The organism is Nanhaiella sioensis (assembly GCF_046557775.1).
GTDB lineage: Bacteria > Bacillota > Bacilli > Bacillales > SM2101 > Nanhaiella > Nanhaiella sioensis.
In genome coordinates this window covers 1,038,087-1,153,429 of sequence record NZ_JBKAEG010000001.1, presented here as the reverse complement: position 1 = coordinate 1,153,429, position 115,343 = coordinate 1,038,087, and the positions used below count along the sequence as shown (strand labels likewise).

Genomic DNA, 115,343 nt, shown 5'->3' with positions numbered 1-115,343 from the left:
TGGAAATAATAATATGTGTTTCGAAAAGTCTGTATAATTCAAATCCGTTGACAAAAGGTGAAATCTAGCTATACTTAATTAACATATTGTTAAAATCCGATAAAATTACTGGGGGATTAAAAATGAAAAAGCTTATATTAGGTTTAACATTCATATTCGGACTAACTCTCGTTCTAGCTGCATGTGGAACAGCTGAACAAAAAGAAGGAACGAGTGGTAGTGGAAATACAGAAAACAATGAAGCTACTAACGAAGAAACAACCGATCTTCTACAAAAAATCAAAGAAGATGGCGTATTAAAGATTGGAACAGAGGGAACATACCCTCCATTTACTTTTCATGATGATAGTGGTGAATTAACAGGTTTTGATGTAGAGATCGCAAAGGAAGTTGCTAAGCGCTTAGAGGTAGAAGCAGAATTTTTAGAAACACAATGGGATGCTATGTTTGAAGGCTTAAATTCTAAACGATTTGATATGATTGCAAATCAAGTTGGAATTAGAGAGGATCGCTTAGAAAAATATGATTTCTCTGATCCTTATATCACATCTGCAGCTGTTTTAGTAACGAGTGAAGATAACGATGCAGTAGCTAGCTTTGCTGACATTTCTGGGCTGAAAGCAGCTCAATCCTTAACTAGTAACTATGCTGATATTGCAAAGGAAAATGGGGCAGAACTTGTAGGAGTTGAAGGATTTAACCAAGCAATTGAACTGATTACATCTAAACGTGTAGATGTAACGATTAACGACAAGCTATCAGTTCTAGATTTTCAAGTGCAACGTCCTGATGCACCAATCAAAATTGTAGCTACATCTGAAGACGCTGGCGAAAGTGGACTAACATTTAGAAAAGGTAATGAAACACTTGTTGAAGCGGTAAATGAGGCTTTAGCCGAAATGATTGATGATGGATCATACGAAAGAATCTCAGTGAAATGGTTTGGTGAAAATGTACTTAAGTAATATCTTAACTAATCCAGAAAGATTAGAAAAAATAGTAGACATCGCTCAAAGTTCCCTTCTCCCATTGGTGAAGGGAGCTTTGGATTCTACGATTCCATTAACACTTTGGTCGTTTTTTTTCGGAATTATATTAGCAATCCTTACTGCTCTAGCGAGGATATCTAATATTAGAGTATTGGAAATTGTAGCTCGAATTTACATTTCAATAATAAGAGGTACACCACTTTTAGTGCAATTATTTATTATCTTTTATGGTTTGCCTAATATTGGAATTATTGTTGACCCATTTCCGTCTGCCGTTATTGGTTTTTCATTGAATGTAGGTGCATATTCATCAGAAATCATTCGAGCAGCTATATTATCTATTCCTAAAGGTCAGTGGGAAGCTGGGTATTCGATTGGTATGTCATACTCTAGAGTATTAACAAGAATTGTTTTACCTCAAGCTACAAGAGTTTCGATTCCACCATTATCAAACACATTTATTAGTCTTGTAAAAGATACATCACTAGCATCGTTAATCTTGGTAACCGAAATGTTTCGAAAGGCTCAAGAAATTGCTGCAACAAACTATGAGTTTTTACTACTATACACTGAAGCTGCACTATTATATTGGATCATTTGTTTTATTCTTTCGTTAATTCAAGACAGAGTAGAACGCAGGCTAGATAGGTATGTAGTGAGATAAAACATTAAGAAGGGGCAAAATAGATGATTTCAATCAGTGGATTATATAAGTCATTCGACCAGTTAGAAGTGTTAAAAGGAATCGATTTAGATATTCCTAAAGGAAAGGTTGTCGTCGTCGTCGGTCCATCAGGATCAGGAAAAACAACACTTTTACGTTGTTTAAATGTACTAGAAACTCCGACTAAGGGTCGTATTACAATAGCTGAGGATACTTTAGATTTTTCTAACAAGTTGAAGCAAAAGCAAATAGCTTCCTTTAGAAAAAATACAGGCATGGTATTTCAAAACTATAATTTGTTTCCGCACAAAACAGCACTTGAAAATGTAATGGAAGGTCCTGTCATTGTAAAAGGGCTTCGGAAGGATAAAGTGAGGAAAATAGCCGAATCTCTCCTAACTAAAGTTGGATTAGCTGATAAGATAGATTATTATCCATTTCAACTCTCAGGCGGGCAGCAACAAAGAGTAGGTATTGCGAGAGCACTTGCGATGGAACCCAATGTTATGCTTTTTGATGAACCTACTTCTGCATTGGACCCAGAAATTGTTCAAGAAGTCCTTAAGGTGATGAAAGATTTAGCTAGCGAAGGTATGACAATGGTTGTAGTTACTCATGAAATGAGATTTGCAAAAGAGATTGCCGATAAAGTCATCTTTATGGATGACGGCAAGATTATCGAGTCTGGCAAACCTGAAGATATATTCAGTAAACCAAAAGAAGAGCGTACTAAACAATTTTTACACCTTATACAATAGAGTGGGAACTAAAAACCTACTCTATTTTCTTTTATTCTATTAGCTGTTCTTATATACTTAACATATCCAATTTGTGAAGGGTTGTGTATATATTGTTTGAAAAAATACTACTAGCTTCTGACGGTTCTGATCACGCAATACGTGCGGCAGAAAAAGCAGCATTTTTAGCAAAAGAAATTGCTGGAGCAACAATTGAGATTTTATATATTGTTGACAATGAGACAGCTAAATCAGACGCATTAAGAAACATTGAATCTCACGATATTGAATTAACAAGAAATGAAAGATTGCAAGCAACAAAGGATATATGTTATCGAATAATTAATAAGGAAATAAAGACAACAATGATTCACGGTGAACCTGGACCAAGTATTGTAAAATATGCGAATAATGGTGGGTTTGACCTTGTTGTTATTGGAAGTAGGGGGCTCAATACATTTCAAGAAATGGTATTAGGAAGTGTGAGCCATAAAGTTGCCAAGCGAGCTAACTGTCCAGTCATGATTGTAAAGTAATAGTTTTTGTTGTAAGCTGTGTTGCTATTGTTACCAAATTAGTAGAACAGTTTTCATAAGTTAGTCACCGTTATGGTATGTACTCTAGTTGTGTACGTGTATTTTATTAGGAAGAAACAATGCAAAAAAAGACAAAGTAATCCATGCAAGTGATGTGTAAACGAATACTAGCTAACATATCTACCTTGAATACCTTCATACATATAATTTTCAATTAAGCGAGTTCGAGAGTTTATTCCATCTTTTTGAAAGGCTCTTTTCGTTAACTCTGTAGCTATTGAGACTAATTTAGAACAACTATTTATAATTTTATATAATTGACTTCAATGTAAATGAGAAAAGATGCCAACAACGTTAGATGTAAGTACTTATACCTTAGAAGGAAAAGCAGCAAGTTTGCACACCTGATAGGCTAAAACGACTGAAACAAAAATATATTAAGAAATATGATGGTCATTCCCCTGTTACTTGTTGCATATATATAGGACAAGCGATAAGTAGAAAGGGGAATGATGTATGGCATATCCTGGTTCAAAAGGTTGGTACGTAAAGCAATTGAAAGACATGGGGATTAATATCCATCCGACTGAAAGAAGAAGATTAGAGCTGTATAAGACATCAACCTTACGTAACTTGTATTTGGATCAATTGAATAAAACAAAAAATAAATAATATTTCACATCTGTAAAGATGTAATCAGTACGTTGTCAACATTAACATGTTATGTGAAAAATGTTAAACCACATCACCTGGTGATGTGGTTGAGTTTTTTTTACTCTTTTCTTATTGCGTCTTGTTTTGCATTTTCCCAATAACAGATTTGTGGAATTCGAATGTAAGTGACGTATTCATGGAATAATGTATATGAGACAAAGGAGATAAGTTTCCAATCGATCGTATCGAGCATACGGAATACTCCTTTCAATGTAATAAGAAGCTTATTCATATATATGGTATGAAACTTTGTCTCATACGTGTGTAAAAGATATACTTGCTATATGATTTAAAACGCTATAGCTGTTGAATAAACCATTGACTTCTATAAGTGAAGATTATATATTTAATATATGAATAATTGATCATATATTAAATAAACACATAATGAAGTAATAATTGAAAGGCTCTTTTCGTAAACTTTGTTGCTATTGTTATCCAATTAGTACCAAAAAAGTGGTTTTACATGGTTAGTAATTGTTGTACAGAAGGAAAGATGCCACGAACTCTAGTTGTGTACGTGTTTGACTCTTAGTACGAAAAGCAACAATTAATGAAAAAACTGCTAATAGAAAAGAATAATACTCACACAAATTTTTTGGGAGGCAACGCCATGGGACATTCACATGCTCATCATGATCACGGTCATAGTCACACTCATAATGTAAACAAAAAGACGTTAAAAATATCTTTTTTTATCATTAGTACGTATATGATTATTGAAGTGATCGGAGGGGTACTAACAAATAGCTTGGCGCTATTATCAGATGCAGGACATATGTTAAGTGACGCAGCAGCACTAGGGTTAAGCTTTTTGGCAATGAAGTTCGGAGAAAAGCAACCAACTTTAGAGAAAACGTTTGGATATAGGCGATTTGAAATATTAGCTGCACTATTAAACGGAGTTACTTTAGTTATTATATCTATTTATATTTTTTGGGAGGCATATAACAGACTTTTGGCACCACCTCATGTAATTAGTAAAGGTATGCTAATTATTTCATCAATTGGATTACTCGTAAATATTGTCGTAGCCTTTATTCTTTTAAAAGGGGATACGAGTGACAATCTAAATATTCGAAGTGCATTTTTACATGTGTTAGGGGATTTGTTAGGATCAGTTGGTGCGATCATAGCTGCCTTACTTATCATGTTCTTTGGTTGGAATTTGGCAGATCCGATCGCTAGTGTTATTGTTGCAATTCTCATTATTATAAGTGCATGGAGGGTAACGAGAGATTCTTCACACATATTAATGGAGGGAAGTCCTCCAGGGATTGATGTAGGGGATATTAAAGAACAGTTGTTGTCTATCTCTCATGTTATTGATGTTCATGACTTGCATGTGTGGGCAATAAGCTCCGACTTTTTGTCTTTAAGCTGTCACATTAAAATAGGAGATTGTGATAATTATGAGAGGGTATTGAATGAAGCAACAAAATTATTAAAAGATAAGTACCATATTAACCATACGACGATACAAATTGATCATTTAAATTCAGATTGTTCTACATCAGAAGAACATTGTAACTAATAATGGCTTAAGGAAGATGATTACTTTTTTACAGCAGTCATCTTCCTGTTAAAATAAGCTAAGTATATGGCTCAATAACAATTTTTGTACATAAAACGCTTATAAATTCCAGAAGCTTTGTCAACTATCATGCTTGTTAGGCTTCCTATAAATGCACTCCCAATCACATCAGAAAGATAATGATGACCAACCCATACGCGAGAAATACCTGTTAACACTGAAAGACCTAACAAGAGACATCCAAGGGTTCGTTCATAGAGGAGGATAGAAGTTGATACGGTAAATACTAATAAAGAATGTTTACTTGGGAACGAAGAATCCCTTTTAGAAGGTATGAGTATTCCTACACGGTTATAAATAAAAGGTCGAGGCTTATACACAAAAAACTTTATTAATGTGTTCGTAATTAAAGTAATAACAACTGATACAACTGAATTTATAACGATTTTTTTGCCGAAATGATCACGAAACCAGAGCACACCAAGTATGAAAATAAATACAAAACGCACGTTATTTGAAATGAAAATCATTGGTATATCCAGCAAAGAAGAATGTCTATTAAAAGATTTGTAGGTCAAAAAAAATCACCTCATTAAGCATATATATTTACTTTTCCCTTTAATGAAATATACATGTAATAAAGAGATTTATCTTCCATACATTACACAGCCAAAACAATTATATGGCACCTCATATTCTGCTACTTTAACAAAACCATTTTCAGCTACATGACATTTTACAAATAGGGGAACACAAATCCCATATGTAGGTCCATTAGGATTGTTTCTGTCTTGATATACACAGCATTTATTATTTTTAAATGGATAGTTTTGAGATGTTTGATAACGTGGATTTTGCCACCGACTGTTGAACAAACTATTCACCTATTTTCTCAATGATTTATTTTTGCGTACAAAAATTTACAACTAACAAATGGTATACTTCATTTCATCAAAACGAAACTCAACTAATTGTTTTAATTGTAATCAAGCCCAACTATACACAAAACGCCTTCCCTATAGAATACGATCATTAGGTTAACATAGTGCATAAAAAGGGTTTGTGAAAGTTTGTTTTTTAATTCATCGGAAAAATAGAATGTTTAACATTGAAATAAATAGGAAGTTTAAAATATACCCCATGTACCTATTAAGGTAAAAAAATCCGGCAATGCTATAGAAGCAGGTAAGTTAATTGTAGAATATGTAATAAACGATCTGAAATTTCATCATATCCAAGCTAGAATTTACATATTTTGTAAGGTTTGCTGTGGAAAAATAAATATATTAATTCTACTTTAAGGAAATCAAAGGAAAATCATGTATAACTTCGTTTAATGACATAAAATGGTCTCTCAGCGAATAATATGACGTTTTCAATGGATTATATGGTGTACTAGAATTATTATATATATCAAAATTATTATTTTCTTAAGAATAATATGTTAATGAATATCTAAAATAAATGTAAGTACTGAATTATAAACACATTTAGCTTTATATTTCTTATATAAGTGACGGCTAAGCTAATCTTTTCAGTAAAGGATAAGGTTAGCTTGTTAAATTTTTGACTTGAGAGGGTGCAATGTTTTGAGTAATACGTTGATTAATGGTGAACTAACGTCTGGTCAAATATTAAAAGAATTGATGTTGAAGCATCAGATAACACAAGTAAAAATGAGAGAAATAGTCGGAAAAGATAAACAAGAGAACGATTTAATAGAAGAAAAGTGGCTAAATAAGTATTTAAATGGTAAAAAAGTAGCAAAGTTTTATTGGGTTTTAGCTTGTGTTCGAGCCTTTGATACTCTTGCAGGAACTTTTCATGAAAAACAGATTATGCTACAATTTATTAAGGAAATAGATGAAAAACCAGAATTGATTATGTCAGCGATGATGTACTGTGACCAATACAACTACCTTGAGGAACTTCAGAAACTAACAAATATTGCATTAAACTATCAAAATAATCCGAATTTAAAGCGATATGGCACCTTAACTCATATAAATTACAAGCGAAAAATAGAGTTAGAAAAAAGCATGAAAAGTTGGAATGATCCTAGAAACGCTGAAAATAATCATGAAGAACAAAAAAATAAGCTACTAGAATTATGTAATGAAGCTGCAAACTATAAGATACCTGATAGTGATTTAGTTAGTACAGTTTATAAGCGAATACTTGTTGCATACATATATCATGATTTACATTACTTTACCGAATCGCTAAAAGAGCTAGTAGGAGTCGAAGCATTAATTAATAGTATTGAAGACTCCCATTACAAGTCTTTCTCAGAAACTAAGTATTATGTGTTACAACAAACTATAAATTTAAGAAATTGCAACTTAGAGGAAGCTAGAAAATTTTCTTATAAACCTTTAGATGTCTCTATAAATTTAAAAACAAGGGCTTATAGCTATGTTACACTGGGGTTGACTTGGGCATTTATTGATGCTCAAAAAGCATTAGAGTATTTTGAAAAAGCATTAGATTTATATACTCAAATTGGGATGGATAGCGCTGGATTATTAGTTATTAAAAAAATTCAATTCCTTAAAATTCATGTAAGTATGGGCATAACGATAGAAGAAATAGAACACGAACAAAACAAGGCTTATTGGCTTATAAAAAATTCTAGGAAAGAAGAAGCTTTACATATTCTAGATCAGCTTGACAATAAAGAAGGAACTAGAGCCCAACGACTTTGGTTGAGAGGTCTTGCTACTGACGATGCAAAATATCACTGGATGTCGTTAGAGTTATATATAAAGCAAGGAGGAGACAGATTTTTTGGAATGTTACCAAAAGAAGCTCTTCTAGAACTTGGGCAAGACAAGTACCCTATAAATGCATTATACTACGCGGAGGTGAAAAGTCTTTATGTTTAAGAAAGTGTTATTTTTTACGATGACTTTTTGTATAATGGCTTCCTTAGCATTAACTATAAATACTCATAACGTAAGTGCAACAAATGGTGAACCTAAAGAAGATTCTCTAATTATCAATATTGATAAACCAAAGGTAAAAGTTATGCCATTAAAAGCTGATGAGATAATGCCAGAAGGTTGATAAGCTATGAATTTAATATTTTAGGATTGAAAGACGTTACTCTTTATAGAGTAACGTCTTTCGTACTTTAACGACAGTAGGACATTTTTCTATAAGTGAGTAGAAAAAAATTACATCTTAATAATTACTTTATATAAGCGTAGCTAACATGATGTTGAGAAAACCCTATACAGGAGTTGATAAATAATATGGAGAAACCTAAAACTGAAGTACAAAGAAACACTCATATTAATAATGTTCAAGAAGAAAAAAATTCAAAAATTTTATGTGAAATAGACGAAATTTCAAAAAAAGTGATTGAAATAATGGATAAAGATATATGGAAAATTTAAAATTGATTCTTTGACTAAAATTAGGTAGCTAGACTTGAAGAGAGCATGTAATAAAACTGACTTTATAGAACAAGCAATGAAGTTACTCAGGGCTCACTGTAATGAAATAGTTAGAATGAAGATACAAGGTTTCATTATAATATCAACCTAGCTACCCGTAACAGATCAGTTAGAGTTCATTCAATTCACATACTCTTAGAAATTATTAGAGTTATATACCTTTAAGTAAAGAATCGATGATTTAATGAGAAGGAAAAAATGAGACTCAATGATTAGAGAAGTAACTGAAAAGTATCTCAAGGAACATTTAGGAGACTTTGTTAATTTAATGATCCTGATCACGAGTGTAGAGCAAATAAGACTTCAATAAAATTAGTGCAAAGAAATTACTGAGAATTTTAAGCTAATGAAGTACAGTGGGTAATTCTATAAAGAATTTTGCTAGTTGGTATCAAATACTCCGACTGGACTATGTTATCTAATAAGGAATTAACTGTGATATTCCAAATCCTATAACCTGTAACAAATTTAGTGTAATCGATCATTTTTGAAGTTCTTAGCATTACTATATAAGGTTGCTTATTGCGGCTCTAGTTCGGTATCAGTAGTAACAAAGCTTAAATCATTCCCTATAGTTGTAGATACATTTTTTCTTAACTTTACGACATAGGAAAGGTGTTAACTAAACCTAATATTGTCTAATAGAATGGAGGTATCTCCTGTATTTATAACAATTTAAATAAAGAGTCTTTTCTAGTAACAAAGTTATCATTAACGATATACGTCCAAGTTGCCGAAGGGTGCTTTAAAATTTTCATCTCCAAATTAATTTCTTTTTTAGGGTCAATAGCATGAAAGTGGTTCATCATGCCCTGTTCAATCTTATCGGACAACTTATCAAAAGCTGATATGAGCAATGTGTGAAATTCATCTAAAGGATTTTTTCTAGCTACACTTTCGAGATGTATTCCCTCCTTAATATATTCAATAAAATCCAAATGTTCAGCCCAACACAGATCTATTTGGAGCAACGTAATACGTTTTTCAATCTGATGCATTTTCGTTTTTCCTAATTGATTACATAGACTTTCATATCTATCAGGTTCTTTTGAGGAGAATAAATTCCCCACTGCACGATCCAATAAAATATCGTGACGTTTTTTAAGAATTATACAACGTTGTTGTTCAAGAATATCTGAGTATTTATTTAATGTTTTTCTTATTTCAAAATTTTCCCCATCCACCACTCGTTGGATATGATCTATTTTTTGAATCACCTTTGAACTTGTTAAAGGTGCATCTTGTTTTAATATGCGATACTTTGGAGGTATTACTTTAGAAATGCCAAAACGGATAAGTAGATCATCTTCTAGACTAATGAAAAATTTTGTAGCACCAGGATCACCTTGTCTACCCGCTCTCCCCCGAAGCTGATTGTCGATTCGACTGCTTTCGTGTAGGTTTGTTCCAATAACATATAGCCCACCTAATCCTACTACCTTTTCATACTCATCAGCACAGCCTCCACCTAACAAAATATCAACGCCACGACCTGCCATATTAGTTGAAACTGTAACTGCCCCTAACCTTCCTGCTTGTGAAATAATTTCCGCTTCCAACTCATCATTTTTTGCATTGAGCACATTACACTGTATACCCGTTGCATTTAAATTAATTGCCAAGTTGTTAGATTCCTCTACGCTACTAGTCCCGATTAAAATAGGGCGGCCTGTCAAATGAACTGTTTTAATTTTCTTCACCAACGCTTTTTGTTTCGCTTCCTTGTGAGTAAACACACTATGTGGGTAGTCCATTCTTAAACATGTTTTATGAGATGGAATCGTAATCACTTCTAAATTATAGATTTCTGTAAATTCATTAATGGATGAATTTGCGGTTGCAGTCATCCCACTTATAGTTGGATATAAATTTAAAAAATTGTGCAACGTAATTGATCCTAATATTTTTCCACTTGATTGAATATTCAAACCTTCCTTAGCTTCTACAGCAGCTTGTAATCCATCCGGCCAATGTCTCTTATCTGCAATCCTGCCTGTAAGTTCATCGATTAACTCGATCCTACCTTCTCGAATAATGTAATGGATATCTCTTTTTAGTAAAACTTCAGCATGCAGGGCACAATGGAGTGAGGTCATCGTATCGACATTTTCATTCTTATATAAGTTATCACAGGATAACAATTGCTCTGCTTTTTTTATTCCTAAGTCTGTTAAATACACATTTCGTTCATTTTCGTCAGTTGCATAATCTATCTTTTGTTGTAAATTTCTTATGATTTCAGTGAACTGTTTCGGATCTTCCTGCGAACTAGATTCCTTGTCTGCAATGACAAGAGGAACCCTTGCTTCATCAATAAGAATAGAGTCTGCTTCATCTACTAATGCAAAGTGAAAAGGGCGATGAACTATTGATTTGTTATCATAACAAATGGAATCTTTCAAGTAATCAAAGCCTGCTTCTTTAGCAGTCAAGTATGTAACATCAGCATCATACGCTTCCTTTCTAGCTTTGTTATTCATCCCTTCTTTAATAAAACCAACTGATAAACCTAAGTAGTTATAAATAACACCCATCCATTTAGCATCCCTTGTTGCTAAATAGTCATTAAAGGTTAGAATATGCACGCCTTTTCCCAGCAATGCATTTAAATAAGCAGGTAGTACAGCTGCAACAGTTTTACCCTCTCCAGTTTGCATTTCAATAACTTTTCCTTCATGAAGAGCTATCCCTGCTATAAGCTGTTCATCAAAAAGGTGGAACCCCAATTCTCGTTTTACTGTTTCGTAAACTAATGCATAGGCTTCAAATAATAATTCTTCAAGAGATGTACCGCTTTTCGCTTGCTGCATTAATGTTAAAGAGCGTTGTTTTATTTGATTTTTATCCAAGGTTTCTAAACGGAATGTTTTAATCTTTTTTACACTTTCTTTATATTTTCTAAGTTTATGTTTATTGTAAGAACTAGTTATTTTTCCTAAAATATAATTAGTATTTTGACTCATACATAGAAACCTCCTAAATATGTAGCTTCTTATAGTATAGTTAACTGACTTTTATAAAGTTTAGGTTTTTCAGTCACTGATATTTCCTTTAAATAAAGATGTTTTTGCATGGATCGTTGAACTTGAGTCAACATCTTGGACACAAAAAGATTAAGTTTTATGCAGAGTCTTTGAATAGTTCTTCTATTGCTTGAGGTGTTTTATAAGCAATGCTACTATGCTTTCTTTTTCTGTTATACCAAGCTTCGATAAATTCAAAGATGGCGATATTGGCAGTATTATAGTCTAGATATTGAACATGATTTACTTCTTCTTTCTTCAATATAGCATGGAATGATTCAATACAGGCATTATCATAAGGGCATCCTTTTTGACTAAAGGAGTGTGTTATACCATAAGATTTAATACGATCAGTAAATGCTTGGCTTGTATATTGTGAACCTAGGTCAGTATGTAGAATTAACCCTTCGGGTGGTAATTGAGTTACGTAAGCGTTTTCTAGAGCTTTTATTACGACATCTGTTGTCATTTCATCTGAAAAGGAATAGCCGACAATTTTTCGCGAATGTAAATCCATCACCGATGCTAAATAGCACCATCCGTCTTTCACCGTATGCACATAAGTTATATCAGCTACCCACTTTTCATTAATTGATGAAGTTGAAAAATCCCTTTTCAAGATGTTTTCTCGATTTACAACTTTCTCATTTGAACTATATGGAAGGAATTTCTTTTTAACAATAGAGTGGATATCAGCTTTTTTCATTAAACGTTGGACACGTTTCAAACTGATATGTATTCCTTCTTCTGTTAGTTGATGGTGAATTTTTGGAGCCCCATAACGTCCTTTACTCTCTTTATGGATGGCTGTCATTCGCTCAGTGATTTGTCTATTTTCTTTTTCACGTTTTGTTTCAACCTTATTTAATGATTGATAATATGTACTGCGAGGTATATTCAATACCTCACACATAAGTGACACTGGATGTTCTGTCGTTTTCTCTTGGATGAAGCCCGTTAGCTCGTCTGGATTTACTTTTTCGCGAATATGGCCATAGCCTTTTTTAAGATTTCATTCTCCTCTTGAAGACGAAGCATCTGCTTTTGCATCTTAGAAATATCATCAGCCGTAAGGCTTGAACCATCTTCTGTTTTAATAGGAGAGTACTTCTTATTCCAATTATAAATAGTTACTTCCGATACGCCATATTCATTACTAAGTTCTTTGACTGAGCTACCAGAACGGTAAAGTTCAACAATCATTTTCTTGAAATCTTGGGTATATTTTTTGCCTGTATTTTTGTTTCTCATCCGGACACAACCTTTCTAAGTACATTTTAAGTACTTAACGTTTTTGTGTCCATAAAACTATACTAACTCCACGTTGCTATACGTTCTAGAATATATGCACGTATACATCTATCTTTCGAGGCATCTTTTCTTCAATAAAGCGATGATTGATGAGTGAAATTACATCTTAATTTTCTATTTTAGGAACTGTAATAACAAAGTTAACGAAAAGAGCCTTTTCTAGGGATGTTATCGAATAGAATGTTGTTTTTCGTACAAAAAATTATGCACATATACATCTATCTTTCGAGGCATTTTTCTTCTATAAAACGATGATTGATGAGTAAAATGACATCTTGATTGTAGGAACTACAAGTAACAAAGTTAACGAAAAGAGCCTTTTCTAGGGGTGTTTTAGAATAGAATGTTATTTTTTGTACTAAAAATTATGCACGTATACATCTATCTTTCGTGTCATCTTTTCTTCAATAAAAACGATGAATGATGAGTGAAACGACATCTTAATTTCTATTTTAGGAACTGTAGTGACAAAGTTAATGAAAAGAGCCTTTGCTATAGTAATTTGAAATAAACAGGGTATTTATTTCGCAAAGTATAAAAAATGTACAAAAGAGTATGATGATATCATAATAAAACTGATTATTAGTATGATTAACGTAATTCGGAGTTTCACTATATTTGTTTAAAAAAGATTAATTCTAAGAGGACATTATTCTGTTACTGTTTTTGTTCCAAGAGGGACGAGGTTGTGATCTTTAAATTTTATAAAAATACATAATATAGAATAATAATTAATTATTTTATCATAATTAGTTTATTTTTACCATTTTAGACTCCGAGAAATTCAAATTGTAATTTGAATTTATTTCTTAGTATGAAAAACAATAATAATTTGGAAGTAGAGATTAATTGAAAAATATTTGAAATAATTGATGTAAGTAAAGCATAGATTAAGAAGAATTTTAGAATATACGGAAACGAGACACACGAGGAATGTTTAAGAAGAGAATCCAAAGAAGAGATGGGAATGGACATTAAAACTGGTGATTTTATAGGATGTGCTAATAGGTATTCTTATCTAACAAATGAAAGTAAGTACTATCTCAGTGAAAGATATTTTTAAATATGTAATATTGGTAAGGAAGCAAGTAAACCAATAGAAAAAACCACTTTCTAAATGGATTAAACCATCAAAAGCAATTGAGCACTTATTTCACGAACATCAAAGTTGGGCAATTAGTCAATCTTTGATGCGATTACAGGTATTCTACTAATGGCGCGTTTAAGACCTAAAAAGAGTCTTTTCAATAAAAAATAGGTGTTTTCTCAAATTGAAGTAGTTTTATAGCAAAAATGGCCATTTTCATTACAAATGACACCACTTCCAAAAAATAAGTTAAGTGTTGTAAATCAAGATCATTTATGAAGCATCTAATATAACAAGCTGGAATTAGTCTGGAAAAAAGGAAGATTCATTTTTTCATATATTTACAAATTGTTGAATAACCCTTGGTACAGTATTAAAATAGTAAGTACTATTAGACGAAAGGAATGATGGGTGGACAATGGTTAACTAACCTAACTTTTAACTTTTGAAATTTGATATTTCAAATAATAAAAACTTAGGATTAGTCTGCCCATTTTTCTATATATTTGAAGAGCTATAATGGTAAGTAGCTTTTTTAAGTACGGCAAAATGCTTTTTGACTAATCCTTCCAAAATTATTTGGGAGGATTTTTTATTCTCCCTGAAAAAGAAGGGTGATCCTTTATATTAGAACTACTGCAATTACAAAAAATAAAAGTTGAAATTGAAGATCATATTATTTTTGAAAATATAAATACGAATGTACAACAAGGGGATGTTATCGGAATCATAGGTAAAAATGGTGCAGGTAAATCAACTTTATTACAACTACTGAACGGTGGCCTTCAATCAACAAGAGGACATATAAAACACGTACAAAATGATCTTACAATTACTATGGTTGAACAAGAAAAAGAGTCTTATTTTCTTGGTGAGGTTACACCTCAAGAGGAAGTATTATTAAAGAGTTGGAATGTTCCAAACTGTGACTACTTGAATTTAAGTGGGGGAGAAAAATTAAAAGCACGCCTTGCCAAAGGTTTAGCCAAAAATGCTGACATATTATTGCTCGATGAACCAACAAACCACTTGGATGAACAGAGTTTGGACTTCCTTATAAGAAAGTTTAAAAGTTATAAGGGTACTATTATTCTCGTATCACATAATCGTTATTTTTTGGATAAAGTAGTAACAAAAATATGGTCAATTGAAAATCAAACACTTATTAGTCATTGTGGTAACTACACCAGTTTTTTGGAATTTCGTGAAAGTGAGCGACTAACTCAACAACGTGAATATGAGAAACAACAAAAACTGATAAAACGAATAGAAGGTCAAATGAGCCAACTAACATCATGGGCAAAGTCTGCTCATGCCCCATCAACAAAACAGGAAGGCTTTAAAGAATATTATCGAGTGAAAGCTAAGCGAATGGATTCACAAGTAAAATCAAAAGAAAAACGCCTTGCAAAAGAACTTGAAAAGATAAAAGTTGAGGCACCTAAGGCAGAATACCAAATAAATTTTTCATTAAAAGCAAACCATAAAGTCGGAAAGCGGTTCTTAGAAGTTAAAGATTTAGCAAAATCTTTTGAAGGACACAATCTTTTTAAGAATGCTAACTTTACCATTCAGCATGGTGAAAAGGTTTCAGTTATTGGTCCAAATGGTAGTGGAAAAACTACGTTTTTGAATATGATAGCCGGAAAAGAAATAGTTACTAAAGGTGATATATGGGTTTCTCCAGCAGCAAATATCGGCTATTTGACTCAAGAAGTATTTGACTTGCCCCTTTTTCAAACTCCCAAACAGTTATTCGACAAAGAGTCATTTGAAGAGAGAGGGCACGTACGTAATTTAATGAAAAATTTAGGATTTTTTAATCGTCAGTGGACAGAACCAATTGAGAACATGAGCATGGGTGAGCGTGTGAAGTGTAAATTAATGAAATATATTTTAGAAGAAAAAGATGTACTTATCCTAGATGAACCAACAAACCATTTAGATTTGCCTTCTCGTGAACAACTTGAAGAAACATTAGAGATATATAATGGCACTCTATTGGTTGTGTCACATGATCGTTATTTTCTTGATAGAACAACAGATGCTAAACTCATATTTTCAAATCATACCATTTATAAGCAAATTAATGAGAAAGATTCGTTATCCAAAAGAGATGATAATGAAGAATTACGTTTAAAACTTGAAACCGAACGACAAGAAGTTTTAGGCAAGCTTAGCTGTTTGACTCCAAATAACAAAGAGTATGAGGAACTTGATGTTAGATTTAAAGAGCTTACAAAATTAATAAAGGGGCTTCAATAATTCGTTGTAAAATCATCCGGCATTAAGTTTTTGTTTATCTATTATGTGGCGTGTTTCTGTTATAGAAAAACGCCTTTTTTTAAAAGAAACTTTTGGCTTATATAAATACAGTGGGTATGGTTATAGATTACAAACAATCATATTTGTTATAAAATACATGTTGTAATAAGAGAATTTTATTGTAGGTGAAGTCATGAGCTCATATTGTTGGACTGACTTTTTACGCAAAGGCTCTTTTCGTAAATTTTGTTACCATTGTTCATAAAATAAAAGATTTATCAGTCATCGTTTTATAGAAGAAAAGATGCCATTAATTCTAGATGTATACGTGTAGCATTTTTATACATAAAACAATATTAGATATGAAAATCGCCATTGTTATTTTAATTATGTCATAAAGATATCTTGCTCTTATAGTTAGTTTTATATATTAGAGTTATAGTGTTGATAGAAAATATTTTGTAAATAATGAGGGGGAATTTTACAATGAAGATTGCACTAAAACAAATAATACAGTTACAAGATGATAGCAAATATGAGAAGATATATAAGCATTTTAGTTCCAATGTAATCCCCCACAAAGGTGATTTTATTTGTGACCGTCTTTATGAAGATGCCTCTGAGAGTGAGGTTATAAGGGTTGCAATTAATTATGCCTCTAACGTATGCTATGTTACGCTTGCCCCCATCCAGCTAGATTCAAATGATGTAAAATACTTGAGAGAATATGTAGATGCTGCAATTAGATCTGAATGGGATTGTCCATTAAGGAAGTATTAAGCAATAATATCTTCTAAAATTGTTGTAGTATGTTATGTGATTAGGCCGTAGCGGTCGATCAATATCATAGAAGTATATAAAATTTGAAGGGATTTATGATCACATTCATAGTCATGGGTGTTTCATCGTATTTCTTTTTGAGGAAGTTTGCTGAATTCGTTATTAGTATATGGAAATGATATTTTGTTTAGTAAAATTCAACTGAATTGAAGCCTAATTTCTTTATGTGGTATTAAGAAATTAGGCCTTTTTATATTATCATCTCAATTAAAAAATACATTGTTTATTTTAATTACGACATAAATTGTCATTATTAGGTGGTACATTATTTTTGTAAGTAAAATATACCATTTTGGGGGAGAATTTATGTTTAAGAAATTAGAATGTGTTGCAATTTATACAGATGATATTCAAAAATCTATTAATTTTTACCTTTCTTTGGGATTAAAACAACACTGGAAAATAGAAAGAAAGTTAGAAAGCGGAGGAACGTGGACAATCATAGGGTTGAAATTCCCAGAAGAAAATAGTTCAGAGCTTGTTTTACAAAATGACCCAAATATCAATGTCACAGATGTTGAAATCCTAGTAGATGACGTCAATTTAGCTTATCAAGAACTTAGCAAAAATACAGAGGTAACATGGATTAAAAAACCTTTTTCAACGGAGTCTGGTCATGTTGCTGTAATGGAATCACCTGATAAAAATGTATTTGTGCTAGTTGGAAAATAACAGGTTGAGGTTATTGTGATGAAGCTAGATAGAATTGTATATAGAGATAACATATTACTAGTTTTTCAGTTCTTTTAGCTAGGCTCTTTTCTTAGACTTTGTTGCGATCATTCCTAAGCTAGGGGATAAAGATGTCGTTTTACCAAACAGTCATCGTTTTATAGAAGAACAGATGCTAAAAATCTAGGTTTTCGTGCTTGTATGAAAAAACAATCTAATTGGAAGTAGCCTTTCGAGAAGATTAGAGACGCTACATAATTAAGGAGGAAAAACGGTGAAGGTAGCCTTAGCAGATATCACAGATGCACCAAAAATCGTGTCATTCTTCAAAAGAAATTTATGTCACAATAATAGTGGTATTTATTCTGAAGAATTTTTTTGCCCTCTAGGAACTCAAGCAGCCATATGGAGAAAACAGATGATTGTGGCAATAGTAGATGATCAAATAGTAGGTGCATTTCGATTTTACAGAAAAAAAACATCCAATAGCATTTCGTTATATCAATTTGCTATAAATGAAGGTTTTCGGGGGCAAGGGGTGTTGAAGAAAATGTTACGTTCTATCAATGATTTACCAATTTATGTATTATGTCCTATCGAATCAAAATTTAATGAATATTATTTTAAGTCAGGTTGGTATCTACAAGAACAAAATGCTAGTTTTAAAGTCTGGGAATTTAAAGGCTAAAAACTTTGAGTTTTAGTTAATGACTATGTTCTGTTTAAGTATTACTGAAAGCTCAAAATGCACGTTTTAGATAAGCGCAACTGCCCAAACATTAATAGACATGTACATAAAGGTATTATGTGAAACTAGTATAACTTAACTCAAAGTCTAATAACTAAAAATTTACTTAAATTTTTTGTGTCCAAAATAATATTTAATAAAGACCAACACAGCACGTTACCGTAACTTCTTCAAAGTTCTGACCACTTAATGGATCGGCTACACTTAGTTAGACAGAAATTTTAAGGTCAAGTAGAATAAACTTACTACATGAATGTTGAGGAGAATCTACATGCCTAAACGAGCACGCCGCACATTTACCCAAGAATTTAAGCAACAAATTGTCCAACTTTATGAAAATGGAAAACCTCGTAAGGAAATCATTCGAGAATACGACTTAACACCTTCTTCACTTGATAAGTGGATCAATCAATTTAAGAATTCAGGTTCATTCAAAGAGAAGGACAACCTAACCCCTGAGCAAAAGGAACTGCAAGAACTTCGTAAGCGTAACAAGCAATTAGAAATGGAGAATGATATTTTAAAGCAAGCCGCGCTGATACTAGGACAAAAGTAAATGTGATCAAGCAAAACACACACAAATACTCGATATCAGCAATGTGCCAAGTCCTACAACTTCCAAGAAGTACGTATTATTATGAGACAAAACAGCGACCGAATGAGGATGATGTTACATCAGATATAATACGTATCTTCCATGATAGTCGCCAAAATTATGGTTCACTTAAAATTAAACAAGAGCTTAAGAAACTAGGGAAAATTGTTTCTAGACGACGTATTCGTAGAATTATGAAAGAGCAAGGATTGGTTTCTACTTATACTGTCGCTCAGTTTAAGCACCATTCAGAAAAGCCGAATGAGTCTCAACATTCCAATGAACTGAACCGTGAATTTACACAAGATGAGGCATTATCTGTAGTCGTAAGCGACTTAACGTATGTGAGGGTTGATAAAAAATGGCATTACATATGTGTCTTTGTCGATCTCTTTAACCGAGAAATTATTGGATATAGCACCGGACCGTATAAGGATGCGCTACTCGTTTATCGTGCGTTAGCTACGATTAAACAAGACCTTCATCATATTCAGATGTTCCATACTGATCGAGGAAATGAGTTTAAAAATAAACTAATTGATGACGCATTAGAGACGTTCTCTATTAAACGTTCCCTAAGCATGAAAGGATGCCCCTATGATAATGCAGTCGCAGAAGCAACGTTTAAAATTATTAAGACAGAGTTTATCAAAGGCAGACAATATGAAAGCTTAGGCGAGTTAACCAGAGAACTCCATGATTACGTACATTGGTTTAATAATATTCGTATTCATAGCACACTAGGATATGTAAGCCCGATTGATTACAAAAATAACCACCTTAAGAAAATTGTCTAGTTAGGTGTTGACAGTCCATAATTTGCGGTTTAGATATAGAATTTGTCCAGCATTTAAGTAGCTATGTACAAACATTTAAATTACAAGTGTTCCTCCAAATTATTCTTTAACTATTAAGGAATCAATAAAAACTCTATCGCTACTCAATTAAATGGGCAATCGATTTAATTAAGATGCAAAGCCTAATCTTTCAAAAAACATATTTTGAAAGATCAGTCTTTTTCATTTTGTGTTCTGTATATGTAAATATGTCCTTAAAATTATCTTGCATGTTTGTAATACGCTAGATTATAAAACAAGCAATAAATAATCTAGTGGTATAATTAGGGGCATATTAAATGAAGGAGTTTGTTATGACGATAAAGTGGGTTGAAGTAATAGAGAAGAATTTTATAGAATTAGAGATGATTTTTGAGCTTTATAATCGAGTATTTCCTATTGAAGTGAGAGAACCACAGGAAATTTTTCTAAGAAGCTTACAATATGCTAAAGAAAGAAGACCGAATAATTATCACTTCATAGTTGGGAAGAAAGAAAATCAACTTGTTTCATTTGCTACGGGACACTATTTTGCCGATGTAAACTCAGGGTTCATTGTATATATCGTAACTAACCCTCTTATACAAAGTAAGGGAATAGGCTCAAAGACACTAGAGAAATTAGAAGATTTACTAAATAAAGATGCTATCTCAGCAGGGAATTCATCTCTAAGCGCCATTTTCTTAGAAACAGAAACACAAGAAATGCTACATACAGAAGAAGAAAAGGAAGATTGTATCAAAAGAAACAGATTTTTTGCTAACAATGACTATGAAAAGTATGAAAAAATTGTTTATCAACAACCATCTTTACATGATGAGGTGGGAGATCTACCACTTAACCTTTTTATTAAGAATTTAGATATTACTAAGCAAAGTAGAGAAGATATAAAAAAAGCCATTAGAACCATTTATAAAGAAAAGTATTCTCTTGTTAATGGCATTGATAAAAGGGTCCTTAACAACTGTCTTAAAAAGATGGGACTAGAAGACGGAGAATTACTTTAACAAAATTTTACAGTAATATGAAGCATACTGAAAAAGATATGCACCTTTTTCGTTAAGATGGATTGTGGAGCATTGGTAAATGATTTACGGCTTACATAATATTTGGGTCTATACTGTAAAATTTTAGATGAAGGAAAAAGGGCAGTTAAGTTACTAAGGGAAGAAAGGCTAATCAAATTCTGTAAAGGAATTCATAAATTTAACGGTTATAGACGGGGTTTTTATAACTGCAAAATTTATAGACAGTGGTTTAAGAAAATTATTAGACATCAATTCGTTAGAAAGTTCATGAAAAATATAAAAGGGAGTACTTTATTGTAAGCAAATTAATTTACAAAGATGATGTTTGCGATTATAATTCAACTATTCAATTAATCTATTGAATAGTTGAAAGGGGATTATTCATGCTTAATGAACGTAATTTAAAAGACATGTTATATCAAGAGTATGCGAGGATTGGGAAAAGTTTATCAAGCCCTAAACGATTGGAAATTCTTGACCTGCTATCTCAAGGCCCTAAATCTGTGGATGCTTTAGCAAAGTGTACAACAATGTCTGTTGCTAATGTATCTCAGCACTTGAAAACTCTTTATAATTCAAAGCTAGTTAAATTTAAGAAGGAAGGAAACTTCGTTATTTATGAACTAGCTGATGAAGTAATTTCGAATTTTTTAATTTCATTACATGCATTATCAGAAAAGCAATATATGCAAGTACAGCAAATTAAAGAAGAGTTTTTAAATAATCAACTTGATATAGAAGGAATAACTTTTATAGAGCTTAAAGGCCGAATGGAGAAAGGTGAGGTTTTACTGTTGGATGTAAGACCGAAGGAAGAGTATGAAAAGGCTCATATCCCAGGAGCAGTTTCTTGTCCTATCGAAGAATTGGAAGCTAAACTTGCATCTTTGCCAGCTAAAAGTAATGTAGTTGCTTATTGCAGGGGACCTTATTGTTTAATGTCGGCAAAAGCAGTAGAAATTCTTAAGGAAAAAGGTATAAATGCATTTCGATTGGAAGATGGTGTTAGAGAATGGGAGCAATTTGCTGATAAATGAAATTAACGCTCATTTTGAAGGCAAAAGATACTAAGGAAGCATGGATAGGTTCTATATGTGCAAATGCTGCAATAATTCTGGACATAGAGAAATACTTTTCTCATGGGTGGAGCTGCTGAAATAAAAAATATCTTTATGTACAATTACTTAAATAGTACATTTGTAAGATGGTTTAAGGATGGTAAGGCACTATCAATATAAATGACTAAATACAAGAAGGTGATAATGAGTGTTAAGTAAAGAACAAGATCCGATTGAGAGTTATATAAATTCACCAGAAAAACTTAAAAAGTTATATAAACGAGTGTTGTTTGTTGTGAGTCTATCACAAATATTTGGAGGAGCAGGGCTTGCGGCGGGGATTACAGTAGGTGCTCTTTTGGCCCAACAAATGCTCGGAACGGATGCTTATGCAGGAGTTCCGTCAGCCCTCATTACTATAGGATCAGCAGGAGCAGCACTAATCGTAGGAAGACTCTCTCAGCGATATGGACGTCGTACAGGACTATCGACAGGTTTTATTGTAGGTGGACTCGGATCAATTGGAGTTGTGATTGCTGCCCTAATGAATAATGTTATTCTTTTATTTGCTTCGCTCCTAATTTATGGAGCAGGTACTGCAACAAATTTACAAGCCCGTTATGCAGGGACGGATTTAGCAAACAATAAACAACGAGCTACTGCAATCAGTACTACAATGGTCATGACAACGTTCGGAGCTGTTGCTGGTCCCAATTTAGTTGAAATTATGGGTGATTTTGCTCTTTTCATTGGTGTTCCAGCTCTTTCAGGCCCCTTTATATTATCTGCTGCTGCATTTATCTTAGCAGGTCTTGTACTATTTATTATGTTACGGCCTGATCCATTAGATATTGCAAAAAAGATAGCAGCTTATAAACAAGAGAATGCGCAAGCAAATAAATCATATTCTCCTAATAACACTAATAATAAAAGAGGTCTTGCTGTCGGTGCAACGGTTATGGTTCTAACACAAATTGTAATGATAGCAATTATGACGATGACACCAGTGCATATGAAACATAATGGTCATGGTTTAGCTGCAATCGGCATTGTTATTGGATTTCATATAGGATCAATGTACTTACCATCACTTATTACAGGGGTACTTGTTGATAAAGTTGGTCGAACAGCGATGAGCATAGCTTCGGGTATTACATTGTTATTCGCTGGCTTATTAGCCGCATTCGCGCCAAGTGATTCAATGATTCTCTTAGTAATAGCCCTTTCTTTACTTGGTTTGGGATGGAACTTTGGTTTAATCAGTGGTACTGCCCAAATAGTTGATTCTACTGAGCCATCAACTCGAGCAAAAACACAAGGGACACTTGATGTTTTTATTGCATTAGCAGGAGCTTCTGGCGGTGCTCTTTCGGGTGTAGTAGTGGCAAATACAAGCTTTCTTACATTATCATTGGGTGGAGGATTACTTTCCTTGCTTCTAATACCTGCTGTCATTTGGTCTCGTAGAGGTAAAGTTTTGACAAATTCAATAAATCAAAAATCTGTATAAATAGATATGGTAATACGTAGCGACCTTTAAAGGTACAATTTTCTTTGATGAAGCTGTTTGCCTGGTGAAGGTGCTTTTGGTTTAACAGGTAATGAAGTTAATCCATAAAGTTTTAAAAAGTGTTTACCAAGAACTGTCCAAATTCTTTGTTTATCTTAACTGTTATTAATGCTTTAAGTATGGTTAGAAGTATTACTGATGACAGTACGTTCGTTATTTATACTTGGACTAAAATGTATAAAGAAACCATTATAAGTTGTGAAGTTGAAACGATAGATGTCAAAATATATACTTCAGTTTTTACTTTCCGTGACTTGAAAGTGGCGGTTTGTGGTGGAAGCTGCATACAGTTGTTCGGCTGGTTATTTTCAAGATAAACAAACTTTAATTAATATGGAAATGATGATGATTGCACGAGGGGGATATGAGAGAAGTGTTGGTTTTTATTCTAACACTTCTCTTATTTTTTTGTTTGACTAAAAATGGAATAAACCTAGTTAGAGTTGTAAAGTAGAAAGGCAAATAGAAGCTATAGCAAACATCAATAACATGGAGGATGAAAAGAGGGAAGCTCCCTAATTTAATATAGAATTAAGGAATTGTGAGTCGTAATATGGAAATTTCCTTAACCTGTATATAAGCTATCCAAAATAGTTTAACGAGATGATTAATTGACAAAGTGAAATTAGGTGCATTTTTGATGAAGAGAAATATTCTTTTCTTTTACAATAATTAATAGTGTAAGTTTTGGATGAACCGATTTTGACGACTTTATATAGAAAGTACTGGTGAATTGGAGAAAGCAAAGGAAATATTAGTACAGGAGAATATGGTATAATTGTAAAAGTTTAAAAATTCATTCAATAAACTAAGGGATGAATGCTACGAGAGATTCTCAATCAAAATCATCTCTCAACATTAACGGGTAAACGCTAAAATTAACAAAGATTGATTTACATTTCTCCAAATTTGAAAGGGGAACTTCTTTTGAAAAATGTCAATGTAAGGCTTGAAAAATTAAATTCAGAAAACTGGTATGAGTGCTGTCACTTAGAAGTATCAAAGGAACAAGAAAAATATATGGAACCAAATGCAATTTCTATAGCTCAATCAAAGTTTGAAGCTACATTAAAACCTTACGCGATCTATTTCGAAGATAAATTAGTAGGTTTCTTAATGTATAATTCTGTAAAAGAAGAACTTGATGGTTATTGGATTTATAGAATAATGATTGATAAGAATTTTCAAGGTAAGGGCATAGGTAAGGAAGCGACTAAGTTAATGATATTAGAGATGATTAAATTATTGGATGCAAAAAGAATTATTGTAGGTTATAGTCCTGAAAATTCGGGAGCTCACCATTTGTATGCAAGTTTGGGATTTGTTGATAATGGCGATAGATTTGGAAAAGAGATGGCTGTTATTAAAAATATAACAGATTAAAAGATATTAAATGGAAGACAAAATGGGTTGGAGGCAAAAAAAGGCTTTTTTATTGACCTAACCTATAACTAGAATTTATGCAAATATAAAACTGATGAACCTCATAATGAGTTACATAGATTTAAGCTATATTTAAATTTTTTCCACAATATAAATGTATACATGACAATATAGAATATACGTTCGTTTTGGAGGAGTGAAGAAAAACATGCCAGAGTTAAAAGTGAAGGATGTAAAACTTCATTATCAAGCATACGGAACTGGAAAACCTATTATTATGATTCATGGCTTTTCTCCAGATATGAGGCTAATGATAGGATGCATGGAGCCAGTATTTTTACAAAAAGATGGTTTCAAAAGAATATATATAGACCTTCCAGGGATGGGCAAAACAAAAGATTATAATGAAGTCAAAAACTCGGATGACATGTTAGATATAGTCATTGAATTTATTGATAAATTAATTCCAAACGAGTCCTTTTTAGTTGTGGGGGAATCATATGGCGGCTATATAGCTAGAGGAATTATTCATAAAAAAAAGAAAGAAGTAGACGGAGCTGCATTTATTTGTCCAGTCATTATTCCTGAAATGAGTGAAAGGACTCTCCCTGACCATTCCATTATTTATAAAGATAATGAATTTTTAGAGCAACTAGATGAAGATGAAAGAGAAGGTTTTGATTCAATTTCAGTCGTGCAGGATGAATATAATTTTTATAGATTTAAAAATGAAATACTACTTGGGTGTAATATAGCTGATGAACAATTTTTAGCAAAGATAAAGCAACAATATAGTTTTACTTTTGATGTAGATCAAGATTTGTATGAACTGCCAAGCGTATTTCTTCTTGGAAGACAAGATTCGATGGTTGGGTTTAAAGATGCACTCGATTTAATTGATAAATTTCCAAGAGCTACTTTTGCAATTTTAGATAAAGCAGGACATAACTTACAAATAGAACAAAAGGCGCTTTTTGATACACATATAATTGACTGGTTAACTAGAGTAACAGAGAAAAAGTAACAGGGTAAATCTAGTAGCTCTTTTAATGATATGCTCAACTGTCTCTGCAATTGAAAAGCACCTATTTCACCGAATGTTGAATAAGCAAGTCAATTAAAGGTGTGGTTAGTATAAGAAGAGATATAATTTAAGCATAACAAATTGAATGGTGGATAATACACGTGGATATATTATTGACCGATGCACACAATTTGTATAAGTTTGAACTTCAAAACAGAAAATTTTTCGAAGAAATGGTACCGAGCAGAGGTGACGACTACTATGGGCTTGAGGTTTTTAAAAAAAAGTTTTACTTGAAGAACAAGCTCAAGAAAGTTCATATTTTTACTTAATTAAATCTACAGATGATTCTATTGTTGGAAGGATAAATCTAGTTGACATTGATAAGTCACAAAAAATTGGTCATCTAGGCTATAGAGTAGGTCAACTATATACTAGAAAAGGTGTGGCTAAAAAAGCAGTAAAATTACTATTAGAATAACAGACCAAGGTATAATACAAGTTAAGGCGAAAACAACAACCAATAACATAGCATCTCAAAAAGTTTTAGAGAAAAACGGATTTAAGCATTCAAAATCCTATGATGAAGAATTTGAAATGAATGGTCAGAAGTTAAATTTTGTTTATTATACATGGACGAATAAAGCTTAATTTTGTTGAGCTAGCTGACGCCTTTGAAATCACAATACAAGCATAAAATATAGAGTTTTTAGTATGTATTGCCCCAAGGAGATCAAATAGAATTGCAAGTTGATAGCTAATAACTTTAATATTTTTAGAAATATATGGACCGACTCGTTTCAAAGAGGTACGATAGTTTAGAGGTATTTTCTTCTTTGTAATTGGTCAGCTACATTTTGTATGTAGTGAGTTTTAAGATTATAAACACTTTCTTTCTGAAAATGTTTAATATATTGTTAAATCTAAGAAAAAGGTTTATAGAAACCTTTTTCTTCTTATATGCTCAAGTTTAGTAATATCTTATTGTTGGGTGTTTTTTCCTACCTGTTTGTTAAGTAAAGGCTACAAATACTAAAGTCTGAGGTTATATTTTTTTATCTATAAATTGATTTACTATCAGTTCCAAATAATGTGTTTAAGACACTTTGGCAATGATTTGTGTATAATTATGATATAAATAAGTTAGAAGAGAAAAGTTCGAATACTAATACTCTAGTTTAAAGAAAAGGTTGGTTTAATTATGTTATGGGAGAATCATTAAAACATTTCATTGATAACCGTGTAGGAATCTCTAAATCGAAGAGATTATGGATGGCTATAATTCTAGGAACATTAGCAGGGTTTGGACCGTTATCCATTGATATGTACTTGCCAGCACTTCCTGATATAGCCAAAGATTTTAACGTAAGTCCATCACTAGTCCAACTTAGCCTGACTTTTTTCTTACTTGGTTTAGCATTTGGTCAGCTTTTAGCCGGACCAATCAGTGATGTCCGGGGGCGACGTTTACCATTATTAATTGGATTAATCACCTATTTTGTTGTTTCCCTTTTATGTGTCTTCAGTCCTTCTATCTGGACATTAATTGTATTACGCTTTATTCAAGGGTTGGCAGGTTCAGCGGGTATTGTTATATCAAGAGCGGTTGTTCGGGATTTGTATTCCGGCACAGAACTTACCAAGTTCTATGCATTGCTTGCATTAATCAATGGTATTGCACCTATTTTGGCTCCAGTATTAGGAGCACAGTTATTAAAAATAGTCCCATGGCAAGGTGTATTTATTTTATTAAGTATTATAGGTTTAGTGATGTTTTTTGTCGTCCTATTAGGCTTACCGGAAACCCTTCATGACGATAGGCGGTCAGTTGGGGGAATAAAAAATACCTTTATTACTTTCCGAAATCTTATTTTGGACCGAACCTTCATAGGTTTTGCATTAGCTCAAGGGTTTGTCTTCGCTGCTATGTTTGCTTATATATCTGGTTCTCCCTTTGTGGTGCAGAATATTTATGGGGAATCACCACAAATGTTCAGTCTCATCTTTGCAATAAATGGATTAGGCATCATGATTGCTAGTCAGACCACAGGGAAGTTAGCAGGACGAATACATGAGTCAAGGCTTTTTCTTTTTGGGTTAGCTACTTCACTATTTGGGGGGATATTTTTATTTGTGTTGATTCTCCTTGATGCTAGGTTGATTTTCCTTCTAATCCCACTATTTTTTGTTGTATCAAGTGTCGGGATTGTAAGTACATCTGGATTTTCACTAGCTATGCAAAAACAAGGAAAGAATGCAGGAAGTGCAGCAGCCCTATTAGGAGTGATGTCACTAGCATTAGGTGCATTCGCAGCACCACTTGTTGGAATAGGAGGGGAACACACTGCCATACCAATGGGAATGGTTATCGTAGGTGCAGGTGCAAGCGCGGCACTTTCCTATTTATTTCTTATCCCTCGAGAGGAAAGGTAATTATACGCTGATCATGCTGGGGAGTCTCCACCAACATGCGGCTACGACCTAAGTAATCTCCTTTATATAATATTAATTATGAGAAGCGAAACACCTTAAAGTACATGCATAGTTTATTAATAGATACAAAGCGATGATCAAGGTATATTTTGCTATATATCCTTGATCTCGAATCAAATCCTTCAAGTAAAATAAATGCTACATCTAGCAATTGAAAGCATTCAATACAATTCACTAGTATAATTTTAAATACTCAAATGCATTTAAATAACTACCAAGAAAAACAGTCCTACACCAATTCTTGTTTGTGGGGCTGTTAACTTATTTGTACAATGATGCTACTTCCGAAATCAACTCTACAAGTTCAGTGTATTTCCTAAAAATGACTTGCATTGAGCAATGCCAATGTAAGTCAGGACTACTTCGATGGTTGGCTCTAACACTTCAACATTTGTGTTTTTCATCACCTCTAATTTCTCTCTGATATTTTAAATAGAAATAAAATACTTTTCAACCAATTTATCAATAAGCCATTAACTTCTTTTTGTCTAAGAATAATAAAAGTTGTTTAAAAATGTTAGTAATCTTATTCCGCACTAGGGCCAGTTTGTTGAATAACAAGTATTTTTGATTAATCATTTTTTAAGTTATAAATTGAAGGAAGATCCCTATATTTAGCAGACTTAATTAGATTGCTCAGACTATATAAAAAATAATCAAATCCCATCTCTGTTATAGGGGGATTTTTAAATTCTATAAGAACCTTTGTACCTTGTAATTATTAAATATTTTTATAAAAGGAAATTTAACAATCGGAAAAGAAATATATTATATAAATTGACATTTAGAAGATAGTGATTACATCAGAAAACAGTAATGGAACACAACCGATCAAAAACTCCCAGTTGAAGTTCTGCATTCAAGTAAAATGGTTAGCTTTGCTAAGGAGGGAATTGTATGAATAAACGTGGTACTGGTTCTTTATTTATTGCTATTGCTGCTTTTCTAATTAGTACAAAGTATTTAAGTTTAGCCATTGTCCTTAATGTTATGGTTACTGTTACACTTACAGACGTAGTAAGACTTATTGAAGAGTATTCTGAAGGATTTACAGTGCTATCTACTGCAAGTTTAATTGCCTTAGTCATAGGAATTATTTATATTGTTTGGGGAGAAGTTGAAGAAATCATCGGTAAAAGAAAAGATCAGATTTAAAAAGATTAAAATGCTTATGGTAGAAGCTTTTGTCTGCTATGCAATTTTAGCGTGGAATTATTTGTTGTCGTTTTATACCTAATTTTATATTTGAATCTGATACCTCCACATCAATTTCGACCTCAAGTCCTGATAAGTGGGAGTACTTAGGATGGCACTATCATATAAAACAGTATCGTGATACCTTCAAAAATCTGGAGTGGCTAATCAGGTACACCCTTTATTAAACACAAGTTTAAACATTTGAAATAATTACTTTTTAGTTAAAGGATAGGTTAGTTTATGAATGATATGCCAATTTATTGGGAATGACGATAGATTCCTACATTCTTTTTATTCCTCGAATTGGTAATTTTGAGATAAAAATATATAATTAAGAATAAAAACATGGGGGATGCATTTATGTTATTAAATGAACATGAGTTCTAACTTTATATATTAATAACCTTGTTAGCCCGCCCACCACCTATATTAAATCAATATTAGGCATTATACATTTTAAAGGAGGGCTAAAAATGAAGGGGAAACTAATAGAAGTTAGGGGTAAGAAGTTATACGTAGAAATACATGGTGAAGAAAATACTAATGCGGTGCTTTATTTGCATGGTGGTCCTGGAGAAAGTTGCTATGATTTTTCATATCATCAGGCTAGGAAGTTATCAGAATCTATGAAGTTGATCTTAATAGACCAAAGAGGAGTTTGTCGTTCAGACCGTATTATAGATACAGAAGTATTTGGACTTGATGACATTATCCAAGATTGTGAAGTTTTAAGAAAACAGTTAGGAATTAAGCATTGGTCATTAATTGGACATTCATTTGGAGGTTTTATAGCTTTAAAGTATGTGCACTTATTTCCTTCCTCGATTGAGAAAATCATATTTGAGGGCCCAACTTTTGACTTTAAACTAACTTCAATTGGTTTATTAAATAAAACTGCTAAAATAGCTGAAAAATATGCGAACTATGGTTTAAAAAATAAATGCATTTCAGTGGTAGAGAATGTTAAATCAACTCAGGAATTGGAATTAGCATTCCATGATTTAAGTTCTCAATTGGGAGAACATAGAATGGAAATCTACACCTATAATTTTAACAACCCTACTGATTACTCTCTATATTCGCAAGAAGAGTGGGATCAGTTCGATTATAATGCTGAAATACATTACAATCGTTTAAAAGATGAAGGTGATATATATAAGTCGTTAATACCCATACTAAGTGAAATTGAGACACCAATGTTACTTCTATTAGGACAACATGATCCTGTTACTTGCGAGAAACAAATTGAAGCATTCAATAATAATGGAAAAAACAGAATGGTTTATGTATTTGAGAATAGTGGGCATACGCCACATTATGAGGAAGCAAATGTATTTACGAATGTTGTTGTTGATTATATAAATACTAAAGTGAATGAATAAGTAAAGGAAGTAGGGACCTTTGGACCCTGTTTCTTTATTAATGAGACTTGGGTTATAAAATTCTAGGTTGTGAAGAATTATTATTCAACAATATTTTGGCGCATATCTGAAATATAGATATGTGCCATTATTCATTTTAGGACCAGATTGTTGAAGATCAATCTTCATTAAAACAGATGAATTAAAGAGTCTTAATCTCTAAGTTATTATTTACTTACAACAATCCCTTTCATATAATTAGATTGGTAAATTAATGAATGTAAGTTTGATATTGTAAATAATTTATATTACATGGGAAAAGCGAGGGTAAATTATGTTGAAGAAAACCTTAGTAGTTATTTTATCATTAATGTTGTTACTTCCATCTACATCTGTATTTGCAGCTGGAGACCAGCCAAGTGCTTGGTCGAAAGATACGATTCAACGAGGCATTGATCTAGGAATTGTTCCAGAAAGATTGCAATCTAATTACGCTGACCCAATTACGCGAGAGGAGTTTGCTGAACTATTAGTTAATGTCGCCTTTAAAAAGTTAGAAATGGTTGAAAGGTCATATGAATGGACAAAACAGATGGTACTTGAAAGGGTAACAATTGATCAACCTTTTGAAGATACGGATTTAGATCATGTCAAGCTTGCCTATATTATTGGTAGTGTGAATGGTACATCTGATACAACCTTTTCTCCAAACGCTTATATCACTCGTGAGCAAGCAGCACAAATGTTGATAAATACAGTACACTATGCTAGTAATATCAGTTATGCTTCAGAGAAAGAAATGGGCTATTCGGATTATAAACAAATAGGAGATTGGGCTATACCAGCTGTAAGTGCAGCCTACAATTTAGAGCTTATGCTAGGGTCTAACGGTCAATTTATGCCAAGAAAAAATATTACGAGAGAGCAAGCAATCGTAACAATAATAAGAGTATTCGATTATACAAAGTATATTACACTGCAACTAAGGGGGGATATCGCTGCTTATGCTGATTATAATGATTTAACATACAATGTTGGAAAAGACTATGTATATGTATCCTATGAGGATGAGGGAGAGTTTAGTCAGTCTGATAATGCATTAAGAAACATTTGGTTTCGAAAACCACTTACTTTGAATCAGAAATATGATCATAAGCAAGCGATTGTCTTATATGCTTTCCATAGTAATCTACTAAATACATATTATCCATGGATTTCACAAGCTGCATTAAAAGGAGAAGGGGCAGTTATAGATTATGGCTATATGACAGTTGCAACATTCACAGAAAATCACATACTTGAATTCACCCTATACGATATTCCAGGGTATTTTAATGCTCTAGCAGGACATGTGTATGGATATCCGAAAGTAGAAGTTGATCCCGAGCCAATTCCACATTATGGCGCAAGAGGCTAGTAAAGACTATCTGGAATTTCCCTATTAAGAAAACAAAAGTGATAATGTGGTTACTTAGACTATTTTTTAGAAAATCTCACACATCGGTAGTTACCTAATAAGTAAACACAAGTGATATTCTGTTTCGTAATATATCTATTGAATGAACAAAAAGAAGGAGTGTATGATTTGGGATAATTCATATTAACATTTTTATACTTATCATCGGTGTAATAATGTTAAATTTAGGGTTTGACATCAAAAAAAGATGGATCATTAATCTATCCATCTTTTTTCTTACTATATCAATTGGATTCTTAGGAATAGGATATTTATGGGTATTGTCCATAATGACCAGTAATTAATTAGTTAATCGGGAAAAAATAAAGTCCTTAACAAGGTTATATGGAACATAGTAGAAATTGTGGTTATTGCTATTTATTTTTGTAAATTCAATGATTAATGAGTCGATTAGTCTAAGGCTACATGACAATATTATTCAACAATATGGCGCAAATTTCTTAGAAATACTTCCTTTCTTGTAAAAAGGGCTACTTTATGAAATAAAGTTGTTATCGAATAATGGTAATGATTATAATACAATAATTTATGGAAATATATCTATTTTCTTACTGGCTATTATGGATTATTTCAAAGTTTAGGAAAGATGTGATTTCTTTATGTCAAAAAAATTGCTATTTATATTGCTGTTCCTATTAATAATCAATCTCTTATTATGGCCAACGGTATATTATTTACTATCTGAAACGAAGAATAGCCGAGAAACAATAGAAAACACACAGTTATCTACTGGAACTACTGAAAAAGAAGAAGACATTCATCAAATTGAAGAAACTAAAAATCTAACAAAAAAAGTTGAAAAGTCAACATCAAAAGAAACTCTTAATAATAAGATAAAATGGGTGAAGGAGGAACGTGGAGTCTTCGTAGTTTATACTTATAATGATGGTGGTGAAGTTGTAAATGTTGCATATAATGATCATTTGGACTATATCATTAAAAGCCTAGGTGAACCTGATTATACAGTACCATCACAAGGAGAATTTGATTCATTAGAGTATGTTTACGACAACTTATTCATTGGTATAAATGAAGAAACAAGTTTAGTAGTTAGTATCCATTTTGCCTCGGACGACTCTCTTTTACAAACAACATGGTATGAAGATTTAGGAGGTCCTGATTATGGGACAAAAGATGGTATACACTATTTCTATAACAGATATAAAGATCATATTTTAAAGTTTGATGTCTTTGAAGGCAATGTCAATGTATTATTATTCCCAAACTATTCTTTAGAAGAAAAAGAAGTTAGTGAGGAAATAGCAACAGAATTACCTTCAAGTAATGAAATAAAACAAAAAGAATTTAAAACACTAGGAGATCGAATATACGGCGGAGATGTAGTAAAAATAGGACCATTTGGACCCTATAGCGTTCAAGGATACACGAGTTGGGCAATAGCTAAAGTTGTACCACTATATGGAGAAGCAGGCTATGTTCCTTATGGAGAGAACGGACAATTACCACAGCAAGTATTTAGTCCATTTGATAAAATAGTTCAAACTAGTGATTTATCTTTTTGGATAGAGCCTATAGAAGGATCTTCATTAATGATAATGAGTGGTGAAAAAACCAAATTTTATGTGTGTGTTAGAGTAGCGCAGAACCCAAAATATAACGACTACTACTTTTCGATGACCCCAATGCTCTTACCACAAGGACATAGTAGTCCAATAGATATTTCAAAACTTATGAATATACATCTTAAAATATCTAAATAATTCAACTAAAACTCCCGTGAAGTGGTAGTAATTATTAAGATAGTAATTTTCCACAACTATCAATGTGTTGTTCAACAATATGGCGCAAGAATATAATTATCAAATTAACTGCTAGTGTGAAATATAATTGTCTAAATATCGGGAGGGAAATGTATTGAAATATACTTGTCCATGCTGCGGCTACATAACCTTAGATGAAGAACCGCCTGGAACATATGAGATTTGCAATATTTGTTTTTGGGAAGATGACCTTGTTCAATTTAATGATCCTGATTATGAAGGTGGAGCAAATATACCTTCACTAAGACAAGCACAGAGAAATTATTTAAAATTTGGGGCTTGTGATGAACTATCTATAAATTCTGTAAGGGAACCTTTGATTGATGAAATCAAGGATTTCAATTGGAAAATATTATCTCAAATTAAGTAATGAAATTCATTAAATAAAGAATTATTATATCTTCCGCAATATGGCGCCTTTCTTGATTAAAGAGAGACTATCTTCTAGGTATTATTAGTTTAGTCTTATGTTAAATAAAGATGTTATCTTTCATAAATTTGGAAGTAATCGAAAAAGAATATAGATGATATACTTTTCTAAAATAAGTTATTTATAGGGAAGTGTTTAAGTGGAACCGAGCTCAGCCAATTTAGCGTTTCGATTTTTTGCATATTTTATAGATAGCGTCTTTATATTCTTGTTTATTTCACTACCAATTTACTTGATAACTAAATCAGAAGAGGGTTTACTTCTAATACAGATTATAACCAGTTTATATGTGATGGTATTACCTGTATTTTGGAATGGTTATCTAATAGGAAAGCGTTTAATGGGTATCAGAGTAGTAAAAACAAATGGCCAGAAGGTTACAATTGGAACAATGGTTATTAGATATATAGGTGGAAGTTTTCTCTATTTAATTTCATTTGGAATACTTCTAATCATAAGCATTTTTATGGTGATTTTGCGACAAGATAATCGTGCTTTTCATGATTTATTAGCTGGAACTATTGTTATAAATAGAACTTAGTATTTGGTGTAGATTGGAGTTTTATAATCTGTGAATTTTCCACAATCTGGCGCAAGAATATAGTAAAGACCATCTTGGCTATTTTAAGGATAATACTTATTAAAAATAGGTCAACCAAAAATATTACTGGCTGACCTCATAATACGATATGGCGCATGTGCGGCCGAGCTTAGGTCGTATCATATAACGGGTGGGATTCCCGTCGAGTAAGAACTAGCCATTCACTCGTAGCGAGTCTTGGAGGACTAAAGGTAACTTTAGTCTTTAAGCGTAGACAGTTAGGTGGCGGGCCGAAAGCCAACTGGTTGAAGGGATTGAGCTCCATAATAATTGTGAATCGAGAGGGCTGATGCTATATGCGCTGCAGAAAGCTACATTTTATCTTTCGTTAAAGGCAAGAAAGGAAAACCTCTCTGGAGTCATAGACCTTGGCACGTTATACATTGATATGATACGGCAACTCGGGAGACCCTACCGGTCTTTTCTTTTGTTTAGAAGAGTATGGTGTACAAGCGATAAAAAGCAAGAAAATCAAATGCCGTTGTAGGGAGTCGGATAGCAGCGTAGTACCAATGAAGTTGGGTAATGCCGATGGAGGAAAGGCTGCTACCTAGTTATTAACCTTACTAGAGACACATTTACTACACACAGAGGTAGGTACTTAAATGGAAACAAAACTACTAAGGATAGCAGAAATAGCAAAATCTAATCCTAAAATGAAATTCACATCACTTGCATATTTATTAAATAAGCAAGCACTAGCTCAATGTCATCATGAACTACCCAATAGGAAAGCAACTGGGATTAACGGTACAACTAAAGAGACATACGGTGAAAGTTTAGAAGAAAACCTAGATGATTTAGTAAGCAGACTGAAAAGCAAAAGCTACCGTCCTGTTCCAGTAAGGAGAATGTATATTCCGAAGGTTAATTCAAGCAAGAAAAGACCATTAGGTATACCGGAACATGAGGATAAGGTTGTTCAAAAAGGCATTACTAAGATACTAAATACCATCTATGAAAATGATTTTCTAGACTGTTCCTTTGGATTCCGTCCAAATCGTAGTTGCCATGATGCTTTGAAGATACTGAACTTCTATATTGAAAAGAGGTCAGTAAATTATGTAGTGGATGTCGATATTAAAGGATTCTTTGATAACGTTGACCACACATGGATGATGGAGTTCTTAAAGCTGCGAATTCCTGACCCTAGTCTACTAAGAATAATTAGTAGATTTCTCAAAGGTGGGTATATGGAGGAAGGGAAGAAATACAAAACAGATAATGGCACACCGCAAGGTGGGGTAATATCTCCTGTATTAGCCAATGTATATCTCCATTATGTACTCGATTTATGGTTTGAGATAAAGGTCAAGAAACAATGCAAGGGGCGGGCATATATAGTAAGGTATGCAGATGATTTTGTGTGCTGTTTTCAATATAAGAGCGAAGCTCTGGAATTCTTTCAATCATTAAAATATAGATTAAAGAAATTTAACTTGGAAGTTGCCGAAGATAAGACCAAAATAATACCCTTCGGGCGGTTTGCAGAAAAAGATGCAAAACAAAAGGGGAATAGTAAACCTACAACTTTTGATTTTCTAGGATTTACTCACTATTGCAGTAAAAGTAAACAAGGGAAATTTCGGGTGAAGCGGAAATCGAGTCGGACGAAAGTCCAAAGTAAATTAAAAGAGTCTAAAGAATGGTTGAAGAAGAATAGAAATAAAGATATTCATATAATCATGGATAGATTTAGACGCTCACTTATAGGGTACTACAACTACTATTGCATTACAGATAACACAATAAATGTTAGTATCTTCAAAGATGGAATTGAGAAATTATTGTTTAAATGGCTCAATAGAAGAAGTCAAAGGAAATCTTTTACGTGGGATAAATTCAGACTATTTCTTGATAAATATCCACTACCTTCACCAAGAATTAAAGTGAATATATATGATTTAAGAAAAGAGATTAGTTATTTTCTGTGAATGATGATTAGGAGGAGCCGTGTGCATTAATAGTGCAAGCACTGTTCTGTGAGGGGATGGAAGTACAATTTACCGTAAGGTAAAAAGACTCCATTCTACTCGACTTCTGAAATATAGATATGTGCCTTTATTGATTTTAGGGCCATATTGTGGAATAACAAGTGTCCTTGATTAATTAATTTATAGGTTATAAATGTTAGGAAGATACTTGTTTCTAGACAGAGTATATAAGCGTACTTCCACTATAGTGAAAAATAATAAAATCCCATCTTCGTTATAAGAGATGGGGTTTAGTTATTCTATACGAAACAATGGACATTGCGGTTGCTAAATGATTAATCTATTAATGTTTGATAAGGTTACAGTTTATTTGTAATAAGTGATGTGCAGAAAAATAAACTAAATTCGCTAACTACATTCTCTATGTTGTTAAAACTGCGACAGCACTTTCTTATGTATCTCAAATAATATCGTATTGACTATTAGATTTATATGGTATTATATTACATTATAAGAAATAAATATAAGTTTTTATAGTGAGAGAAAGTTCAATTTGTTTTTTAAAATCCGAAATATTTTAGAGGTGATATTATGAACAAATTTAAAAAAATTATCGTTATGTCAATTGCAATTATGTTATTTGTGGGAGGGTATTTTATCTACCACTCAATAAATGAAGAATCTACTATTAGTAGTAAAGTTATTAACAGTAATGAGACTGTTGCCCCTGAACCAATTTCGAATGAAAGAATGATAGAAAATATTACTGCTTTTACGAAGTTATTCGGATACATACAATATTTTCACCCGAGTGATGAGGTTACTCAAATTGATTGGAATAATTTTGCTATTTACGGTGTGAAAGAAGTGAAAGATGCAAGAAATGATAAAGAATTAAAAGAGGCATTGTTAGAATTATTTACACCAATTGCTCCTACTTTAATTATATTTGAGAATTCCGAGAAAGCTAATGTCATATTACCAGAAGTTCCTGATAATAAGGAACAATTAGAAACAGTAGCATGGGGACATACAGGATTAGGAACAGGAGACTGGGAAGGATATTCATCTGAACGTTTCTACGCAAATTATTCAGAGCAATTATTAGTATTCAATAAAGAACTTACTTATGGATCAACAATTACAAAATCCTTATCTTCAAACTTACAATGTACTTTTCCTCTAGTGTTATTAGCAGATAACAAAAAAACAGTGGGAACTACAAGGAGTAGTTTGATAGAATTTTCAGAATTGGAAGGGAAACTAATAGATTTTAATTACTCATTTAGAGATACCAAGTTAGCAGCAGTAGTTGCTGCTTGGAATGCTATCCAGCATTTTTACCCTTACTTTGATGTCATAGAGGTAGATTGGAATCAACAACTTGAAGAAACACTTATGAAGACCCTCAGTATAAATAATACTGAAAATTTAGTGAGGGAATTGAAGTTAATGTTAGAAAAGCTTCAAGATGGACATGCCTATGTGTCTAAGATTGGTGTACATAATTCCTATCTACCATTTGCTGTAGATTTCTTAGAAGATCAGCTTATTGTAAGTAATGTCTCCACCGAAAGTGAACTACAAGTAGGAGATATTGTTATTTCTATAAATAATCGAGATGTAATCGATGTACTATTAGAACAAGAATCATTAATTTCAGGATCAAGTCGTTATAAAAGAGAGCGTGCCCTGCAGGAAATTTTATGGAGAGAAGAAGGCAGTACATCTACTGCTACTATAGAGGTTAATAGAAATGGTGATATTATACAACTACAGGAAGTGTATTCTAATATTATGGTAGATAAATATATTAGGCCTATAGGCGTAACAGAGTTTGAGGAAGATATTTTTTACGTAAATATGAATAATCTTAAACTAGAAGAAATCAACCCAAAAGTTGATGAATTAGCTATGGCAAAGGGGATTGTTTTTGATCTGAGAGGATATCCAGATAATTCTTCTTCTGTACCTATTCTTCAACATATTACAGATCAACCAATTGAATCTCAGAAATGGATGAGACCACAATACATATATCCTGATAGAGAAATGGTTGCTGGCTACAGTGAAGAGTACCGATGGTACTTTGAGCCGTTAGAACCTAGATTTAAAGGAGAAATTGTCTTTCTTACTGACGGTAGCGCAATTAGCTTCGCAGAGTCAATTATGAGTATCGTTAAGTATTACGATTTAGGTGAAATCATTGGTCAATCTACAGCTGGTTCAAATGGAAATATAAACATATTAGAAATACCAGGTAATATAGTAATTGGTTGGACTGGGATGAAGGTACTAAAACATGATAACTCTCAGCATCATTTAATTGGTATTCAGCCGACTATACCATTAGAACGCACAACTAATGGTATAAAAGAAGGTAAAGATGAATATATAGAAAAAGCTTTAGAGGTTATTAAACAACAATGATAAGCACTAAAGCAAATCGAGTAAAAGATGGAAGCGAGCTAGCTTCGGCTATAATTTCACACTAATGATAAAAATTTATTAAAACGATAAACAAGTTATTAGATTAAATTTTATTAGGGGCTCACTAATTGGAGGAGGAAACATAACGATTAATGAGTCTATAGTTTATTAGACTAATGTCCAACCTAGATTATTATTCAACAAAATGGCGCAAATCTGTAATAAAGATTAGCGTCTTGTTCACTTAAGGGATATTTAATTGAATAAGACTACTTAAAAAAAGTCGATTTTCCTATGTTGAGGAAATCGACTTTTTTTTTAGATTGAGGTTTGCCCAGTATGTTCCTTCGATTAAATTTTGTTGACTATTCAGTTGGACTGTAATATATTATTATAAAGTCAAACTATATAGTTGAACTTAATGGAGGGAAGATATGAAACATCAATTATTACCATTGTCTGAAACGATGCACTATATTTTATTAGCTCTGCGCGAGCCACTTCATGGCTATGCTGTTATGCAAAAAATCGAGGAAATGAGCAATGGAACCGTTATTTTAGCAGCTGGTACATTATACGGAGCGATTGAAAATTTGAATAAGCATGGGTGGATTGAACCTATTAAAGAGTCAGGTCGAAAAAAAGTTTATATGATAACTGCGGAAGGAAGCACCATTTTAGAAATGGAGCAAACCAGGTTATTGCATATTTTATCCCTATATGAAGGAAGTGAATCGAATGAAAAAGTGTAAAGTGTTTTTTGATATTGAAAAAGAGGAGGAATGGCTAAACGAGCAATTACAAAAAGGTTATCGATGTACAAAGGTTAGTAGGTTAGGAATATATACTTTCGAAAAAACCGATAAGAGATATGTAATGCGACTGGATTATCAAAAAAATTTATCAAAGAAAAAGTTCAAAGATTACAAAGGGATATATGAAGACTTCGGTTGGTTTTATATAAATGGCTCCTGGATTGGTGGAATTCGATATTGGCAAAAAGAAGATGATGATCATAATGAAATCTTCTCGGATCGCCAATCAAAGAGTAATTATTATAAAAGATTGATGGGTTATTCATTTGTGTTGGGTATACTGTTATTGGCATTTACTTATATGAACAATGATTCGGGAGTATATTTGACTGAAGGTCTTTGGAGTATGAAAGGTGAATTATTTTGGAAAGCATTTTTATTTGAGACTCCATTTGTCCTTTTTAGATTTCTTCCAGCACTTATGGTTGTATTTATAGGAAGAAGTTTCTATAAAGCTTATAGAAAGTATTCAAAGTTAAAAGAAATCTAATAAACGAGGGTTTTGTTTCGTAAACTTTGTTGCTATTGTTATAGTCTTCAACAATATGGCGCAAGAAGTGTGTAAAGCTATCTGGAATACCTTAAGGATAGTTACCTATTAAGGAAACACAAGTGATACTGAGGTGATGATAGGTGGAATTTAAAAAGAAGTGGGATGAACTATCCTTCGGAGAAAAACGGGGATACATTAGAGTAATAAGGGCTATCTCATACCTTATAATAGCAATTATACTATGGGTTATTGTGGCTCTTATTAACTAAATATATTAGAAATTCAGTCGAATAAGTCCTGTATTAAGGATAATTTCTCTAAATATCAGAAAATCGGCAAGCTATATGGATGCCAGTCCAAGAAATAAATAAAGTTATAAATAGTATATACTAAAAAAACTTTTAGAAAGTAGTGATCATATGAATACTTATTTATTTGTAATGACAATGGTATGCTTCATGTGTATGATGGTAGCACTTGCAGCAGATGAGTTTGATCTTTCGTCTAATATACCATTCTTTGGAAATGTATCTGAAGTTGATGAGTTTTCAATTCCACTCTTTTAATGACTCTATAATTTTGAGCATATTTTTAACAGCCATAAGTGATAGGTTAAATAAATCATTTTTACGCAACTTAATGATTAATGAGTCGAATAGTTCTAAGGCTACATGACAATATTATTCAACAATATGGCGCGATGATATTAATATCATCGCCTATTTTGATTAGTAAAAACTAAGTAGATTAAAAAACATTGGTGTTATAAGGTGAAGATTCAGGGAAGAAAGGACAACATATCCCTAAATATACTGTTTTTACTACTTTCAGCTATAATAGATTTAAAGAAAAGTTAAATAGAGGGCGTGCTTAAATTTGATAAAGATTAATAATTATAAAAGATTGCTAATTGGAATTAGTTGTTTTATTTTTCTTACAGGTTGTGGATTTCAGAGCGAAAATACTAACCAATTGAAACCTATGTACTCAATTGCCGAAGAAAACAAAGATTCAAAATCTAATCCAATACAAACTATTATTAAAAAATTGGAAGGTGAAAATAAAGGGGAAGAGAATTTCCTGTTTTACAATGAAGCTGATGAATCGAAGATGGTTACATTAACTTTTTATGAAAATTATAATGAAGAGCCTATTATCAATGCTACTTTATATCAAGATGGCAATCTTGTTTCTAATAATGTTCGTATCATAGATACTTCCATTCATGATGGTGGACTGTTCACGATAGAATTAGAAGAGTATATACCAACATTTAACCAAATTAAACTAGAGACGAGTCAAGGAAACATACTTTTAATAAAAACAGGTCAATATAGTTTTGAAAAAGTGAATATAAAAAACACAATAACGGACAGTGAACGTTGGTACATAGAAAGTTATAATACAGGTGAAAAAGGCACGTATTTCACATTTAATGGTACTTATGTTCGTGCTAAAGAGGGTTCTAGCAAGTATGAAATCCTTTTACCTAAATCAAGTGAGAAGTTCGAGATAGTAGAAGACCATACTCAGAAAGAAAAAGAAAAAAAACTTGAATTAACCTTAAAATCTGATAGTCAAAGAAAATTTGATCATCAAGCTTCTTATGAAATAATGATAATTCAAAAAAACGAACAGAATCAGCAATATGTTATGAATACAATTTCTGTAGATATAGAGCCTAATTAATATTTCTTGGCCCAAGCATAAAATCTATTGTAGTACTAGTTATTCCCTTTCATCATGTGTTAATCTTCCACAATATGGCGCAAGAGTGTAGTTAAGGCTATCCTGACTACCTTAAGAATAATATTAATTAAAAATGGGTCAATCAGGTAGCTGGTTGACCTCTTAATATGAACTGGTGCTAAATTGAAAAATTATAAGCGCTTTTTTCCATTTTGGGCAAGATTTCTGAAGATCATAATATTTGTTTGTCTAGGGATAATTTAGTGTACTCATTTGACTTTAGGGTTACTAGATTTATTTAGTGAAAAATTTAATGTCCAATCTAAGAAAGGGTCATGATCATATTATCAGAGAGTACGCCCATGTTGTGGAAGTACAGAAAAAATCCTCCCTGATTATACGCTAAAGGAGGAAAAGGCAGGGAGGAGAGAGTGATTATAAAGTGTATTTTATTTAATGTAAGTTATTGAATTATGCTTGTACTAGTTCAAAAGATTAGGAAGTTTACTGGAAATTACTAAAAAGTATTTATGTATGTTAAGATTAATATAGATATATAACATACCTATATTAAAGGTGATTATTATCCTACCGTTGTTTTTTATCCTTTTCTTTCATATCTTCACTTTCTACTTCTAAACTTATTCCTTTTATAAATAAAGTGTAGCAATACTCAAAATTCTGTCTGCGAATTTCTTCTTGGCTGATAAATGCATCTTATGTTATATAAAGGAATTGTGGGGTTCAATGACAATAAATCTAAATGTCATATTGAGCTTTCCCACATGATAAATGTCTTTTTTTAATTAAATCCCCGTACATTCACTTGATATAAAACCTACTTACTAATAACGATCTAAATCTGTGTTTTTTATGACTTTGAGTAATAACGAAGTAGTAATTATAAATTACGATCAAGTATGAACAGGGAGATGTAAATAATGCGAAAGTATCGACTGTTTAGAGTTTACGTATGGTACAAAGATAAAGATGGCTGGATGGCTGAAGGAAAATGGGATGACAATAAAATGGGGTCATTACGTATGACAGGGACTATCAAATATTCTGGGAGTGGTACTAGTCTACCGAAAGCAATTGACGAAGTTCTAGCCGTTGCTAGACAAATGGGTATTGAGGAACGGAAAGACATGTGGTTAAGCTATCACGAAATATACGAAGGGAATTACCGATCTATATTTTTTCCTTCTGCAGGATATAAAAATGTCATCAGGAAAGAAGCTTATAAACGTGGGTGGACATCATATAACGATTGAACAAGAAAAAAGTATATGTGTTAGGAATGTTAAACGCAAATTGTTTTTAATGATGATCAATATGAAAATATTATTCAACAATATGGCGCAAGAGGTTAGTAAAGGCTATGTAGACTCTCTTTAGGATAGTGTTACCTATTAAGAAAACACAAGTGATAATATGATACCAATTAACAAAACTAGGTAATTTCAATTATTGAATGAACAATAATATTAATTTTTTCAACTGGATGGTGAAGCTAATGGATATGGATTTGTTCCCTGACAATCATGATTTAATTGACATCTTCGAATGTGAACCAGTTTTACTAGATGAAAATGATGATATTCCTTGGTTTTACAATAAACTTCGATTTGTTTTAAAGAGGCATGATAATATACTTGAATTTGAGATTAGCCCTTCTATAAGTCAAATAAATCTAAGGTGGAAAAACAATAACCAATTACTTATCTCATTAACTTTAGAAGATGTAAAAGGTTTGTTAATTGAGAAAAAAGGTGGATATGAGTTATTTCGTGTAATTTTTGAAGAAAGAGTAGTTAACGATCTAATCATTACTACTAAACCTCATATTACATTGGAATGGGGGACTAATAGAAATATTTGAATGGATAGGTCAAATAATTTACTTTTATAGAGCTTAAAAATTCAGTAGAGAAAGCTGGCGGAAACTCTTCGCCACCTGTATAGTAACCAAATAGTTATTGAGTCTATTAGTTTTTACTAGTGTTAAACATAAAATCGTTACTCCACAATAATGGCGCATATCTGAAATATAGATATGTGCCATTATTCATTTTAAGGCCATATTGTTGAAGATCAACCTTCATTAAAACAAGTGAATTAAAGAGTCTTAATCTCTAAGTTATTATTTACTTACAATAATCCCTTTCATATGGTAAATTAATGAATATAAGTTTGATATTGTAAAAGTATTTATAATTTATATTATATGGGAAAAGCGAGGGTAAATTATTTTGAAGAAAACGTTAGTAGTTATTTTATCATTAATGTTGTTACTTCCATCTACATCTGTATTTGCAGCTGGAGACCAGCCAAGTGCTTGGTCGAAAGATACGATTCAACGAGGCATTGATCTAGGAATTGTTCCAGAAAGATTGCAATCTAATTACGCTGACCCAATTACTCGAGAGGAGTTTGCGGAGCTACTAGTTAACGTGGCTTTTAAAAAGTTAGAAATGGTCGAAAGGTCATATGAATGGACAAAGGAAATGGTACTTGAAAAAGTTACGATTGATCAACCTTTTGAAGATACAGATTTAGACCATGTCAAGCTTGCCTATATTATAGGGAGTGTGAATGGTACATCTGATACGACCTTTTCACCAGATACTTATATCACACGTGAGCAAGCTGCACAAATGTTGATGAATACAATACATAAATCAAGTATTTTATTATACGCTACAAAAGAAGAAATGGGTTACTCGGATTATAATCAAATAGGTGAGTGGGCGAAGCCAGCTGTTAGTGCTGCCTACACTTTGGGGCTTATGCAAGGGTATAACGGTCAATTTATGCCACGAAAGCATATTACGAGAGAGCAAGCGATTGTAACGATAATAAGAGTGCTCGATTATGCTAAGTATATAACGTTGCAGCTAAGGGGAGATATCACCGCTTATGCTTGGTTTGATGATTTGACATATAATGTCGGAAAAGACTATGTGTATGTATCATATGAGGATAAGGGAGAGTTAAGCCATTCGAATAAAGAATTAAGGAACATTTGGTTTCGAACACCACTTACTTCAAGTGCAAGCTATGATCATGAGCAAGCGATTTTCTTATATGCATTCCATAGTAATCTACTAAACACGTACTATACATGGATTTCACAAGCTGCACTAAAAGGAGAAGGAGCAAAAGTAGATTATGGCTATATGATAGTCGAAACATTCACAGAAGATTATATACTGAAATTTACATTGAAAGACAATCCAGGATATTTTAATGCATTAGCAGGACATGTATATGGATACCCAAAAGTAGAAATAGATCCAAAACCAATAAACTAATCTTTATATGGTATATGTCACCCCTTTATAATGTACTGATCTTCCACAATATGGCGCTAATCTGTAACAAGGATTAGTGCTTTTCTTCATCTTATGGCCATATTGTTGAGGAATAGCTACCGATTTTACAGAAGCTATATTAGTTTAAGTTTAGTGGTAATGAACCACACATAAATAACAGCGATTTTTTTAAAATTGCTTATCTATAAACAAAAAGAAGACGAGTTTCCATTAAGGAAATCTCGTCTTTTATTTGAATTCTAGAAATTAACAACCAATCGCCAATATTTTTGAAAAGTTAATTGTAAAAACTCCATACAATTCTTCTCTGGGTATTGATTAAGATATTTTATGACTCCGTCGGTATTCGCAATGAAGCTGTACAAGAAGTAATCACGATCTGGAACATTGATTATCTCAAGTCGAATGGCTTCATCAATTTTATCAATTATAAATTTTGTTTTCTCAAGTATATGATCTTGGGTACAGTTTCTGATGGTAGGTGTATTAGAGAACATCTCAAGAAAAAGCTTCTTTTTTGGATTGAGAATTGACCATTGAATTGATGTATACCAGTGTTTCCAGAGAAATTCTCTGAATTGCTCAGTCCCTTTAGTGTTTTCTATTATGCTCTGAGTTAACTCATCCTTAATAGTATAATATAGTTCCTGTACAATCTCTTCTTTGTTAGAAAAATGATGATATAGTGCACCGTTTGATATATTTGCAGCTTCAAGGATTAATTTTGTTGAAGTTGCCTGGAAACCTTTATTAATAAAAAGATCTAAGGAAACCTTTAGAATCAGATCTTTGGTTTTCATATCTGTCCCTCCTTTATCCTACAGAGTTCCTCATGATATTAATTATATTATAATAGCACATTACATAATAATATTATCGTAAGTAAGAAAATGTCAATATAAAAACAGAGAATCACTCTAATTTCTTTTTAAAAATTATTGACACTAGAGAAAAGAACTGATATATTTTTCATTAACAGAGAGATACTCTTTTATTAATTTATAAAACAGGTATAAATACAAAATGAAGTAATAAACACAGAGTATGTATCTGTTTGTAACATAAATATGACCAGATAATCATTCTGGTTGTGAACTGATGTTATCAATCAACAAAAAAAGGAGAATGAAAATGAAATCAGGAATAAATAAAGTAACTTTTATAAGCCAAGGTGTGAATTTATCAGGATTACTATTTACACCAGAAAACTTTGATGAGAGCAAGATGTATCCAACTATTGTATTTTCAGGTCCTTTTAATCAAATTAAAGAGCAAATGGGCAGCGAGTATGGTAAGGCTTTTGCTGAAACAGGTTACGTATTTCTTGCATTTGACCATGTGGGTTATGGTGATAGTGAAGGTGAAATCAGAAATTTCGAAAATGGGGAGTGGAAAAAAGAAGGTATCCGTGATGCCATTAGTTATTTAAGAACGCTCGCGTTTGTAGATAAAGATAGATTATTTGGTATCGGTGGTTGTGCAAGTGGTGGTTATATGCCATTGGTTGCAGTAACTGATAAGAGACTAAAAGCCATTGCAACAGTTAGTGGTATGAACAACAATACTTTATCGTATTTTGAGTCTATGTCAAAAGAACAAATGATTCAAATGCTAACTATTGCTAATGAAGCTCGTCAACGTATGTATGAAACTGGTCAAATAGAATATATTGATGCATTAGGATATGAAGGTATTGATCCAATAACTTTACCAGAAGGAGCAAGTAGAGAAGGTTATGACTATTATATGACAGAGCGAGCTGGCACAGCAAAATATCCAAATTACTCTCATAGATCACTAGCCAATATATTAGAATATGCACCATTACTAGATGCTACTTTATTTGCTAAATATATCTATATGCCATTTATTGGTGTGGTTGGTGAACATGCTGATACAGCGATTATGACAAAGAATTTTTATGAAGCAGCTTTAGAACCAAAAGCTTATGTAGAAGTAGAAGGTGCAACTCATGTAAGTTTATATGATAATCAAGAGCACATCAAAGTTGCAGTAGAAAAAATAGATGAGTTCTTTAAAGAACAAGTAAAATAAATTATTTGGGACATAGCATGCTACTATGTTCCTATTTTCTGAACATATTTTATCTGGAGCTGAAATACCGGAAGAAAGTTATCCAGCTGATTAAAGCTCATGCATTATTTTAGATGTAGAAACAGGAAAAAATATCACTTACTACTAAAATATGTTTCATGCAAACTTGCTCGATATGCAAACTTTATGGCTTGTCCAACAAATAAACAATTAAAAATAGAACTGTAGACATCACTCTCCATGTAAACAGTCAAAGCCATAAGAAAATATAAATAGTTCACGATTCTATTCGTTAAACTATAATCTAATATAATGTTATTTCAAAAAACAGGGAAGGAGAGTATGTATACGCTTTTGGTCTTGCGTATATTATACAAGAAAAAGATGAATAATTACGAAAATATTCCAAATTTGGATGGCAAGGTTGCCATTGTCTCTGGAGCAAACAGTGGGACCGGTTATGGCATTACTTACCATTTGGCAAAACACAACTGTAAAGTAATAATGGCTTCCCGAAATGAGAGCAAGTTACAGGATGCTAGAAATCAACTTCTAAAAGAACTCCCTAATGCTGAACTTGAAATTGAGATTGTGGATTTAACTAACTTAGACAGCATCAAGCAGTTCTGTGATCGAATAAAAAGCAACTACAAAAAAATCCACTTCTTAGTCAACAATGCTGGTGGCGGTAATTCCAAGTATTCAAAAACTGCCGATGGTCTTGAATCCACTTTTACGATCAATTACTTAGGCCATTTTGCTGTAACAACGCAACTCCTACCTGTTCTTAAGGATGGAAGCAGAATTGTAACTTTTAGCAGCATCGGCTATAAGAGGTTTTTAAAGAACCATCTTGATGTCGATAATTTGATGTGTGAGAATTCTGCTGACTTCAACCAGATGCAGGAATACTGCAAGGGAAAACTCTGTTCAATCCTTTTTGCAGTGAAACTTCAAAAAGAGTTCGAAAGAATCGGCTTAAAGTCGATGTCCTTATCCTGCCATCCGGGATGGGCCAGAACAAATCTGGCCGCACAAGCAAATACTTTCTTTATGCGTATATTTAATAAATTGTTTAATAGGGTATCAGCTCTGTTAAGAATGAGCCATAGTTTATACAAAGGGGCATTACCTGCTATCGAAGCGCTTATTGCTGATAGCGCTCAGCCTTATAAGGTTTACTCTCCAAGCGCAAAGAACGAAATGACCGGCATTCCCATACCAAGAGAAATTGACCACACACATTATAAAAATGAGGATATTGATAGACTGTGGTTCAAATCTCAGGAACTGGTGGGGATAAAGGTTAGTGACTATTTATAATAGCAACCGTATATTTATCGTATGAAAACATTGGTCAAAGCCAAGCAGTAAATTCAAAAGAGAACAACTTTAGTTTTGAAAAAATCAAAGATAAAATCAAGAGTAAACTAGGTAACCCAGGGGAGAAAAGACAACATAGTACTGAGAACAATATGTAACCTCCCTGTTCCGTTCATGAAAGGAGGGTGACCAGGGAGGTTGGCGGAAGGATCTTATAAAATATGGTATGCCGATAATGAATAATGAGTATGTATTGATGTGCTAGGTAATTTACATCAATTTTACTCTTTTTTGAATTTTAATTGCATCTGGAAAAATAACTTATTCAGCAATATGGCGCGAATAAGGGGGAAGCGTAATTTAACTACAAAATAATAATTATTTTTCTCTCGTCTCGGTAGGTGGTGTACTCTTTTGTGCCTCTTTAATATAGAAGCATTATTTGTCTTTGATATTGCTATCAAACCAAACTGATACTTTTGATAAAATGGAATTATGTTAACTAAGGCTGTATAGACTATACACGAATATCGAAGGTGGCGTGTTTTACTAGAGGGATTAAAAAAGAAGAGAGGTCTACATGATATGATGACCATGTAGATCCATTGGCAAGTATTAAAAGGAGCTTAGTTGGGCATGAAGGCAACAGCATTTGGGCCGGCACCAACAGGAATGGTGGCTATGATTGAGTGCGTCTTCGTGTCAATGGCTGATACAGTATTGCTAGGACTAGGGATTGTGACATAAGCAAGCTTTCCATCTGGTGTGATCGCAATAGCATTTGGATTGGCACCAACAGGTATATTAGCAATGATCGAATGCGTCTTCGTGTCAATGACAGACACGCTATTGTTGAGATTATTTGTGGCATAGGCGATTTTTCCATCTGACGTGATTGCAATAGCAGCACCTGAAGAGGTGCCAGCAGGTACGGTAGCAATGACCGAGTGCGTCTTCGTGTCTATCACAAATATACTATTACTAGGACTAACGGTTGAGACATAAGCAATTTTCCCACCTGGCGTGATCGCGATAGCATTTGGATTGGCACCAACTGGCACAGTAGCAATGACCGAATGCGTCTTCGTGTCTATGGCTGTTACGCTATTGGCGGTGTTATTTGTGACATAGGCGGTTTTTCCATCTGGCGTAAATACGACAGCAACTTCTTGACCAATAGGCATACTCAAAGTAGCAATTACAGAATGAGTTTTCGTATCAATAGCAGATACGCTATTAGTATTCAAGGAATAAGCGAGTTTCCCGTCTGGTGTAAAGGCGACAACCCTTGGCTGTTGCATAACAGGCACAGTAGCAATTGTTATGATCCCCTTATAGTAGACACATACATTAAAGCGCAGTATGCTTGTCTACCATAAGGGGGATTTTTTTGTGGAGAAAGATAGAAAAACTTATGATATTAACTTTAAGAAAAAAGTTGTAGAACAGTACCAAATCAAAAAGAGCTATTCTGCAGTTGCTAGGGAATTTAACATACATCGTAAAAATGTACAACGCTGGGTCAATCATTACAATAATGAAGGAACAAAAGGACTACGGGAAAGGCGAGGAAGAAAAAAAGAGTTTAGTAAAGTCACTCATATTCGCAACGAACATCCAGAACAGAAAATAAAACGATTAGAAGCAGAGAATGAATTTCTAAAAAAGCTCTTATCGATGAAAAAGGGGGAATGAACACACCACCGAATAATAAATATCAGATCATTTATGATTTAGCTCAAATGAATTATTCAATTCAGCTTTTATGCTTTGTGGCGGAAGTATCTAGAAGTGGTTATTACAAGTGGTTAGAACGTGAGACATTTCCTTCGGAAAAGCAAAGAGAGGATAAAGAAATTAAGAAAAAAATAATGGAGTGTCACCGTAAGTATAAAGGTATATATGGTTACAGAAGGATTCAAGTTTGGTTAAAAGTTACATATGAAATTCATATAAACCATAAACGAGTCCAACGATTAATGAAGGATCTGGGTATTAAATCTGTCATTAGGAAGAAACGACCTTATTATGGAAGGAAAGAAGCTTATCTGATTTTAAACAATTATCTAAATAGAGAATTTCATGCTTCTAAACCAAATGAAAAGTGGGTAACTGACATTACCTACTTAATTTTCAATGGCCAGAAATTATATTTGTCTGCCATTATGGATCTCTACAACAACGAAGTTGTGTCATACCAGATAAGTAAAAAGAATGATTATAAACTGGTTATGGATACTCTTCATAAAGCAGTAAAAAAACGGAATGTACAAGGTACTCTTCTTCATAGTGATCAAGGGTACCAATATACATCCCATAATTATAACCAACTACTTAAGAAATACAATATGAAAGTAAGTATGTCTAGAAAAGGTAACTGCTGGGATAATGCAAGTATGGAGAGTTTTTTTAGTCACTTAAAAACTGAATGTTTTAATCTCTTTACTTATAAAAAACCTAAAGAAGTGAAAGAGGCAATAAAACACTATATTTATTTTTATAATCATGAAAGATTTCAAAAGAAACTCAATAACCTGAGTCCAGTTGAATATAAAACACTGATTGCATAAGTGCGCTTATTTTAAATTGTCTACTTGACAGGGAGCAGATCAAATCACATTGTGCGTCTTTGTGTCAATGACAACCACACCATCAAAATCGCTAATTAAAACAAAGGCAAACTTCCCATCTGGTGTAAACTTGATAAAACCAAAAAATGCTCCCCCAGGAGGAGCTACAGGAATTGTAGCAATAACAGCGTGTGTTTTTGTGTCGATGACAGACACGTTTCTACTAAAATCATTTACTACATAAGCAAGTTCCCCATCCGGAGTGAAAGCAAGATCTAAGGTGGTATTCCCTACGAGCACAGTAGCAATGACCGAATGAGTTTTCGTATCAATGACGGATACGGTGTTGGAAGTTCGGTTTAAAACATAAGCAAGCGTCATTAAAACACCCTCTTTTGAGTCAGAGTTTTTTGTGAATTTCTTATTTTTATCTTATGCAAGATAGTGACTTGATAAGAATAAAAAAAATTTCAATAATTGTTATTTTATAAACTAGTTATTAGATTACCAAAAACCATATTTTTTGTAATAGCTTTTTATCATGTTAATAGTCTCTGATTTTATTAAGTTTTGCTATTACCAAAAGTAATTACAAAAAGCATTACCAAATACCTTTACAATTAAACATGAGGTAAAATACAATAAACACAAATAATGGAGAGTGACGTATGATTATTGGATACGCTCGTGTATCTACTGTCGAACAAAATTTAGACCGACAGATTAGTATGCTTTCGGAATATGGCTGTGAAAAAATTGTGAAAGAAAAGTTTACCGGTACTAAAAGATCGTAGGGGATTAAATTAATTGTTTGAGGTGATTAGAAAAGAAGATACGGTTATTGTTGAAAGTATCTCTCGTCTTGGACGTAAAACATTAGATATTCTAACTATTATTCAACATTTTGAAGAGATGGGAGTTCAGTTTGTATTCTTAAAAGAAAATATGGATACAAGAACTTCTACAGGTAAAGCTATGTTCCAAATGATGTGTTTGATTGCAGAATTAGAAAGGAACTTGATTGCTGAAAGAGTAAAAGAAGGCCTTGAGGCAAGTAAAAAGCGTGGAAAACAATTAAGAAGACCGAAGTTAGATAAAGATAAGCTTGATATTGCACTACGAATGTACGATAGTAATGAATATTCCATAAAAGAAATTGTGGATGGGACAGGCATTTCACAAGGGTCGCTCTATCGTGCAATCAATAAAAGAAAGCTTAAAGAAATGAAAGAAATAAAGGGTGGAACTTAATTTTTCACTTTTATTGGTAAGTATCTGACTGATTAGATGAGAAACCACCTAAATAAAACCAAATGTTAGAGGCTCGCTAAAATAGGAGCCTTTTATTTATTATTGGAAAAATTTATAGATGTGGCGGTGGAAAGTCGTTTTGGTTGCCGTACCCCTGTTAAGGATAGTTACCTATTAAGTAAACACAAGTGATATTATGTATCGTATCTTCATAAACCAGATAACTAATTTTAATAAAGCGAAATGTCGATTTTCTTAAATATAATTGTTGCAACGATGAGAGATACTGGTCCTTCACATATATTTTGTTCGCCCATAAGCTGAAAGTATGAGGTGATGAATATGTTATTACGGAATCAAATCGACTCAGTTGCGTATCATCAAAAATATTTTCGTCCATCAAGTTTACCAACTTTAAATTTAAGATTTCAAACTTCGGAGTTCTTCAAGCCCTTTTATAAAAAAACTCATGATCAAATTCAGGTACCCCCAGAATTGATTAAAACTCCTGAAGAAACCCTTCTTAATTATTTTAGTATTTTGCGTGAAGCCGAAAATATGGGCGGGCGAAGCTGTGGAACTATTGGTAATGCACGAGTTCCATTTCCACTTGCTTACAATTTTTTATCGAATAACTATAAAAAAAAGTGAGTTATAAAAACTATCTTGATTTGTTTGCTGGTATTGGGCATACGAGTTTGATCAAGCTTTGTAGGGTCCCCGATCTAAAACGGGGTATAAGATTTTTTTATGAAATTGAAACAATTGAAGGATTTAAAGGCAAGAGAGCCGAATATTTTGGTTATTCTTACGGATTTATTCAACTTGTTCATGAAGAAGAAGGTTACCGAATTTCACATTTGAAGCAGTATCCTGAGGATTTTCTATGCGCCCCGTACCACTTATGGCAACATGACGCGGAATCAGTTGTTAATGTGAAATATGGGCAATGGTGCAAGTTTATTCAGAAAAGATTCCCAACCATAAAAAATGGATATATTAAACATATCTATTTTCACGGCAACGATGGTGCTGATTATTATTTTATATTTTTTATATTAACAAATGGTACTGACATAGAAATTGCACAATTTCGCAAAGTAGGCCTTAAAGAGTGGAATCTGGTGGAAATGAAGCCTGAAGAAGAATGTTTACCAGAAAACAGGGTGCCGTAAAGTATATACTTTTCTTATTTCTGTCCCTGAGTTCTTTTCTTGCACTTAAACGCTGTTACATGGTCTAAGTACCAAGACTCTTGTTATGGGAGCTAAAGTAGTTATATGAAACATAATAGAAATTGTGTTGAACAATTATTTTTCTCATTGAATGCACGAACAAATCAAGAAAACATAATATGTAATGCACCTGCATGATGACATGAAAACAGCCCCACTCTTTGAATAGAGTAGGGCATTTCTAATGTTTACATACCTTTTGAAAAGTAGTTACATTGATGCACCTGCAAGTAAAATTGAGTGTTCCTTGTAGGGGTTGACCTGAGACAAATAAACGATACCTATGGCATCCTATTCCTGGTTCATCACATACAGTATTGTTAGGAGTAAGTGTAAACTGCCCGTCACGACTTTCAGGAAAATTGTAAGTACACAATATTTTTTTAGTATTCTCTGTAATACGAGCAATTTCATAAAATAAATTCAAGGGACTTGGCGTATCAGCTTGTATGACAACCATTGAATCAATCTTTGCAACCCAATCCTTTTCAGTCACCAATAGTTTATCGGTCGTTAACGTTATAAAAGGTATTATTTCTGCTCCAATATTAACACTTGTGAAAGTGATAGGTGTATTTTCACATTTACAAAATAACTCATTTTTTCCTTTTCCCTTACACCTACAATCAGACATTCAATTTCATTCCTTTCAATTTTAAGATGTAAAAACAGATACTTTTATTCAGTGAATGTCTGACTACTTAAAAATGCAACTGTCAATTGTCTAAATGATCAAAGAAACACAATGATTATTTAGTCCATTAGTTAAGAAATAAGCTCATCTTACTATTGGAGAACAAGAAAATGTTATTCAACAATATGGCGCTTTTCAGAAATAGTTCCGAAAAGCGTCTTTCTTTATGTATGGCTCTTCTCGTAAAGATTGTTTCTTTAGAAAACACAAAGAATAATTTACTTGGTATTATGAATGTAAGGATTTATTTTAATGAGACTGAGTATAGCTTAGACATAGATACCATCAACCGAGGAAATATTAACCTAGATGATTTGGAGTGAGAAATGTTTGAAAATAATTAAGCTATTTTTGATAGTTATCATCGGATGGGTAGGTTATCTAACTTATCTCAACCTCTTTGTACTTGAATATCAAGCAGGGTATCAATCGACGCGGAATGTTGAAGTAACAATAACTGAAAAAGGATACGATAACAGTAATAATGAATATTGGTTAAAAGGAGTAGAGGAACATAAAAATGGTTTTGATTATAAATCTCGTTATTTTATAATTGATTCCCCAGAAGAGTGGAAGAGAATTTATCCTGATAAAGTGTATATCGTTTCATATTACATTGTAGATAAGGTGAAAAGAAACAATGTACACATACCTGTTATTTTAGATTTTGTTGAAAAACTTGATTAATTTTGCACAATTCATGAGAAATAAAGACAAAGTACATCAAAAAAAGAAATATGTTATTCAACAATCTTGCGCAAATCTGAAATACAGATAAGCGTCCCTTATTATTTTTATACAATTAATGAATCGGTTAGTTCTAGTTCTTCAAAAATGAAAATTTGGAACTTTTTCATTTTTTACATAATCAGCAATTTACTTTTCAGTGTAACGTAGCTTAGCTCCCCAAGAGCTTTTAACATAGATATTCGCACATTTAAGTCAAGTTATATATGTTAGTCCAGCCTTCTATAGCAAATAACCATACATATAAAGTAAAAACAATTATAGAAGGTGAAAATAATAATGAAGGAAAAAGATTGTAAATGTAGAATTGTTCCAGCACTACCACAAGGACCACAGGGACCTCCAGGGAAACCTGGACCACAAGGGCCAATGGGATTTCAGGGGCCAACGGGACCATCAGGACCAACTGGTTCTGTGCTAGGAGCGTGTCAAATTCTTGGACCACCTAGTCAATTACCAGAAGAGCAAATGAATGTTATGTTTGGGATTACAGGACCATGTATAGGAGGTTTAACTTTTGCTAATAACAATAATGCAATACAGCTTTCTGAAGTTGGTTTGTATGAAATAACATTTGGTGTATCTACTGTCCAGTTAAATAATGGAGAAGAACTTTCTTTTCAAGTAGAATCAGATAATACCGGGAATATTCCTGGTCTTGCCTTCATTTTTTCAAGTAATGTAAATACTGGTGGAGATACAGCTTCGACTCCATCAAAATCTGTACTTTATGAGAGTTCTGCGATGAATGAACTGATTGATGTCACTACGCCTACTGTAGTTGGAAGCCCTGAAATTAGTTCACCAGTTCTACATGTAATTAGACTAAGTTGATGAAATATGCAGAAAAAAACTTATGTACAAGAAATTCACAATGATGTAAATAAACTCCTTTGAATTTATCAAAAAGTTAAATAGTCACTGTATAGCAATAATGACTTTGATATTATACACAAGTTGAGTTGTGTTTACTAATTATCAATCGTTAATGTTATTCAACAAAATGGCGCACTTATTTAACAGTGCGTCTTTTTCTTGTATTGGGCCAGATAATGGAATAAGACTTTCAAATAAAACCATAATGTTAATATTCGTATGGAGATTGTGAAGAAATTTACTTAAATTAACGGCGCAGGATAGTTGAATAAAAAATGTCAGGCTGCAAGGATAAATAAATTAATGTTCTTCCAAATAACGGATACGTTGATCAAGAAAAGATCAACGCACATTTTAAGTCTTCTAATTCAAGTATTTTAAATCAGTTACAGCTTCATAGGGTTTAATGGGCCTTTCTTCTAATATTTTTTGAACGAAATCAGGATTAGCAAGTAAAGGGCGTCCAAATGCAGCTAAATCAATTGTACCTTCTCTAATAGCATTAGAAGCAATTTCTGGATTTAAATTTCCTACACCTATAATGATTCCATCCCAATATTTTCTCACCAGCTGATGAAAGGTCATATCATTAGCAACTTTCTCAGTAAAATCATTTGTTGATGGGTGGAGAATTTTGATTCCAACTTCATTAAATAATTGTATAAAAGCCTTTACACTCTCTTCAGGATTGGTCCATCTATAACTTGGGATATCATCTTTAATTTCAGAAAATCTAATGATTGTTTTATCTTTACCCACTTCGTTAATAACTGCATTTAATACTTCCTTCATAAATAACAATCGATTGAATATATCACCCCCATACTTATCAGTCCGTTTATTGGTAACTTCAGAATTGAATTGGTCTATTAAGTAACCATGCGCTCCGTGTATTTCAACTCCATCAAATCCTGCTTTAACTGCATTTCTTGCAGCCGAAGCATAATCTTGAATCACTTTTTTTATATCATTCAAAGACATTTCTTCAGGAGTTTCGTAAGGCTTACGTAATCGATGGACAAGACCATCTGCTTTTACAACTGAGGGTGCTTGAGGAGCGAATCCCCCAGTCAGGTCGTGGTGTGTTAATCTTCCCACATGCCAGAGCTGCGCAACAATTTTTCCTCCTTCCTCATGAACAGCACCAGTTACCTTTCTCCAAGCATTTACTTGGTCTTCTGTATACAACCCTGGCACACCCAATGTTCCTTTGCCCCTAAGAGTTGGATTAATACCCTCTGTTATTATAAGACCTACACCATCTTTGGCGCGTCTTCGGTAGTAAGCAACGATATCCTCACCAACAATGCCAGAAGTATTGTTAGCAAAACTACGTGTCATTGGAGCCATAACAATTTTTGTTCTAAGGTTCCAATTAATGATTTTAATTTGATTTAATAGATCATTTTTTTCCATGTTCATAACTCCTTTATAATGGTATTAACTTCTTGTATAATTTTATATAATGAAAGTAAGTAAATATATAGAAAACTAAAGTTAATATTGGTCCGGTGCTTTTAAATTCATTTATTTTTATAAATTTCACTTATAAAATAAAGGTGGTCTTATATATGGATAACTTAGATAAACAAATTCTTCTAGTTCTACAGGAGAAAGGTCGAATTTCGATGACGGAACTGGGAAAAGAGGTAGCATTATCTCAACCAGCAGTTACTGAAAGGGTTCGAAGAATGGAAGAAAAGGGGATCATTGATCATTATAGGGCTATAGTTAGACCTGGAAAAATAAACAAGCCTATAACAGCCTTTGTTTTATTCCAGACCAAAGGGTGTGAAAGTTTTGTGCAATTTTGTAATGAATCAAACGACGTAATCGAATTACATAGGATAAGTGGGCAATATAATTTTTTGGTAAAAGTTGTTACAGAAACTCTTCAAGCGCTAGAAGTTGCAATTAATGAGATGGGCACATTCGGAGATTCAACTACATTAATAGTGCTTTCATCACCTATAGAAAATGATAAATTGATTCCCTTAATAAAAAACTAAATCATATTAAACATCGATTAAGGGATAATTTATTGAAATGCTTATTGAAGCAGCAAAGTGTGATCGCTCTTTTAATTGAGGAAGAGGGTTTGTTGATAATGTGGAGGCGGCTATGAGAGATAGAAGTTCACTAATAATAATTGAAAATAAACAGGTTGTCTTAGAAGAATTAGGAGTAGAAGTCAAAGTTAACGAGTGCATTTCAGAAGTTGAATTTAACGGAACACAATACTTTTTGCTTTCTCAAATCATTGCTGGAACATTTGGAACTGGGAAAGGTGAAGAATACACTGATGAAAATAGAGATAGAGGAACTTACTTGCCAATGTGGATAGATATAGAAAGTTTATCATCTATTGAGGTTAGACCGAAAGAAGTTGCTTTAAAGGTGAAATCCTTACTCAATTAAATGGGGCGTTAATCCAATAAAGGGATAGCGTCCTTTTTATTGAATTCTTTTATTCAACTAAGAATGTGAGTGAGGTAATTAAATTTGAAAATAAGAAAGGCAATATCTAATGATGAAGCCGGAATAGCTCAAGTTCACGTAGATAGTTGGATTTCTACATATTCAGGAATAATTCCTACAGAATACTTAGATAAACTAACTTATGAAAATAGGCAAAAATTATGGGAAAAGAACATACTCGAACTTGATGTTTTTGTTGCTGAGAACAATGAGGGTAGAATAATTGGATTTTCAACAGGCAGAACGGAAAGAACCGGAAGGCATAAAGGATTTGATGGTGAACTATCTTCTATTTACTTATTAAAGGAGTACCAAGGTAAAGGTATAGGTAAAAGACTTTTGAATTCTGTAGTAAATACACTGAGAAGCAAGGGAATTAATTCTATGCTTGTACTTGTGTTAGAAGATAATCCTTCTAGATATTTTTATGAGGCAATGGGTGCTCAGATACTAGATAAGATCGAGTTGGAGATAGGTGGAAAAAAGCTTAATGAAATCGTTTATGGTTGGGACGGAATTAGCAAATTAGCTTGAAAGTTACACTGACCCCCTCTAAGGATACTTATTCAACAATCGGGCACCTTTCTTTAGTAATAAGGCGTCCTTTTGGATTGGGCCATATTCTGGAGTGAAAAAGAAAATTAGACGGTATATCTTGAATTTAAAGTCATGCCATTAAAGGGGTTAGTTGAAAAACAGGATTTGTATTACGGTTTATCGAAAGTCATATTCGGGAGGAATATTTAGATGTTAAACCATGAAAACGAAGAAATGCTAACAGGAGGGAATGTCTCTAACGTTTATCGTTCGGGAGATACTGTACGACGAGAATTAAAGCCAGATAGTCCCAAAATTCATAAGCTATTAAAGCATTTGGAGAACAAAGGTTTCAGTTATGCACCAAAATTTTTAGGTATTGATGAAAAAGGTAGAGAGATATTATCATATATTGAAGGAAAAGCTGGTAATTATCCTTTAAAAGAATACATGTGGTCTAATGATGTTTTAAAAGAAATAGCGAAGATGCTCCGTCTTTATCATGATTCTGCGAGTGATTTTTCAATTGAAGAAAGTTGGCAATCAATAGATAACACCCCCCAACCATTTGAGGTACTATGCCATAATGATTTTGCAATATACAACCTTATTTTTAATCATAAAAGACCAGTAGGTATAATTGATTTTGATGTTGCTGGTCCTGGTCCAAGACTTTGGGACATAGCCTATACTCTTTATACTTGCGTCCCCTTAAGTAGAGTTTATCATTCTGAAACAGGTGAGGCAGTTTATTATAATTCATTACAGCATGCCGACATTATAAAACAAAGAGTTAAATTGTTTTTTGAATCCTACGGTGAGGGAATAGAAGAAGATTATTTGAAGATGGTATTGCTACGATTAGAAGGGTTATGTAAAACAATTACAAGAAAAGCCAGTGAAGGTGACATTGCTTTTCAAAAGATGATAGATGAAGGGCATCTTGAACATTATCAAAACGATATTAAATTCATTCGTGAACAAGGAAAAGAGTGGACTTAAGGGTAGGTTATTGTTGAACGGGGCCTTTTCAGGAATAAAAGTGTAGCTAAAATACAATAAAACGATCTTCAGCAATATGGCGCAAGAAGGTAGTAAAGTATATCTGGACTACCTTATGGATAGTTACCTTACCTATTAAGCAAAGAATAGTGATAGTAAGGTTATTAGGTTGTTAATGTAACTCAGGAGGCACTAATGTTATTGAAAGAGACTATTATACAATTAATTATGATAATTTCGTTTGGGGTTGGAGCAATTTCTATTGTATTATTTCCTATATTGAGGAAGGGGAGAAATGGGAGAGAGAATAATAGGTGAGTACCTTATTTGGTGTATGTTATTTGGAGAAATGCTTGTATTCATGTAGGGTTAGATAAATCTATTTTTGACCACCAAAGTGATAATATCATTGAATTTTGTGTGAAATAATTATAGCTTTCTACCCTTTCCATGAATATAAATATAATGTACAAACTTTCATGAAAATATGAGCCTTATTAAGGATTTCGGTAAATAATGAAAGAAAGTGGTTGTAACTGTTAATGATTAAAATGATAGTTTTTTGAAAATTCAGTTTTATATAGAAGGAGGTGTGAAATTTTGACAAAACAGCTTTCAGAAAAATGTTGTAATCCAACTATTACCTTAATAGTTCCGTGTGAAATAAAGTGTCAGGCTGTTATTTCTGGAAAGGTCACATCTAATGGAGTGTGTCCAGTAGAAGGAGCGAAAGTATGTTTATCGAGTTCGTTACCTGGTATCGTCAATTTTGACCCAAACCCAACAATTACTGATGAAAATGGTGAATATATATGGTAACTGTAACCCCTCCTCTTTTAGGTACAGTTGTTACAATCATAGCTTCAGCAGAGGTGAACAATGTTCCAATATCTATTACAGAATTTACAGTTGTAAGCTGTCAACAGACATTTGAAACAGTATATGTAACTAATGAATTCTCAAATAATATAACAGTAATTGACGGACAAGAAAACATGCCGATCACAACTTTACCAGTTCAAAACACGCCATTCAGGGTAGCGATTACACAAGATAGAAGTTTTGCTTATGTAGCAAATTTGAATAGTGGATCTGTTTCTGTAATACGTATATCAGACAATACCCTTGTTGGGGATCCTATTAGTACAGGAGGGGGTTCCCAAAACTTAGTTATAACACCTGATAGTGCGTTTGTTTATGTATATAATATTGATGCATCGACAGTATCTGTTATAGAAGTAAGTGAGAATAGGGTTGTACAGTGTATTAGTGTAGGTAAAGGATCGAGAGCAAACACATATAACAATATTGCTATTACACCTGATGGTCAGTTTGTTTATATCGCTAATACACAGGATAGTACCATTTCTGTCATTCAAACTTCTAATAATGTTGTTATTAAAACAATTTCTGTGCCAAACTCTCCTTTATCTATTACAAGTACACCCAATAGCCAATTTGTCTACGTTGTTAGTCCATTTGGGACGATAACTGTTATAGAAACTTCCAATCAAACAATATTTGATACTATAAATACTCCTGTTCCTAACCCTCAGAATTTAGCAATTACTCCTAGTGGTGAATTCCTTTATGTCATTGGTGGTTCACAATTTGTAGAAGCTTTTCGAATAGCGGATAACATGCGTATTGCATCTATAGAATTGTCAAGAGCTAACTTTAGTCTTGATATTGTGATATCTCCATCATCTGATTTTGTTTACGTTATCGCTAATCAAGTTTTTTCTCCATTCGGCAGTATAAATGTTATTGATATTACTAGTAATACTGTAATAAAACAAGTACAACTTGGAAATGCACCACAACAATTGGCTATTAATACTGATGGAAGTCGAGTATATGTGTCCAATGCAAACCCCGATAGTGTTGAGGTGTTCCAAACCTCAAATAATGAGTTGATAGCGAAAATACCTGGTGGAGGAAATGGAGCCCAAGGAATTGCTGTAACGTCTTAATCGCTTTATAACAAATAATAGCTATTCAACAATATGGTTCATATGAAATATAGATATGTGCCATTATTCATTTTAGGGCCATATTGTGGAATAAGACTTCTAATCAAACTTGATATTTAGGTTCATATAGATGTTAGATTGTGAAGTAATATACTTCAGTTACGGTGCAGGTTTAAGAAGACTATATGACCAAATAGAGTGAATTTCTTTAAAATAAAGCTATAATAGAATGGGAAAATGGTATAATTTTCTTTAACGGAAATGGAAGGAGGCGTTGTTTTATGAAAATGATATTGGTATTTAATGGGGTTGTAAGCAATTAAAAGGGTAATCGTATCATTGCCCCTATAAACTACGAGATCCCTATTAATAGGGGGAACATAATTTGGAAAATAAAAAGCAACAGAATCTAATTACTATAGCAATTGATAAAGTAAGTTTTCAATTGCAAGAAAATCATAATTTTTTTTGGTTAAAAGATATGGGGGATGTTTTTTGCGTATTCGATGAACAAGATTCTGGAAATATTGGTTTCGGATTAGAAAAAAACAACAAAAGGTTCTTTGTGAAATATGCTGGTGCAAAACCAATGGACTTTTCTGGCAACCCAAAAGATGCAGTTGACCGTCTGAAAAAGGCGATACCAGTTTATAAAAAATTAGAGCACCCAAATTTAATAAAATTGTTAGACCATTTCTCTATTGAAAATGGGTATGCAGCTGTATTTGAATGGTTCGAGGGGGAATGCCTGCATTCTCATTGGTCTTTTTCTGAAATACCTAAATATACTCACCCACAGTCACCATTCTATCGTTTTAGGAATCTTGAAATTAATAAACGAATTGACGTCCTTATTACAATTTTTGCTTTTCATACTTATGTAGAATCGAAAAATTATGTTGCGGTAGATTTCTATGATGGAAGTATCCTATATGATTTCAAAAATGATGAAACAAAAATATGTGATATAGATTTTTATCGTAAATCACCTTCTGTAAATGATTTAGGGGAACATTTTTGGGGGGCTGCAAGATCTAAATCTCCAGAGGAGTTTACTCTAGGTAGTCAAATTGATTCAAAGACCAATGTGTTCACAATGGGAGCGATAGCATTTGGTTTACTAGGTGGCGAAACGGATCACTCTTTTTCAAAGTGGGAAGCTGACAAGAAATTATATGAAGTAGCAATTAAAGCTGTCCAAAAAGAGCGAGATAAACGTTACTCAACAGTTAAAGAGTTTTATGAGGCGTGGAATATAGCTTTAAAATAATAATTTTTATTTACTTGGGGTGATACTTCGAAAAAGTGATCACCCTTTTTCTTTATCAAGAAACTAGACATTTTTTCCTTACCACGTTTTTTTTATTGAGATCTTTTTTGAGTTATTCCATTAAATGGCGCAAGAATGTAGTTAGCACATCCCTACTACCTGAAAAATATTACCTATTAATAATAGATCAATCAGAAATATACTGGTTGACCTCATTATACGATAGGGCACTAATCTAAAAGAAAAATAATATCTTTTTTCCCAAGCAACTTCAATAAATTGTTTATTAATAAGATGAGAGACAATTTAATGAGGCATACCCATTTGCTACCTTTACCCAAAACAAACTAAATTTGAATCATGTTACTTTTATTTCATACAATACAGTGAAGTATAAAGATTGGAAAGGTAGGTTGATATGGGTATGGGATTAGTTTATGTTGCAAATGAAGGTACCAATACAGTTTCTGTGATTGATAGCAAGACACATTCTGTCATTGCTACTGTTTCTGTTGGGAATCAACCGAATGATGTCGCAATTACGCCAGATGGAAAATTAGTTTATGTAGCAAATGAAGGTGATGGTTTCAATCCCTCAACGGTCTCCGTGATTGATGCAAAGTCACACTTTGTCATTGCTACTGTTTCAATTGGGGTTAATCCGTTTGCACTAGCAATCACGCCAAATGGGAAATGGGTCTATATATCAAATTTGTTACTTTCCGACTCAGTCTCCGTAATCGATAGCAAGACACATTCTGTTATTGCTACTGTAGGCGTTGGGACTAATCCAGAAGCTCTGGCAATCACGCCAGATGGAAAATTAGTTTATGTAGCAAATAGAGGTGACTTTCCTGGTACAGTCTCCGTAATCGATACAAAGACGCATTCTGTCATAGCTACTGTTCCTGTTGGGAATCAACCGAATGCTGTTGTAATCACGCCAGATGGAAAGTTAGTTTATATAATAAATTCATTTGGTAGCGATACAGTCTCTGTGATTGATACCAAAACGCATTCTGTCATAGCTACTGTATCTCTTGATAGTCCTGTTGCCCTTGCAATCACGTCAGATGGAAAATTGGTTTATGTAGTAGAAAATAACTCTACAGTCTCCGTAATCGATACAAAGACAAATTCTGTCATAGCTACTGTTCCTGTTGGGGATCAACCAAGTGCTGTTGCAATCACGCCTGACGGGCAATTGGTTTATGTAGCAAATAGAGGTGACTTTCCTGGTACAGTCTCCGTAATCGATACAAAGACGCATTCTGTTATAGCTACTGTCACTGTTGGGCTTGGTCCAATTGCTCTAGCTATCACATCAGATGGGCAATTAGTTTATGTTGCAAATATTGTTTTTCTTGGCAATAATATAGTCTCTGTGATCGATACCAAAAAACAGTCTGTTATAGCTACTGTACCTGTTGATAATCCTGTTGCCCTTGCAATCACGCCCAATTGAATATGGATCTTAGAAGTAACTCACTGTGTTCAATTTGAATAAAGGCATCTTGTGTAAAAGTAAATAATCCAAAGCAAAAATAATTGATTTTGCTCTAAATTTTTGCGAATGTCTATTATAATTGAAAATAATGTAACAGTCGGAATGTTACTGCTAAATAAAATGATTTGTATACAAGATACTTCTCAACAATATGGCGCAAGAGGCTAGTAAGGGCTATCTGGAATTTCCCTATAGTGATATGGAGGTTACAGCTGTATCTACCTTTGGAGGCATAGTCGTGATTATCAAAAAGAAAACAGTTGGATTAATTTTCTTATTCTTTTCAATCCTAATAACAATTGTTAGACTATTTATTTCAGAAATGCTAGGTTATAATGCCTCTTTTAGAATTTCAAATATCTATCGGATAACCATGCCAACATACGTTACTGCTTCAAACGTTGCAAGTTTAATGTTATTTGTTACTGGGTTTGTTTTAATCCTTTCAAGATCAAAAACAAGTAATAATATAGAATAGGAATTTATTTAAAAACATATTAGAAATTGAGTGGAACAACTATTTTTCTCTAAATGCACCAACAACAGAAAATATAATGTATTCCACTGGCATAATGAAATTAAGAAACGCCCGAATCTTTAGAGAAGGGCCTTTCTTATGTTTAATACATATTTTTTAAAGTAGTAACGTTAATACAACGGCAATTATTCGTTAGTCTCAAGCTGGTTGGTATACATTTATTGTCTAAAATTGATAATTGATACACATGAATCCCTGTTGGAGGTGTATCACAAACTGTATTGACAGGGTTTAATGTGAATTCACCACTCCTATCATCACTTACATTGAAACTGCATAATGTCGTAACAGAATTACCTGTAATTCGTTCCACTTTATAATCCACACCAAATACTCCTGTGGTAGCGGCTGATATTTGCAAGTCTACCATAGTAGTAACTTTTACTAAGCAATTTCTTTCTAAAACCTTTATTGTTTCCGTTGTCAAAACAATTGGATTAAATACTGCTTGGGATGTTCCATCACTTAATATGAATTCTTCAAATTGACAATTACAAAATATTTCATTTTTCCCTTTCCCTTTGCACAGATAGTCAGACATAGATTTTCATTCCCCTCAAGTTATAAAGTGTTATTAACTAATGAATGCCTGACTACATATATATGCAACTGATAACTGCCCTTCATTCAAAAAAAGTGATAAGGAAATAAAATGATTAATGAGTCGATTAGTTTTTCCTACTGCCCAAACTGAGAATTGTTATTTCACAATATGGGGCATTTCTGTAGTAAAACAGAAATTTTTTTGAAAAATGAAATATTTTAAATAAATTTTCGTATTACTTATCAATGAAGATAATCAAAAATATAACGGATAAAGAAGTTTATTGGTGTAATAGGGGTGGAGAAATGTGAAAAAAATAACAATTGTAATGATTAGTTTTATTTTTATAATTCTATTATCAAGTACTGCCTGTTCCAAAGAAAACACAGAATTAATTCTAATTCAAGAAACAGAGCATGGTCTTTTTTATAGTCCAAGTTCAGGTGAAGATGAAAAAGAGATGGTAAAGATACTGGCAGAATCGTTTGAATTGAATTACCCCCGTATTACCAATATGTTTCAATACGAGGATAACAATAAAGTTGTTATTCACGTTTATGCTGATAAAGAAGAATTTGTTGAAATGATTGGACGCGAAACGGAAGGTACTTATGTATCGAAGGAAAATATTATTAAGGTGTATACACCTATACATTTAATAGGGGGAATTCAAGAAGAATATACGTTTCAATTAATCCATGAATTTGTTCATGCAGTTATTCAACAAATTAACCCGTCTGTTGCAGGTTTGAAATGGCTAGACGAAGGTATCGCAGAATATGCTTCTAAACAGCTTGAAGAAGATATTAAGTCTAGGTCTACCTTCAACGATTATCCAACTCTAAGACAATTGGAATCAGGATCTGTATACTTTGATGAAGCAGGATCGACAGCTTACTTATATTCTGGCATTTTGATTAAATATATTGTCGATGAATATGGGATAGATGCATTAAACAAAATTATTAGAACACCCACCAACATTGAAGTTATTATGAAAGCTTCTACTGAGAATATATATGAACAATGGGTAAAATATTTGGAAGATAAAAAATGGTTAAGATAGAAAAGATGTACCAGCGAAATTGGACTGTTCCGATTGTAAAAAGAATTTAATTTTATCTATTCCATTGGTGAAGGCGGAGCTGGGATTGCTAATTTCTTATAATTCAACAATATGGCGCAAGAATATAGTAAAGACCATCTGGCTGTTTTAAGGATAATACCTATTAAAAATAGGTCAACCAGAAATGTTACTGGCTGACCTTATAATACGATATGGCGCATTTCTTTAAGAGATGGGCCTTTATTTATGATTTAGGCCATGTTGTTGAATAATAAGTATTTTTGAGTAATTGTTTTGTAGGTAATAAATTGTAGGAAGCCCCAATAACTAGATAGACTTGATTGGTAAGACTATAAAAAAATCAAATCCCCTTCAATATAGGAGGGGGATAATTAAAATTCTAAACGACTCAAAGGAATATGTTTAGTACACATCTTCTTTATAGCTAAAAGTAAATAGTCTAAAATTGAAATATCATATAGAATAAATTTAGTAGTAAATATTGAGAGGATATATATGGACCATTTATGTTTTCGAACTACAAATATGACAGTTTGCGAATGTCGCTGTTTCAATTTATAGTATTATTTATTGCTAATAAAGTAATGTTAGATTATAGGAGTTTATTGTATGAAAATAATAAAAAATAATGAGTTACGATTAAGACCTGTACAACTACCAGAGGACTTAATAATTGCTCTTCCTTGGTATCAGGATAAAGAAGTCCTGTACTTCTCTGAAGGGGCTGGCACTTTACCATACGATATTAAAACTATTGATAAAATGTACAGTTATTTATCCCAAATCGGTGAACTTTACATTATCGAAATTTACCATAATAAAAAGTGGTTGCCTATTGGCGATGTAACTTTATCCAAAGAAATGATACCCATTGTTATCGGACCAAAAGCCTTTAGAGCAAAGGGGATAGGAATGCGAATAATAAGTTTATTAATAGAAAGGGCTAAAACTCTTGAATGGGATAAAATGAAGGTTAATAAAATTTATTCTTATAATACAGCATCAAGAAGAATGTTTGAAAGTTTAGGTTTTTCAAAAACAGATACAAAATTTGATGATAAGGGAAGAGAATACAGTAGTTTTGCACTTGTTTTAGCAAAAAATTTATCTTGATATACAGAGGAAAACTAAAAAAGTTAGTTTCCCTAATTTCTTATTATGTGGAAATGGGGATCTTAAATTTTGGGCTGTTTATACGATCATGGCAATGTTGCATTTTTAAATCAAGACGATAAGCACTAATTGCTCATAACTCTAATATGACAATGAATTTAGAAGGCGACTGTGACGTTGATACTTATGGTGTAGCTCAAGTTAACAACAATATTAGATAAGGATAGGATTAATTTGAGAAAATCAATTATATGGATATCATCTGTATCTCTTGCTCTTGGTTTAGGGGTATCTACAGGATTTATTTATAATTCTTATAACGACGTTGCTGTTGAAGAAAATACATCTATTACCCCAATGACCAACAACCTTTCGGAAGAATTCTGGAATGTTGATCTTATTATAAAGGGAAAAGTAATACAGGAAGAGGCAACTTTCCAGAAAGATACTGGTGTAAACACTAAATTTTCTTCGAAAATAGATATAACACCAGCTACGATAGAAGTTGAAGAAGTGATTTATGGCAACGAGACAAACAAAACAATCACATATTTACAACATGGTATTTCTAGTGAAATCACAAATTCAAAACATGTCAGAAAAAATGATAAAGTAATACTAATTTTATCAAGAACGACAGATGGACAGTACTGGTCTTATAATTTTGATGATGGTTTATGGTATGTTAAAAATGGAAAAGTCAATTCTAATACCAATGGAAAATATCTTACAGAATTTAAAGATAAAGATGAGAAGAATTTTATAAAAGAAATAAGAAAAGCGGCTAATAATAAAAAGAAAAACGAAAACTTTAAATAGAAAAAAATATAGGTTTAAAATTTATATGTCCTAGATTGTTGACAAAACTCCGTTGTATTTTTAGTCATAAGGATTTAACTCTTCTTTCAACAAACTTCTACTACTATGTTCTTAATAATTACTGGTAAGAAGAGTCAATCTCTATATGTGTAGTGGGGATCAAACTAATCTCCAGATTATAGTACCATCGGGTAGTATTCTTCCAATAAAATGTACCACCATATTGTTTTCATTTAAACAAGTTAGAATAATTATATTAGGTGGTATAAATGTTACATCAGGAAATCCCCACGAACGGCTTTAAACACAAATTGAGTTCTGTTACTAATTAATGTTATTCAACAATATGGCACTGTTCAGTAATAACACTGAGAGCGTCTTTCGTTATGTTTTGAGGGATATTGCTCAATTTGGTAACCTCAATGGCGCAAGTTGAACAAAAAAACTCACAAACTAAAGATACGCTTAAACAAGAACAAATCATTGAATTTAAAGCTGATTTAGAACAGTACAAATATAAGTTAAGTGAACTTTCATTAATTCATCAAATGTTAGAGCTCCCTCCATTCAAATATGAAATCATCTCAACCCACTCAAAAAATCGAAAAAATGAATTTGTCGTATATGTCCCTAATATCGATGACAATCTTACCTCTACCGAAGTGCTTGTAATGAGAGCTGCAGTTGAATTTTCTGATGGAGAATATTATCCATACGTTTCATTGTGGAAGGACAAGGAAAAGGCACAATTATATGTTAGTGGTAATTATGATTCTGAGGAAGATCAATATCATGGTTGGCTCGGTATGGATTTTAGATTCGGAACAATTGATAATTCTCTAGAGACTCCAAATTTAATGGTTTGGTTTAGTGGTCATGACAGAGCTACGATTGAATTTGGTAAATACAGTTATTAATCCGTGGTAAAATACTTGTAGGTTATTAGTTTTACAGTTGTCTTGTTGATAGCTCTTAAATTAAATTTCAATTCTCATAATAATCAAACAGATTTTCAGCAATATGGAGCAAGAATTTAGTAAAGGCTATCTGTAATACCTTAAGGATAATTACCTTTTAAGGAAACACAAGTGATATTAAGGTTAGTTATGTTTAAAAACCTCCTCCATTATAAAGAAACGTTTAAAATAAATAATCATAAGCATGAAAATTTTGGAGGCGGATTTATGTCACAAAAATTTGTAGTTGGAATAATCTCATCTATTTGCTTAAGCTTTTTACTAGCTATTTTAACTTATACTCCAACATCAGCAAATCTATTGATCGTATACATTCCTATGTACATTATAGCAGGAATACCTTCTTCACTCTTAATTGAGAAAATTTATCGAAACAAAAATTTTTCTTCTACTATTAAGAAATATCTTATGGTCTTAGGGTTGTATATTTTGGCAGGAGGTTTAATTGGTAATATTTTTTTTATTTTAACTAGCATGGGTAACATAACTAAGTATCTTTTTCTCGTTATTTTATGTATCATATCATCACTTGTTTTTTATCACATTTCACTATTAATTGGAAAGATATTGTCATACAACAAATAAACATATTGATTAATGAGTCGAATAGTTCTAAGACTACATGACAATATTGTTCAACAATATGGCGCAAATCAGAATTAAATATTAAGAAATTTTTCTTTTGTATGTCCAGGTTGTTTATTGAATAAGGCAGTTTGTTACTTATGCTAAAATGAGAGTGATAAAGAATTGAACTTTAGCTAACGAAGTAGGTTGTAATGAAGTAAGATATGTTTTACAAAATTAATTACTTTTCAGATAAATACTGTGGGATGGTGGAAGTTTTTTGAGTATTAATCAAGAAGCAATTAGGTTGTTAGAAGAAAATGAGTATGAAAATTCTCTTAAATTATTTAAAAAAGCAGTAGACGAAGCTAGAGATGTTCAATCACTGACAAACCTAGCTTGGATTTATTGTTATGAAGAATATAAAGACAATAAAGCACTTACATTATTAGATGAAGCTATAAGCTTAAACCCGTCTTCTCACTTTCCCTATAATTTGTATGGTGAAATTTTAGTAAGACAAGAAAAATGGATTGAGGCAAAAGATATTTTGCTTCAATCCATTAATATAAAGCCAACAATTAATGCCAATAATAACCTCGCAGTAGCTTGCTATCACCTTGGAGAATTTGAAAAAGCTTCTAAGTATTTTTTATTAGGTTCAGAGAGTTCCGATTATGCCATGTATAGCCATGTTTATTGCTTAATTAGACTAGGTGAAACAAAGATTGCAATTGAAACACTAGGAAACTTTAAGGAAGATGACGATGAATTTGTTGGTGAAATTGAAGTAGCTGAATTATACCTAGAACTAGAAATGTTTAATGAGGCTGCTAAATGGTTTGAAAAAGGTTGGAAACGATACAGTAAAGAAGTTAGATGGGTTAGTCGATTTATTTATACACTTTTAAAGTTGAGTAGGACAGACTTTACTGAGAAATTTCAGGAGGTAATAAAAGAAAAAGAAGAAACAATTAAAGAGGAATATAATGAAGAGTGTGATGAAGATTGGACAGAAGAAGAGAAACAGGATTATATAACGGAGCTTGTTACTGAAAAAAAAGCATTTGAACAAATGTATAAAAAGATTATAAATGGATTTGTCCCAGTAATGAAATTTGACACATCTGTGAAAACAGGTTGTTATCTATTTGGGTGTAAGCGTCATAATCATCCCGAATACCAAGAATTATAGCCCCTCTAAATCAGCTACTCTTCTTCAACAGTAGCTGTTGGCCAATCAAAAAACTTAAATCTCCCACAATATGGCGCAAGAATGTATTTAAGGCTATCCCTACTACCTTATGAGTAATATCAATTAAAATAGATCAACCAGGGAATTAGCTGAATACGATATGGCGCGATTACAGAGCAATAAGCATTCACTTTTTACTAGGAGGTTCGAATAGTTCTTTAAAAGGTAGAATGTAAATAATTTAGAAACCCAGCTAATCTTCTCTTGTGAAGGTAAGCTGGGTTTTTAAAATTTGAATGGGAAAATAACACATAATACAATCAAATTATTGAACAAAGTGAAAGGTTTTTTGTTAATTATATATCAAATACCATTAAACTTATTTTGTGGTGTTATCTTTAATGAGCTAAAAGTAGATTTTTTTATGAAGGTATATATTTCCTGATAGATTTATCGTATTCATTTCGTATTACATAGTAGGTACCAATAATCATCGGGAGGGTTGGACAATTGAGCATCACAGAGAACAATGTTGTACAACAAATAAAGAGGAAAAATGAAAAAGCAATTACTTTTATTATTAATCAGCATGGCGGTTTACTTACAGCTATTATTAAACGTCATTTAAATTATCATCAGCAAGATTATGAAGAATGCCTTGATGATGTTTTATTATCGATATGGAACAATATAGATTCCTTCGATACTACGAAAAATTCATTTAAACAATGGATTGCAGCGATTGCAAAGTATAAAGCAATTGACTATCAAAGGAGACAACTCACTATACAAAATCAGCAATTTTCAGTTTCAGATATTGATGAATCCATGGTAATGACAAAACAGTCACCAGAAATAAGCTTTGTTGAGGATTTACTTGAACAGTTGTCGGGTAGTGAAAGGAAAATATTTGAAAAATATTATTTAGAAGGCACTCCTTCAAGTGAAATAGCAAAAGAATTTGATGCTAAAGAGTCTTGGATTTATAACAAGCTTTCCAGAGGCCGTAAAAAGCTTAAACGTTTTTCAAAAAATAAAGTTTGAGGAGTGAGAATATGTCAATTTATAAAGATTTAAATAAAATAAACATGGATTTAGAGCAGTATGAAGAACAAAACCTAACGAATTTCGAAAAGAAGAAATGGGAAAAGCGTATATTAAAAAAAATAAGAAAACAAAATCCAAGTCACCTGAAAAAATATCTAGGTGTTACAGCCGCAATTACTTTAGGAGCGGGTATTTTATTGAGTACTAGTATGGTGTCTGTTGCAGATATGCCATTTATTGGTGGTTTGATTGAAGACTATAGAGGAAGTAAGGAAAAGGTAGATTACGACCTATATAAAACGGCCGTTGGTACTACTGCTGAAAATGGGTACGGCAAAATGACATTGAATGAAGTGTTAGTTGATGGTGGTCGATTATTAATCAGTTCCACTTTCGAGCCGGCAAAAGGGATTTACTTTGACTATCAAATGCATCCAATGCCAAAAGTGCTAATAAATGGTCAGAACCTAACTTCGTCGACAGGTGGGCAATCTATAGAATTAAATAATAGTATGTTTACGATTTATAATGATGTTGAACTTACAGAGGTCCCGATCGGTGAAACGATACGATTCCATATTGAGTATGATCACTTAGATTATGAGTTGCCAATGAAATATCCTTGGATTTTTGATATTGAAGTTCCAACTGAACAGTTAGCAGTAGAAAGTAAAACGATCACATTCAATCAAGAAATACAGATTGGAAATGGACAATCCATTCGTTTAGATAAAATGATCGCAACGCCAATATCCACTGTGCTCTATTACGACTCGCAAGAGCAGGAAAATGATGTACAATTTAAAATCATAAGTGAATCAGGAGATGAAATACTACCATACTCTAGTCATGTTAATCCTGAAGAGTCTAATAATCGATATACGGCAATTGATTTACAATCAGAGAAATACTATATAGTACCATTTGAAGAATCAGAAAAGTCAAGTAAAGTATGGGATCAATCTATACCAATTAATCCATGATAATGATTAAACAATATGGGCTTTAGTTGAATATGACCAATAATAAAGTCGATTCTTTAAAAGAAGGAAATAGGCTTCTTATTTCCTCGATTTTCTATGTGTACAAATTTAAAAATACTAGATGTACCCCTTACAGGGGCTGATCTGCAGCTTAAATCTTCAAAACTTATCTTCAACAATATGGTGCAAGAAGGTAGTTAGCATATTCGGACTAGGTTTAGAATAATACCTATTAAAAATGGTTCTATAATAAATGTTGGGGTTTATACACAATTTGAGTGTATAAAAAAGAGTACGATATCACCCATTCTTTTCATGTATAGCCAATTCAATTCTAGTTAACATGATACCAGATATAGGAAGTCTTTAACTCATAAACATTATCAATCGAAATAATGTAGCCTCTATTCCAAGGGTCTGGAAAAGAGGCGGAGATGAAAGATGTACTTAAAGGACTTGTTTTATTATATGTGTATTTTATAGAGTTGTTACTAACTTAGATAACTAGTCCAAGCAAATATTAAAAAATATCATATAGATAAATAGAATAATAAATTGGAGGTGAAAAAGATGTATCACAAGGACAAGGATTGTAAATGTAGAGTTGTTCCACCACCACCTCAAGGTCCACAGGGACCACCTGGGAAACCTGGACCACCTGGGAAACCTGGACCACAGGGGCCAATGGGGATGCAGGGGCCAATGGGTAATCCGGGGACTGTACTAGGGTATTGTGAAATTTTTGGTACTCAAAATATTTTCCCAGGTGCGGGGACTAATACTGTAATTTTTGGGAGTCCAGGTCCATGTTCAGGTTTTACTGTTCCTATGATAGGAGCCAACTCTATTATATTGCCTGCTCTAGGGGACTATCAAATAACGTACGGAATGGTTACAGGGATGCAAGCAAATGATGAATTTGTGTTTACTGTAGATAGTAGCGCAACAGGACCAATTCCTAATAAATCTCTTACTGTAGTAAGACCAGTTAACCCAGGTATAGAAAATGTATCAAAAACTTTTTTATACACTAGTACTGTACTAGGTGAACAAATATCAGTCACCGTGAATCTCAGTATGGGTCCAGGGACTTCTGCCTATAATGAACCTGTATTGAACATTGTTAGATTATCATAATAAAATGTTTTAGGTACTCTCACCATTAGAGTACCTTTTATGTGTATGTGTTTGTGTTTTTGTATAACCATGAATACCATATTCAAATCTAGTTTACATAAAAGGGATTACAGGAAGTTTCCTGACGATTATTTATTCTCAAATGGGTACACCCTATTTCAACAAGTGGTAAATAACATTGAAATGGTAGTTAGAATAGTCTCATAAAACTTGTCTCAAAGTGAAGGAGGAATAGGTAAATTCTTACTTTTTTTAATTACCTACCTTATCCGAAGGGGAAACCTAACGGGGAGTGTAGCATGGTGTGGAAAGTCATGAGTTGACGAGTCGTAACGTTACGACTGAATGGCAAAATGAAATGTCATAAACGAGGATGAAAGCTGTATTGCTTGAATGATAGTCTGAGAGTGGCCACTCAAACATATAACGAAAGGCGAATGGAACGTTATAAGGTTTAGATTATTGCACATAAGCACAGTGTAATAATAGCGGTACCTAAACCTATCGATCGTAATATACATTAAAAGACGAATGTCACATCCGACATTATGACAAGCTTGTTTCTAGTCACCTAAATGGGGATTGCCTCTAAGGCTATAATACACAAGGTATTTGAAAATCTGATAAGGTAACGGAGTCCTCGTAGTAGTCTGAGATAGGGAAAGCCTATTACATGGCAAAGGAGGATAGCTTATCAGTTTGATACAAAATGAGGTTAATGCGTGAGGCATTACCAAACCTTGGAGTAGTATTTAACAAGTCTAAACATTTAGATGATATGCGGAGAGACGTATACATTGAGAGGTGTACGTACGGTTCGGAGGAGAGCGTTTGGAAACCTATCATAGAAATATGACAAGGCGCTGGGCGCTTATCCTACTACTACTTATATGCTATTCAACAAAACCAGCTAATAGTTTGTCAACATTTTTCAATAAAAAAATTTAATTATCCATGTTATACTAAAATTGTCCATGACAAATAACCTTCCGAATATGCAGTTTGGAAGGTTTTTCAATTGGTAGTTAGATATAGTAACTAGGTTATATCTTGGAAGGTTGTTTTGCTTTTTAATAAGGCATAAATCCAATGTAATAGCTTATTCACACATGCGATAATCGCAACCCTAAATGGTTTACCTTCATCGCGTTTTTTATCATAGAACTCTCGTAGTTTCTTGTTTCGTGCAATGATCTCATCAGTTGTCTTTTGCTTTCTGGAATCACGAATTCCACACCTTACAGCCATATATAGAGATCGTCTTAATCGGCTAGATCCTCGTTTAGTAATTTTGTTTTGAGTAGCTGTAAATCGACCAGAAGAGTAAACACTAGGGTCTATTCCTGCAAATGCAACTAACTTTTTAGGGTGATTAAACCTTTCTATCTCTCCAATTTCTGAGATGATTGTTGCTGCAATTTTTTCTCCGATACCAGGGATAGATTGGATTATCTCATACTCTTCCATCTCTTCAGCGAGGGCATCTATTTCAGCTGCTAACTTTGATAGGTGCTCTTCGTATTGAAGAACGATATTGATTAATATCTTAAGATTAAAAATGTGACTGTCATACATATTATGTTGAAATGGATTTCTTTCAGCTGCCTCAATAAGTTTCACTGCTTTCTCTTCAGCCCACTTACTTGATCTACTCTTGCACAGAGACGAAATGATGCCGACTAGCTCTGAATTAGATACTGTTAATACAGACTCTGATGTAGGGAATGTATTAAGGACATTTAAAGAGATTTTGGAATATAGATCTCCAAAAACACCTCGATACTCAGGAAATAGTTGATCTAATAGAGTTTGTAATTGTAATTTTGTTTGAGATGAGACACTTACAATTGCCTCCTGTTGTCGGGTTAGGTTTCTCAGATTTAATAACTGAAGTCCTCTTTTTCTATGAGGTTCTAACTCTTCCTTGTAGAAAAGCTCGCAAAGTTGATACGCATCTACAGGGTCTGTCTTTACCTTTCTTAGATTTGTACTACGTGAGCGATGAGATACAAGTGGATTCACCATAATATACACATAGTCTTGTTCATCTAAAAACTGGACAATAGGTGAATGATAAGAACCAGTTGACTCAAAGATAACCGAAGGTTTCAGCCCACCTGATACTTTTGTAACCTCCTGTAAGAAATTTAATAAGCTATTTAAACCATCCAAAGTATGCTTAACACTAAAGCTTTTCCGATAAGCTTTACCTTTATTTAAAAAGGCTTGAATATGACTCTCCCCTTTTGAAACATCCAGACCAACCACTGGATTCATCTATCAATCTCCTCCTAAAAAAATGAATTAGTCGGTAACCCCTAAGCTCCTTGTAATGCCATAGGTTCGCTTGTTAAACGGGATCTATGTCCCAACCAGCCAAAAACATGTTTATACAAGTAGGGGGCGAACAGTTTTGTTGACGAGATCAAGTCCCACTGGCGCTGCGTTCTACCCCGACTACCGCTATCATAAGCCCTCATGAAAAAAGGTCAACCAGAAAACTGATATGCTCCCCTTAAGGTAGACAGATTAAAAAATAAAATCTGATTACCTTAAGGGGGCTTTTTTATGTCCAATAAATTTTTCTCTATTGAATTTAAACATGAAGTGGTGAGGGCATATAACAACGAAAACTTCACTCTAAAAGAGCTAACAACAATGTACCAAATTCCTAAAAATACTATTTATAAATGGGTAGAGCGATTTGAGAAAAGTGGAATTGATGGGTTAATTGACTCTAAAACATGGAAAAACTACTCCAAAGAATTAAAGGAAGCTGCAGTTAAAGATTATTTGTCAGGGGAATACTCTCAACGTGAGGTTGTTCGTAAATATGAAATTTCGAGTTGTTCCGTCCTTGAGAAATGGGTTTACAAGTATAATAGTCATAGTGAATTAAAAGATACGAAACAAGGAAGGACAAGGACTATGACTAACGGAAGAAATACGACTTGGGAAGAACGGATACAAATTGTAATGGACTGTTTAGAGAATGGCAAAGATTATCAAACAACAGCTGAGACCTACAAGGTCTCTTATCAACAGGTGTACCAATGGGTTAAGAAGTATGAAAATGGTGGAGATGAAGGACTTAAAGATAAACGTGGAAAAAAGAAAGAAGAAGTAAAGCTAACTCCAGAAGAGAAGATTGAACTCCAGATGAAAAAGCTAGAAAGAGAAAATGAGCGCTTACGTGCGGAAAATTTATTCTTAAAAAAGTTAGAGGAAATCGAAAGGAGGCGAAAGTAAGCTGCATTCGATATGAAGACAAGTATATTGCCATTCAGGAACTTAATGAAAGCAAAGGCCTGAGTATTCTATTGCTTTGTGAAGTGGCAGGTATTACGAGAGGTGCTTACTATAAGTGGCTGAAACGGAAGCCTTCGGCACAAGAACTTCAGAACGAAGAGATTATTAAAGAAATGATGGTTCTACATAAGAAGGTCGATGGGATATATGGATATCGTCGAATGACGTTAAATATCAATCGGAAATTTGATGAGAACTTTAATTACAAACGTATTTATAGACTAATGAAGGTAGCCTGCATACAGTCTGTCATTCGAAGAAAGAAAAATTCTTATAAGAGCTCTACTCCTCAACATGTCGCAGAAAATGTGTTAAATCGCGAATTCACGGCAGAAAAACCGAATGAAAAATGGGTAACGGACGTAACGGAATTTAAATATGGAGCATCAAAGAAAGCTTATTTAAGTGCTATTCTCGATCTATATGATGGCTCAATTATTAGTTATGTTTTAGGGAATTCGAATAATAACCTTCTTGTGTTTAATACTCTTGACCGAGCGATAGACCAACTGAACGGGGATTATCCACTAATACATAGTGACCGAGGATTTCAGTACACATCTAAAGGGTTTAAACGAAAAATAGATGCCGCTAAGATGACACAAAGTATGTCGCGAGTAGGTCGATGCATTGATAATGGACCGATGGAATCTTTTTGGGGAGCACTGAAATGTGAGAAGTATTATTTAAATAAATATGAGAACTTTGAAGAATTATCTCAAGCCATAGAAGACTATATACATTTTTATAATTATGATAGGTACCAAAAACGATTAAATGGCCTTAGCCCTATGGAATATAGAGCTAAAGCCGCTTAAGTGACTTTTTATTATTTCCGCTGTCTACTAGACAGGGGGCAGTTCAAACTGGCTAACCTTATATTACGATATGGCGCAATTCTCTAAGGGATGCGCCTTTATTTATGATTTGGGCCATTATCTTGATGATTTGAAATCGAGATAAATTGATATGTGTTAGTATTGAGTAAAGTTATTCGAAAAATATGAAGGATAGTAAAACGTAAATATATTGTATAGATACTATTGTTTATGTAGACTAAGTAAGAGTTACCTATTAAACAAAAGGGTCATATTGAGAATTGTCAAGAGAACAGAATGAGTAATTCAAGAAATTAATGTTATTTACACTTGCTACGGGGGATACTTATGAAAACTCACTATTATCTAGGTTGGTTTAATAATTTTTTTCCAGAGAATCTGGGCAGGGCTTTACAAGAGGATATAACTGATAGAAAATCGCTTGTTATGATTAGTTCGAATCCATCTTCTTATGAAGATGATGGTGCTACTGAGCGATCGTGGCTTGACCAGGCCGGCATTATATTTGATGAATATCATTTAATTAATTATCGCGTACAGAAGGAAGATGCCCAAACGTTAATTCAAAATGCTTCAGTCATTTTCTTGTTGGGTGGAAATATTATTAACCAAAATGGTTTTTTGATGGAATATGAACTGTCGGATTTGATAAAAAAAAGCAGATCCGTTGTGATGGGAGCAAGCGCTGGTGCAATCAATATGTCCGCTAAATTTTTATGCTCGAAAAACTTTGGAGATGAAATAAGCTCTGTTTTTGACGGAATCGGCCTTGACGATTTTTCCGTCCGGGCTCATTTTGATCTTGAAAATAACTTTGCGCTAGTTCAAAGTGAACTGTCTCCCTTATCGGAAGAAATAAATATTTATGCGTCAAACAAAGATTGCGCTGTACGTACAAAGGGAGACAAAATTGACATTTTTGGCAATGTATATTTAATTTCCCACTCAAAGATTCAGAAATTGGATGAGACCCTCTAGTTTTGGTGAATGGCTATGGCTTAATTGTGTTAATTATTTTATGAAATACTTCTATTTTTAAATTTTGTGAAGGAAGACTACGCAAGTTAGGATTGTTTCTTCGTTATCCAGAAAGTATAGATTTGCAGAAAGGTCTTCAGCTATTTGGCGCTTTTCAGAAGTAATACTGAAAAGCGTCTTTCTTTATGTTTTGAGTAATCTAGTTCAAATCAAGATATTTTAGTAACCACAATGGACGTTATAGTTACAAACTAGCTAAAAAAAGGGCTTTCAAAGCTCATAAATGTACTTTTAGAAGCATATTCTTTTTTCTGCTTTAATTATAATCTTAGGCGTACATTCTACTTTTACGACAGTTTCTTGTGAATTATTTAACTAATGGCTGTTTAGCCAATATACATACCCTTCTGTAATTCACCTGCAGACCATCTTTTAGTCCATTACAATATATCCAATATTTATGGTCATTATTTTTATCTAAAAAAATTGGAATTAAATAGTATGGTGAAACGGAAAGGGTACCCTCAAATTCCCCCTAAAGTTGAATATAGCCTAACGGATAAAGCAAAATCACTTTTACCCGCTTTAGAACAGTTATGTGAATGGGGAATTAAAAACCATGAAAGGTGAATACATAACGAAAATGCACCTGCTGTTATTACAGCAATAACAAGACAATGTATGGATTTTTCCTTTCAAACGTATGAACTTGGCTTTCTCTTTTAGTGATATCCAGTCCCATGACTGGATCCATAATATATTACTTCTTATAATTAATTTGCCGGTAGTCCCTTAACATAACGTGTAGTTTAATAGCTTCGCTTGTTATACCCCGACCAACCTCAAAAACATTTTTACATGTAGGGGAGAGCAGTATTGCCGACGGGATCTAGTCCCAATGGCGCTAGCGTTCTACCTCGACTACCTTAAGATTAATACCTATTAAAAATAGGTCAACTAGAAATGTTACTAGCTGACCTCATAATACGATATAGTGCTGTTCAGTAATAATACTAAGAGCGTCTTTTTTTATGTTTGGCTCTTTTCGTAAAGGTTATTGCTTTTGAGGATGACAAAGATTAATTTACTTTTTATGGTATTATATAAGCAGAGGCTTTTTCAGCTTAAGAGAGTTTACATGATTAAAAAATATATTAGTTAAATTCTATAAGAGGTGAAAATTTGACAAAAACCTTTACGGTAGTGCTGCTATTTTTCTTAGTATTCTTTGGATTTATTGGATTAAGATTTGGAAGTGCGTTAACTCAAGAAGGCAATCCAATCCCTTATTTATTTGCAATTAGTAAATATGAGATATCCAATAACGAATATGAAAAAGTGTTAGAAAAAACAAACCAAATAAGATATATATCTGGATTTGAAGAAAAGTATCCATTAGGTAGGGTTAAAGAATTTATGAAAACTAATGGGTGGGAATTTAAGGACCAGGTGGGTTCGGGACTTATATTTAAGAAAGATAAAGTAACCATCACCATTGAAACACGACAATATTCCAAGCATTATTTTATTTGGGATATCCCAAAAGAAATATTAAGCTAACTGGACTTTAACAGCATGCATGCGGAGTTTGCGGATTTATGAGTAAATGTAACTCTTTAAGAAGTGGAACTATCTATGCTTGATAGAACACTGCTTTACTTAGACCGTGTTTATTATTACGACTTGAATGTTCAGAAATTGAGGGAATGCTAAGTTAGGAGATAGATGTCATGCACCCTAAAGAAGCAATTGAGTTAATGGTTGTAGGGTTGTGCCTTGTTACAATCGTAATTATCTCATTCCTTTTAACAGGTAAATGGAGAAAAATTTGCTGGTCATTAGCGTTAGCTGTATTGGTTGCATATTGTATATTTTTTGTTATACGTCCTTTTTGGATTGATGCACAAATTGAAAAGAAAGTAACATTATTAAGACCATTCTTAGAACAACATTATCCAAATGAAGAATGGGTGATTTCAACAGTACCTCATCGTGAAGACGGTTTTAAACACTTAAACCCATACTATATTGGTGTTGTTTTTGAGAGTGAACCAAATACTATCTATAATTATTGGGTAGAAAGTAAGAGTAATATCTACCAAATTAGTTTTGAGACAGACAACATGTTAGATGAATTAGAACATGTAGAAAAAAGATAAATAATATTGAGTAATAGATTATATAATATCTTCCACCATCTAGAGCAAGAAGGTAGTAAAGTCTAACTGGACTACCTTATGTATAGTTACCTATTAAGGAAACACAAGTGATATTGTGTTTATAATTTAACACAAACCATACAACAAGTGGAACTACTATAGGTGAGGGGAAACTTAGTGTAATTTCCGTAATTTATAAAAATTAAGGAGAAGAGGAAGATGCTAAATATATTAGGACTTGTATTTATATTTATAGGGGTATATACGGTCATAAATTCATCAGATATGGGAACAGTTTCAAGCTTCATGTTTAAAATGGGAGCCATATTCACTATTGGTGGGGCAGTATTGGTTCTTGGTCCACTTTTATATCGTAGGTACTTGAATATGAAAAGAAGAAAATTGATGGTAGCTGGAAAGCATGTGCTAGCAGATGTGACAGGAGTTGGGATTAATTATGGTATCAAGTTAAAGGGCTTTGGTGCTTGGAATATAAGTACAGGGCAGTCTCCATATCAGATAGTAGCAACATGGACTGACCCAAACACACAAAAAACTTATGAATTTACTAGTCAGAATATATGGAAAAATCCATCCAGATACCTACCCATACAAGTAGATGTCTACATAAATAGAAGACGGCCTGAAAAATCACATTATATGGATGTTAATTTCCTAGAAAGGTCATTCTTAGCACTACCTAAGTCTGATGTTAAAAGCAACCTTATTTGGATTGCCATCCTTGGATTTATGCTATATCAATTTATGATGATGATGAATGGGATTTAAGAAACTCTAAAAGGTTTATAAGAATCAACATTTACCACTCAAGGGAAGAAACTATTTGGATTAATCTTTTTTTTAAAAACATGCTTCTTTTTGTTAGAGATAATATTAAAGTTTGTGAGTTGTTTTGATAATAATTTACTCCAGAATAACAGGTGACCGAGTAGCCCATCCATATACATAAGCATATAGCATACACAACTTACACTATAGCTGAAGTTGACCAAATTCCATTTCCACTTTATTAAAGGTTAAAAGATTAGTAAGATATTAGTTCCAGTTCTTCAGAAATGAGAATGGGAACTTTTTTGTTTATATAATCAGGAATCTACTTTACGGTATATCGTAACTTAAATTTTGTTAAGCAATTTCTTTCTAAAACCTTTATTGTTTCCGTTTTAAAAATAATTGGCTCAAATTTATTCAACAATATGGCGCATCCCTTGAATATGAAAAGAACTCAATTACCAAAATAATTAGGACTTTGGCATAGAAGTAATTTATAAAATTCTACTATTGTTGAATAAGACTACTAAAAAGTGTCCATACTATTGATAGATTAAAAACTAGCAAATGGGAGAGTGATTGATTATGTTACTGTTAGAGGCTTGGGAACGTTATCAATCTGATAAAAAGATTGAAGGCTATTCTACATTAACTATTAAAAACTATTCTTTTCAACATAATTTACTCCATCGATATTTCGGAGACATAGAAATGAATAAATTTAATACTGAAAATCTAAAAAAGTATTTGATTGAGACTGGGGAAAATTTAAAGGCTTCAAGTTTATGTCATAGAATTAGATATATCAAATCACTGTTTAATTGGGCTTTTGAAGAAGGTATCGTATATAAAAATCCAGCTTCAAAACTAAAAGAACCGAAGGTAGGTAAAAGAATCCCTAAATTCCTATCTGAGCAAGAGATAGAACTCTTACGTGAATCATGTCATACATCGATGGAAAATGCGTTATTCGAATTTATGTATTCTACAGGCTGTCGGATTGGTGAAGTAGTTAAATTAAATAGGGATGATATAAATTTTTCAAGTAAGTCAGTGTTTGTTATGGGTAAGGGAGATAAAGAAAGAGAAGTGTACTTTAACGTAAGATGTGACATTTGGTTAAAAAGATATTTAGATGAAAGAGAAGACGATGATCCAGCATTGTTTGTGACCGAGAGAAAACCAAATCATCGTATGAGTATTGATCTCATGAGATATATCATCAAAAGAATATCTAATCGCGCAGGAATTAAAAAGAATATTCACCCTCACCAATTACGACATAGCTATGCAACACATATGATAAATAATGGCGCTCCAATTGACTTGATACAAAGCTTATTAGGTCATGAGAAAAGTGAAACAACAAAAATATACGCTCAATTAAGTGGGGAATTAAGGCATCAATTTTATAGTCAGTATTTTTAAGAAGAGGACAAATGATAAGTTCTCTTTTTTTCGTGAGAATTTGTGATGATTTTTCTTTTTAGGGCCTTTTAATGGAATAAGAATTCTTGAAAAAGTGCACTTATATATTAATAATTTATGTTAGTTGGATAACAATGGGTTTGAAAACCATACCTTTTCAGTTTTAATCTGTAATTATTCCATTTTTCATTTTGATCTTCGGTAATAAAGCTTGCTTCGATAAGACCTTCAGATGATTATGATAGCTTTGGTTAGGGTAGGTCACCAAGTTTTTTAGAAAAGTATCACTCACAAAGTTCCTTCCTTTACATTAACTCATAAATAACTTTTAACCTAATTTGATCTAAGAGAGCTTTAAACCTTATTTCGTTCATTTTAGAGGTAGTTTCGATGTTCGTATCTACCAAAGGTTCCCCCTTGACCCCACCTCTTATTAATCGGAAAAATTGATTTTTATAGTGGTGCTAAAAAGTAATGTTAGGAGTATTTTCTTTTGTTCTTTCTTGCTAATACTCCAAATAAGAGATTATGATCTTAGTTCTTCAGCATAGATAAGACAGTCGGTAATAATCGCTTCGGTTGAGGTTGCTTGTACTCAGGATAAATAGCAACTATGCCAAGAACTAAAGATATAAATTTGAAAGTATATGAATGAAGAGATTTCTTGAGCGAATTCCGTGGGATTCTTTTTCATCACAATACAATCAATATATCCTTCACCAACCTGTTTGACTTTATAGAACAAAAATAAAGCTTCTAATTGGGAAATAAGTGCTTCTTTGTTTTCGCCTAGATATTTCATGATTTTTATCCTTCTAAAAACATTTCTTTTAAAATTTTCTACTATCATTCCATTTTTAAAAAACAACCTGTATGGTTATGTTTAAAAAGAGCTCATCGTATAAACATGAAGAAATCTTAAGAAATTCTTCATTATGTTACAAAGAAAAACGTAAGATTTGAATGCTATGCTAGAAAAGTAAGAGAACATGAAACGTTTCTACAAAACATAGAAAACGAATCAGTTAGGAGGAAATGTGTGTGACAGAGACTAACCAAACAAAAATGACCCCCTTGATGCGATTCTCCATCGTGGGGTCGTTACTCATATTCACGATTATTTTGATCTATACGTCCATTGATTTGGTTCGGTATATGAAAGAAAATCTAAGTGATTCTTCCATTAACTGGGTAGAATCCATTGCTTTGGGTGAAGACATCGGAATCAACTTGGTAACGAGAAATGATGGAAGCACCGAAATGGAAGTCGTAAACGGGGAAATGAAAGAAGTATTCGAAGTATCCGATCAAGATGAAGACATTACCTTGTTTCCGAGCGAATCATTAGGGATATTGGGTGTAATCACAAACGAACAAATTGAACAAATTTCGGTCAATGATTCTAATGAAAAAATATCCATAAATGATTCCAATGGAAAGATCCAGTTCTATTTCTATGAAGATTATATCTTCTTTTATTCAACCGAGAAAGTAGACGAACCTGTTATCATCAAAGGATTTTCCGGCGAAAACGTATTGGTTGGTGAAACTCGTTCTTCATAATCTACGAAAAAGGAGTCTTAATCATGCTTTTAACATTAATTAGTGAAGTGGGATATCACGGCGCCGTCGGGGCCTTTGTTGCGTATTTGATCGGTCGTCGTTATCTTCCGGAAAAGAAATTGTTTCTTTTTATGTTTTTAGGAGTCATTGCGGGGATTGCCCCTGATTTGACTTTGATCTTTGAATTTGCAGGAGGGGTTCTTTCAAGTATCACCGATTTACCTGTTTTGGAGTTTTTAGGAGTACGTTTGTATTTCATGGGTCATTCGATATTTGTCGCACCAGCTTTTAGTTTAGGGATAGCGGTTCTGATCCGTCCTATTTTTCCTGAACTGACATTGAAGATCCGTTGGATGTCAATGTTTTTTTCTATCGTAATTGGGCATTTATTTATGGATTTTCTAGATAATGGATTGCCTTTATTCTTCCCAATAACATATGATCGAGATATTGGTTTAAACGTATTAAACGGGAGCGATGGGTTCCTTGTTCTTTCCTTTAGCGTTTTATTTGCACTTATTCTGGTTCTTCATAAAACGGGAAGGCAAAAATGGGCCCCAAAACTCATTATAGTCGGAGTTGTTCTGCTGGCTTCCTATGGAGGGGTAAGGGAGATGTCGAAAACTCAAATGACAAAGCAATTGTCTGAACAATACCCTGGTGATAAGGTCTACATTGAAGCGGGAAGCGGAAATCCTTTCTCAAGCCGGTTATGGCATTATGAAATCAGGACGAATTCCGATGATTTTATCTTTATCATTTATGGTGAAGGATCTTTCTCGAACCTGAATGAATCAGAACAAGAACGACTTTTCTCAACAGATAACGGGTATACGCTATTACTAAGAAAAATAAAAATCGAAGATCAATTGTATTTAATAGGAATTCCTTATAATATCGATGAGTCTAGTTATAATTTTGATGTTGGAAAAGAAGACTTGCTTGTTTATGAAGCGGAAGAAGAGTCCGAGGAACTAAAAAGGATAGAAGGAGAAGAGAAAGACAGTCTTTTAAACGAACTACCTTCTCTCTCTAACGAAGCGATCCTTTTTGAAAAACAAGATGTCACCATCAAGGGCATCGATCCGATAGAGGAATGAAGACAAAAACGCCTCAAAAGGCGTTTTTGTTGATTTAGTCAAAAATAAAAATGACTTGATATAAGTTTAAACTATAGTAGAGATAAGTGGAAATGAATATAAAATTAAGTTAGAAAGGGATTTATCCTATACTGACATTAATGATAATGTGTAATTAGTAGTGTTTAAAAATTTTTAAGGTTGGGGTGCATACACATGTCAGTTAGTATGTAGAATAGAAATTTTAGTAACATGGTTTAAATTAAACTTAATAGCAAGAAAGTTTCGGACTTTTTAAAAATAGAAATCAGTAATACTAGGTAAGAGTTCTAATGGCGCTAATCTGAAATACAGATAGTCGTCACTTATTATTTTTGACAATAAATAAGTAGCTTAGCTCCCGTTGACCTTATTAACATAGATATTCGCATATTTAAGTTACGTTATATATATTAGTCTAACCTTCTATTGCGAATAACCATACACATAAAGTAAAAACTCTAGAAGGTGAATTTTTAATGAAAGAAAAAGGTTGTAAGTGTAGAGGTGTTCCACCCCAACTTCATGGACCACCAGGGAAACCTGGGCCACAAGGTCAGATGGGAATGCAGGGGCAACCAGGGCCGCAAGTAGAGAAGATTTATTTAGCTACAAATCAACTTGTTGGAGATTCTTCCTTCATAGGACTAGGTACTGCCGGGGGTTTCATTAATAATAATATGTCATATCAGAGGATGCAATCATTACAAGACTCGTATTTAGTACTCGTAATAATACCTTACTGGCAGGGGACACTGTAACATGTACAATTTTTAAAGATTATAATACTTGTGCTACTGTTCTCCCTCTGGAAACACCAATTTCAGCAACGGTAATGGGGCCGAGTCCAGGTGCAATGTCTTTTTTTATATGCTTTTTCAGTTCGGTGTTTCCTTAATATTTATTTTAATTATGTGATTTGTTCTATTATCAAACATGCTATCAACATACACACCGAATTGTATATTGTTAGTTTTTAACCATAACTTGAACTTTTCGACTGAAGCATTATCTAGATTTTCTCTACCTGTATGTAAATAATGAATGATCCTTGAATTTGGATATTTTTCTTGTGCCTAGAACCCCCTATTTTTCGTAAGATTAAATAACCTTATCTGCCCGAACGCTACTAACAGGGATTACAGCAAGAGTTTGAAAAAATAGCAGATATGTTTTTGAATTGGTGTAAGAGTACTGGTAAAAAAAGAATCTATTTAGTTTCTCATGATGGAACAATAACTTCATATAGACAATTTATTACTGAAAAAAAAACTATCTCGAAATGATTTTCCTAGAGAGGTGGCTGGTTAAAAGTTAATTGTTAATCTTAAACCATAAATCTTGAGGACCTAAACTGCTTTGAATACTGAGTTAATTTATCTAACGGAAAGTAATTTTATAAGTATCCCGAATTCAAGTTTTCGGCTTCGGCGCTTTTATATGTAGAAGGATGAGTACCACAAGCTACCAACAGTAGGATATTTAGATACTACTGTTGGTAATTGACTAGTTACGATTGTTTTGATATTTCAACCATTCTTTTATTTCATTCATAAGGAACATTTTCTTATCAGCAATTTCAATATATGGTAGAAATCGATATGTATCATAACTAGTTAACTGTCTTTTTAAAACTGTGTCTGCGATAATAATATCTTTTAGTTCATCTTCAGAAATATGTAGATATTCAAGTAATTCAGACTGAGTCAATAAATCACTATACTCTTCTTTTTCTAGATCATCTTTTTGAGTAGAATTAGAGACTATGTGAGCACTCCAAACTATTGATGAAGAAAAGATTAAAACATATAGCAGATATAAGAAGTATTTTTTATTTTCCATAAATTACAGTAGATGTACTACTAAGCCCCCTCTATCCTAATATACATCATCTATAATATCATAATAAGGTTACAATAATAACATTAATAAACTCAATGATTAAAATTAGGAAATTAGAGTTTCTTGATGTTTTTTCTGGACCTGACTTTTACTTAAAGTTACCTAACGGAGATGAAATATATTCGATAACTGCTGTTTATTTAACTTCTGAAGCAAAAGGGAACATTGAAATTGATAAAACAGAGTCTATAGATTTACACTATTTTCATATAAATGACTTACCAGAAGGATTAAATGAGGCAAATTACAAGTATATAGAAGCGTATCTAAAAAATAGATAGTAGCAAGATAATAAATTCATGGCATCAAAACGTTCAGCGATTATAAGCATGATATGCAAAAAAATACTTTGACAAAAATACCTTATACTCTAGAATATGCCAAACATATATTAAGGGGATGAATATGAAAATAGACCGTATGCTGACAATCATTGTTATATTACTTAATAGAAGTCGAATATCTGCAAAAGAACTTGCGGAAAAGTTTGAAGTTTCAGTTCGAACGATTTACAGAGACATTGAATCTATTAATATGGCTGGTATTCCGATCATATCATACTCTGGGAATAATGGTGGTTTTGGTATTAAGGAGAATTATAAATTAAACCATCAGTTGCTGACACTAAACAATTTGTGTTCCATACTTTCAGCACTTAAAGGTGTTAACTCTACATTTGAGGATGTTGAGCTTGAATCATCCATAGAAAAACTGCGAAATATTATTCCACAGGATAAAATTCATCATCTTGACCTGCATATGGAGCAAATTATAATTGGTATGCAGCCTTGGGCATACACCTCAAAACAAAAAGAACTGGTCAAAAATATCCGGAATGCTATCACTCAAACACAATTGATTACAATTATATATAGAAACTATACAAACGAAACAAGTACAAGGCAGATAGAACCGATGTCATTAATCTTTAAAGGTTATACATGGTATCTGTTTGGCTATTGTCACTTAAAAACAAATTTCAGGGTATTCAGGATTTCACGCATTATTGACTTGCAGGTTGAAGATGTACTATTCAAGCGTAGGGAAAAGTCATATCAAGAAATTGAAGAGGCATCAAAGAAGCAGGTCTCCTTAACTAGCATTACATTAAAATTCGTACCCCAGGTGAGGTCCCGAGTTGAAGATATTTTTGACAAAGAAAATATTGAAATTCTGAACACAGGTGAACTGATTGTGACTGCACACTTTCCAGAGAAGGAATGGTATTACGGATTGATATTCAGTTTTGGCGAACACGTCGAAGTGTTAGGTCCTGAAAGGGTACGCCAAGCTGTTGCATCTAGAATAAAATCAATGCTTGAAAAATATCAGTAAATTATTTTTTCAAACCTGACACGCTAGTGTCACACCACTATGCTACTATGCTAACTGTAACAGTCTTTTAGTACAGTTGTATAGGAGGAAATATGATGATTAATAAAACTGATTTTCCCAAGCCTACCCTTATTTCAGTCAACGGTGTGGAACTCGAAGTCTTTGAAGCTGGACGACAAAATATAGGAAAACCTATTGTACTCTGTCATGGTTGGCCAGAGCATGCCTTTTCTTGGCGTCATCAGGTGCCCGCCCTTGTCGCAGCGGGCTACCATGTCATCATCCCAAACCAGCGGGGATATGGCAACTCATCCCGTCCGAGCGAAGTGACAGACTATGACATTGAACATTTGTCGGGTGATCTCATCGCACTTCTCGATCACTACGAATACGAAGATGCCACCTTTGTCGGTCATGATTGGGGTGCAATGGTCGTTTGGGGGCTGACCTTATTGCATCCGAACCGTGTAAATAAAGTGGTAAATTTGAGCTTGCCTTACCAAGAGCGGGGAGAAAGACCCTGGATCGAATTCATGGAAGAAGTACTTGGTGACGACTACTATTTTGTTCACTTCAACCGACAGCCAGGTGTCGCAGACGCTATATTAGAAGAAAATACATTCCAGTTTCTTCGGAACATTTACCGGAAGAACGAGCCTCCTAGAGCACCTCAGCCAGGTATGGCGATGATTAATCTTGCTAGAGCAGAAAACCCACTCGGTGAACCCATAATGAGCGACAGCGAATTGGCTGTTTTCATCTCTGCCTTCAAATCAACAGGCTTCACGGCAAGTATAAATTGGTACAGGAACCTTGACCGCAACTGGCGCATATTGGCGGACGTGAACCCAATCATCCAACAGCCTGCACTTATGATCTATGGCGACAGGGATGTGATCCCGAAGTCTAAAAAACTAACTGAGTTCGTGCCTAATGTGGAAGTGGTCAATCTGGATTGCGGTCATTGGATCCAGCAAGAAAAGCCGAATGAAACAAACCAAGTGATTTTAAAATGGCTGGAACAATGGGAGATGTAATTTTTTTCAACAACCAAGAAGAGTTTACTTTAGAAGAACACCATGTTGAAGTTAGTACAATTTGGGTGTGCTATTTCAGGATTATATCTAATCCCAATCGATATCCAACTCTTTTATACAAGGAATTACTTTATTAAATTGGTATCTAAATAGCATTCTTGTACGGCTTTAACAAAGATTATTTCATAATATAGTTATTAGGAACTAAAGTGATCTTCAGCAAATGGCGCTAATCTGTAAAAGGATTAGCGCTTTTCTTCATTTTAGGTTCATGTTTGTATTCAAAAAAGATGTAGGGAAAATCATTGTCCTGTAAATTTTTTATACATTTTAATGTAAATTTCTGAATTATGTATACTTAATTTTACATTGATTTTACTGTCTTTCTGAAGTGACATTCACGAATATTACTTTTTACAATAACAGTATTTTGAGTATTCAAAAAAAATAATAACTTGGCACATAGTTTGCATTAATATACATCGAAAGAAATTATTATGAATTTTAAAAAGGGGGAAATAAACAATATGTTAGCCTTGTTACGGAATTAACTAACAAAAATGTTTTTCTGTTAAGCCGATTGGCTTGTTTTAATACCTCTCTTTGAATCTATTTTATCAATTTTCACCGCAATTCTATTATTCTTATTCCTCATATTAGAACCTTGTCTATATCATGCACTGAATATACAGCATTTTATTTTTTGAAAACATAGTAAAAGTTTAGTGTTTATCTAATTTAATTCCTTATTTCATAAGCGCGTAATTAAAAAACAGAATATTAGGAGGACTAAATTATTGAAAAAATTAAATAAGAAAGTATTAAAAAAGGTAGGTAGCTCATTTCTCATAGCCAGCTTGTTACTTCCTGTAGGATATAATGCATATGCACAAGAGAAAAGTAAAGCAAATTATGACCAGATGCTTGAGAGTGGTTTCGAGACTAAACAATTATTTGAAAAAGCATTGGAAAGTGAAAAAACAGTACACGTTAAAAATGCAGATATTTTAGATCGAATACGTCCAGATGCCCCTATATCTGAAAGCCAGAATGACAATGGTAGTTTTACCATTTCTGCAGCAGCTTCTTATTCGTTTTATGATTTAAATAGAATGAGTGATGCTGAATTAGTAAATACTTTAGTCTCAATGGAATCAATTGATGATATTGCTGATTTTTGGAGCTATAGCATGGATGTAGTGGATTTCTATGGAGATCAACAGCGTATTCGCTATTTATTAGATGAGATTGAATACTTAGGATCTCGATACACTGCGAATGATGATAGAGGACTCGCTATTTTAATAGAAGTGGTGAATAAAGGTTTTCTTTATGAGTTTGATTATCAGGACCCTGAGATGGCTTATATGAGTGACTTCTCATTTAGGGAAGAAGTCACACCTGCAATTGTTTCTGTTATGAGAAATAGTAATTTTGAATTAGGAACAGCTACTCAAGATGCTGTTGTATCGAAAACTGGATTTTTTATCAGCCATGCAACGGTAGATCTCGCTTTATTTGAGGAAGCGCTCCCTATATTCCAGGATTATCATTCAAGAGTAAACACATATATAGAAGAAACATCAAAAAATTCAGCATTTTATGGTTTAATTAGTGGACTAGAATACGTTCAATACTGGACTTATCGTAACGGTCCATACAATTCTGAGAATGAAGTACCTTGGTATGGACAAATTGATTATTTCTTTAGTGAAATAGCAGAGATCATAACATTTAGTCAATTTGAGGGGACGGAACATGAGTGGCTAGTAGATAATGCCGTTTGGTTCATAAGTGAAGAGGGAAGATTTCATAGTAATACTAATTTTGTATTGGACACATTTGAACGTGCACTCAATGACTATCCGTATTACGGTATGATCTATATAGCCTTAGCGAAGAAAGTTTCAGATTTAGGTGGAAGCATTAATTATGATCGAGTCGTTAGAGATTATGAAGATAATTACTATGGAAATGAGTATGTCTTTGATGATGGGGAATTTGTCATTAAAGCAGGGGATAGAGTAACACAAGAAGAAATTGAAAGAATTTATTGGGCTGCTAAGGAAGAAAAAGCTCAATTCCATCGCTATTACGGAGTAGATGAACCAGTTGAACTGGGGAATGCAGACGATGTTCTTACAGCGATTATTTATAATGACCGTGACGAATACGATATAAATCGATATCTTAACAATGTTGATACGAATAATGGCGGGATTTATATTGAATCATGGGGAACGTTTTTTACCTGGGATCGAGAAGTACCAACCGATAGTATTTATGAACTTGAGGAGTTATTCCGTCACGAGTACTTCCATTATCTACAAAGTAGATATTTAATCCCTGGAATGTGGGGAAGTACTTCTCTATACGATTGGGATCGATTGGTTTGGGTGGAAGAAGGAGGCGGTGAATTCTTTGCTGGAGCAACAAGAACTGGAATTGACACTAGATCAACCAAAATTAGAAATATACATTCAGACCCTAGGGATCGCTATACGCTAGATGAGGTATTACATGGAACATATGGTTCTTGGGATATTTATGACTATTCATATGCTTTCTATGATTTTATTGCGAAAAAGCACATGGATATATTTGATCGAGTTCTTGAGCTTTTACAAGCAGAGGATGCTTCAGGCTTCGATCGATACATGGATGAATTGTCTCGTGATACAACTTTAGAAACAGAATACCAGGCTCATTTAGACGAGCTAGTCAGGGATGGAGGCCGAGTGGTTCTTGTTGGAGATGACTATACGGCGAACCATACAGATCGTGATTTGAGTACGATTGAGAATGATATTTTAAATGAAATTCCTTTATACAATATATTGAATAGGCAAAAAAGATCCGATCTTTTGAATACCTATTCGGTGGAGGGTACGTATGAAGGTGGAAGATCATACGGCTGGAGTAGTGACAAGGAAGCAATGAATACCATCGTAAACGATGTGCTGGGAAGCTTAGACACAAGGTGGAGTGGTTATAGAACTGTAACAGCTTACTTTGTGAATCATCGCGTAAATTCAAGTGGTAATTATGAATTCGATGTGGTGTTCCATGGTTTATTGCCAGGTGGAGCAGTTATAGGAACTCCACCAACAGCGTTCCTCGAGAGTCCAAGTTCTCCAGTAAATGTGAATGAAACTGTTCAATTTTATGGAGATCGATCCTCTGATTCTGATGGAACAATTATATCCTATACATGGAATTTCAGTGACGGAACAACGAGTAATGAAGCAAACCCTACTCATGTATTTCCTTCTGCTGGTGATTACAATGTAACGTTAACCGTAGAGGATGATGACGGTTTAACGGACCGTGATAGTGTCACGATTACCGTTGGAGATGGTGGTGTTATTATACCACCAACGGACTTTGAATCAGAACCCAACGACCGACAATCCGAAGCGAATCAACTAGTTGATCAAATTAGTGGAACGTTAGATTACGCATCAGGTGATCACACAGATTGGTTCTATATCGATGTTGATACAGCAGGAGATGTAGCTGTTGACGTAACAAGTGTTGGTGGAGAAATAAATGTAGTTGTTGAGGATGAGGTTGGAAATGTCATAGCAAGACCATTAACTGATGGTACCTTTAATGTTCCAGCTGGAAGATACTATGTTATTGCTTATACGTGGAGTGGAGAGCTAACAGCTGAATACACGATTACTGTAAATGGAGCAGGAAATGGCGGTGGTGATGGAGGTACAACAACCCCGGATACAGAGACAGAACCTAATGATCGTAGATCAGAAGCTAACTTGCTTGATAGTAGTATAGAAGGCTCTTTAGATTATGATGCAGGTGATAATCAAGATTGGTTCTACTTTGATATAGATACATCTGGAAATGTTTTAATAGATGCAACCTCTGTTGGTGGAGACTTCAATGTTCAAGTAGAAGATGAGAGTGGAAACCTTGTAGCAAACCTAAGTGATGGTTCATTTAACGTATCTGCAGGAAGATACTATGTCATTGTGTATACTTGGTCAGGCCAACCTGTAGTAGATTATACCGTTCAAATAACAAAGTAAAAATAAGAAGTGAGGAGTTGGATGGGAGTAATAGGTTCTCACATCCTACTCTTCCACAATTTGGTGCTAAACTGAAAGAGAGATAAGCGTCTTTTCCCATTTACCAGTGCATAAATTCATCGTTACAATATTTGTGTCAACAAGCCAACTATCAGCGTCTCTCCCATATTATCATCACAAAGTATTTATAAAGAATATGAAATATAACTTATTTGTTTGTTCATCTTACTAATTTGATTTTTGCAGGTAGTATATAATCATTCCAAGTGCGAGGGGAGGTAATGAAGTAATCATTAAATTCTTTGTCCATTTTAACCTCCACTTTTTATCTTCTTTATCTTCGCTATTTAGATTTGCTCTCATTCTGTCACCACTTACACCAAATCCCGAAATCATTATTCCAAGAAGAATAAGTATTGAACTGCACGAAAGTAAATAAATGTGAATGTATTGTAAGTTACCATAAATATACGTTGAAATAATAATTATTAATATGAATAGGACACCAGTAAATAATGATTTAACCATAAATCACACTCTCCTTAAAGTATCAAAAAATTTTTCATAATTAATAGTCTACTAGCCATTGAGTTACCTCATTCCCTAGTTTAACTTTTGTTTTGGACCAAGTAAACATATTTGAAATCAGTCGAAAAAGTTTTGTATTAAGGATTCGATAAGCAAGTATGGGGGGGGATGGGGAACATTTATAGGTAGTGAACCATACGATGGTCTTAGTCACATAGACAAAGTGAACCTTCTGTTATATTATCGTTGAGATCAAATTAATAGTAAATAGAAGCATTATATAAATGATAATAGAAAATATGTTTCTGCCTATTATGGAGGGCCGCTTCATTCGCTGAAAGTGGAAAAACCTGACGATATTTGACTCATTGATGTTTGCTTTAGTTGGACTTGTCGTTTCGATACTGGCCTTCAAGAAAAAAGACAACAAATAGACCACACTTAACACTTTAGTCGAGCGATTGGTGGTTATTAAGCCGACTCTCAAAAGAGTCGGCTATTGTATGGACGTTGGTGTTGCTGCACCTTCGATTATTGTACAACCGATTCAAAGAAAAAACGCTTTTCCAAAGAAGAGACATAATACTAACTTATATGTAGTTTTTTTCTATGAAAAGAAATCGAGAAGCCCAAGTACTAGAGGAATTAGATCACCTAAAAATTGTAGTATTGCAATAGCGATATCCATATTTATCAAATCCTTTCTTTATTATTGAATAATATTATTATATAAGATAAATAAATTTTCGCAATATTTAAACTATAAAACAGGAGAATAAGACTAGCCTAATCGTTTTTACGATTTGTATAACTATGACAATATATTCATGTCGTTTGTTTGCATTATTGTATACCATAACCAAATCTAGTTTATATAATAGCTACATATGATACGTATTAATTATAAAAAAAATAAGCTTGTAAACTATGTAATTGTAGAACAAACAGACTAAATATTAGACTCAAAAAAAGGACATTTCTGTAGTAAAACAGAAATGCGCCTTTTTTCAGTGAAAAGTCAACATTCTATAAGCTTGTGTAATAGTAAAGTATTAAAAAATAACACAAAGATGCTAGATTAGTTAATATAATAGATCAAGAAGTATAAAACGGTTTATTCGTAGACACTAAGGGCTTAAATTTATGAGATCCAATTATAAAAATAAAATTATTGAGGGCATTCTTAATAAGTAGTTATTGAACTCTTAATTGTGTGTAGTTCTTGATATATCCATCAAAATAATTTCGAAAATCGTCATTCTCTCCATAGTAAATTCTTGAAAAATCGAGTGTGAATTCTCGGAAGGAAAAAGAATCAGAGGTTCTTATTTTATGGTTAGATCCACTTTGAACGCTAAGATAGTTAGTGTTCCACCCTGCACCTTTTTTAAGAATTCCTTCTAAGCTATGTGATAACTCTACCACTTCATATTTTTCATTATGGAACATCCAATCATTTTTTAAATCTTGATAAAGTAAAACACCCTCCACATCCAGAATGTAATGTTCAGAATCAAAATCCATTGTATATTGTTTCAGTAACGACTTAGTATCACCTACTGAGCGAAGTTACAATTGGAATAGAACAACTCTCTGGCCAGATAGGTGAACTTAATATATAAAATGGCTATTTACATAAAAAGTTGAATGCCTGGTACAAAGAATTTTATGTTAAAAGAAAAAGTTTTTGAGTTGGAAGAAGAAATAATAAGATTAGAACATAAAAATAAGGTTTTGATTGAGCTGGGGTGATTATAAATAGAACAATAGTAATAACGACAAATTATAAGAACTATTCTGCAAGCATTCATGTTGGGAGGCGTTTCTTGGGATTATTGTTAATAAGAGATTGTTAGTTGATCAATTTAGTTATGCTTGTTGCGCTAATTAATATCGGTTATAGGGCGGCTAAATTTTGATGGTAATAGAATTACTGCTAAAACAATAAAGTAAATCCAAGCAAACAAAGAAATGACTAACGATATTATCATTTCGAAAATAAGAGATGAGAATGATAAGACGCTTAATGAATAGCAAAATAGAAGAGCGAATAAAGTACTAATCAAGATAAATTTAAGAGCAGATGCTTGAATAAATTTAAGAAATAATAAAGAAGGGACTACTAAAAAGAATACATAATAACCTGATAGAAATATTGGTATAGTAAAGTCTGTGAGCAGAGGAAACTCGTTGTCTTTATAATTTGGCCAAAATCTTTGTAAAAGTGAAAATGATAATAAAGATGAAATGAATATCCAAATATAGAATTTCATACGACTCCTCCTTAACTAATTATTATAGTAGTAACACAGAAGGAAAATAAAATCGATTAAAAAACCTATCATGAAATTCAAACAAATGAGTGTGTATTTTTCCTTTTAGATCAGACTAAATAAGCAGTAGAATAAACACCCAGAACCTTGATATATTTCTAAGATAGATTTTCAAACGTTTTCCTCTGAACAGGTGGTGTACCCCCTCAGCTGTAAAATAATTCATGCCACACAATCTAAATCCATCATGTCGTCTTTTGTTAGGGATCTTTTCAAACTTTGTTGCTTACATTTGACGTAACTGATGTGTTTTAAATTTAAATGATTTTCATAGTCTTTAAACAAGAAGAGATATCTCGAAAGGTAGCTATATTTGTGTTTAGCTCTTATTATAAAAAGCAATTGCGAAAACGAGCCGAATCACCCCAAATTACTCACATAAAATAGATCATGTCATACATAAGTAAGCGATTGTACCAACTATATGATAAAGAAGAGAGTAAAAATAATACAACCCCAAAATAAACAATTTTGGGGTTACTTAAACGTTTTACGGAGATACGTATCCAGTATATGTTCTTTTTAAATCTTCATTTAAGAAAGAAGTAAAAGTTCCTCATATTTTGAATGTCCCTATTATATATACTATCTACAAGCATGTAAAGCTTCATTTTAATGCTTAATAAAGTATTTTTTTTCATTATTTTCACTATACAGATGCTTTGCTGATTTTATCATAAACATCCATAATAGGTTGCTACTAGCTAAAGATTCTAGATTTTATATATAATGTATCCACATCATGGAAATGAGATAATCTTATAAATTTGAAGGGGGTCGTTTATATCTAATAAATGCTGTAGATCTTAGAACCATAAACAAGTAGTGATTCTAATTTAGTGTTCATTTTATGTATTTACAAAGTTAACTAAATGATAGGAGGATTTAACACGATGAAAAAATATTACATTGAATTGCCGTACATTGCTGTTTTAAAGGTTGAAGTTAACGCAGAATCAGGGGAAGAAGCACTCGAAAAATTAGCTGAGGCAGATAAAGTGAATATTTACAGAGACAAACTTGATGATATTTCTTTTATTGATGAAGATTGGAATTATCATGAACAAGTCACACAAAGAAGTATTCCAAATTCAACCCAGTATAATATGTTTATAGAAGAAGTGGAAAAAGATGACTTGATAAATGAGTAAAAAGATATATCATTAGGGCACTTATTAGCGCTGGTTTTATCTATTTCTGTTGAGATAATAGTAGTAGATGCTTTTACTTGAATGACTGATTCACCAAGGGAGAATTATGAAGTCGGAGTGAATGCAGTTTATGTCCAGGAGTTTGATGTTTGTTTAATAGGGGAATAAAGTTATTTAACTATGGCGCTTTTCAGTAATCATACTGAGAGCGTTTTTCTTTACGTTTTGAGTAGATTTATTATAAATCAGGATATTTTTGGACTTAGCTTAAAATCGCTAGAAATAAACTTATTCGACACTATTGGTGATGGGGAATAAAAGAAGATTGCCAGCGGTTACGTGATAACATCAACATCATTCCTATCACATGAAGGTATCTACTTGTATTACTAAAAAACATATAATTCTATAAAAGCTAATGTATATTTGTTTTTACATCTTATATAGTTACGTTTTTGCAATTACATTGAATAATTATTTATATTTGTGCTGTGAATAGTTTCTAGTTATTTAACTTTTATCATTAAATATTTTCATTAATTATAAGAATAATCAGAAAAAATGTAGGCTAGATTACATTTTATTTCTTTAAATACAGGTATGCTATATAAAGTATTACTTATTATTGCAGCTGTAGTTTTAATAATGATCATGTAAAAAAATTAAAGGAGGGATTGATATGAAGTTGCCTTTACAAAAAGCTTTAATTGCAGGAAGTATTGGCGGTATCGCCGGAGGGATTGCATTCGGAATTGTAATGCAACTGATGGGAAAAATGCCAATGATTGCATCAATGGCAAGTAGTGAAAGTCTAGCTGTAGGTTGGGTTATTCATTTGCTTATTAGTGTAATTTTTGGTGTATCATTTGGGGGTTTAGCTATAATTGTAAAAAATATTTGGCTACTTACTGTGATCTTTACAATTGGTATATGGATTTTAGGTCCATTAGTCGTTATGCCATTAATGATGGGAATGGGAACAAATATAGTAAATGCATTTACTCCCGATCAACTTATGAATCTAATGACACATCTATTCTTCTCAGTAGTGGTAGCTATTGTTTATAAATTTACTGTCTCAGAATCGAAGGAAAAGACCGTATCAGCGTAAACATTATATAAGACTAAACATTCACTTCTCAACTATTCAAGAGGGGTGAGTGTTTTTTATCATGAATTTATTATTTAATATAGAATGGATAGGGTCATTTGACGGAAATTGAGGGGTAGGGAGGAAGTGTTTCATGGTGGTACTATTAAATATGAACATAAAATTAAAATTATGTTATAATTCCAAGGAATACTCCAAACATAGCGACTAAATGGAGTGATACATTGTTGAGTTATTTAAAAGTATACAAAAGTGCTATTCAGGGGACGAATGCCTAAGTCAGTGATCTAAGTAGAACACCTACTAATGGAAGGTGGAGATGTCCGTCTTACAGTGGTTGATACAAATAAACAAAATCAATCGTGGTCCGGATATTTAGATGAAATATGCTAAATTGAAGTTGGAACTAGAAGTAATCGCTAAATAGAGTTTGGCGGTGAATTGGTTAAGTCGCTTAGAAAGCCTGAAGCTACATCAGTAGTAAAAACAAAACGGAACCCTGCCTCCAAAGATTAAAAAAATTAATCTTGGAGGTAGAGCACTTGAGTAGAAAATCAGAAAATACAGCGTTTCAGTGTGAAAATTGTAGAGAACAAGTTACACCATTAACTAATGGTAGTTTTAGAAATCATTGTCCTTACTGTTTGTATTCAAAACATCTAGATATCCAACCAGGTGATCGGGCAAGTGATTGCTATGGACTAATGGTACCGATTGGGCTTGATTATTCTAACAAGAAAGGCTATCAAATTGTTCATGAATGTACAAAATGTGGTAAGGTTGGTAAGAACAAAGTTGCCACAGATACACTGCAAGAAGATCAAATAATTAATTATATGAAATCAATAGTTTAATAACATTCTACCTGCTATGTTTGGAGTTTAAATTTTAGTTTGTCATAATACCTTTTCTTCGTTGTTAAGGCTACTTTCACACAAGCTGTTGCTTTTCCTACTAAGATAAATCAGGTTACATCTAGTGTTCATGGAATCTTTTCTGAAACCTCTATAGGTCGAGTAAAACCTCATCTACCTGTCTGTATAAAAAAGTAGTGGCATCTTCACAAAATGAAGCGATGAAAAACATTGTTTTTTGAACCAAAAAAGCAACGAGACAGTGAAGCACAAAAAATAGGCCACTAGAATGGCAGCCTATTCTTAAGAATTTTAATTATTGTTGAATGAAGGTTTTGAGTGTATGAACTTCTCTTCACCTCCATTACTGAAGTTTAAAATTACCAGATGTTATATCTACAATTATTTCATGATCGCCAGACCCAATGGTCCCGATAATTCGATCATTAGATTTTTCCTCATAGTTAACGCCATCTAATTCAACTTTACCATTACCTGAAGTAGCTTTAAAATTTATATAAAGTGATGATGGGGCTTTTTCATATTCAATTTTCACATTACCACTTAAAGCATTTGCCGAAATATTACCAGAAGATTCCTCATTGTGTAAAGTAATGTTTCCAGATGAACTATGTGCAGTTACATTACCTACTACATTTGTTAAATACATGTTACCAGATGCTACTTCAAAGGATGAAGTAATTGCTTGCTGTTGATCTACTGTTATATTCCCCGATGCTGTTGATGTGTAAACTTTATCGGCTTGCATGTCTTTCATTTTAATATTTCCTGATGCTGCTGACACGTTCAATTGATTTGTGTTTAATTGTTCAGCTTCAATATTTCCTGATGCTGTATTTATTGTTACTGATTCATATACCTTTGTAGGTAAGTAAACTGAAACAGTAGTATCCACGATAGATACGCCAATATTAAAAAACGTGTTAGGATCTTGAAATTTTACCTTTAACAAATCACCTCGTTCTTCTACATTAAGTTTAAATTTATCCTTCAGTTTTTCACTAACTCTACCATTCACCTCAATGATAAAGGAATCATCGTCAGAAGGCTGAACCTCAATATCAGTTGATGGGAAGTCAATGTCTATTTTTTTGATCTCTTCATTCTTTACTTCTTTTTTTTCAAATAAATCTACAGTATTAAAGGATAAGCCTCCTGTGGCATTTATTGAAACAACTGAACCGATTATTCCAATAAATAATACAACAAATAATCCTACTAACAGCTTTTTCATGCTGTTTTCCCTCCTTATATAATATGAGTATTAAATGTACACACAACTTACGTGATTAAAATACACCTGATGGAATAGCAATAACTTCTAATTTATTTCTATAAGCAAATATTTGTTTTGTTCGTCACTGTTACTTCTGGTTTAAAAGTATCGTCAGAGTGTATGGTATTCAAACTTCTCCTGTTACTATGAAATCTCTGTTACGAATTGAATGAGTTTCTCATAACTTGATTATAAAATCTCTATGTTTTCTATACCTATACTTAATTATTTTTATCATCATTCACCATTAACAATGTTAGTTAAGGTGTTTGTAAGACTACGCATTTTATCCCTATCTAAGGATTCATTATTACTTAAAATAATAATGACAAGTTCAGTATTAAGCTCACGATAAAAATTTGCTATAAATCCTGGTAAGTCTCCAGCGTGTTCAACTTTTTTTTCTTGGGTAAACCAACCATAGCCATAGTCATATTCAGATCCATATTCGAAGTTAGAAGGGATGTTAGTATAAGGAGCATACATCTTAGCTATAGTCTCTTTTTTTAGTAATTTTGCAGAATATAATGCTCTATCCCATGTTACTAAATCATTCATAGTTGTATACAAACCACTGGAGGAATGGGTTATATAATAGTCGTATTGAATAGGATAAAAATCATTTTCGGTATTGATTTCTTCATACCCTTGAGCTTTATTTTCTAGCACTTCCCAGTTAACACTGTAACCTGTATTTAACATCGTTAAAGGTTCAAAAATGTTCTTTTCTAAAAATTTATCATATGATTCTTCTGTGGTACGTTCTATGATCAATCCTAAAATTAAATAATTTGAATTGCTATATTCAAATTTTTCACCAGGATTAAAGTTAAGAGGAATGTCTTTATATATTGCAATTGCTTCTTCTTCGGTTATCGAATAAGGAATATTAGACCCGAATTTTTTTTCTAAACTCTCAGCAAAATACGGATGATCTGTACTTACTATTCCAGATGACATCGATAAAAGGTGATGAATCGTAACCCCTTCCCATTTAGAAAGATCAGGTAAATAATCTGTAATTTGATGTTCTAGTTCAAGTAATCCTCTTTCCTTTAGTAATAATATCGCTGCGGCTGTAAATTGTTTAGTCAAAGAACCTATGATGAATTTCGTATCTAATGTATTTGCGATATTTTGATCAATGTCAGCCTTACCAAACGTATTAGAGTATATTTCTTCACCTCCCATACCTACATATACAGCCCCTGAAAAATTATAGTATTTTTCAAAGTGAGTCATCACATTATCCAATTTGGTATATACATCTAAATCATTTGAATCTTGACTTACTTCTTGTACTTGAGCTGATATAATGGTTTCTTCTGTTGACTTCTCAATAAGGTCTGTGTTTTCTATAGTTTGACTTACTTTTTTGGTAGGATTTTCAGCAGAACACGCACTTATAACAAGTAAAAGACTAATGAACACAATAAAAGAGCTTTTTTTCATAGAATCTCCCCTTGTGATTTGTTATCCACGTGAATAGATTAAATTTTTTCTAATAAGTTATCATCTTAAATACGGATTTGTATCGTAGAGGTTTCAATTTATTTCTTGGACATATAGTTGAATAAAGGATTGGAAGGGTTGTATGGTGATGGAATTAATGTAACTGTGTATAGAAAAATTAAAGGGTAATCAAGTATGAGGTACCAATATTGTTTGTTATCTTACCTATTAACAATGATTAACAATTACCTATTCCTACACCTCCATTTTATATAATACGTTATAAATGTATTATTGTTATAGTGTTCTATGTTAATGGTACACTAAGTTAATTTTATTGTCAATTTATTACTCTGTTTACTTTTTTAATACAAAGTTGATAAAAAAGAGCTGTAAGTATAAGTAGGCAAGATGATACATTTTATCATACTTAATCAGTAATAAATTTGGGAGATGCGCCATTTTTTATTGCTTAGGAAGATTGTGGAGCAACGAAAAAGCAATAATATGCTAAAATCAGGATTAGATCGTGAAAAGAGAACATGAGGAGATATATGTGACTGTTACTATTCATTAGAAGTAATGCGAGTGCCGGAAATACGTAATAAGAAGAACAAGTATTAACAATTTTCACCATTAATTTTTATGCTACTTGGTATTTCCGACTATCTTAAGATATACTACCTTATGTTAACAGGCTATATAGGAAAAGCTAGTTCGTTTTATGCTCCAATTTCCGATAAGCAAACGAGAGCAAGATGGCTGGTATGGTACAAAGTAGCATTCCAACAAATGCGTATGTTGATTCTATTTCGTATAAGTAACCTCCTAAAATTGTAAACACTGCAGTTCCCCAGCTAAGTGCGAATCCCGAGTAAATACCTTGCGCGATTGGAATCTGTTCATAAGGAATATTTTTATTTAAAAATTTCATAAAGGCATAATGCGCCATCGCGAACGAGAATGCATGTAATATTTGTGAAATACTAAAAATAATGACATTAGGAAAAGTAAATACTATGATCCAGCGTATCGATGAACAAAGTGCTGCTAGTGTAAGTAAAGTAGCTACTGATATTTTGTAAAATCTTCTATCTGCAATTGCAAAGAAAATAATTTCAGCGATTACCGCAATGTTAATAATAAAACCGATTAAATAGTTTGGTGCATGTATTTCTTGTAAAAAAATATACCCGTAATTGTAATACGAAGCATGTGATGCTTGCAGTAATATCACTATGGCGAGTACTACAACAAAGTGGCTGTTCCGAAATAACTTTAGCATACCTCCTTTTATTGTTTGATCACGGTGTGATTTTTTTGATAAAACGTTGGGTGTTTGCATAAAGCCGAGGATCATGAAAACAATTACACCTAATAACATTGCCCATAAAATCACGTTATCCCCCATAAGATCGATAAAGATAGCTACGATTATACCAGCCAATACAAACCCAACAGATCCCCATAATCTACTTTTTCCGTAATTTTCCAATTCATTATTTTTCATAAGGACGCCAGCTGCACTGTCTAATGCAGGCATCAAAGTTGGATAAAAAACATGTAAGAGTATTGATACCACTAATAAGCTAGTAAAAGAACTAGCTGGAATACAGAAGAAAAGAACAATTAGTGTGCCGATTGAAGCACCATTTAATATTGTTTTACTACTAAATTTTCCTGATAATAATGGGAAAACAATTAACGATGAAATACCTCTTGCAATCAAACTTAAGCTCATTATTAAGCCAGTTTGAGAAATCGTCATTCCTTTTATATGAATCATCCACCCTGTCCAGTAAGGGAGGAAAACACCCCATGTCACAAAAAAACTAAAGAATTGTCTGCTCATCCACCGTTGAGTATTCATTTATATCTCTCCTTTGTTTGAATGATATAATGAATATGAATGTAATAATATGAGATATCTCATATTTTGAGGTGGATAATGAGAATTTATAAAGATGAGAAAAGACAACATTATTTAAAAGAAAGCTCTATTGAGGCTTTGTTTTCTTTTCCGCTTGACGAATTTATCGAGGTTCATGAATATAAAAGAGATGAATGGATTATTCAAGAAGGCAGCGTGCCGAATTTTTTATTTTATCTCATCGAAGGAAAAGCAAAAATTTATGTAACCCATCAAAACGGAAAAGTCTCTTTGTTAAATTTTGTTAGTCCTAAGGAATATATTGGAGAAATGGAATTATTAAATGAGGTTTATTATACAAAAGGAATACAAGCATCTACCAAGACTATTTGTCTTGCACTACCTCTTCATCGATATCGTAAACAATTACTAGAAGATGTGGTATTTCTACGTGAACTAAGCAAATTATTAAGTTTGAAATCAACAATAATGGCTGCAAAATATTCTCAAAGCTTATCATTCCCGCTTGAAAACCGTCTTGCGGAATTTATCTTAAATACCTCTGATGATGGCATCTATATGGAGAAGCACGTAACTGTTTGTGAATTTTTAGGTGTTTCCTATCGACACTTAATGCATGTACTTGCACAATTTTGCGATAAGGGGTTATTAGTGAAAGAAGGACGTCAATATCGTATAAAACAGCATAACTCACTATATAATCTTGCTGAAATGTTGTGGAATAAATAAGGGTCTCGAATTTTATTTTCATCACGATATGATGTAATAAAGATAATAGCATATTAAATTCTAGTATTTATATGTATGTTACCACCAAACAAATTAATGGAGTGTAGGTTTTACATATAATTAATCTCTTAGATGTATATGTATTAATATTTTCGTATGAAAGCAACAATGAGAAAACAAATGTTTGACATAAGAATCCTTATTATGACTTTCCGTTAGCATAAAGGTTGTTGATTTATTGTAAGTGTAGGATAATATATGGTAGTTTATCCGTTTAATGTAAATAATTTATAAGAGGTGAAAGGATGGTTTCATGGAAAAACCCTATCCTTTTATTATCAGGGATAGGAATATCGTATTTAGGGAATTGGATATACTTAATTGCACTTAATATTTCTATATTAGATTTAACAGGATCAGCAGCAGCAGTTGCTGGTTTATATGTTATTCGACCTATCGCGATGTTGATAACTAATACTTGGGCGGGGAGTGTTATTGATAGAATAAACAAAAGAAGGCTGATGATTTTCATTGATATAGTGAGAGGTGCTTTAGTATTCTTAATTCCTTTTATTGAATCACTTTGGGTTATTTATTTTATCCTATTGTTAATTAATATGGTTGGTGCATTTTTTGGTCCAAGCTCAGCTGTATACATAACTAAATTGGTTCCACCTGAAAATAGAAAAAGATTTAACTCGTTGATGAGTATGACAAGCTCAGGTGCATTTTTGTTAGGCCCAGCAATTGCAGGAGTACTTATCATGTACGTAGGTACAGATTTATGTATTTTCATAAACTCGATTACCTTTATCCTTTGTTCGTTATTCATTTATCTTCTTCCTAATGTAGATGAGGACATATCAAAAATTCGGGAACCGATTCGATTGAAAACACTAGTGAGTGATTGGAAGGAAGTTAGAGAGTTTGTTAAAACAGCGAAGTTTGTTTTTATTGTTTATTTGTTGTTTCAAATTGCAATGTTAATAGGGTTTGCTTTGGATTCTCAAGAAGTTACATTTATTAAACAAAACTTAATGTTATCAGATCGAGATTACGGATTAATTGTAAGTATTACGGGTATTGGTGTATTAGCAGGATCGTTTATAGCTGCAATTGTAACTAAAAAGGTACAACTAAAATTTTATTTAGGGGGAGGAATACTGCTAACGTCTATAGGATACCTGTTGTTTTATTCATCCGATAATTTTATAACTGCAACAGCTGCATTCGTCTTTTTAGGGTTTTTTATGGCATTTGCAAATGCAGGATACGCAACCTTTTTTCAAAATAGCATTCCAGTTCATATAATGGGGAGATTTGGAAGCATAGCGGAAATAGTACAAGGAATAATTCAAATTGGTTTTACACTCATATTAGGGGCTCTTGCAGAATGGTTTTCGCTACAGTTGGTTAGTGTTTTATTTTCAATAGCTGCCATATTATTTGCTGTCACTCTTTTGATTATCGTATCAATGCCATCCAAATCTACTTATTTCAAAGATAACATGAATGAAATAGCGGGTTAACTATTCGATCATATGCATGTGAAAAGATCTTAAAGTAGAAATAGTGAAGGGGGATTTGTTGTTATCACTTGATAGAGGATAGTAAATATTATCATGAGTACCGAGGTAGTAAAATAGTCTAATTGTTATTTCATTTCCATTCTTAAGTGGAACGTATAAAAGTATGATTTGATAATCTGCCACGAATATTGATTAATCGAAACATATTATATAAAGGCTGTTTTCCTATTGGGTGTTACTTTTCGTTCTTACATATATGCACGTATACATCTAGCGCTGGTGGCAACTTTTCTTCTCTAAAGATTTATAACAATCATTTGCTACGCATCAACGACTTAAGTGTAAGTAGAAAATAGCACAAAGTTTACGAAAAGAGCCTATAAAATATACTGAGAAATATAGAGGAGGAACATTTGGTGGATGAGAGATACCCTATTGGACATTTTGAATTTAATGGTGAAATTAATGCTGATGTGACTAATGATTGGATAAATGACATTGAAAAGCTCCCTCAATTATTACGAGATTCTGTAAAGGATCTAGATCATCAACAACTTGATACACCTTATCGAACAGGTGGATGGACCGTTAGGCAAGTAGTCCACCACCTTGCTGATAGCCATATGAATGCTTATATACGTTTTAAATTGGCTCTTACGGAAGATACTCCAGAAATCAGGCCATATGAGGAAGGGAAATGGGCGGAGCTCCCTGATTCCAAAATGCCGATAGATATGTCATTATCACTGCTCGATGCATTACATGTACGCTGGACTAAACTACTTCGTAGTCTACATGCTGCTGATATGGAAAAGACATTTATCCATCCGGATTCAGGGGAAGTCACCGTCGGTAAGAATATAGGCATCTACGCTTGGCACGGTCGACATCATCTAGCACACATCACTTCGATATCTAGTCTCAAAGGTTCATGAAATTTATGAGCGAATACTTTTGAGAATGTATGGTAAGGTGATGTAGCTATTTATATGCTCTCATCGTCATAATAGGTGCAAATAATTTTATGATGTTGGAGAGATAAAGAATACTAAATTACCTGAAAAATAGAAGCAGTGTTGTTTATATTTCAGTAAGAATAACAATAATTAATGTGAAATAAGTAAAAATAAAAAGGAGTAACAAAAAATAAGTTATTTGTTACTCCTTTTTTTTATCATTTAATTAATGCCCAGAGGAAGAAGATAGTCCTACTTGATTCACAATTGTTTGGCTATCTTCATTTAGACCTGTAATTATTACTTTTTTGTTTATGTTTTCATATTTTTGCTTTACTTTTGATATGGCAGTAACAGCTGAATGATCCCACACATGTGATGAACTAAAATCAATGACAATTTCATCAGGGTCAGCATGATAATCAAATAAATCTACGAAGTGAGCCATTGTACCAAAAAACATTTGTCCTTTAATATGGTATGTTTTTATACCGTCTTTAACAACTTCGTTTGATTTGATTTTTGCCATCTTCCAACCAAAGAATAAGGCACTTAATAATACGCCTGAAAATACACCCATTGCAAGGTCATGAGTCGTAACAACGATCGCGACAGTTGCTATTAAGACAACAGCATCAGGACGAGGGATTTTGGCAATCTCACGTAATGATGTCCAATCAAATGTACCGATAGAAACCATGATCATAACACCTACAAGTGCACCCATTGGAATTTGTGTTACGATGTCGCCTAACACAATAATTAAAAATAGTAAAAACACACCTGCAACTAAAGAGGATAAGCGTCCACGGCCACCTGAACGAACGTTAATGACTGATTGCCCTATCATAGCACAGCCTGCCATTCCTCCAAAAAAGCCAGTTACAAAGTTGGCAAATCCCTGACCTTTTACTTCTCTATTTTTATCACTTTTTGTTTCTGTCATCTCATCGACAATTGTTGCCGTTAATAATGATTCAATGATACCAACAAACGCTAATGGTAAAGAATAAGGTAAGATAATTAATAATGTTTCAAGTGTTAATGGGATATTTGGTAAATGGAACATAGGTAAAGATCTCGTAATTGCCCCCATATCACCAACAGTACGAACATCAAGGCTCAACGTAATTGCCAAAATCGTCATGACGATAATCGCAACAAGTGGGGATGGGATTGCTTTTGTAAACCTCGGTAATATATAAATAATTGCTAAAGATCCAGCAACCATCGCATACATCATCCACGTTTCTCCAACGAAGTGGGGTAGCTGAGCCATAAATATTAATATCGCTAATGCATTAACAAAGCCAATGATAACGGCTTGCGGAATAAATGTGATAAACCTGCCTATTTTTAAAATACCTAATATGAACTGTATAATTCCTGTTAATATCGTTGCAGCTAGTAAATATTCTAGGCCATGATCTTTAACTAAATCAACCATCAATAAAGCCATTGCTCCTGTTGCAGCTGAAATCATTCCTGGTCGACCACCAAAAATAGAAATAAGTACAGCGATACAGAAAGAGGCATATAAACCAACCATTGGATCAACACCAGCTATAATGGCAAAAGCAATCGCTTCAGGGATGAGGGCTAATGCTACTGTGATTCCAGCTAATATGTCACCTCTTACATTTGAAAACCATTGATTCTTTAAAGTTTCAGTATACAAATAATCACCTCTTTGTTTATATGAAATGGTTCGAAAAATCTGGAAAAAATGACTTATGAAACAACTTAATAAAATGTTCAAATCCCATCCTTACTATAGAAATTACTTGTTTTAGTAAGATTATTTTTTTACATGTATGGGCAAGTGTCATTTCGTACGTCAACTGTTTGCAGAGAATTAAGTCCCCGAAACAATGCAGCAAAGGTGTTTTCAATAGGAGCTTCGCTACGATGCTACATTTCGGAGGCATGTCCTTATTGGTGAACTACTATAATAAAAAAATCAAGTAATAATGAGTTCTATTTTATAGGCCCTTTTCAAAAATTCATCGTGAAAATTTATTGTAAGATGAGTTTTTCCGAGCCCCATAAGGTGAAAATAGCAAAATGCTAGTTGGATTCGTGGTTATTTTGCTTAAATAACAATCAAACAGTTTAATAAAAACAATTAATTATGTTTACACTATGAATTTGACATTAATACACAAATAAACATTATACACATATTTATCAAAAACTCCAATATAGTTTTTATGTAGTGAAAACGCCTACATTAAATGATTGCTCTTAAATGCTTAGCTATATGTAGAAAAGCACCAAATTACATTGCTTTAAACAATGTGCTCCTTTCATTACTTTTCTGACTAAGACTTAAACACCTCACGACTACGGCGTTTGACATGTATTCACCTTAAAATAATCAGTTAACTATGTAGTGTTTATAATTTATAGATGTTTACCAAAAAACAACAAATAGGTCCCAAGATTATCTTGAGACCTTAGCCATGTTATTTAGTTTTGTTTACTATTACGGTTGTTGGTGGCCACCAAGTTGTGATTCAGCCATAGAAACTAATCTCTTGGTAATTTCTCCTCCAACTGATCCATTTGCTCTAGAAGTAGTGTCAGGACCTAAGTTTACACCGAATTCATTGGCAATTTCATATTTCATTTGATCTATTGCTTGTTGAGCACCGGCTACGACAAGTTGGTTTGACGACGAATTGTTTGCTTGTGGTTGATTTTGCATGATTTGTTTCATCTCCTCATCATTATTCTAATTTTGGTTGGGTAGACTGGATTTGCACCAGCTGTATGGTTTTTAATCATATTCAGCATCTATTGCTGAATATCATACATCCACATGCCTAACTTGGCTTTACCCAATAATCAAATGTTTATTAAGTATTATGACGTATTTGAAAGATGATATTCATGAATTAGATTGGTAATGGTTGTTAGTAAACGATCATTACTTTTTCATGAAATAATACATTTATCCACCTCGTTATTAACAAACTAATTTTATGCGTATGTAAGTGAGGTGGTTTAATGTTTATGTGTCCGCTTTGTAATGGGCTAGGAAATTTCTCGGTTAATTGTCCTGTATGTGGAGAAGGGTCTGAAGATAGGGGAAGGGTAATGGACTATTATGATGATTACAGTCCTTATATGGAAATTGACGATTTAAAGAGAAATGATGGATATGGCACTACGTTAAGTAACCATGAATGTCCCCACATATTATTTTGTGCAACTTGTCAACATGAGTTTGTGAGCTTAATTAAAGAACAAGAAAATAATATCATTTGAACATAATAAGCTGTTACCTGTAACGGTAGGTTAAAGCAACTGTCAATGCTATTGAAACGTGTTTAGGTGTTAGTACGAAAAATATTACTTTTACGAAAACAGCCCATATAAAAAGAGCCTAACACTACAGTCATTTATGTAGTGCTAGACCCTTTTCTATTGTAAGTACTTATCGAATACGTTCTTCTGTTTCATTATCAAAGAAATGAGATTTGTTCATATCGAACGCAAATTCCACTACATCTCCGTGAGAGATTTTTGAGCGAGCATCAACACGTGCGATAAAGCTTTGGTTACCAAGCTGTGAATAGAGCATTGTTTCTGCACCCATAAGCTCAGCTACCTCGATTGTAGCTCTGAATTTTGTATCCGGTGATGATTCAAGGAATACGGGCTCATCATGAATATTTTCAGGACGAACACCTAAAGTTAACTCCTTGTTTACATACTTTTTATCACGCAATGTTTTCATCTTTCCTTCAGGTACTGAGATAGTAATGTTACCAATTTTGAAGTTGCCATCTTCTTGTAATGTACCTTTAAAGAAGTTCATAGCAGGAGAACCGATGAATCCACCGACAAACATATTTTCAGGGTTTTCATATACCTCTGTAGGAGTACCAATTTGTTGAATAATACCATCTTTCATAACAACTAAGCGTGTAGCCATTGTCATTGCTTCTGTTTGGTCATGTGTTACGTAAACAGTTGTTGTTTGTAAGCGTTGGTGTAATTTTGTAATTTCTGAACGCATAGCGACACGTAGCTTAGCATCTAAGTTTGAAAGTGGTTCGTCCATTAAGAAAACTTTTGCGTCTCGAACAATTGCACGTCCAAGTGCAACACGCTGACGTTGACCCCCAGATAACGCTTTTGGTTTACGTTTTAAATATTCTTCTAATCCTAAAATTTTTGCAGCATCATTAACACGCTTTTCGATTTCAGCCTTTGGTGTTTTTCTAAGCTTAAGTCCAAATGCCATGTTATCATAGACGTTCATATGCGGGTATAATGCATAGTTTTGGAACACCATCGCAATGTCTCGGTCTTTTGGTGCTACATCATTCATTTTTTTATCACCAATATAAAAGTCACCAGAAGAGATTTCTTCAAGTCCAGCAATCATACGTAGTGTAGTCGACTTACCACATCCTGATGGTCCTACAAATACGATAAACTCTTTGTCCTTAATATGAAGGTTAAAGTCTTTAACTGCTGTTACGTCATTATCGTATTTTTTATAGATATGTTCTAATTTTAATTCAGCCATTGTTGTTGCCTCCTAGTAGGATTATTGTGAACGCTTTCTCAATATAGTAATAGTCTACATAATAATATATCTGATAGTAAATGTAAGGGTTGCACAAAAAAAGATAGTACGATTGTGCATGTTTCACAAAATGGTATATAAAACACTAAAAACTTATGCTATCTTCACTTTATTGTAACAAGTTTCTAACTGTGTTCTGTATAAGGATTAAGAGTTTGAATTGATTTTCCTATAATAGAGGATATAAGAAATTGGATAAAATAAAAACATAACAGAGCTCAATAGCTTAAGAACAAACAAGGAACAAGATTATATTTTAAAGGTGACAGTAAGTTGTAAAGCCAACTTATATCGTCCCCATTAAACATTAGGATTATTACTTTAAAAGTTAACATGTTTATAAACAATTGCTACGTACGTCGTAAAAGCACCTTTGAAGCTTTTAATATCAATCCCTGTTTTTTCTATAAAGCGATCAATTCTATATTGTAAGCTATTGCGATGTATGAACAGCTTTTTTGATGCGAGAGAAATATTTAAGTTACATTCAATAAACAATTTTATTGTTTGAAGTAATTCATCATCTTTTCCAATATTTGAAAATAAATTTTCTGCTACATGAGGCAAAATATTCTTTGATGGTTCATGTAAAAAAAGGATTGGAAAAACGTCTTCAAGCTTATATAACTTTTCATGTGAAAGCTTAGCTTTAGCCTGTTGAAAAAATACTTTTTCCTCGTGAAAATATTGTTTGACCTTCTCGGAGAATAGATGTACATGTCCTACAAATAATTGGATGTTTATAAACAGATCACTAGCAATAATTTCAA

General features: G+C 33.1%; 105 protein-coding genes and 4 pseudogenes (1 of these 109 only partly in view). 85 read left to right on the top strand and 24 right to left on the bottom strand.

What is annotated here, in order from left to right; all coding sequences use genetic code 11:
- Nucleotides 1-122: 122 nt before the first annotated feature.
- From V1503_RS05350 to V1503_RS05330, 5 genes are all read left to right on the top strand, one after another.
- Nucleotides 123-965, top strand: a complete 843-nt coding sequence (locus tag V1503_RS05350) for an amino acid ABC transporter substrate-binding protein (protein WP_410625396.1) — start codon at nucleotides 123-125, stop codon at nucleotides 963-965.
- Nucleotides 952-1,653, top strand: a complete 702-nt coding sequence (locus V1503_RS05345; RefSeq protein ID WP_214483541.1) for an amino acid ABC transporter permease — start codon at nucleotides 952-954, stop codon at nucleotides 1,651-1,653. Before V1503_RS05350 ends, V1503_RS05345 begins: the two co-directional genes overlap by 14 nt.
- A gap of 23 nt (nucleotides 1,654-1,676) precedes the next feature.
- Entirely contained in the window at nucleotides 1,677-2,411 is a 735-nt protein-coding gene (locus V1503_RS05340) for an amino acid ABC transporter ATP-binding protein (RefSeq protein ID WP_410625394.1), read from the top strand.
- 92 nt (nucleotides 2,412-2,503) lie between these two features.
- On the top strand, nucleotides 2,504-2,926 hold the full coding sequence (locus tag V1503_RS05335) for a universal stress protein (protein WP_214483517.1): 423 nt from the start codon (nucleotides 2,504-2,506) through the stop codon (nucleotides 2,924-2,926).
- A gap of 516 nt (nucleotides 2,927-3,442) precedes the next feature.
- On the top strand, nucleotides 3,443-3,598 hold the full coding sequence (locus tag V1503_RS05330) for a YflJ family protein (protein WP_320258745.1): 156 nt from the start codon (nucleotides 3,443-3,445) through the stop codon (nucleotides 3,596-3,598).
- Nucleotides 3,599-3,698: 100 nt separating this feature from the next.
- Here V1503_RS05330 and V1503_RS05325 read toward each other — a convergent pair whose 3' ends face one another.
- Nucleotides 3,699-3,833, bottom strand: coding sequence for a hypothetical protein (locus tag V1503_RS05325; RefSeq protein ID WP_410625391.1), 135 nt, complete (start codon nucleotides 3,831-3,833; stop codon nucleotides 3,699-3,701).
- A 420-nt stretch (nucleotides 3,834-4,253) separates the two neighbouring features.
- Between V1503_RS05325 and V1503_RS05320 the strand changes: the two genes are divergently transcribed.
- Nucleotides 4,254-5,174 (top strand): cation diffusion facilitator family transporter, encoded by a 921-nt coding sequence (locus V1503_RS05320; RefSeq protein WP_410625389.1) that lies wholly within the window; start codon nucleotides 4,254-4,256, stop codon nucleotides 5,172-5,174.
- Between the two features lie 71 nt (nucleotides 5,175-5,245).
- Here V1503_RS05320 and V1503_RS05315 read toward each other — a convergent pair whose 3' ends face one another.
- Both V1503_RS05315 and V1503_RS05310 read right to left on the bottom strand, forming a co-directional pair.
- Nucleotides 5,246-5,752: a phosphatase PAP2 family protein gene (locus V1503_RS05315; protein WP_410625387.1), complete on the bottom strand. Its 507-nt coding sequence runs from the start codon at nucleotides 5,750-5,752 to the stop codon at nucleotides 5,246-5,248.
- A gap of 69 nt (nucleotides 5,753-5,821) precedes the next feature.
- Nucleotides 5,822-6,049: a hypothetical protein gene (locus V1503_RS05310; protein WP_410625385.1), complete on the bottom strand. Its 228-nt coding sequence runs from the start codon at nucleotides 6,047-6,049 to the stop codon at nucleotides 5,822-5,824.
- A gap of 714 nt (nucleotides 6,050-6,763) precedes the next feature.
- On the opposite strand from V1503_RS05310, the gene V1503_RS05305 reads away from it, so the two are divergent.
- The 3 genes from V1503_RS05305 (at nucleotide 6,764) to V1503_RS05295 (ending at nucleotide 8,572) form a co-directional block, all read left to right on the top strand.
- Complete coding sequence (locus V1503_RS05305; RefSeq protein ID WP_410625383.1) at nucleotides 6,764-8,059, top strand: AimR family lysis-lysogeny pheromone receptor; 1,296 nt, start codon at nucleotides 6,764-6,766, stop codon at nucleotides 8,057-8,059.
- The gene (locus V1503_RS05300; protein WP_410625381.1) at nucleotides 8,052-8,240 is read left to right on the top strand and encodes a hypothetical protein; all 189 of its coding nucleotides are present in this window, start codon (nucleotides 8,052-8,054) and stop codon (nucleotides 8,238-8,240) included. Before V1503_RS05305 ends, V1503_RS05300 begins: the two co-directional genes overlap by 8 nt.
- 188 nt (nucleotides 8,241-8,428) lie before the next feature.
- The gene (locus V1503_RS05295; protein WP_410625379.1) at nucleotides 8,429-8,572 is read left to right on the top strand and encodes a hypothetical protein; all 144 of its coding nucleotides are present in this window, start codon (nucleotides 8,429-8,431) and stop codon (nucleotides 8,570-8,572) included.
- Between the two features lie 725 nt (nucleotides 8,573-9,297).
- Here V1503_RS05295 and secA2 read toward each other — a convergent pair.
- Nucleotides 9,298-11,595: an accessory Sec system translocase SecA2 gene (gene secA2 / locus V1503_RS05290; protein WP_410625377.1), complete on the bottom strand. Its 2,298-nt coding sequence runs from the start codon at nucleotides 11,593-11,595 to the stop codon at nucleotides 9,298-9,300.
- 157 nt (nucleotides 11,596-11,752) lie between these two features.
- Nucleotides 11,753-12,906, bottom strand: a protein-coding gene (locus V1503_RS05285; protein WP_410625375.1) for an IS3 family transposase whose coding sequence is annotated in 2 segments (ribosomal slippage) — nucleotides 11,753-12,654 and nucleotides 12,654-12,906 — 1,155 coding nt in all. Because the reading frame shifts where the segments join, the coding sequence is not laid out codon by codon here.
- 1,771 nt (nucleotides 12,907-14,677) lie between these two features.
- Between V1503_RS05285 and abc-f the strand changes: the two genes are divergently transcribed.
- From abc-f to V1503_RS05140, 28 genes and pseudogenes are all read left to right on the top strand, one after another.
- Nucleotides 14,678-16,318 (top strand): ribosomal protection-like ABC-F family protein, encoded by a 1,641-nt coding sequence (gene abc-f, locus V1503_RS05275; protein WP_410629383.1) that lies wholly within the window; start codon nucleotides 14,678-14,680, stop codon nucleotides 16,316-16,318.
- Between the two features lie 486 nt (nucleotides 16,319-16,804).
- Nucleotides 16,805-17,098 carry a hypothetical protein gene (locus tag V1503_RS05270; RefSeq protein WP_214483527.1) on the top strand — a complete coding sequence of 98 codons (294 nt, stop codon included), beginning with the start codon at nucleotides 16,805-16,807 and terminating at the stop codon, nucleotides 17,096-17,098.
- A 366-nt stretch (nucleotides 17,099-17,464) separates the two neighbouring features.
- Nucleotides 17,465-17,830 carry a VOC family protein gene (locus V1503_RS05265; RefSeq protein WP_410625372.1) on the top strand — a complete coding sequence of 122 codons (366 nt, stop codon included), beginning with the start codon at nucleotides 17,465-17,467 and terminating at the stop codon, nucleotides 17,828-17,830.
- A 274-nt stretch (nucleotides 17,831-18,104) separates the two neighbouring features.
- Complete coding sequence (locus V1503_RS05260; RefSeq protein WP_410625370.1) at nucleotides 18,105-18,518, top strand: GNAT family N-acetyltransferase; 414 nt, start codon at nucleotides 18,105-18,107, stop codon at nucleotides 18,516-18,518.
- Between the two features lie 331 nt (nucleotides 18,519-18,849).
- A protein-coding gene (locus V1503_RS05255; RefSeq protein WP_410625368.1) for an IS3 family transposase occupies nucleotides 18,850-19,970 on the top strand; the annotation gives its coding sequence in 2 pieces (ribosomal slippage) (nucleotides 18,850-19,099 and nucleotides 19,099-19,970; 1,122 coding nt in all).
- Between the two features lie 338 nt (nucleotides 19,971-20,308).
- Nucleotides 20,309-21,016: a GNAT family N-acetyltransferase gene (locus V1503_RS05250; RefSeq protein WP_320259782.1), complete on the top strand. Its 708-nt coding sequence runs from the start codon at nucleotides 20,309-20,311 to the stop codon at nucleotides 21,014-21,016.
- Between the two features lie 404 nt (nucleotides 21,017-21,420).
- Entirely contained in the window at nucleotides 21,421-22,074 is a 654-nt protein-coding gene (locus V1503_RS05245; protein WP_214483530.1) for an ArsR/SmtB family transcription factor, read from the top strand.
- A gap of 229 nt (nucleotides 22,075-22,303) precedes the next feature.
- Nucleotides 22,304-23,605, top strand: coding sequence for an MFS transporter (locus V1503_RS05240; RefSeq protein ID WP_320259780.1), 1,302 nt, complete (start codon nucleotides 22,304-22,306; stop codon nucleotides 23,603-23,605).
- A 330-nt stretch (nucleotides 23,606-23,935) separates the two neighbouring features.
- Nucleotides 23,936-24,085, top strand: a complete 150-nt coding sequence (locus V1503_RS05235) for a hypothetical protein (RefSeq protein WP_410625365.1) — start codon at nucleotides 23,936-23,938, stop codon at nucleotides 24,083-24,085.
- Nucleotides 24,086-24,592: 507 nt separating this feature from the next.
- On the top strand, nucleotides 24,593-25,048 hold the full coding sequence (locus V1503_RS05230) for a GNAT family N-acetyltransferase (RefSeq protein WP_410625363.1): 456 nt from the start codon (nucleotides 24,593-24,595) through the stop codon (nucleotides 25,046-25,048).
- A 208-nt stretch (nucleotides 25,049-25,256) separates the two neighbouring features.
- Nucleotides 25,257-26,072 (top strand): alpha/beta fold hydrolase, encoded by an 816-nt coding sequence (locus V1503_RS05225; RefSeq protein WP_410625361.1) that lies wholly within the window; start codon nucleotides 25,257-25,259, stop codon nucleotides 26,070-26,072.
- 152 nt (nucleotides 26,073-26,224) lie between these two features.
- Nucleotides 26,225-26,723 (top strand): annotated as a pseudogene (locus V1503_RS05220) (GNAT family N-acetyltransferase).
- A 555-nt stretch (nucleotides 26,724-27,278) separates the two neighbouring features.
- Entirely contained in the window at nucleotides 27,279-28,505 is a 1,227-nt protein-coding gene (locus V1503_RS05215) for a multidrug effflux MFS transporter (RefSeq protein WP_410625359.1), read from the top strand.
- 957 nt (nucleotides 28,506-29,462) lie between these two features.
- Nucleotides 29,463-29,720, top strand: coding sequence for a hypothetical protein (locus tag V1503_RS05210; RefSeq protein ID WP_410625357.1), 258 nt, complete (start codon nucleotides 29,463-29,465; stop codon nucleotides 29,718-29,720).
- Between the two features lie 515 nt (nucleotides 29,721-30,235).
- Complete coding sequence (locus V1503_RS05205; RefSeq protein ID WP_410625355.1) at nucleotides 30,236-31,144, top strand: alpha/beta hydrolase; 909 nt, start codon at nucleotides 30,236-30,238, stop codon at nucleotides 31,142-31,144.
- Between the two features lie 313 nt (nucleotides 31,145-31,457).
- On the top strand, nucleotides 31,458-32,540 hold the full coding sequence (locus tag V1503_RS05200; RefSeq protein ID WP_410625353.1) for an S-layer homology domain-containing protein: 1,083 nt from the start codon (nucleotides 31,458-31,460) through the stop codon (nucleotides 32,538-32,540).
- 659 nt (nucleotides 32,541-33,199) lie between these two features.
- Complete coding sequence (locus V1503_RS05195) at nucleotides 33,200-34,321, top strand: hypothetical protein (RefSeq protein WP_410625351.1); 1,122 nt, start codon at nucleotides 33,200-33,202, stop codon at nucleotides 34,319-34,321.
- A gap of 154 nt (nucleotides 34,322-34,475) precedes the next feature.
- On the top strand, nucleotides 34,476-34,751 hold the full coding sequence (locus tag V1503_RS05190; RefSeq protein WP_320259871.1) for a CPCC family cysteine-rich protein: 276 nt from the start codon (nucleotides 34,476-34,478) through the stop codon (nucleotides 34,749-34,751).
- A gap of 199 nt (nucleotides 34,752-34,950) precedes the next feature.
- Nucleotides 34,951-35,352: an RDD family protein gene (locus V1503_RS05185; protein ID WP_320259866.1), complete on the top strand. Its 402-nt coding sequence runs from the start codon at nucleotides 34,951-34,953 to the stop codon at nucleotides 35,350-35,352.
- 665 nt (nucleotides 35,353-36,017) lie between these two features.
- Nucleotides 36,018-37,346: a group II intron reverse transcriptase/maturase gene (gene ltrA / locus V1503_RS05180; RefSeq protein WP_410625348.1), complete on the top strand. Its 1,329-nt coding sequence runs from the start codon at nucleotides 36,018-36,020 to the stop codon at nucleotides 37,344-37,346.
- Nucleotides 37,347-37,937: 591 nt separating this feature from the next.
- Nucleotides 37,938-39,776 carry a S41 family peptidase gene (locus V1503_RS05175; RefSeq protein ID WP_410625346.1) on the top strand — a complete coding sequence of 613 codons (1,839 nt, stop codon included), beginning with the start codon at nucleotides 37,938-37,940 and terminating at the stop codon, nucleotides 39,774-39,776.
- Nucleotides 39,777-40,210: 434 nt separating this feature from the next.
- Nucleotides 40,211-40,528: a PadR family transcriptional regulator gene (locus V1503_RS05170; RefSeq protein WP_214484984.1), complete on the top strand. Its 318-nt coding sequence runs from the start codon at nucleotides 40,211-40,213 to the stop codon at nucleotides 40,526-40,528.
- Nucleotides 40,515-41,081 (top strand): DUF2812 domain-containing protein, encoded by a 567-nt coding sequence (locus tag V1503_RS05165; RefSeq protein WP_410625343.1) that lies wholly within the window; start codon nucleotides 40,515-40,517, stop codon nucleotides 41,079-41,081. Before V1503_RS05170 ends, V1503_RS05165 begins: the two co-directional genes overlap by 14 nt.
- A gap of 422 nt (nucleotides 41,082-41,503) precedes the next feature.
- Complete coding sequence (locus V1503_RS05160; RefSeq protein WP_410625342.1) at nucleotides 41,504-41,650, top strand: hypothetical protein; 147 nt, start codon at nucleotides 41,504-41,506, stop codon at nucleotides 41,648-41,650.
- Between the two features lie 310 nt (nucleotides 41,651-41,960).
- Nucleotides 41,961-42,773 carry a hypothetical protein gene (locus V1503_RS05155; RefSeq protein ID WP_410625340.1) on the top strand — a complete coding sequence of 271 codons (813 nt, stop codon included), beginning with the start codon at nucleotides 41,961-41,963 and terminating at the stop codon, nucleotides 42,771-42,773.
- 941 nt (nucleotides 42,774-43,714) lie between these two features.
- On the top strand, nucleotides 43,715-44,047 hold the full coding sequence (locus V1503_RS05150) for a hypothetical protein (RefSeq protein WP_214484977.1): 333 nt from the start codon (nucleotides 43,715-43,717) through the stop codon (nucleotides 44,045-44,047).
- 242 nt (nucleotides 44,048-44,289) lie between these two features.
- Nucleotides 44,290-44,655, top strand: a complete 366-nt coding sequence (locus V1503_RS05145) for a hypothetical protein (RefSeq protein ID WP_410625337.1) — start codon at nucleotides 44,290-44,292, stop codon at nucleotides 44,653-44,655.
- Nucleotides 44,656-45,025: 370 nt separating this feature from the next.
- The gene (locus V1503_RS05140; protein WP_410625335.1) at nucleotides 45,026-46,087 is read left to right on the top strand and encodes an S-layer homology domain-containing protein; all 1,062 of its coding nucleotides are present in this window, start codon (nucleotides 45,026-45,028) and stop codon (nucleotides 46,085-46,087) included.
- A 260-nt stretch (nucleotides 46,088-46,347) separates the two neighbouring features.
- On the opposite strand, the gene V1503_RS05135 is transcribed toward V1503_RS05140, so the two are convergent.
- A complete protein-coding gene (locus V1503_RS05135; RefSeq protein WP_410625334.1) occupies nucleotides 46,348-46,908 on the bottom strand; it encodes a TetR/AcrR family transcriptional regulator in 561 nt (186 codons plus the stop codon).
- A gap of 331 nt (nucleotides 46,909-47,239) precedes the next feature.
- On the opposite strand from V1503_RS05135, the gene V1503_RS05130 reads away from it, so the two are divergent.
- Nucleotides 47,240-48,163 (top strand): alpha/beta hydrolase, encoded by a 924-nt coding sequence (locus V1503_RS05130; RefSeq protein WP_410625332.1) that lies wholly within the window; start codon nucleotides 47,240-47,242, stop codon nucleotides 48,161-48,163.
- Between the two features lie 342 nt (nucleotides 48,164-48,505).
- Nucleotides 48,506-49,486: an SDR family NAD(P)-dependent oxidoreductase gene (locus V1503_RS05125; RefSeq protein WP_410625330.1), complete on the top strand. Its 981-nt coding sequence runs from the start codon at nucleotides 48,506-48,508 to the stop codon at nucleotides 49,484-49,486.
- A 626-nt stretch (nucleotides 49,487-50,112) separates the two neighbouring features.
- Here V1503_RS05125 and V1503_RS05120 read toward each other — a convergent pair.
- On the bottom strand, nucleotides 50,113-50,787 hold the full coding sequence (locus tag V1503_RS05120) for a YVTN family beta-propeller repeat protein (protein ID WP_410625328.1): 675 nt from the start codon (nucleotides 50,785-50,787) through the stop codon (nucleotides 50,113-50,115).
- A gap of 91 nt (nucleotides 50,788-50,878) precedes the next feature.
- Between V1503_RS05120 and V1503_RS05115 the strand changes: the two genes are divergently transcribed.
- Both V1503_RS05115 and V1503_RS05110 read left to right on the top strand, forming a co-directional pair.
- Nucleotides 50,879-51,181 carry a helix-turn-helix domain-containing protein gene (locus V1503_RS05115; RefSeq protein ID WP_410625326.1) on the top strand — a complete coding sequence of 101 codons (303 nt, stop codon included), beginning with the start codon at nucleotides 50,879-50,881 and terminating at the stop codon, nucleotides 51,179-51,181.
- Nucleotides 51,178-52,056 (top strand): IS3 family transposase, encoded by an 879-nt coding sequence (locus tag V1503_RS05110; protein WP_410625324.1) that lies wholly within the window; start codon nucleotides 51,178-51,180, stop codon nucleotides 52,054-52,056. Before V1503_RS05115 ends, V1503_RS05110 begins: the two co-directional genes overlap by 4 nt.
- Before the next feature lie 39 nt (nucleotides 52,057-52,095).
- Here the strand turns inward: V1503_RS05110 and V1503_RS05105 are convergent, their stop codons facing one another.
- Nucleotides 52,096-52,437 (bottom strand): YncE family protein, encoded by a 342-nt coding sequence (locus tag V1503_RS05105; protein WP_410625322.1) that lies wholly within the window; start codon nucleotides 52,435-52,437, stop codon nucleotides 52,096-52,098.
- A 287-nt stretch (nucleotides 52,438-52,724) separates the two neighbouring features.
- Here V1503_RS05105 and V1503_RS05100 point away from each other — a divergent pair.
- The 3 genes and pseudogenes from V1503_RS05100 to V1503_RS05090 all read left to right on the top strand — a co-directional run bounded on the left by V1503_RS05100 (nucleotide 52,725) and on the right by V1503_RS05090 (nucleotide 54,482).
- Nucleotides 52,725-53,307: pseudogene (locus tag V1503_RS05100) on the top strand (recombinase family protein).
- Nucleotides 53,308-53,649: 342 nt separating this feature from the next.
- Nucleotides 53,650-53,958 (top strand): hypothetical protein, encoded by a 309-nt coding sequence (locus V1503_RS05095; RefSeq protein ID WP_410625320.1) that lies wholly within the window; start codon nucleotides 53,650-53,652, stop codon nucleotides 53,956-53,958.
- A gap of 47 nt (nucleotides 53,959-54,005) precedes the next feature.
- Nucleotides 54,006-54,482: a hypothetical protein gene (locus tag V1503_RS05090; RefSeq protein ID WP_410625318.1), complete on the top strand. Its 477-nt coding sequence runs from the start codon at nucleotides 54,006-54,008 to the stop codon at nucleotides 54,480-54,482.
- A gap of 241 nt (nucleotides 54,483-54,723) precedes the next feature.
- Here V1503_RS05090 and V1503_RS05085 read toward each other — a convergent pair whose 3' ends face one another.
- Nucleotides 54,724-55,176, bottom strand: a complete 453-nt coding sequence (locus tag V1503_RS05085; protein ID WP_410625316.1) for a hypothetical protein — start codon at nucleotides 55,174-55,176, stop codon at nucleotides 54,724-54,726.
- 390 nt (nucleotides 55,177-55,566) lie between these two features.
- Between V1503_RS05085 and V1503_RS05080 the strand changes: the two genes are divergently transcribed.
- Both V1503_RS05080 and V1503_RS05075 read left to right on the top strand, forming a co-directional pair.
- Complete coding sequence (locus V1503_RS05080) at nucleotides 55,567-55,923, top strand: hypothetical protein (protein ID WP_320259769.1); 357 nt, start codon at nucleotides 55,567-55,569, stop codon at nucleotides 55,921-55,923.
- A gap of 339 nt (nucleotides 55,924-56,262) precedes the next feature.
- Nucleotides 56,263-56,817, top strand: a complete 555-nt coding sequence (locus tag V1503_RS05075) for a hypothetical protein (RefSeq protein ID WP_410625314.1) — start codon at nucleotides 56,263-56,265, stop codon at nucleotides 56,815-56,817.
- Between the two features lie 405 nt (nucleotides 56,818-57,222).
- Here the strand turns inward: V1503_RS05075 and V1503_RS05070 are convergent, their stop codons facing one another.
- On the bottom strand, nucleotides 57,223-58,275 hold the full coding sequence (locus V1503_RS05070; RefSeq protein WP_214484842.1) for an oxidoreductase: 1,053 nt from the start codon (nucleotides 58,273-58,275) through the stop codon (nucleotides 57,223-57,225).
- A 155-nt stretch (nucleotides 58,276-58,430) separates the two neighbouring features.
- Here V1503_RS05070 and V1503_RS05065 point away from each other — a divergent pair, with 155 nt between their 5' ends.
- The 9 genes from V1503_RS05065 (at nucleotide 58,431) to V1503_RS05025 (ending at nucleotide 66,104) form a co-directional block, all read left to right on the top strand.
- Nucleotides 58,431-58,868: an Lrp/AsnC family transcriptional regulator gene (locus V1503_RS05065; RefSeq protein ID WP_214484841.1), complete on the top strand. Its 438-nt coding sequence runs from the start codon at nucleotides 58,431-58,433 to the stop codon at nucleotides 58,866-58,868.
- Between the two features lie 112 nt (nucleotides 58,869-58,980).
- Nucleotides 58,981-59,277 (top strand): NUDIX hydrolase, encoded by a 297-nt coding sequence (locus tag V1503_RS05060; protein ID WP_410625311.1) that lies wholly within the window; start codon nucleotides 58,981-58,983, stop codon nucleotides 59,275-59,277.
- An 84-nt stretch (nucleotides 59,278-59,361) separates the two neighbouring features.
- Nucleotides 59,362-59,871 (top strand): GNAT family N-acetyltransferase, encoded by a 510-nt coding sequence (locus tag V1503_RS05055; protein ID WP_410625309.1) that lies wholly within the window; start codon nucleotides 59,362-59,364, stop codon nucleotides 59,869-59,871.
- 213 nt (nucleotides 59,872-60,084) lie between these two features.
- Nucleotides 60,085-60,876, top strand: a complete 792-nt coding sequence (locus V1503_RS05050) for an aminoglycoside phosphotransferase family protein (protein WP_410625307.1) — start codon at nucleotides 60,085-60,087, stop codon at nucleotides 60,874-60,876.
- A 600-nt stretch (nucleotides 60,877-61,476) separates the two neighbouring features.
- Nucleotides 61,477-61,695, top strand: coding sequence for a peptidase associated/transthyretin-like domain-containing protein (locus tag V1503_RS05045; RefSeq protein ID WP_410625305.1), 219 nt, complete (start codon nucleotides 61,477-61,479; stop codon nucleotides 61,693-61,695).
- On the top strand, nucleotides 61,689-62,849 hold the full coding sequence (locus V1503_RS05040; protein WP_410625303.1) for a beta-propeller fold lactonase family protein: 1,161 nt from the start codon (nucleotides 61,689-61,691) through the stop codon (nucleotides 62,847-62,849). The genes V1503_RS05045 and V1503_RS05040 overlap by 7 nt, the downstream gene beginning before the upstream one ends.
- A gap of 385 nt (nucleotides 62,850-63,234) precedes the next feature.
- Entirely contained in the window at nucleotides 63,235-64,119 is an 885-nt protein-coding gene (locus tag V1503_RS05035) for a protein kinase domain-containing protein (RefSeq protein ID WP_410625301.1), read from the top strand.
- A gap of 424 nt (nucleotides 64,120-64,543) precedes the next feature.
- Nucleotides 64,544-65,584 (top strand): YVTN family beta-propeller repeat protein, encoded by a 1,041-nt coding sequence (locus V1503_RS05030; protein ID WP_410625299.1) that lies wholly within the window; start codon nucleotides 64,544-64,546, stop codon nucleotides 65,582-65,584.
- A 280-nt stretch (nucleotides 65,585-65,864) separates the two neighbouring features.
- The gene (locus V1503_RS05025) at nucleotides 65,865-66,104 is read left to right on the top strand and encodes a hypothetical protein (RefSeq protein WP_410625297.1); all 240 of its coding nucleotides are present in this window, start codon (nucleotides 65,865-65,867) and stop codon (nucleotides 66,102-66,104) included.
- A 142-nt stretch (nucleotides 66,105-66,246) separates the two neighbouring features.
- On the opposite strand, the gene V1503_RS05020 is transcribed toward V1503_RS05025, so the two are convergent.
- Nucleotides 66,247-66,705 carry a hypothetical protein gene (locus V1503_RS05020; RefSeq protein ID WP_410625296.1) on the bottom strand — a complete coding sequence of 153 codons (459 nt, stop codon included), beginning with the start codon at nucleotides 66,703-66,705 and terminating at the stop codon, nucleotides 66,247-66,249.
- 310 nt (nucleotides 66,706-67,015) lie between these two features.
- On the opposite strand from V1503_RS05020, the gene V1503_RS05015 reads away from it, so the two are divergent.
- The 9 genes from V1503_RS05015 to V1503_RS04975 all read left to right on the top strand — a co-directional run bounded on the left by V1503_RS05015 (nucleotide 67,016) and on the right by V1503_RS04975 (nucleotide 75,633).
- A complete protein-coding gene (locus V1503_RS05015) occupies nucleotides 67,016-67,774 on the top strand; it encodes a gluzincin family metallopeptidase (RefSeq protein WP_410625294.1) in 759 nt (252 codons plus the stop codon).
- Nucleotides 67,775-68,404: 630 nt separating this feature from the next.
- Complete coding sequence (locus tag V1503_RS05010; RefSeq protein ID WP_410625290.1) at nucleotides 68,405-68,908, top strand: GNAT family N-acetyltransferase; 504 nt, start codon at nucleotides 68,405-68,407, stop codon at nucleotides 68,906-68,908.
- A gap of 234 nt (nucleotides 68,909-69,142) precedes the next feature.
- Entirely contained in the window at nucleotides 69,143-69,727 is a 585-nt protein-coding gene (locus V1503_RS05005; RefSeq protein WP_410625288.1) for a hypothetical protein, read from the top strand.
- Nucleotides 69,728-70,137: 410 nt separating this feature from the next.
- A complete protein-coding gene (locus V1503_RS05000) occupies nucleotides 70,138-70,644 on the top strand; it encodes a hypothetical protein (RefSeq protein WP_410625286.1) in 507 nt (168 codons plus the stop codon).
- 267 nt (nucleotides 70,645-70,911) lie between these two features.
- On the top strand, nucleotides 70,912-71,289 hold the full coding sequence (locus V1503_RS04995; RefSeq protein WP_410625284.1) for a hypothetical protein: 378 nt from the start codon (nucleotides 70,912-70,914) through the stop codon (nucleotides 71,287-71,289).
- A gap of 262 nt (nucleotides 71,290-71,551) precedes the next feature.
- Nucleotides 71,552-72,466 carry a tetratricopeptide repeat protein gene (locus tag V1503_RS04990; RefSeq protein WP_410625282.1) on the top strand — a complete coding sequence of 305 codons (915 nt, stop codon included), beginning with the start codon at nucleotides 71,552-71,554 and terminating at the stop codon, nucleotides 72,464-72,466.
- Between the two features lie 510 nt (nucleotides 72,467-72,976).
- Complete coding sequence (locus V1503_RS04985) at nucleotides 72,977-73,510, top strand: sigma-70 family RNA polymerase sigma factor (RefSeq protein ID WP_410625280.1); 534 nt, start codon at nucleotides 72,977-72,979, stop codon at nucleotides 73,508-73,510.
- A gap of 11 nt (nucleotides 73,511-73,521) precedes the next feature.
- Nucleotides 73,522-74,496: a DUF4179 domain-containing protein gene (locus V1503_RS04980; protein WP_410625278.1), complete on the top strand. Its 975-nt coding sequence runs from the start codon at nucleotides 73,522-73,524 to the stop codon at nucleotides 74,494-74,496.
- A 570-nt stretch (nucleotides 74,497-75,066) separates the two neighbouring features.
- Nucleotides 75,067-75,633, top strand: coding sequence for a hypothetical protein (locus tag V1503_RS04975; protein ID WP_410625276.1), 567 nt, complete (start codon nucleotides 75,067-75,069; stop codon nucleotides 75,631-75,633).
- Between the two features lie 1,038 nt (nucleotides 75,634-76,671).
- Here V1503_RS04975 and V1503_RS04970 read toward each other — a convergent pair.
- On the bottom strand, nucleotides 76,672-77,910 hold the full coding sequence (locus V1503_RS04970; protein WP_410625274.1) for an IS110 family RNA-guided transposase: 1,239 nt from the start codon (nucleotides 77,908-77,910) through the stop codon (nucleotides 76,672-76,674).
- A 291-nt stretch (nucleotides 77,911-78,201) separates the two neighbouring features.
- Between V1503_RS04970 and V1503_RS04965 the strand changes: the two genes are divergently transcribed.
- The 10 genes and pseudogenes from V1503_RS04965 to V1503_RS04920 all read left to right on the top strand — a co-directional run bounded on the left by V1503_RS04965 (nucleotide 78,202) and on the right by V1503_RS04920 (nucleotide 88,580).
- Nucleotides 78,202-79,760, top strand: a protein-coding gene (locus V1503_RS04965) for an IS3 family transposase (protein WP_410624677.1) whose coding sequence is annotated in 2 segments (ribosomal slippage) — nucleotides 78,202-78,844 and nucleotides 78,844-79,760 — 1,560 coding nt in all. Because the reading frame shifts where the segments join, the coding sequence is not laid out codon by codon here.
- A 348-nt stretch (nucleotides 79,761-80,108) separates the two neighbouring features.
- Nucleotides 80,109-80,759, top strand: a complete 651-nt coding sequence (locus V1503_RS04960) for a Type 1 glutamine amidotransferase-like domain-containing protein (RefSeq protein ID WP_410625272.1) — start codon at nucleotides 80,109-80,111, stop codon at nucleotides 80,757-80,759.
- A 477-nt stretch (nucleotides 80,760-81,236) separates the two neighbouring features.
- A pseudogene (locus V1503_RS04955) lies at nucleotides 81,237-81,389 on the top strand (winged helix-turn-helix transcriptional regulator); the annotation flags it as partial.
- A 552-nt stretch (nucleotides 81,390-81,941) separates the two neighbouring features.
- Nucleotides 81,942-82,319 carry a hypothetical protein gene (locus V1503_RS04950; RefSeq protein WP_410625270.1) on the top strand — a complete coding sequence of 126 codons (378 nt, stop codon included), beginning with the start codon at nucleotides 81,942-81,944 and terminating at the stop codon, nucleotides 82,317-82,319.
- Between the two features lie 170 nt (nucleotides 82,320-82,489).
- Nucleotides 82,490-82,918 (top strand): hypothetical protein, encoded by a 429-nt coding sequence (locus V1503_RS04945; protein ID WP_410625268.1) that lies wholly within the window; start codon nucleotides 82,490-82,492, stop codon nucleotides 82,916-82,918.
- A 219-nt stretch (nucleotides 82,919-83,137) separates the two neighbouring features.
- Nucleotides 83,138-83,707, top strand: coding sequence for a hypothetical protein (locus tag V1503_RS04940; protein WP_410625267.1), 570 nt, complete (start codon nucleotides 83,138-83,140; stop codon nucleotides 83,705-83,707).
- A 588-nt stretch (nucleotides 83,708-84,295) separates the two neighbouring features.
- Nucleotides 84,296-85,138, top strand: a complete 843-nt coding sequence (gene xerA / locus V1503_RS04935) for a site-specific tyrosine recombinase/integron integrase (protein ID WP_410625265.1) — start codon at nucleotides 84,296-84,298, stop codon at nucleotides 85,136-85,138.
- 1,041 nt (nucleotides 85,139-86,179) lie between these two features.
- Nucleotides 86,180-86,701 carry a hypothetical protein gene (locus V1503_RS04930; protein WP_410625263.1) on the top strand — a complete coding sequence of 174 codons (522 nt, stop codon included), beginning with the start codon at nucleotides 86,180-86,182 and terminating at the stop codon, nucleotides 86,699-86,701.
- Nucleotides 86,702-86,724: 23 nt separating this feature from the next.
- Nucleotides 86,725-87,801, top strand: coding sequence for a metal-dependent hydrolase (locus V1503_RS04925; RefSeq protein ID WP_410625261.1), 1,077 nt, complete (start codon nucleotides 86,725-86,727; stop codon nucleotides 87,799-87,801).
- Between the two features lie 497 nt (nucleotides 87,802-88,298).
- Nucleotides 88,299-88,580 carry a hypothetical protein gene (locus V1503_RS04920; protein WP_410625259.1) on the top strand — a complete coding sequence of 94 codons (282 nt, stop codon included), beginning with the start codon at nucleotides 88,299-88,301 and terminating at the stop codon, nucleotides 88,578-88,580.
- 117 nt (nucleotides 88,581-88,697) lie between these two features.
- On the opposite strand, the pseudogene V1503_RS04915 reads toward V1503_RS04920, so the two are convergent.
- Together V1503_RS04915 and V1503_RS04910 are read right to left on the bottom strand one after the other, a co-directional pair.
- A pseudogene (locus tag V1503_RS04915) lies at nucleotides 88,698-88,880 on the bottom strand (DUF3889 domain-containing protein); the annotation flags it as partial.
- Between the two features lie 445 nt (nucleotides 88,881-89,325).
- Nucleotides 89,326-89,529 (bottom strand): hypothetical protein, encoded by a 204-nt coding sequence (locus tag V1503_RS04910; protein WP_320259671.1) that lies wholly within the window; start codon nucleotides 89,527-89,529, stop codon nucleotides 89,326-89,328.
- 227 nt (nucleotides 89,530-89,756) lie between these two features.
- Here V1503_RS04910 and V1503_RS04905 point away from each other — a divergent pair, with 227 nt between their 5' ends.
- The 4 genes from V1503_RS04905 (at nucleotide 89,757) to V1503_RS04890 (ending at nucleotide 96,142) form a co-directional block, all read left to right on the top strand.
- Complete coding sequence (locus tag V1503_RS04905) at nucleotides 89,757-90,002, top strand: NUDIX hydrolase (protein WP_410625257.1); 246 nt, start codon at nucleotides 89,757-89,759, stop codon at nucleotides 90,000-90,002.
- Nucleotides 90,003-90,126: 124 nt separating this feature from the next.
- Entirely contained in the window at nucleotides 90,127-91,056 is a 930-nt protein-coding gene (locus V1503_RS04900) for a helix-turn-helix transcriptional regulator (protein WP_410625255.1), read from the top strand.
- 95 nt (nucleotides 91,057-91,151) lie between these two features.
- Entirely contained in the window at nucleotides 91,152-92,093 is a 942-nt protein-coding gene (locus tag V1503_RS04895; RefSeq protein WP_320259678.1) for an alpha/beta fold hydrolase, read from the top strand.
- A 797-nt stretch (nucleotides 92,094-92,890) separates the two neighbouring features.
- Entirely contained in the window at nucleotides 92,891-96,142 is a 3,252-nt protein-coding gene (locus V1503_RS04890) for a collagenase (protein WP_410625253.1), read from the top strand.
- A 228-nt stretch (nucleotides 96,143-96,370) separates the two neighbouring features.
- Here V1503_RS04890 and V1503_RS04885 read toward each other — a convergent pair whose 3' ends face one another.
- The 3 genes from V1503_RS04885 to V1503_RS04875 form a co-directional block, all read right to left on the bottom strand.
- Nucleotides 96,371-96,670: a DUF5316 family protein gene (locus V1503_RS04885; RefSeq protein WP_214484712.1), complete on the bottom strand. Its 300-nt coding sequence runs from the start codon at nucleotides 96,668-96,670 to the stop codon at nucleotides 96,371-96,373.
- Nucleotides 96,671-97,864: 1,194 nt separating this feature from the next.
- Complete coding sequence (locus V1503_RS04880) at nucleotides 97,865-98,194, bottom strand: hypothetical protein (RefSeq protein WP_410625251.1); 330 nt, start codon at nucleotides 98,192-98,194, stop codon at nucleotides 97,865-97,867.
- 359 nt (nucleotides 98,195-98,553) lie between these two features.
- Nucleotides 98,554-98,943, bottom strand: coding sequence for a hypothetical protein (locus V1503_RS04875; protein WP_410625249.1), 390 nt, complete (start codon nucleotides 98,941-98,943; stop codon nucleotides 98,554-98,556).
- Nucleotides 98,944-99,896: 953 nt separating this feature from the next.
- On the opposite strand from V1503_RS04875, the gene V1503_RS04870 reads away from it, so the two are divergent.
- The 3 genes from V1503_RS04870 (at nucleotide 99,897) to V1503_RS04860 (ending at nucleotide 102,119) form a co-directional block, all read left to right on the top strand.
- Nucleotides 99,897-100,154, top strand: a complete 258-nt coding sequence (locus V1503_RS04870) for a hypothetical protein (RefSeq protein WP_214484879.1) — start codon at nucleotides 99,897-99,899, stop codon at nucleotides 100,152-100,154.
- A 679-nt stretch (nucleotides 100,155-100,833) separates the two neighbouring features.
- Nucleotides 100,834-101,265, top strand: coding sequence for a hypothetical protein (locus V1503_RS04865; protein ID WP_214484878.1), 432 nt, complete (start codon nucleotides 100,834-100,836; stop codon nucleotides 101,263-101,265).
- Nucleotides 101,266-101,807: 542 nt separating this feature from the next.
- Nucleotides 101,808-102,119, top strand: a complete 312-nt coding sequence (locus V1503_RS04860; protein ID WP_410625246.1) for an RNHCP domain-containing protein — start codon at nucleotides 101,808-101,810, stop codon at nucleotides 102,117-102,119.
- 364 nt (nucleotides 102,120-102,483) lie between these two features.
- Here the strand turns inward: V1503_RS04860 and V1503_RS04855 are convergent, their stop codons facing one another.
- The 3 genes from V1503_RS04855 to V1503_RS04845 all read right to left on the bottom strand — a co-directional run bounded on the left by V1503_RS04855 (nucleotide 102,484) and on the right by V1503_RS04845 (nucleotide 106,738).
- Nucleotides 102,484-103,374 carry a DUF4097 family beta strand repeat-containing protein gene (locus tag V1503_RS04855; RefSeq protein WP_410625244.1) on the bottom strand — a complete coding sequence of 297 codons (891 nt, stop codon included), beginning with the start codon at nucleotides 103,372-103,374 and terminating at the stop codon, nucleotides 102,484-102,486.
- Nucleotides 103,375-103,653: 279 nt separating this feature from the next.
- Nucleotides 103,654-104,868 carry a serine hydrolase domain-containing protein gene (locus tag V1503_RS04850; protein WP_410625242.1) on the bottom strand — a complete coding sequence of 405 codons (1,215 nt, stop codon included), beginning with the start codon at nucleotides 104,866-104,868 and terminating at the stop codon, nucleotides 103,654-103,656.
- A gap of 712 nt (nucleotides 104,869-105,580) precedes the next feature.
- Nucleotides 105,581-106,738 carry an MFS transporter gene (locus V1503_RS04845; RefSeq protein WP_410625239.1) on the bottom strand — a complete coding sequence of 386 codons (1,158 nt, stop codon included), beginning with the start codon at nucleotides 106,736-106,738 and terminating at the stop codon, nucleotides 105,581-105,583.
- 78 nt (nucleotides 106,739-106,816) lie between these two features.
- Here V1503_RS04845 and yeiL point away from each other — a divergent pair, with 78 nt between their 5' ends.
- The 3 genes from yeiL to V1503_RS04830 all read left to right on the top strand — a co-directional run bounded on the left by yeiL (nucleotide 106,817) and on the right by V1503_RS04830 (nucleotide 109,952).
- The gene (gene yeiL / locus V1503_RS04840) at nucleotides 106,817-107,488 is read left to right on the top strand and encodes a transcriptional regulator YeiL (protein WP_320259689.1); all 672 of its coding nucleotides are present in this window, start codon (nucleotides 106,817-106,819) and stop codon (nucleotides 107,486-107,488) included.
- A gap of 305 nt (nucleotides 107,489-107,793) precedes the next feature.
- Nucleotides 107,794-109,017 (top strand): MFS transporter, encoded by a 1,224-nt coding sequence (locus V1503_RS04835; RefSeq protein WP_410625237.1) that lies wholly within the window; start codon nucleotides 107,794-107,796, stop codon nucleotides 109,015-109,017.
- A 413-nt stretch (nucleotides 109,018-109,430) separates the two neighbouring features.
- Nucleotides 109,431-109,952, top strand: coding sequence for a YfiT family bacillithiol transferase (locus V1503_RS04830; protein ID WP_410625234.1), 522 nt, complete (start codon nucleotides 109,431-109,433; stop codon nucleotides 109,950-109,952).
- Nucleotides 109,953-110,199: 247 nt separating this feature from the next.
- Here V1503_RS04830 and V1503_RS04825 read toward each other — a convergent pair whose 3' ends face one another.
- Together V1503_RS04825 and V1503_RS04820 are read right to left on the bottom strand one after the other, a co-directional pair.
- Nucleotides 110,200-111,651, bottom strand: a complete 1,452-nt coding sequence (locus V1503_RS04825) for a SulP family inorganic anion transporter (RefSeq protein WP_410625232.1) — start codon at nucleotides 111,649-111,651, stop codon at nucleotides 110,200-110,202.
- A gap of 807 nt (nucleotides 111,652-112,458) precedes the next feature.
- Entirely contained in the window at nucleotides 112,459-112,680 is a 222-nt protein-coding gene (locus tag V1503_RS04820; RefSeq protein WP_214483391.1) for an alpha/beta-type small acid-soluble spore protein, read from the bottom strand.
- A 302-nt stretch (nucleotides 112,681-112,982) separates the two neighbouring features.
- Here V1503_RS04820 and V1503_RS04815 point away from each other — a divergent pair, with 302 nt between their 5' ends.
- Nucleotides 112,983-113,243 (top strand): hypothetical protein, encoded by a 261-nt coding sequence (locus V1503_RS04815; RefSeq protein ID WP_410625230.1) that lies wholly within the window; start codon nucleotides 112,983-112,985, stop codon nucleotides 113,241-113,243.
- Nucleotides 113,244-113,412: 169 nt separating this feature from the next.
- Here V1503_RS04815 and V1503_RS04810 read toward each other — a convergent pair whose 3' ends face one another.
- Complete coding sequence (locus V1503_RS04810; protein WP_320259766.1) at nucleotides 113,413-114,513, bottom strand: ABC transporter ATP-binding protein; 1,101 nt, start codon at nucleotides 114,511-114,513, stop codon at nucleotides 113,413-113,415.
- Between the two features lie 381 nt (nucleotides 114,514-114,894).
- Nucleotides 114,895-115,343 carry the 3' portion of a PucR family transcriptional regulator gene (locus V1503_RS04805; protein WP_410625228.1) on the bottom strand. It continues 448 nt past the right edge of the window, so only the last 449 of its 897 coding nucleotides appear in the window; its start codon lies off the right edge, out of view; the stop codon is at nucleotides 114,895-114,897.

What these genes read in the sequence shown, in the direction of transcription:
- V1503_RS05200 (WP_410625353.1), top strand. Translation starts at nt 31,458, where the DNA reads ATGTTGAAGAAAACCTTAGTAGTTATTTTATCATTAATGTTGTTACTT.
- V1503_RS05075 (WP_410625314.1), top strand. Translation starts at nt 56,263, where the DNA reads ATGAAGGAAAAAGATTGTAAATGTAGAATTGTTCCAGCACTACCACAA.
- V1503_RS04975 (WP_410625276.1), top strand. Translation starts at nt 75,067, where the DNA reads ATGTATCACAAGGACAAGGATTGTAAATGTAGAGTTGTTCCACCACCA.
- V1503_RS05265 (WP_410625372.1), top strand. Translation starts at nt 17,465, where the DNA reads ATGTTTAAGAAATTAGAATGTGTTGCAATTTATACAGATGATATTCAA.
- V1503_RS05095 (WP_410625320.1), top strand. Translation starts at nt 53,650, where the DNA reads ATGTTATTACGGAATCAAATCGACTCAGTTGCGTATCATCAAAAATAT.
- V1503_RS05070 (WP_214484842.1), bottom strand. Translation starts at nt 58,275, where the DNA reads ATGGAAAAAAATGATCTATTAAATCAAATTAAAATCATTAATTGGAAC.
- V1503_RS05350 (WP_410625396.1), top strand. Translation starts at nt 123, where the DNA reads ATGAAAAAGCTTATATTAGGTTTAACATTCATATTCGGACTAACTCTC.
- V1503_RS05160 (WP_410625342.1), top strand. Translation starts at nt 41,504, where the DNA reads ATGAATACTTATTTATTTGTAATGACAATGGTATGCTTCATGTGTATG.
- V1503_RS05120 (WP_410625328.1), bottom strand. Translation starts at nt 50,787, where the DNA reads ATGCAACAGCCAAGGGTTGTCGCCTTTACACCAGACGGGAAACTCGCT.
- V1503_RS05085 (WP_410625316.1), bottom strand. Translation starts at nt 55,176, where the DNA reads ATGTCTGATTGTAGGTGTAAGGGAAAAGGAAAAAATGAGTTATTTTGT.
- yeiL (WP_320259689.1), top strand. Translation starts at nt 106,817, where the DNA reads ATGAGAATTTATAAAGATGAGAAAAGACAACATTATTTAAAAGAAAGC.
- V1503_RS04820 (WP_214483391.1), bottom strand. Translation starts at nt 112,680, where the DNA reads ATGCAAAATCAACCACAAGCAAACAATTCGTCGTCAAACCAACTTGTC.
- V1503_RS04905 (WP_410625257.1), top strand. Translation starts at nt 89,757, where the DNA reads ATGATTAAAATTAGGAAATTAGAGTTTCTTGATGTTTTTTCTGGACCT.
- V1503_RS05295 (WP_410625379.1), top strand. Translation starts at nt 8,429, where the DNA reads ATGGAGAAACCTAAAACTGAAGTACAAAGAAACACTCATATTAATAAT.
- V1503_RS05105 (WP_410625322.1), bottom strand. Translation starts at nt 52,437, where the DNA reads ATGACGCTTGCTTATGTTTTAAACCGAACTTCCAACACCGTATCCGTC.
- V1503_RS05210 (WP_410625357.1), top strand. Translation starts at nt 29,463, where the DNA reads ATGAATAAACGTGGTACTGGTTCTTTATTTATTGCTATTGCTGCTTTT.
- V1503_RS04945 (WP_410625268.1), top strand. Translation starts at nt 82,490, where the DNA reads ATGCACCCTAAAGAAGCAATTGAGTTAATGGTTGTAGGGTTGTGCCTT.
- V1503_RS04870 (WP_214484879.1), top strand. Translation starts at nt 99,897, where the DNA reads ATGAAAAAATATTACATTGAATTGCCGTACATTGCTGTTTTAAAGGTT.
- V1503_RS04835 (WP_410625237.1), top strand. Translation starts at nt 107,794, where the DNA reads ATGGTTTCATGGAAAAACCCTATCCTTTTATTATCAGGGATAGGAATA.
- V1503_RS05170 (WP_214484984.1), top strand. Translation starts at nt 40,211, where the DNA reads ATGAAACATCAATTATTACCATTGTCTGAAACGATGCACTATATTTTA.
- V1503_RS04885 (WP_214484712.1), bottom strand. Translation starts at nt 96,670, where the DNA reads ATGGTTAAATCATTATTTACTGGTGTCCTATTCATATTAATAATTATT.
- V1503_RS05050 (WP_410625307.1), top strand. Translation starts at nt 60,085, where the DNA reads ATGTTAAACCATGAAAACGAAGAAATGCTAACAGGAGGGAATGTCTCT.
- V1503_RS05340 (WP_410625394.1), top strand. Translation starts at nt 1,677, where the DNA reads ATGATTTCAATCAGTGGATTATATAAGTCATTCGACCAGTTAGAAGTG.
- V1503_RS05270 (WP_214483527.1), top strand. Translation starts at nt 16,805, where the DNA reads ATGAAGATTGCACTAAAACAAATAATACAGTTACAAGATGATAGCAAA.
- V1503_RS05130 (WP_410625332.1), top strand. Translation starts at nt 47,240, where the DNA reads ATGAAATCAGGAATAAATAAAGTAACTTTTATAAGCCAAGGTGTGAAT.
- V1503_RS05110 (WP_410625324.1), top strand. Translation starts at nt 51,178, where the DNA reads ATGAACACACCACCGAATAATAAATATCAGATCATTTATGATTTAGCT.
- V1503_RS04960 (WP_410625272.1), top strand. Translation starts at nt 80,109, where the DNA reads ATGAAAACTCACTATTATCTAGGTTGGTTTAATAATTTTTTTCCAGAG.
- V1503_RS04855 (WP_410625244.1), bottom strand. Translation starts at nt 103,374, where the DNA reads ATGAAAAAGCTGTTAGTAGGATTATTTGTTGTATTATTTATTGGAATA.
- V1503_RS05205 (WP_410625355.1), top strand. Translation starts at nt 30,236, where the DNA reads ATGAAGGGGAAACTAATAGAAGTTAGGGGTAAGAAGTTATACGTAGAA.
- xerA (WP_410625265.1), top strand. Translation starts at nt 84,296, where the DNA reads ATGTTACTGTTAGAGGCTTGGGAACGTTATCAATCTGATAAAAAGATT.
- V1503_RS04900 (WP_410625255.1), top strand. Translation starts at nt 90,127, where the DNA reads ATGAAAATAGACCGTATGCTGACAATCATTGTTATATTACTTAATAGA.
- V1503_RS04895 (WP_320259678.1), top strand. Translation starts at nt 91,152, where the DNA reads ATGATTAATAAAACTGATTTTCCCAAGCCTACCCTTATTTCAGTCAAC.
- V1503_RS05165 (WP_410625343.1), top strand. Translation starts at nt 40,515, where the DNA reads ATGAAAAAGTGTAAAGTGTTTTTTGATATTGAAAAAGAGGAGGAATGG.
- V1503_RS05215 (WP_410625359.1), top strand. Translation starts at nt 27,279, where the DNA reads ATGGGAGAATCATTAAAACATTTCATTGATAACCGTGTAGGAATCTCT.
- V1503_RS05250 (WP_320259782.1), top strand. Translation starts at nt 20,309, where the DNA reads ATGAAGGAGTTTGTTATGACGATAAAGTGGGTTGAAGTAATAGAGAAG.
- V1503_RS04970 (WP_410625274.1), bottom strand. Translation starts at nt 77,910, where the DNA reads ATGAATCCAGTGGTTGGTCTGGATGTTTCAAAAGGGGAGAGTCATATT.
- V1503_RS04920 (WP_410625259.1), top strand. Translation starts at nt 88,299, where the DNA reads ATGAAAGAAAAAGGTTGTAAGTGTAGAGGTGTTCCACCCCAACTTCAT.
- V1503_RS05330 (WP_320258745.1), top strand. Translation starts at nt 3,443, where the DNA reads ATGGCATATCCTGGTTCAAAAGGTTGGTACGTAAAGCAATTGAAAGAC.
- V1503_RS04850 (WP_410625242.1), bottom strand. Translation starts at nt 104,868, where the DNA reads ATGAAAAAAAGCTCTTTTATTGTGTTCATTAGTCTTTTACTTGTTATA.
- V1503_RS05145 (WP_410625337.1), top strand. Translation starts at nt 44,290, where the DNA reads ATGGATATGGATTTGTTCCCTGACAATCATGATTTAATTGACATCTTC.
- V1503_RS04865 (WP_214484878.1), top strand. Translation starts at nt 100,834, where the DNA reads ATGAAGTTGCCTTTACAAAAAGCTTTAATTGCAGGAAGTATTGGCGGT.
- V1503_RS05245 (WP_214483530.1), top strand. Translation starts at nt 21,421, where the DNA reads ATGCTTAATGAACGTAATTTAAAAGACATGTTATATCAAGAGTATGCG.
- V1503_RS05195 (WP_410625351.1), top strand. Translation starts at nt 33,200, where the DNA reads ATGTCAAAAAAATTGCTATTTATATTGCTGTTCCTATTAATAATCAAT.
- V1503_RS04925 (WP_410625261.1), top strand. Translation starts at nt 86,725, where the DNA reads ATGCTTTTAACATTAATTAGTGAAGTGGGATATCACGGCGCCGTCGGG.
- V1503_RS04875 (WP_410625249.1), bottom strand. Translation starts at nt 98,943, where the DNA reads ATGAAATTCTATATTTGGATATTCATTTCATCTTTATTATCATTTTCA.
- V1503_RS05300 (WP_410625381.1), top strand. Translation starts at nt 8,052, where the DNA reads ATGTTTAAGAAAGTGTTATTTTTTACGATGACTTTTTGTATAATGGCT.
- secA2 (WP_410625377.1), bottom strand. Translation starts at nt 11,595, where the DNA reads ATGAGTCAAAATACTAATTATATTTTAGGAAAAATAACTAGTTCTTAC.
- V1503_RS05010 (WP_410625290.1), top strand. Translation starts at nt 68,405, where the DNA reads ATGAAAATAATAAAAAATAATGAGTTACGATTAAGACCTGTACAACTA.
- V1503_RS05065 (WP_214484841.1), top strand. Translation starts at nt 58,431, where the DNA reads ATGGATAACTTAGATAAACAAATTCTTCTAGTTCTACAGGAGAAAGGT.
- V1503_RS05225 (WP_410625361.1), top strand. Translation starts at nt 25,257, where the DNA reads ATGCCAGAGTTAAAAGTGAAGGATGTAAAACTTCATTATCAAGCATAC.
- V1503_RS05175 (WP_410625346.1), top strand. Translation starts at nt 37,938, where the DNA reads ATGAACAAATTTAAAAAAATTATCGTTATGTCAATTGCAATTATGTTA.
- V1503_RS05020 (WP_410625296.1), bottom strand. Translation starts at nt 66,705, where the DNA reads ATGTCTGACTATCTGTGCAAAGGGAAAGGGAAAAATGAAATATTTTGT.
- V1503_RS05345 (WP_214483541.1), top strand. Translation starts at nt 952, where the DNA reads ATGTACTTAAGTAATATCTTAACTAATCCAGAAAGATTAGAAAAAATA.
- V1503_RS05040 (WP_410625303.1), top strand. Translation starts at nt 61,689, where the DNA reads ATGGTAACTGTAACCCCTCCTCTTTTAGGTACAGTTGTTACAATCATA.
- V1503_RS04810 (WP_320259766.1), bottom strand. Translation starts at nt 114,513, where the DNA reads ATGGCTGAATTAAAATTAGAACATATCTATAAAAAATACGATAATGAC.
- ltrA (WP_410625348.1), top strand. Translation starts at nt 36,018, where the DNA reads ATGGAAACAAAACTACTAAGGATAGCAGAAATAGCAAAATCTAATCCT.
- V1503_RS04980 (WP_410625278.1), top strand. Translation starts at nt 73,522, where the DNA reads ATGTCAATTTATAAAGATTTAAATAAAATAAACATGGATTTAGAGCAG.
- V1503_RS04995 (WP_410625284.1), top strand. Translation starts at nt 70,912, where the DNA reads ATGTCACAAAAATTTGTAGTTGGAATAATCTCATCTATTTGCTTAAGC.
- V1503_RS04845 (WP_410625239.1), bottom strand. Translation starts at nt 106,738, where the DNA reads ATGAATACTCAACGGTGGATGAGCAGACAATTCTTTAGTTTTTTTGTG.
- V1503_RS05135 (WP_410625334.1), bottom strand. Translation starts at nt 46,908, where the DNA reads ATGAAAACCAAAGATCTGATTCTAAAGGTTTCCTTAGATCTTTTTATT.
- V1503_RS05325 (WP_410625391.1), bottom strand. Translation starts at nt 3,833, where the DNA reads ATGCTCGATACGATCGATTGGAAACTTATCTCCTTTGTCTCATATACA.
- V1503_RS04880 (WP_410625251.1), bottom strand. Translation starts at nt 98,194, where the DNA reads ATGGATTTTGATTCTGAACATTACATTCTGGATGTGGAGGGTGTTTTA.
- V1503_RS04940 (WP_410625267.1), top strand. Translation starts at nt 83,138, where the DNA reads ATGCTAAATATATTAGGACTTGTATTTATATTTATAGGGGTATATACG.
- V1503_RS04815 (WP_410625230.1), top strand. Translation starts at nt 112,983, where the DNA reads ATGTTTATGTGTCCGCTTTGTAATGGGCTAGGAAATTTCTCGGTTAAT.
- V1503_RS05320 (WP_410625389.1), top strand. Translation starts at nt 4,254, where the DNA reads ATGGGACATTCACATGCTCATCATGATCACGGTCATAGTCACACTCAT.
- V1503_RS05060 (WP_410625311.1), top strand. Translation starts at nt 58,981, where the DNA reads ATGAGAGATAGAAGTTCACTAATAATAATTGAAAATAAACAGGTTGTC.
- V1503_RS05030 (WP_410625299.1), top strand. Translation starts at nt 64,544, where the DNA reads ATGGGATTAGTTTATGTTGCAAATGAAGGTACCAATACAGTTTCTGTG.
- V1503_RS05150 (WP_214484977.1), top strand. Translation starts at nt 43,715, where the DNA reads ATGCGAAAGTATCGACTGTTTAGAGTTTACGTATGGTACAAAGATAAA.
- V1503_RS05125 (WP_410625330.1), top strand. Translation starts at nt 48,506, where the DNA reads ATGTATACGCTTTTGGTCTTGCGTATATTATACAAGAAAAAGATGAAT.